The 115,343-nt window shown below is 71.7% G+C and carries 95 protein-coding genes, 1 tRNA gene and 2 pseudogenes (1 of these 98 running past the window's edge); 58 read left to right on the forward strand and 40 right to left on the reverse strand.

Annotated elements, in window-relative coordinates; genetic code table 11:
* Nucleotides 1–1,877 (reverse strand): FG-GAP repeat domain-containing protein (locus IE134_RS21825; RefSeq protein ID WP_189431456.1); only part of this gene is annotated, 1,877 nt, incomplete at its 3' end.
* A gap of 523 nt (nt 1,878–2,400) precedes the next feature.
* Between IE134_RS21825 and gltB the strand changes: the two genes are divergently transcribed.
* A complete protein-coding gene (gene gltB / locus IE134_RS21830) occupies nt 2,401–6,960 on the forward strand; it encodes a glutamate synthase large subunit (protein WP_030722956.1) in 4,560 nt (1,519 codons plus the stop codon).
* Nucleotides 6,953–8,413 carry a glutamate synthase subunit beta gene (locus tag IE134_RS21835; RefSeq protein ID WP_030722959.1) on the forward strand — a complete coding sequence of 487 codons (1,461 nt, stop codon included), beginning with the start codon at nt 6,953–6,955 and terminating at the stop codon, nt 8,411–8,413. Before gltB ends, IE134_RS21835 begins: the two co-directional genes overlap by 8 nt.
* Nucleotides 8,414–8,613: 200 nt before the next feature.
* Here the strand turns inward: IE134_RS21835 and IE134_RS21840 are convergent, their stop codons facing one another.
* Nucleotides 8,614–9,522: a rhomboid family intramembrane serine protease gene (locus IE134_RS21840; RefSeq protein ID WP_189431460.1), complete on the reverse strand. Its 909-nt coding sequence runs from the start codon at nt 9,520–9,522 to the stop codon at nt 8,614–8,616.
* Between the two features lie 155 nt (nt 9,523–9,677).
* On the opposite strand from IE134_RS21840, the gene IE134_RS21845 reads away from it, so the two are divergent.
* Genes IE134_RS21845 through IE134_RS21855 form a run of 3 tightly spaced genes read left to right on the forward strand, consistent with a single transcriptional unit; the run spans nt 9,678 to nt 11,546 of the window.
* The gene (locus tag IE134_RS21845) at nt 9,678–10,430 is read left to right on the forward strand and encodes a vWA domain-containing protein (RefSeq protein WP_030722963.1); all 753 of its coding nucleotides are present in this window, start codon (nt 9,678–9,680) and stop codon (nt 10,428–10,430) included.
* Nucleotides 10,427–10,999, forward strand: a complete 573-nt coding sequence (locus tag IE134_RS21850; protein WP_030722968.1) for a HutD/Ves family protein — start codon at nt 10,427–10,429, stop codon at nt 10,997–10,999. The genes IE134_RS21845 and IE134_RS21850 overlap by 4 nt, the downstream gene beginning before the upstream one ends.
* Before the next feature lie 55 nt (nt 11,000–11,054).
* Entirely contained in the window at nt 11,055–11,546 is a 492-nt protein-coding gene (locus IE134_RS21855; RefSeq protein ID WP_030722971.1) for a pyridoxamine 5'-phosphate oxidase family protein, read from the forward strand.
* Nucleotides 11,547–11,588: 42 nt separating this feature from the next.
* Here IE134_RS21855 and IE134_RS21860 read toward each other — a convergent pair whose 3' ends face one another.
* A complete protein-coding gene (locus IE134_RS21860) occupies nt 11,589–12,614 on the reverse strand; it encodes an acyl-CoA dehydrogenase family protein (RefSeq protein WP_189431462.1) in 1,026 nt (341 codons plus the stop codon).
* Nucleotides 12,614–13,759 (reverse strand): acyl-CoA dehydrogenase family protein, encoded by a 1,146-nt coding sequence (locus IE134_RS21865; protein ID WP_189431464.1) that lies wholly within the window; start codon nt 13,757–13,759, stop codon nt 12,614–12,616. The genes IE134_RS21860 and IE134_RS21865 overlap by 1 nt, the downstream gene beginning before the upstream one ends.
* A 102-nt stretch (nt 13,760–13,861) precedes the next feature.
* Between IE134_RS21865 and IE134_RS21870 the strand changes: the two genes are divergently transcribed.
* The 5 genes from IE134_RS21870 (at nt 13,862) to IE134_RS21890 (ending at nt 18,726) form a co-directional block, all read left to right on the forward strand.
* Nucleotides 13,862–14,644: an SDR family oxidoreductase gene (locus IE134_RS21870; protein ID WP_098019480.1), complete on the forward strand. Its 783-nt coding sequence runs from the start codon at nt 13,862–13,864 to the stop codon at nt 14,642–14,644.
* Between the two features lie 30 nt (nt 14,645–14,674).
* Entirely contained in the window at nt 14,675–15,286 is a 612-nt protein-coding gene (locus IE134_RS21875) for a TetR/AcrR family transcriptional regulator (protein ID WP_030722984.1), read from the forward strand.
* 37 nt (nt 15,287–15,323) lie between these two features.
* Nucleotides 15,324–16,481 (forward strand): acetyl-CoA C-acetyltransferase, encoded by a 1,158-nt coding sequence (locus IE134_RS21880; RefSeq protein ID WP_189431466.1) that lies wholly within the window; start codon nt 15,324–15,326, stop codon nt 16,479–16,481.
* A gap of 229 nt (nt 16,482–16,710) precedes the next feature.
* A complete protein-coding gene (locus tag IE134_RS21885; protein ID WP_006123767.1) occupies nt 16,711–16,914 on the forward strand; it encodes a cold-shock protein in 204 nt (67 codons plus the stop codon).
* Nucleotides 16,915–17,100: 186 nt separating this feature from the next.
* A complete protein-coding gene (locus tag IE134_RS21890) occupies nt 17,101–18,726 on the forward strand; it encodes a DEAD/DEAH box helicase (protein WP_189431468.1) in 1,626 nt (541 codons plus the stop codon).
* 424 nt (nt 18,727–19,150) lie between these two features.
* Here IE134_RS21890 and IE134_RS21895 read toward each other — a convergent pair whose 3' ends face one another.
* The 4 genes from IE134_RS21895 to IE134_RS21910 are packed head-to-tail and all read right to left on the reverse strand — an operon-like array spanning nt 19,151 to nt 22,639.
* On the reverse strand, nt 19,151–20,251 hold the full coding sequence (locus tag IE134_RS21895) for an NAD(P)H-dependent flavin oxidoreductase (RefSeq protein WP_189431470.1): 1,101 nt from the start codon (nt 20,249–20,251) through the stop codon (nt 19,151–19,153).
* Nucleotides 20,251–21,000: a CoA-transferase subunit beta gene (locus tag IE134_RS21900; RefSeq protein ID WP_030722996.1), complete on the reverse strand. Its 750-nt coding sequence runs from the start codon at nt 20,998–21,000 to the stop codon at nt 20,251–20,253. The genes IE134_RS21895 and IE134_RS21900 overlap by 1 nt, the downstream gene beginning before the upstream one ends.
* Nucleotides 20,997–21,887, reverse strand: coding sequence for a CoA transferase subunit A (locus tag IE134_RS21905; RefSeq protein ID WP_189431472.1), 891 nt, complete (start codon nt 21,885–21,887; stop codon nt 20,997–20,999). The genes IE134_RS21900 and IE134_RS21905 overlap by 4 nt, the downstream gene beginning before the upstream one ends.
* Nucleotides 21,888–21,889: 2 nt before the next feature.
* Nucleotides 21,890–22,639: an enoyl-CoA hydratase family protein gene (locus IE134_RS21910; protein ID WP_189431474.1), complete on the reverse strand. Its 750-nt coding sequence runs from the start codon at nt 22,637–22,639 to the stop codon at nt 21,890–21,892.
* 94 nt (nt 22,640–22,733) lie between these two features.
* Here IE134_RS21910 and IE134_RS21915 point away from each other — a divergent pair, with 94 nt between their 5' ends.
* From IE134_RS21915 to IE134_RS34250, 3 genes and pseudogenes are all read left to right on the forward strand, one after another.
* Entirely contained in the window at nt 22,734–23,672 is a 939-nt protein-coding gene (locus IE134_RS21915) for an SDR family oxidoreductase (RefSeq protein ID WP_098019468.1), read from the forward strand.
* A gap of 147 nt (nt 23,673–23,819) precedes the next feature.
* Nucleotides 23,820–24,086 (forward strand): annotated as a pseudogene (locus IE134_RS34245) (VOC family protein); the annotation flags it as partial.
* A 348-nt stretch (nt 24,087–24,434) separates the two neighbouring features.
* Nucleotides 24,435–25,046 (forward strand): GNAT family N-acetyltransferase, encoded by a 612-nt coding sequence (locus IE134_RS34250; protein ID WP_373296778.1) that lies wholly within the window; start codon nt 24,435–24,437, stop codon nt 25,044–25,046.
* Nucleotides 25,047–25,232: 186 nt separating this feature from the next.
* Here IE134_RS34250 and IE134_RS21925 read toward each other — a convergent pair whose 3' ends face one another.
* Together IE134_RS21925 and IE134_RS21930 are read right to left on the reverse strand one after the other, a co-directional pair.
* Entirely contained in the window at nt 25,233–25,988 is a 756-nt protein-coding gene (locus IE134_RS21925; RefSeq protein WP_030723009.1) for an ankyrin repeat domain-containing protein, read from the reverse strand.
* A gap of 38 nt (nt 25,989–26,026) precedes the next feature.
* On the reverse strand, nt 26,027–26,944 hold the full coding sequence (locus tag IE134_RS21930; RefSeq protein WP_030723012.1) for a hypothetical protein: 918 nt from the start codon (nt 26,942–26,944) through the stop codon (nt 26,027–26,029).
* A gap of 318 nt (nt 26,945–27,262) precedes the next feature.
* Between IE134_RS21930 and IE134_RS21935 the strand changes: the two genes are divergently transcribed.
* Nucleotides 27,263–28,021: a S1 family peptidase gene (locus IE134_RS21935; RefSeq protein ID WP_010064480.1), complete on the forward strand. Its 759-nt coding sequence runs from the start codon at nt 27,263–27,265 to the stop codon at nt 28,019–28,021.
* Between the two features lie 22 nt (nt 28,022–28,043).
* Here the strand turns inward: IE134_RS21935 and IE134_RS21940 are convergent, their stop codons facing one another.
* A complete protein-coding gene (locus IE134_RS21940) occupies nt 28,044–29,861 on the reverse strand; it encodes a glycoside hydrolase family 35 protein (RefSeq protein ID WP_098895702.1) in 1,818 nt (605 codons plus the stop codon).
* Between the two features lie 228 nt (nt 29,862–30,089).
* Here IE134_RS21940 and IE134_RS21945 point away from each other — a divergent pair, with 228 nt between their 5' ends.
* Both IE134_RS21945 and IE134_RS21950 read left to right on the forward strand, forming a co-directional pair.
* A complete protein-coding gene (locus IE134_RS21945; protein WP_030723016.1) occupies nt 30,090–30,953 on the forward strand; it encodes an AraC family transcriptional regulator in 864 nt (287 codons plus the stop codon).
* 25 nt (nt 30,954–30,978) lie between these two features.
* Complete coding sequence (locus IE134_RS21950; RefSeq protein ID WP_050513867.1) at nt 30,979–31,341, forward strand: chorismate mutase; 363 nt, start codon at nt 30,979–30,981, stop codon at nt 31,339–31,341.
* 4 nt (nt 31,342–31,345) lie between these two features.
* On the opposite strand, the gene IE134_RS21955 is transcribed toward IE134_RS21950, so the two are convergent.
* A complete protein-coding gene (locus tag IE134_RS21955; protein WP_098019458.1) occupies nt 31,346–32,212 on the reverse strand; it encodes an MIP/aquaporin family protein in 867 nt (288 codons plus the stop codon).
* A gap of 160 nt (nt 32,213–32,372) precedes the next feature.
* On the opposite strand from IE134_RS21955, the gene pepN reads away from it, so the two are divergent.
* Nucleotides 32,373–34,922: an aminopeptidase N gene (gene pepN, locus IE134_RS21960; protein WP_189431478.1), complete on the forward strand. Its 2,550-nt coding sequence runs from the start codon at nt 32,373–32,375 to the stop codon at nt 34,920–34,922.
* Nucleotides 34,923–34,935: 13 nt separating this feature from the next.
* Here pepN and IE134_RS21965 read toward each other — a convergent pair whose 3' ends face one another.
* Together IE134_RS21965 and IE134_RS21970 are read right to left on the reverse strand one after the other, a co-directional pair.
* On the reverse strand, nt 34,936–35,307 hold the full coding sequence (locus tag IE134_RS21965) for an ArsR/SmtB family transcription factor (protein WP_032769738.1): 372 nt from the start codon (nt 35,305–35,307) through the stop codon (nt 34,936–34,938).
* A gap of 109 nt (nt 35,308–35,416) precedes the next feature.
* Nucleotides 35,417–35,857: an ATP-binding protein gene (locus tag IE134_RS21970; protein WP_030723027.1), complete on the reverse strand. Its 441-nt coding sequence runs from the start codon at nt 35,855–35,857 to the stop codon at nt 35,417–35,419.
* A 314-nt stretch (nt 35,858–36,171) separates the two neighbouring features.
* Between IE134_RS21970 and IE134_RS21975 the strand changes: the two are divergent.
* Nucleotides 36,172–37,554: pseudogene (locus tag IE134_RS21975) on the forward strand (pyridoxal phosphate-dependent decarboxylase family protein); the annotation flags it as partial.
* A gap of 287 nt (nt 37,555–37,841) precedes the next feature.
* A complete protein-coding gene (locus tag IE134_RS21980) occupies nt 37,842–39,269 on the forward strand; it encodes a lysine N(6)-hydroxylase/L-ornithine N(5)-oxygenase family protein (RefSeq protein WP_098019449.1) in 1,428 nt (475 codons plus the stop codon).
* 65 nt (nt 39,270–39,334) lie between these two features.
* On the opposite strand, the gene IE134_RS21985 is transcribed toward IE134_RS21980, so the two are convergent.
* Nucleotides 39,335–41,161, reverse strand: a complete 1,827-nt coding sequence (locus tag IE134_RS21985; RefSeq protein WP_189431480.1) for a bifunctional metallophosphatase/5'-nucleotidase — start codon at nt 41,159–41,161, stop codon at nt 39,335–39,337.
* A gap of 140 nt (nt 41,162–41,301) precedes the next feature.
* Between IE134_RS21985 and IE134_RS21990 the strand changes: the two genes are divergently transcribed.
* Complete coding sequence (locus IE134_RS21990; RefSeq protein ID WP_030713166.1) at nt 41,302–42,018, forward strand: SIMPL domain-containing protein; 717 nt, start codon at nt 41,302–41,304, stop codon at nt 42,016–42,018.
* Nucleotides 42,019–42,138: 120 nt separating this feature from the next.
* Nucleotides 42,139–43,578, forward strand: coding sequence for a pyruvate kinase (gene pyk / locus IE134_RS21995; RefSeq protein WP_030713169.1), 1,440 nt, complete (start codon nt 42,139–42,141; stop codon nt 43,576–43,578).
* Between the two features lie 6 nt (nt 43,579–43,584).
* Here pyk and IE134_RS22000 read toward each other — a convergent pair whose 3' ends face one another.
* Nucleotides 43,585–44,364 (reverse strand): helix-turn-helix domain-containing protein, encoded by a 780-nt coding sequence (locus IE134_RS22000; RefSeq protein ID WP_098895734.1) that lies wholly within the window; start codon nt 44,362–44,364, stop codon nt 43,585–43,587.
* Between the two features lie 111 nt (nt 44,365–44,475).
* A tRNA-Leu gene (locus IE134_RS22005) sits at nt 44,476–44,548 on the reverse strand.
* 99 nt (nt 44,549–44,647) lie between these two features.
* Here IE134_RS22005 and IE134_RS22010 point away from each other — a divergent pair.
* Entirely contained in the window at nt 44,648–45,304 is a 657-nt protein-coding gene (locus IE134_RS22010; RefSeq protein WP_003969810.1) for an ANTAR domain-containing response regulator, read from the forward strand.
* A gap of 96 nt (nt 45,305–45,400) precedes the next feature.
* Here the strand turns inward: IE134_RS22010 and IE134_RS22015 are convergent, their stop codons facing one another.
* The 7 genes from IE134_RS22015 to IE134_RS22045 all read right to left on the reverse strand — a co-directional run bounded on the left by IE134_RS22015 (nt 45,401) and on the right by IE134_RS22045 (nt 54,548).
* Nucleotides 45,401–46,117, reverse strand: a complete 717-nt coding sequence (locus IE134_RS22015) for an ABC transporter ATP-binding protein (protein WP_010061197.1) — start codon at nt 46,115–46,117, stop codon at nt 45,401–45,403.
* Complete coding sequence (locus tag IE134_RS22020; RefSeq protein ID WP_030713176.1) at nt 46,114–46,992, reverse strand: ABC transporter ATP-binding protein; 879 nt, start codon at nt 46,990–46,992, stop codon at nt 46,114–46,116. The genes IE134_RS22015 and IE134_RS22020 overlap by 4 nt, the downstream gene beginning before the upstream one ends.
* A 5-nt stretch (nt 46,993–46,997) precedes the next feature.
* Entirely contained in the window at nt 46,998–48,782 is a 1,785-nt protein-coding gene (locus IE134_RS22025; protein WP_098019437.1) for a branched-chain amino acid ABC transporter permease, read from the reverse strand.
* Nucleotides 48,783–48,787: 5 nt separating this feature from the next.
* Nucleotides 48,788–49,720 carry a branched-chain amino acid ABC transporter permease gene (locus tag IE134_RS22030; RefSeq protein WP_030713181.1) on the reverse strand — a complete coding sequence of 311 codons (933 nt, stop codon included), beginning with the start codon at nt 49,718–49,720 and terminating at the stop codon, nt 48,788–48,790.
* Nucleotides 49,721–49,822: 102 nt separating this feature from the next.
* Complete coding sequence (locus IE134_RS22035; protein WP_029182340.1) at nt 49,823–51,058, reverse strand: branched-chain amino acid ABC transporter substrate-binding protein; 1,236 nt, start codon at nt 51,056–51,058, stop codon at nt 49,823–49,825.
* Between the two features lie 635 nt (nt 51,059–51,693).
* Complete coding sequence (locus IE134_RS22040) at nt 51,694–52,164, reverse strand: PaaI family thioesterase (protein WP_010061204.1); 471 nt, start codon at nt 52,162–52,164, stop codon at nt 51,694–51,696.
* Between the two features lie 92 nt (nt 52,165–52,256).
* Nucleotides 52,257–54,548 carry an FdhF/YdeP family oxidoreductase gene (locus tag IE134_RS22045; RefSeq protein ID WP_098020637.1) on the reverse strand — a complete coding sequence of 764 codons (2,292 nt, stop codon included), beginning with the start codon at nt 54,546–54,548 and terminating at the stop codon, nt 52,257–52,259.
* 127 nt (nt 54,549–54,675) lie between these two features.
* Between IE134_RS22045 and polA the strand changes: the two genes are divergently transcribed.
* Nucleotides 54,676–57,387: a DNA polymerase I gene (gene polA / locus IE134_RS22050; protein WP_030713187.1), complete on the forward strand. Its 2,712-nt coding sequence runs from the start codon at nt 54,676–54,678 to the stop codon at nt 57,385–57,387.
* A 62-nt stretch (nt 57,388–57,449) separates the two neighbouring features.
* Here polA and IE134_RS22055 read toward each other — a convergent pair whose 3' ends face one another.
* Complete coding sequence (locus tag IE134_RS22055) at nt 57,450–58,319, reverse strand: DUF4184 family protein (RefSeq protein ID WP_098020293.1); 870 nt, start codon at nt 58,317–58,319, stop codon at nt 57,450–57,452.
* 188 nt (nt 58,320–58,507) lie between these two features.
* Between IE134_RS22055 and IE134_RS22060 the strand changes: the two genes are divergently transcribed.
* The 3 genes from IE134_RS22060 (at nt 58,508) to pgfA (ending at nt 61,551) form a co-directional block, all read left to right on the forward strand.
* Nucleotides 58,508–60,265, forward strand: coding sequence for a lytic transglycosylase domain-containing protein (locus tag IE134_RS22060; protein WP_189431482.1), 1,758 nt, complete (start codon nt 58,508–58,510; stop codon nt 60,263–60,265).
* A 155-nt stretch (nt 60,266–60,420) separates the two neighbouring features.
* Nucleotides 60,421–60,558, forward strand: coding sequence for an SPW_0924 family protein (locus IE134_RS22065; RefSeq protein WP_010061209.1), 138 nt, complete (start codon nt 60,421–60,423; stop codon nt 60,556–60,558).
* 27 nt (nt 60,559–60,585) lie between these two features.
* Nucleotides 60,586–61,551: a cell envelope lipid trafficking protein PgfA gene (gene pgfA / locus IE134_RS22070; protein WP_030713194.1), complete on the forward strand. Its 966-nt coding sequence runs from the start codon at nt 60,586–60,588 to the stop codon at nt 61,549–61,551.
* Here the strand turns inward: pgfA and hrpB are convergent.
* Both hrpB and IE134_RS22080 read right to left on the reverse strand, forming a co-directional pair.
* Nucleotides 61,538–64,087 carry an ATP-dependent helicase HrpB gene (gene hrpB / locus IE134_RS22075; protein WP_189431484.1) on the reverse strand — a complete coding sequence of 850 codons (2,550 nt, stop codon included), beginning with the start codon at nt 64,085–64,087 and terminating at the stop codon, nt 61,538–61,540. The genes pgfA and hrpB overlap by 14 nt on opposite strands.
* A gap of 38 nt (nt 64,088–64,125) precedes the next feature.
* Nucleotides 64,126–64,974, reverse strand: coding sequence for a class I SAM-dependent methyltransferase (locus IE134_RS22080; protein ID WP_189431487.1), 849 nt, complete (start codon nt 64,972–64,974; stop codon nt 64,126–64,128).
* A 408-nt stretch (nt 64,975–65,382) separates the two neighbouring features.
* On the opposite strand from IE134_RS22080, the gene rpsA reads away from it, so the two are divergent.
* The gene (rpsA, locus tag IE134_RS22085) at nt 65,383–66,900 is read left to right on the forward strand and encodes a 30S ribosomal protein S1 (protein WP_003969826.1); all 1,518 of its coding nucleotides are present in this window, start codon (nt 65,383–65,385) and stop codon (nt 66,898–66,900) included.
* Between the two features lie 98 nt (nt 66,901–66,998).
* On the opposite strand, the gene IE134_RS22090 is transcribed toward rpsA, so the two are convergent.
* Nucleotides 66,999–67,958, reverse strand: a complete 960-nt coding sequence (locus tag IE134_RS22090; protein ID WP_189431489.1) for a right-handed parallel beta-helix repeat-containing protein — start codon at nt 67,956–67,958, stop codon at nt 66,999–67,001.
* Nucleotides 67,959–68,234: 276 nt separating this feature from the next.
* Between IE134_RS22090 and IE134_RS22095 the strand changes: the two genes are divergently transcribed.
* The 3 genes from IE134_RS22095 (at nt 68,235) to IE134_RS22105 (ending at nt 70,274) form a co-directional block, all read left to right on the forward strand.
* The gene (locus IE134_RS22095) at nt 68,235–69,173 is read left to right on the forward strand and encodes a PAC2 family protein (protein ID WP_030713205.1); all 939 of its coding nucleotides are present in this window, start codon (nt 68,235–68,237) and stop codon (nt 69,171–69,173) included.
* A gap of 31 nt (nt 69,174–69,204) precedes the next feature.
* Nucleotides 69,205–69,810 (forward strand): dephospho-CoA kinase, encoded by a 606-nt coding sequence (gene coaE, locus IE134_RS22100; protein WP_030713209.1) that lies wholly within the window; start codon nt 69,205–69,207, stop codon nt 69,808–69,810.
* 95 nt (nt 69,811–69,905) lie between these two features.
* Nucleotides 69,906–70,274, forward strand: coding sequence for a tetratricopeptide repeat protein (locus IE134_RS22105; protein WP_030713212.1), 369 nt, complete (start codon nt 69,906–69,908; stop codon nt 70,272–70,274).
* A 9-nt stretch (nt 70,275–70,283) separates the two neighbouring features.
* Here IE134_RS22105 and IE134_RS22110 read toward each other — a convergent pair whose 3' ends face one another.
* A complete protein-coding gene (locus tag IE134_RS22110) occupies nt 70,284–70,649 on the reverse strand; it encodes a DUF6343 family protein (RefSeq protein ID WP_189431491.1) in 366 nt (121 codons plus the stop codon).
* Nucleotides 70,650–70,736: 87 nt separating this feature from the next.
* On the opposite strand from IE134_RS22110, the gene IE134_RS22115 reads away from it, so the two are divergent.
* Nucleotides 70,737–71,435, forward strand: a complete 699-nt coding sequence (locus IE134_RS22115; RefSeq protein ID WP_189431493.1) for a class I SAM-dependent methyltransferase — start codon at nt 70,737–70,739, stop codon at nt 71,433–71,435.
* A gap of 24 nt (nt 71,436–71,459) precedes the next feature.
* On the opposite strand, the gene IE134_RS22120 is transcribed toward IE134_RS22115, so the two are convergent.
* The gene (locus IE134_RS22120; RefSeq protein ID WP_032784464.1) at nt 71,460–71,816 is read right to left on the reverse strand and encodes a hypothetical protein; all 357 of its coding nucleotides are present in this window, start codon (nt 71,814–71,816) and stop codon (nt 71,460–71,462) included.
* 387 nt (nt 71,817–72,203) lie between these two features.
* Here IE134_RS22120 and IE134_RS22125 point away from each other — a divergent pair, with 387 nt between their 5' ends.
* From IE134_RS22125 to IE134_RS22135, 3 genes are read left to right on the forward strand one after another with little or no spacing between them, the layout of a single operon-like run.
* Nucleotides 72,204–75,224, forward strand: coding sequence for an SCO1167/SCO6262 family helicase (locus tag IE134_RS22125; protein ID WP_030713223.1), 3,021 nt, complete (start codon nt 72,204–72,206; stop codon nt 75,222–75,224).
* Nucleotides 75,225–75,232: 8 nt separating this feature from the next.
* Nucleotides 75,233–76,585 carry an SWIM zinc finger family protein gene (locus IE134_RS22130; RefSeq protein ID WP_189431549.1) on the forward strand — a complete coding sequence of 451 codons (1,353 nt, stop codon included), beginning with the start codon at nt 75,233–75,235 and terminating at the stop codon, nt 76,583–76,585.
* 43 nt (nt 76,586–76,628) lie between these two features.
* On the forward strand, nt 76,629–77,360 hold the full coding sequence (locus IE134_RS22135; protein WP_032784461.1) for a DUF7873 family protein: 732 nt from the start codon (nt 76,629–76,631) through the stop codon (nt 77,358–77,360).
* A 376-nt stretch (nt 77,361–77,736) separates the two neighbouring features.
* Here IE134_RS22135 and IE134_RS22140 read toward each other — a convergent pair whose 3' ends face one another.
* Both IE134_RS22140 and IE134_RS22145 read right to left on the reverse strand, forming a co-directional pair.
* Complete coding sequence (locus IE134_RS22140; protein WP_189431495.1) at nt 77,737–78,384, reverse strand: cysteine peptidase family C39 domain-containing protein; 648 nt, start codon at nt 78,382–78,384, stop codon at nt 77,737–77,739.
* The gene (locus IE134_RS22145; protein ID WP_030814032.1) at nt 78,381–79,592 is read right to left on the reverse strand and encodes a pyridoxal phosphate-dependent aminotransferase; all 1,212 of its coding nucleotides are present in this window, start codon (nt 79,590–79,592) and stop codon (nt 78,381–78,383) included. The genes IE134_RS22140 and IE134_RS22145 overlap by 4 nt, the downstream gene beginning before the upstream one ends.
* Before the next feature lie 85 nt (nt 79,593–79,677).
* Here IE134_RS22145 and IE134_RS22150 point away from each other — a divergent pair, with 85 nt between their 5' ends.
* Nucleotides 79,678–80,406: a winged helix-turn-helix transcriptional regulator gene (locus IE134_RS22150; protein ID WP_229823689.1), complete on the forward strand. Its 729-nt coding sequence runs from the start codon at nt 79,678–79,680 to the stop codon at nt 80,404–80,406.
* Nucleotides 80,407–80,451: 45 nt separating this feature from the next.
* Nucleotides 80,452–81,099: a nucleoside/nucleotide kinase family protein gene (locus IE134_RS22155; protein WP_030713234.1), complete on the forward strand. Its 648-nt coding sequence runs from the start codon at nt 80,452–80,454 to the stop codon at nt 81,097–81,099.
* An 88-nt stretch (nt 81,100–81,187) separates the two neighbouring features.
* On the opposite strand, the gene IE134_RS22160 is transcribed toward IE134_RS22155, so the two are convergent.
* Together IE134_RS22160 and IE134_RS22165 are read right to left on the reverse strand one after the other, a co-directional pair.
* Nucleotides 81,188–82,099: a carbohydrate kinase family protein gene (locus IE134_RS22160; protein WP_030713237.1), complete on the reverse strand. Its 912-nt coding sequence runs from the start codon at nt 82,097–82,099 to the stop codon at nt 81,188–81,190.
* Nucleotides 82,096–83,028, reverse strand: a complete 933-nt coding sequence (locus IE134_RS22165; protein WP_030713246.1) for a pseudouridine-5'-phosphate glycosidase — start codon at nt 83,026–83,028, stop codon at nt 82,096–82,098. Before IE134_RS22165 ends, IE134_RS22160 begins: the two co-directional genes overlap by 4 nt.
* Before the next feature lie 104 nt (nt 83,029–83,132).
* Here IE134_RS22165 and IE134_RS22170 point away from each other — a divergent pair, with 104 nt between their 5' ends.
* On the forward strand, nt 83,133–83,495 hold the full coding sequence (locus tag IE134_RS22170; RefSeq protein ID WP_030713249.1) for a cupin domain-containing protein: 363 nt from the start codon (nt 83,133–83,135) through the stop codon (nt 83,493–83,495).
* Nucleotides 83,496–83,565: 70 nt separating this feature from the next.
* Here IE134_RS22170 and IE134_RS22175 read toward each other — a convergent pair whose 3' ends face one another.
* The 3 genes from IE134_RS22175 to IE134_RS22185 form a co-directional block, all read right to left on the reverse strand.
* Nucleotides 83,566–84,768 (reverse strand): MFS transporter, encoded by a 1,203-nt coding sequence (locus IE134_RS22175; protein ID WP_126931415.1) that lies wholly within the window; start codon nt 84,766–84,768, stop codon nt 83,566–83,568.
* Nucleotides 84,769–84,931: 163 nt separating this feature from the next.
* Entirely contained in the window at nt 84,932–85,489 is a 558-nt protein-coding gene (locus tag IE134_RS22180) for a methylated-DNA--[protein]-cysteine S-methyltransferase (protein WP_189431499.1), read from the reverse strand.
* 69 nt (nt 85,490–85,558) lie between these two features.
* Complete coding sequence (locus IE134_RS22185) at nt 85,559–86,446, reverse strand: glycerophosphodiester phosphodiesterase family protein (RefSeq protein ID WP_030713258.1); 888 nt, start codon at nt 86,444–86,446, stop codon at nt 85,559–85,561.
* A gap of 231 nt (nt 86,447–86,677) precedes the next feature.
* Here IE134_RS22185 and IE134_RS22190 point away from each other — a divergent pair, with 231 nt between their 5' ends.
* The 5 genes from IE134_RS22190 to IE134_RS22210 all read left to right on the forward strand — a co-directional run bounded on the left by IE134_RS22190 (nt 86,678) and on the right by IE134_RS22210 (nt 93,999).
* Nucleotides 86,678–87,574: an MHYT domain-containing protein gene (locus tag IE134_RS22190; RefSeq protein ID WP_098895737.1), complete on the forward strand. Its 897-nt coding sequence runs from the start codon at nt 86,678–86,680 to the stop codon at nt 87,572–87,574.
* A 39-nt stretch (nt 87,575–87,613) separates the two neighbouring features.
* Nucleotides 87,614–89,743 (forward strand): excinuclease ABC subunit UvrB, encoded by a 2,130-nt coding sequence (uvrB, locus tag IE134_RS22195; RefSeq protein ID WP_030713264.1) that lies wholly within the window; start codon nt 87,614–87,616, stop codon nt 89,741–89,743.
* A 215-nt stretch (nt 89,744–89,958) separates the two neighbouring features.
* Nucleotides 89,959–90,537, forward strand: coding sequence for a TerD family protein (locus IE134_RS22200; protein ID WP_010061252.1), 579 nt, complete (start codon nt 89,959–89,961; stop codon nt 90,535–90,537).
* Nucleotides 90,538–90,712: 175 nt separating this feature from the next.
* The gene (locus IE134_RS22205) at nt 90,713–92,722 is read left to right on the forward strand and encodes a TerD family protein (protein WP_189431501.1); all 2,010 of its coding nucleotides are present in this window, start codon (nt 90,713–90,715) and stop codon (nt 92,720–92,722) included.
* Between the two features lie 242 nt (nt 92,723–92,964).
* Entirely contained in the window at nt 92,965–93,999 is a 1,035-nt protein-coding gene (locus tag IE134_RS22210) for a TerC family protein (protein ID WP_030713270.1), read from the forward strand.
* Between the two features lie 154 nt (nt 94,000–94,153).
* Here IE134_RS22210 and IE134_RS22215 read toward each other — a convergent pair whose 3' ends face one another.
* Together IE134_RS22215 and IE134_RS22220 are read right to left on the reverse strand one after the other, a co-directional pair.
* A complete protein-coding gene (locus IE134_RS22215; RefSeq protein WP_030713273.1) occupies nt 94,154–94,810 on the reverse strand; it encodes an MBL fold metallo-hydrolase in 657 nt (218 codons plus the stop codon).
* Nucleotides 94,811–94,820: 10 nt separating this feature from the next.
* Nucleotides 94,821–95,510, reverse strand: a complete 690-nt coding sequence (locus IE134_RS22220) for a maleylpyruvate isomerase family mycothiol-dependent enzyme (RefSeq protein ID WP_030713276.1) — start codon at nt 95,508–95,510, stop codon at nt 94,821–94,823.
* Between the two features lie 175 nt (nt 95,511–95,685).
* Here IE134_RS22220 and uvrA point away from each other — a divergent pair, with 175 nt between their 5' ends.
* Nucleotides 95,686–98,736 carry an excinuclease ABC subunit UvrA gene (gene uvrA / locus IE134_RS22225; RefSeq protein ID WP_030713279.1) on the forward strand — a complete coding sequence of 1,017 codons (3,051 nt, stop codon included), beginning with the start codon at nt 95,686–95,688 and terminating at the stop codon, nt 98,734–98,736.
* Nucleotides 98,737–99,031: 295 nt separating this feature from the next.
* Nucleotides 99,032–99,460 carry a Rieske (2Fe-2S) protein gene (locus tag IE134_RS22230; RefSeq protein ID WP_030713282.1) on the forward strand — a complete coding sequence of 143 codons (429 nt, stop codon included), beginning with the start codon at nt 99,032–99,034 and terminating at the stop codon, nt 99,458–99,460.
* Nucleotides 99,461–99,514: 54 nt separating this feature from the next.
* On the opposite strand, the gene IE134_RS22235 is transcribed toward IE134_RS22230, so the two are convergent.
* Nucleotides 99,515–100,447: a hypothetical protein gene (locus IE134_RS22235; RefSeq protein ID WP_030713285.1), complete on the reverse strand. Its 933-nt coding sequence runs from the start codon at nt 100,445–100,447 to the stop codon at nt 99,515–99,517.
* A gap of 228 nt (nt 100,448–100,675) precedes the next feature.
* Between IE134_RS22235 and IE134_RS22240 the strand changes: the two genes are divergently transcribed.
* The 14 genes from IE134_RS22240 to IE134_RS22305 form a co-directional block, all read left to right on the forward strand.
* Nucleotides 100,676–101,311 carry a papain-like cysteine protease family protein gene (locus IE134_RS22240; protein ID WP_030713288.1) on the forward strand — a complete coding sequence of 212 codons (636 nt, stop codon included), beginning with the start codon at nt 100,676–100,678 and terminating at the stop codon, nt 101,309–101,311.
* 4 nt (nt 101,312–101,315) lie between these two features.
* The gene (locus tag IE134_RS22245; protein WP_189431503.1) at nt 101,316–102,266 is read left to right on the forward strand and encodes a hypothetical protein; all 951 of its coding nucleotides are present in this window, start codon (nt 101,316–101,318) and stop codon (nt 102,264–102,266) included.
* Between the two features lie 132 nt (nt 102,267–102,398).
* Entirely contained in the window at nt 102,399–104,456 is a 2,058-nt protein-coding gene (gene uvrC / locus IE134_RS22250; protein WP_098019765.1) for an excinuclease ABC subunit UvrC, read from the forward strand.
* A complete protein-coding gene (rapZ, locus tag IE134_RS22255; protein WP_078614390.1) occupies nt 104,453–105,412 on the forward strand; it encodes an RNase adapter RapZ in 960 nt (319 codons plus the stop codon). Before uvrC ends, rapZ begins: the two co-directional genes overlap by 4 nt.
* A complete protein-coding gene (locus tag IE134_RS22260) occupies nt 105,409–106,443 on the forward strand; it encodes a gluconeogenesis factor YvcK family protein (RefSeq protein WP_006123687.1) in 1,035 nt (344 codons plus the stop codon). Before rapZ ends, IE134_RS22260 begins: the two co-directional genes overlap by 4 nt.
* The gene (gene whiA, locus IE134_RS22265; protein ID WP_006123686.1) at nt 106,434–107,423 is read left to right on the forward strand and encodes a DNA-binding protein WhiA; all 990 of its coding nucleotides are present in this window, start codon (nt 106,434–106,436) and stop codon (nt 107,421–107,423) included. Before IE134_RS22260 ends, whiA begins: the two co-directional genes overlap by 10 nt.
* Nucleotides 107,424–107,684: 261 nt before the next feature.
* On the forward strand, nt 107,685–108,695 hold the full coding sequence (gene gap / locus IE134_RS22270) for a type I glyceraldehyde-3-phosphate dehydrogenase (protein ID WP_010061271.1): 1,011 nt from the start codon (nt 107,685–107,687) through the stop codon (nt 108,693–108,695).
* 113 nt (nt 108,696–108,808) lie between these two features.
* Nucleotides 108,809–110,020: a phosphoglycerate kinase gene (locus IE134_RS22275; protein WP_030713298.1), complete on the forward strand. Its 1,212-nt coding sequence runs from the start codon at nt 108,809–108,811 to the stop codon at nt 110,018–110,020.
* A 6-nt stretch (nt 110,021–110,026) separates the two neighbouring features.
* The gene (gene tpiA / locus IE134_RS22280) at nt 110,027–110,803 is read left to right on the forward strand and encodes a triose-phosphate isomerase (protein WP_030713301.1); all 777 of its coding nucleotides are present in this window, start codon (nt 110,027–110,029) and stop codon (nt 110,801–110,803) included.
* A 115-nt stretch (nt 110,804–110,918) separates the two neighbouring features.
* On the forward strand, nt 110,919–111,152 hold the full coding sequence (gene secG, locus IE134_RS22285; RefSeq protein ID WP_010061274.1) for a preprotein translocase subunit SecG: 234 nt from the start codon (nt 110,919–110,921) through the stop codon (nt 111,150–111,152).
* Nucleotides 111,153–111,263: 111 nt separating this feature from the next.
* A complete protein-coding gene (locus IE134_RS22290) occupies nt 111,264–111,599 on the forward strand; it encodes an RNA polymerase-binding protein RbpA (RefSeq protein WP_006123681.1) in 336 nt (111 codons plus the stop codon).
* Nucleotides 111,600–111,781: 182 nt separating this feature from the next.
* Complete coding sequence (gene pgi, locus IE134_RS22295; protein WP_030713303.1) at nt 111,782–113,440, forward strand: glucose-6-phosphate isomerase; 1,659 nt, start codon at nt 111,782–111,784, stop codon at nt 113,438–113,440.
* Nucleotides 113,441–113,444: 4 nt separating this feature from the next.
* Nucleotides 113,445–113,951 carry a PH domain-containing protein gene (locus tag IE134_RS22300; RefSeq protein ID WP_098019763.1) on the forward strand — a complete coding sequence of 169 codons (507 nt, stop codon included), beginning with the start codon at nt 113,445–113,447 and terminating at the stop codon, nt 113,949–113,951.
* Nucleotides 113,948–115,343, forward strand: partial view of a PH domain-containing protein gene (locus IE134_RS22305; protein ID WP_030713306.1) — the 5' portion only. It continues 122 nt past the right edge of the window; only the first 1,396 of its 1,518 coding nucleotides appear in the window; the start codon lies at nt 113,948–113,950; the stop codon falls past the right edge of the window. The genes IE134_RS22300 and IE134_RS22305 overlap by 4 nt, the downstream gene beginning before the upstream one ends.

Consider the following 115,343-nt stretch of genomic DNA (forward strand, 5'->3'; position numbering starts at 1 on the left):
AGGTCACCGTTGGCGGTGCGTGCGATCAGGTCGGCATGCCGGTCGCCGTTGAGGTCGCCCGCGCCGACGATGGTGAGCCCCTTCCAGCTGGTGCCGATCTTGCCGGTGCGGGTGAAGCCGCCGGTGGTGGTGCCTGCGTAGAGGTAGAGGTCGCCGGTGGCGGTTTCGCGGGCGATGAGGTCGGGGCGGCCGTCGGCGGTGAAGTCGCCGGAGTAGGTCAGGCCGTCGAAGGGCTTCCAGCCACTGCCGATCTTTGCCGAGGCGGCCTGGGGAGTCACGGGAGTGCCCCGCCGCGGGCTGTACCGGTACAGATCGCCCGCCGCGTTCGTGACCAGGGTGTCGTTCGCCCCGTCGCCGTCGAGGTCGCCGAAGGGGATCAGCGTGGAGGTGGTGGGCCAGGTGCCGCCGTCGGCCGTGAGGGACACCTTGCCCGCCGCGTTGCCCTCGTAGACGACCAGCGACCCGTTCGTCCCCCGCGCGTAGAGGTCCGGGAACCCGTCGTCACCGACGTAGTCCCGGCGTGCGGCGGGGCCTGCGGGCTTGGCGGCCCCGGTGGCCGCCGTCCATACCTGGTCGATCCGGTAGTAGTCGCTCGTCATTCCGAGCTCCTTGTTCCACACGGCGACGGCGCGGCCGTCGGCACCGGCGGCGACGAAGCCCTCCGTGTGCGGGTCGACCCGACCCACGTCGACCGGCTTGCGCCAGATGCCGTCCGAGCGCACCAGCGACCGCAGGTCGCCGTCCAGCGTCATCAACATGACGACGAGGGTGCCGTCCCGGCCGATGTCGGGGGTCCAGGCCCTGAAGAGGTCGCCCGGCTCGACCAGGGTGCGGGTCTGCGACCAGGTGCCGTTCACCGCCCGGGTCGCTGTCAGGATGCGCTTGCTCTCGAACTCCCAGAGAGCCGTCACCCGGCCGTCCGCTTCGAGCCGCGGGGCCACGGCGGTCTGGTGGTCCTCGACGCCGGGGATGCGCTCGGTCGGGCTCCAGGCCGTGCTGCCGGCAGGGCGGTGGACGAAGGAGCGGGGGGTGGACAGGCTCCACCAGCTGATCAGAGCCGAGCCGTCGGCCGCGGCCTGCACATCGAGATCGATCGGGCTGGACGACCCGTTCGTGATGACCGCGGGAGCGCTCCACCCGGTCGAGCCCGCGGCACGGGTCGCCGCCCGCAGCGCCTGGTGTCCCGATACGTCCGCCTGCCAGGCGACGGTCACCGCTCCGTCGCCTGCCGCTGCCGCCCGGAGCTCGTAGACGGACCCGTCGCTGATCTGTACCGCCTCCGACCAGGCGCCTCCCCGATTCGCCAGGTCGGACGCGAACACACCCTCGTCGCTCTCGTCCTCCCCGGGGGTCGGGTTGCCGTTCCAGACCGCGGTGAGGTGGCCGTCGGGCCCGCTCACCAGCATGAGGTCGTTGGCGAACGGGGCGGACGTGATCGGCGCGGGCTCCGTCCAGGTGCCGGCGCCCGGCAACAGCGTCGAGGTGCTGTGCGAGTCGAACCGCTCCGTGGTGAAGCGGTCCCAGGAGACGGTGGCGGAACCGTCCCGGCTGGTGACCAGGTGCACCTCGCTCACGCGCTGCTGCCCGGTGGCTATGCGCACCGGGGCGCTCCACGCCGTGGCGTCGGCCGCACGGGTCGCGCCCCACAGCTCCTGCGGGTCATCGCCCGTGCCGCTCGTCCATACCGTGACGGCGGTGCCATCCGTCGTGACCTTCACGCCCGCGCTCGTGTTGGCGCCGCGCTCGTCGGTCAGTGCGGCGGGCTTCCCCCAAGCCCGCTCGGCGGCGACGGCCGCCGAAGCCCCCAGGACGAGGGTCGTGGCGGCGCCCGCACCCACGACGCCGAGCGTCAAGGTGAGCGTGGGTGCGAGAGCCATGCCGATGATCTTGGTTCCACGCATGTGGATCCCCCCAGTTATGCGGATGCAAACGGACTGAATCTACAGGCTGGAACGATCGTTCCCCCACTTGTTTTCCGACGTCGGGCCGCCCGAACGGCGTAACCGCCAAGCAATGCGTGTGACGTACGTCTTGGCGCCGCCCACTGGGCGCGACCGGCCCTGCAGCCGTAAAATGAGACGCTATGCAGCGCTACACATAAGTAGCCGTTACTCGGTGGTTTCGTTCCCCCTGCCGCCGGGCAAGAGCCGTAAGCACCGCAGGCAACGACGCCTGCTCTCTGCGACTCCCCGGGCGCCGATCGTTCCGACAGCGACCCACCCCCTGGTCAGCCGGTCACCTCTGGTCACCCAGTCACTTCCGGTCACCATGGTGTCCGTATGTTGGAACAAGCCTTCCGCTTCTTGAGAAGCGCCCCATCATGTAACCTGCACGAAATTTCGCAGAGGGCCAACGTCGTCCCTCGGCACCGCAAATGCCACGACGACGACGGGAGAGCCGATGCGTATCGACGCCTGGTCGCCCATGGACGGTCGCCCCGCCCAGCAGGGGATGTACGACCCCCGTAACGAGCACGACGCCTGTGGCGTCGGGTTCGTGGCCACTCTGACCGGTGTGGCCAGCCATGAGCTGGTCGAGCAGGCGCTGACCGTACTGCGCAACCTCGAACACCGCGGCGCCACCGGCTCCGAGCCCGACTCCGGCGACGGCGCCGGCATCCTCTGTCAGGTCCCGGACGCCTTCCTGCGCGCCGAGACCCCCTTCGAGCTTCCCGAGGCCGGCTCGTATGCCGTGGGCATCGCCTTCCTCCCCGCCGACGACTCCGCCGAGGCCGTCCGCACGATCGAGAAGATCGCGACCCAGGAGGGCCTGAAGGTCCTCGGCTGGCGCGACGTCCCGGTCACCCCCGAACTTCTCGGCAACGGCGCCCGCGCCACCATGCCCACCTTCCGCCAAGTCTTCGTCGCCGACGGCGAGAGCACCGGCATCGTCCTGGACCGCAAGGCGTTCGTCCTGCGCAAGCGTGCCGAGCGTGAGGCCGGGGTGTACTTCCCCTCGCTCTCCGCCCGCACCCTCGTCTACAAGGGCATGCTCACCACCGGGCAGCTGGAGCCGTTCTTCCCGGACCTCTCCGACCGCCGCTTCGCCTCCACGGTCGCCCTGGTCCACTCCCGGTTCTCCACCAACACCTTCCCGAGCTGGCCGCTGGCCCACCCGTACCGCTTCGTCGCGCACAACGGCGAGATCAACACGGTCAAGGGCAACCGCAACTGGATGAAGGCCCGCGAGTCCCAGCTCGCCTCCAGCCTCTTCGGCCAGGCGCAGCTCGACCGGATCTTCCCCGTCTGCACCCCGGACGCCTCCGACTCCGCGTCCTTCGACGAGGTCCTGGAGCTGCTCCACCTCGGCGGCCGCTCGCTGCCGCACGCCGTGCTGATGATGGTCCCCGAGGCGTGGGAGAACCACGACTCGATGGACCCGGCCCGGCGCGCCTTCTACCAGTACCACTCCGCGATGATGGAGCCCTGGGACGGCCCGGCCTGCGTCACCTTCACCGACGGCGTCCAGGTCGGCGCGGTCCTCGACCGCAACGGTCTGCGCCCCGGCCGCTACTGGGTCACCGACGACGGCCTCGTCGTCCTCTCCTCCGAGGTCGGCGTCCTCGACATCGACCCGGCCAAGGTCGTCCGCAAGGGCCGCCTCCAGCCCGGCCGGATGTTCCTCGTCGACACCGCCGAGCACCGCATCATCGAGGACGACGAGATCAAGGCGTCCCTCGCCGCCGAGCAGCCCTACCAGGAGTGGCTGGAGACCGGCGAGATCGAGCTGAGCGACCTGCCCGAGCGTGAGCACATCGTGCACACCCACGCCTCGGTCACCCGCCGCCAGCAGACCTTCGGCTACACCGAGGAAGAGCTCCGCGTCATCCTCGCGCCGATGGCCCGCACCGCCGGTGAGCCGCTCGGCTCCATGGGCACCGACTCGCCGATCGCCGCGCTCTCCGAGCGCCCGCGGCTGCTCTTCGACTACTTCACCCAGCTCTTCGCCCAGGTCACCAACCCGCCGCTGGACGCCATCCGCGAGGAGCTCGTCACCTCGCTGCGCTCCTCGCTCGGCCCCCAGGGCAACATCCTGGAGCCGACCGCCGCCGCGGCCCGCAGCGTCACGCTGCCCTTCCCGGTGATCGACAACGACGAGCTCGCCAAGCTGATACACATCAACGCCGACGGCGACATGCCGGGCATGCGGGCCGCCACCCTCTCCGGTCTCTACCGGGTCAGCGGCGGCGGCGACGCGCTCGCCGCGCGGCTGGAGCAGATCTGCACCGAGGTCGACGCCGCCATAGAGGACGGCGCCCGCCTCATCGTCCTCTCCGACCGGCACTCCGACGCCGAGCTCGCACCGATCCCCTCGCTGCTGCTCACCTCCGCCGTCCACCACCACCTCATCCGCACCAAGCAGCGCACCCAGGTGGGCCTGCTGGTCGAGGCCGGGGACGTCCGCGAGGTCCACCACGTCGCACTGCTCATCGGCTACGGCGCCGCCGCGGTCAACCCGTACCTCGCCATGGAGTCCGTCGAGGACCTGGTCCGCGCCGGGACGTTCATCGAGAACATCGAGGCCGAGCAGGCCATCCGGAACCTGATCTACGCGCTCGGCAAGGGCGTCCTGAAGGTCATGTCCAAGATGGGCATCTCCACCGTCGCCTCCTACCGCGGCGCCCAGGTCTTCGAGGCCGTCGGCCTCGACGAGGAGTTCGTCGCCACGTACTTCAACGGCACCGCCACCAAGATCGGCGGCGCCGGCCTGAACGTCATCGCCAAGGAGGTCGCCGCCCGGCACACCAAGGCGTACCCCGCCTCCGGCATCGCGGCCTCCCACCGCGCGCTGGAGATCGGCGGCGAGTACCAGTGGCGGCGCGAGGGCGAACCGCACCTGTTCGACCCGGAGACGGTCTTCCGCCTCCAGCACGCCACCCGCAACCGGCGCTACGACATCTTCAAGCAGTACACGGACCGGGTGAACGAGCAGTCCGAGCGCCTCATGACGCTCCGCGGCCTCTTCGGCTTCACCTCCGGCCGGGCCCCGATCTCCATCGACGAGGTCGAGCCCGCCTCCGAGATCGTCAAGCGCTTCTCCACCGGCGCCATGTCGTACGGCTCCATCTCCCGCGAGGCCCACGAGACCCTCGCCATCGCGATGAACCAGCTCGGCGGCAAGTCCAACACCGGCGAGGGCGGCGAGGACCCGGACCGCCTGTACGACCCGGAGCGCCGCTCCTCCATCAAGCAGGTCGCCTCCGGCCGCTTCGGTGTGACCAGCGAATACCTGGTCAACGCGGACGACATCCAGATCAAGATGGCCCAGGGCGCCAAGCCCGGCGAGGGCGGCCAGCTGCCCGGCCACAAGGTCTACCCGTGGGTCGCGAAGACGCGTCACTCGACGCCCGGCGTCGGCCTCATCTCGCCGCCGCCGCACCACGACATCTACTCCATCGAAGACCTCGCGCAGCTGATCCACGACCTCAAGAACGCCAACCCGGTCGCGCGCATCCACGTGAAGCTCGTGTCCGAGGTCGGCGTCGGCACGGTCGCCGCCGGTGTCTCCAAGGCCCACGCGGACGTCGTCCTCATCTCCGGCCACGACGGCGGAACGGGCGCCTCCCCGCTCACCTCGCTCAAGCACGCGGGCGGCCCCTGGGAGCTCGGCCTCGCCGAGACCCAGCAGACCCTGCTGCTCAACGGCCTGCGCGACCGCATCGTCGTGCAGACCGACGGCCAGCTCAAGACCGGCCGCGACGTCGTCATCGCCGCGCTCCTCGGCGCCGAGGAGTTCGGTTTCGCGACCGCACCGCTCGTCGTCTCCGGCTGCGTCATGATGCGCGTCTGCCACCTGGACACCTGCCCGGTCGGCATCGCCACCCAGAACCCGGTGCTCCGCGACCGGTTCTCCGGCAAGGCCGAGTACGTCGTCAACTTCTTCGAGTTCATCGCCGAAGAGGTCCGCGAACTCCTCGCCGAGCTGGGCTTCCGCTCCATCGAGGAGGCCGTCGGCCACGCCGAACTCCTCGACACCGACCGGGCCGTCTCCCACTGGAAGGCGCAGGGCCTCGACCTCGCTCCGCTCTTCTACGTCCCCGAGCTGCCCGAGGGCGCGGTCCGCCACCGCATCGTCGAGCAGGACCACGGTCTGACGAAGGCGCTCGACAACCAGCTCATCAAGCTGGCCGCCGACGCGCTGGGCGCCGAGAGCCCCGAGGCCGCCCGCCCGGTCCGCGCCCAGGTCGCGATCCGCAACATCAACCGGACCGTCGGCACGATGCTCGGCCACGAGGTGACCAAGAAGTTCGGCGGCCCGGGCCTGCCCGAGGACACCATCGACATCACCTTCACCGGCTCGGCCGGCCAGTCCTTCGGCGCGTTCGTGCCGCGCGGCATCACCCTGCGCCTGGAGGGCGACGCCAACGACTACGTCGGCAAGGGCCTCTCCGGCGGCCGCGTCATCGTCCGCCCGGACCGGGGCGCCGACCACCTCGCCGAGTACTCCACCATCGCCGGCAACACCATCGGCTACGGCGCGACCGGCGGCGAGATCTTCCTCCGCGGCCGCACCGGCGAACGCTTCTGCGTCCGCAACTCCGGCGCCCTCGTCGTCTCCGAAGGCGTCGGCGACCACGGCTGCGAGTACATGACCGGCGGCCACGCCGTCGTCCTCGGCGAGACCGGCCGCAACTTCGCCGCCGGTATGTCGGGCGGTGTCGCGTACGTCATCGACCTGAACCGCGACAACGTCAACGTCGGCAACCTCGGCGCGGTCGAGGAGCTGGACGACACCGACAAGCAGTGGCTGCACGACGTCGTGCGCCGCCACCAGGAGGAGACCGGCTCCACCGTCGCCGAGAAGCTCCTCGCCGAGTGGGACACCGCCGTGACTCGCTTCAGCAAGATCATCCCGTCCACGTACAAGGCAGTGCTCGCCGCCAAGGACGCCGCTGAGCTCGCCGGTCTCTCCGAACAGGAGACCACCGAGAAGATGATGGAGGCGGCGACCCATGGCTGACCCCAAGGGCTTCCTGACCACCGGACGCGAGGTCGCCCAGACCCGCCCCGTGGCCGAGCGCGTCAAGGACTGGAACGAGGTCTACGTTCCGGGCTCGCTGCTCCCGATCATCAGCAAGCAGGCCGGCCGCTGCATGGACTGCGGCATCCCGTTCTGCCACAACGGCTGTCCGCTCGGAAACCTCATCCCCGAGTGGAACGACTACGCCTACCGCGAGGACTGGACGGCCGCGTCCGAGCGGCTGCACGCCACGAACAACTTCCCGGAGTTCACCGGGCGGCTGTGCCCGGCCCCCTGCGAGTCGGCGTGCGTGCTCGGCATCAACCAGCCCGCCGTGACCATCAAGAACGTCGAGGTCTCCATCATCGACAAGGCGTGGGACAGCGGCGACGTCACCCCGCAGCCGCCCGAGCGCCTCTCCGGCAAGACCGTCGCGGTCATCGGCTCGGGCCCGGCGGGACTCGCCGCCGCCCAGCAGCTGACCCGGGCCGGCCACACCGTCGTCGTCTACGAGCGCGCGGACCGCATCGGGGGCCTGCTGCGCTACGGCATCCCCGAGTTCAAGATGGAGAAGTCGCACATCAACCGCCGCATCGAGCAGATGCGCCTGGAGGGCACCAAGTTCCGGACGGGGGTGGAGATCGGCCAGGACATCGACGCCGCCAAGCTCCGTCGCCGCTACGACGCGGTCGTCATCGCGGCTGGTGCCACCGTCTCCCGCGACCTGCCGGTCCCCGGCCGTGAGCTGAACGGTGTCCACTTCGCGATGGAGTACCTGCCGCTCGCCAACAAGGTGCAGGAGGGCGACCTCACCGTTCCCCCGATCACCGCCGAGGGCAAGCACGTCGTCGTCATCGGCGGCGGCGACACCGGCGCCGACTGCGTCGGCACCGCCCACCGCCAGGGTGCGGCCTCCGTCACCCAGCTGGAGATCATGCCGAAGCCGGGCGAGGAGCGGAACCCGGGTCAGCCGTGGCCGACCTTCCCGATGCTCTACAAGGTCACCTCCGCGCACGAGGAGGGCGGCGAGCGGGTCTACTCCGTCTCCACCACCCACTTCGAGGGCGACGAGGACGGAAACGTCGCGGCCCTCCACCTGGTCGAGGTCGAGTTCAAGGACGGTAAGCTGGAGCAGAAGCCCGGCACGGAGCGGCGCATCCCCGCGCAGCTCGTCACGCTCGCCATGGGTTTCACCGGAACCGACCAGTCCAACGGTCTGGTCCAGCAGTTCGGCCTGGAGCTCGACCAGCGCGGCAACGTCGCCCGCGACGAGAGCTACGCGACCAACGTCGACGGCGTCTTCGTCGCCGGTGACGCGGGACGCGGCCAGTCGCTGATCGTCTGGGCGATCGCCGAGGGCCGCTCCGCCGCCCGCGGAGTCGACCGCTTCCTGACCGGGACCAGCGCCCTGCACGCGCCGATCCGCCCGACGGACCGGTCCCTGCTGGTCTGAGCACCACCCGGGTTCCCCCTGGGCCACGCGGCCCGGGGGCACCCCCTTGATACGTCCCGTACAACGGCGTACGGAACTGAACGCGGCGCCTGCCTGTCCCCGACCGGACTCAGCGGGCGCCGTGGCGCGTCCGGGGTCAGCTCCTCAGCCGTGGCGCGTCCGGGTCAGCTCCTTCAGCCGTCCCGGACGCCTCAGCCGGTTCAGCCCGTCAGCGCCGAGGTCTGCACCGCCACCGCCACGGCGAACAGCCCCAGCAGCACCGCCCCGCCCGCGAGCTGGAGGGCCCCGGTCCGCAGCTTCGCCGGTGCGTAGGCCAGCCCGTACGTCACCAGCGCCCCGGTCAGCAGCCCGCCCAGGTGCCCCTGCCATGAGGTGAACAGCGCCGAGAGCACCATCCAGATCAGGAACCCGGCCATGAACCGGTTCACGGCCGCCATGTCATGGCCGAGCCGCCGGTGGATGACCCAGTACGCGGCGGCCAGACCGAAGACCGCACCGGAGGCGCCGACGGTGGAGGTGTCCGGGGCCAGCAGATACACCAGCACCGAACCGCCCACCGCCGACAGCAGATACAGCGCCAGATAGCGGGCCCGGCCGAGCTGCCCCTCCACCGCCCGGCCGATGTTCCACAGCGCGAACATGTTGAACAGCAGGTGCATCACGCCGAACGAGGCGTCCGGCGGCAGGTGCAGGAACGCCCCGGTCACCAGCCGGTACCACTCGCCGTCCGCGATGCCCGTCAGCTCGTACCCCGGGAAGGTGTCGCCCCGGTAGTAGTACTGCTCGCCGTCCGGCCCGGTGAGCGCCGCCCCCAGCACCGCGAACCGGTCCACGATCTCCGGCCGGACCACCTCGCCGAGGTAGGCCAGCACGTTGAGCGCGATCAGGACGTACGTCACCACCGGCGCCGTCGCCCGGGACACCGCACCGCCGAAGACCGTACGGGGCCGCCGCACCGAACGCTTCCCCTCCTTCACGCACTCCACGCACTGGTGGCCGACGGAGGCCTCCCGCATGCAGTCCGGGCAGATGTAGCGGTCGCAACGGGTGCAGCGGACATACGCCTCGGTGGACGGATGGCGGTAACACGTGGTGGCGGCGGCCTCCATGGCCGGCTCCTTCACTGGGGGTGGGCAACGGGGCCGGTGGGGGCGGCGGCGATCAAGATAGCGAACCCGGGTGACGGGCCGTGTGCCCGGGGGCCGGGGGTGGCCTAGGCTCGAACTCCGCGGAACGCGGAACGCCGAGTGGGGGGGGAGCCGTCATGCACGGTGTGGACACGGCCGTGGGCAGGAGCGGCCCGGCCATCAGCCTGACCAAGGTCCAGGAGACGGCTCCGGCCCTGGTCAGCCTGTACAAGAGCGCCGGGGTCTCGCTGGAGAAGCACGGACTGGGAGGCCACCGCGCGGCCGTCTACCTCGTCATCGACTACTCCGGCTCGATGAAGCCCTATTACCAGGACGGCAGCGTCCAGGCGCTGGCCGACCGGGTCCTGGGCCTGTCCGCCAACCTCGATGACGACGGCACGGTCCCCGTCGTCTTCTTCTCCACCGACGTCGACGCGGTCACCGACATCGCCCTCGACAACCACCACGGCCGGATCGACAAGATCGCGGCGGGCCTCGGGCACATGGGGAAGACGAGCTACCACCTGGCGATGGACGCCGTCATCGACCACTACCTCGACAGCGGCTCCACCGCGCCCGCCCTGGTCGTCTTCCAGACGGACGGCGGGCCGATCAACAAGCTCGCCGCCGAACGCTACCTCTGCAAGGCCGCGAAGCTGCCCCTGTTCTGGCAGTTCGTCGGCTTCGGCAACACCCGCAGCAGTCAGTTCGACTTCCTGCGCAAGCTCGACGAACTGGCCGTCCCCGCCAAGCGGCCCGTCGACAACGCCGGGTACTTCCACGCGGGGCTCGACCCCCGGAAGGTCCCGGACTCCGAGCTGTACGACCGGCTCGTCGCCGAGTTCCCGCTCTGGCTGGCCGCCGCCCGCGAGCAGGGGATCGTCCGGTGACCGTACGGATCCTGCGCGCCGCCGATCTGACCCCCGCCCCCTGGAAGAACGGCGGCGGCCTCACCCGGGAGATCGCCACCGGCCCCGAGGGCGCGGGGGCCGACGCCTTCGACTGGCGCGTCAGCCTCGCGGACGTCACCGCCGACGGGCCGTTCTCCGCCTTCCCCGGGGTGGACCGCATCCTCACCGTGGTCGAGGGCGCGGGCATGGACCTCGTCGTCGGCGGTGAGCACCACATCGTGGACGAGCCCCTGTGGCCGCACGGCTTCCCCGGCGACCTGCCCACCGAGGGCTTCCTGCTGGGCGGCCCGGTCGTCAATCTCAACGTCATGTACCGCAGGGCCCGTACGCGGGCGGAGACCGCCGTCGTCTGCGGCACGGTCCGCCTGCTGCCGCCGGAGGGCGGCGCGGTGCTCGCCGTCTCCCTGGACGACGGCGCGGAGCTGGAGGGTGGCGGGGCCGGCGGTGTCCGGCTGGACCGCTACGACGCGGTGCTGGCGGCCGGGGAGTCGCCCGGGGTGCTGCGGACGATGGGCCAGGCGGTGCTGATCACCTTCTCGGGCGGGTGAGGATCCGCGAAGAGCCGGGGAAATCGGACAGAAGGTGTCGGGTATCCCGTGTTCCATGGCGCCCATGACGTCTTCTGCACCCCTCTCCTGGGGCGGCTTCGCCACCGCCGAACCCGACTTCGCCGACACCGTCCAGCGCCGCTTCCGCCTCTACAAGCACCATGTCCTCGCCACTCTGCGGAAGGACGGCTCGCCCCGGGTCACCGGCCTGGAGGCCGACTTCCGCTTCGGTGAAATGCTGCTCGGCATGATGCCGGACTCGCTGAAGGCCCTGGACCTGCGCCGCGACCCGCGCTTCGCGCTCCACGCCAACCCGGGCCCGGACGCCGAGATGAACGACGGCGACGTCCGGGTCAGCGGCCGGGCCGTGGAGATCACCGACCCGGAGGTGATCGCCCGCTTCATCGAGGAGGCCACCCCGCCCGAGCCCTTCCACCTCTTCCGGGCGGAACTGACCGAGGTGGTCCGTATCGGGCTCGACAACGACGAACTGGTCATCCAGTCCTGGCGGCCGGGGCAGCCGCTGCGCACCGTGCGCCGGAAGTGACCACGTGCCCTGCGGCCGGGCGGACCCGGCCGCAGGGGCCGCTCACCCCGCCAGCACCCGGGCCCGGCACGCGGACGGCGTCCCCCAGGCGTCCCGCAGCGGCCGGGCCCGGCGCAGCCACCACGCCAGGTCCAGCTCCTCGGTGTAGCCGATCGCGCCGTGCAGTTGCAGGGCGGTGCGGGCCGCCGCGTACCCCGCCTCGCCCGCCGCCACCTTCGCCGCCGCGACCGCCGCCCCGGCCCCGGGCGACCCCTCGGCCGATCCCGTTCCTGCCCCGGTCCGGGAGACCTCCGAGGCGAGCTCCACCGCCGCCCCGTACAGCAGCGGGCGGGCGAACTCCAGGCCGAGCAGGGTGTCCGCCAGGCGGTGCTTGACCGCCTGGAAGGAGCCGACGGGCACGCCGAACTGGGTGCGCTGCTTCACGTACGCCACCGTCGCCCGCAGCAACTCCTCCCCGCAGCCGAGCGCCAGGGCCGCCGTGGCGAAGGCGGCCGTGTCGCCCGCCGCCCGTGCCGCTGCCCGTATCGCCGGGCCCTTGGCGACCGGGGCGCCGCCCGGCTCGGGCCGGAACAGGCGGCGCGCCGGGTCGGCCGACGCCGACGGCTCTCCGGGGCCCGGGGCGAGCCGCAGTTCGTCGCCGGTCACCGTGAACACCGCGTCCGCCGCGTCCGCGTCCGGGGCGTACGGCCCGTACCCCTCCAGGGTCAGCGACACCACCGCCGCCCCCGACGCGATCCCCGGCAGCCACTCCTCGGCCACCGGCCCGCCCGCCCCGGCCAGCAGCACCCCGGCCGCCAGGGTCTCCGCCACCGGTCCTGGCACCGCGTGCCGACCCAGCTCGACGCAGGCGACGGCCGCCTCCACGGGCAGCGGCCCGACACCCCCGTACGCCTCCGGGACCGCGAGCGCGAACACCCCCGCGTCCGCGAGCCGCCCCCACAGGGCCCGCCCCGGACCGTGGTCCCCGGCCGCCCACGCCCGCAGGACCGCCGGGGTGTCCGCCGCCGTCAGCAGCGCGTCCAGGGACCGTCCGAACTCCCGCTGCTCGTCGGTGAGTAGAAAACGCATCAGCGCCGCCCCTTCGGCAGGCCGAGCAGGCGCTCGGCGATGATGTCGCGCTGGATCTCGTTCGTCCCGGCGTAGACCGGCCCGGCGAGCGCGAAGACGTACCCCTCCGCCCAGGGTGTGTCCGCGACTTCCGCGTCCGGGCCCAGCAGGTCGAGCGCCGTCTCGTGCAGCGCGATGTCGTAGCTCGACCAGAAAACCTTGTTCAGGCTGGACTCCGGCCCGAGCGCCGCGCCCGCCGCGAACCGTGACGCCGAGGCGGCCGTGAACAGCTGGTACGCCCGCGCCCCGATCGCCGCGTCCGCCACCCGGTCCCGCAACGCCGTGTCCGCCGGGTCGCCCGCCCGGTGCCACAGCTCGCGCAGCCGGTCGGCGGCGGCCAGGAAACGGCCGGGGGAGCGGAGCGTGAGCCCGCGCTCGTCGCCGGTCGCCGACATCGCGATGCGCCAGCCCTGCCCCGGCTCCCCGATGACGTCCTCGTCCGGTACGAAGACCTCGTCGAGGAAGATCTCGGCGAAGGCCGGTTTCCCGTCCAGCCGCCCGATCGGACGGACCGTCACCCCGGGGTCCCGCAGCCCGAACATCAGATACGTCAGCCCCTGGTGCGGCTTCGCGGCCCCCGGGTCCGTACGGAAGATCCCGAACGCCCGGTCCGCGAACGCCGCCCGGGACGACCACGTCTTCTGCCCCGACAGCAGCCAGCCGCCCTCCGTCCGCACCGCCCTCGACCGCAGCGCCGCCAGATCCGACCCGGCCTCCGGCTCCGACCACGCCTGCGCCCAGATCACCTCGCCGCTCGCCATCGGCCCCAGCACCCGGGCCCGCTGCCCGGCCGTGCCGTGGGCGAGGAGCGTCGGGGCGAGGAGGCTGACCCCGTTCTGCGAGACCCGGCCCGGCGCGCCCGCCGCCCAGTACTCCTCCTCGAACGCCAGCCAGCCGAAGAGATCCGCGCCCCGGCCCCCGTACTCCTCGGGCCAGGAGACCGCCGACCACCGGCCGGAGTGCAGCAGCGCCTCCCACTCCCGGTGCGCGGCGAACCCCTCCCCGGTCTCCAGGGAGGGCAGCGGGCGGGCCGGTACGTGCTCCCGCAGCCAGGCCCGGGCCTCGGTCCGCAGCGCCTCGGTCCGTGCTGTCTGCTCCAGATCCATCGGGTCCGCCTTCCGTGAGGCCGTTCCCTAACAAGTGTTTGGTAGGTTAACGTACGGCTCACGCACCGTCGAGGAGTCATGAGACGTCAGGGGGATGGGCCGATGAGCGCACCGCCGTACCTGCCGGGACACGGACTGCTGACCGGCCGCACCGCCGTCGTCACCGCCGCCGCCGGAGCCGGGATCGGCGGGGCGACCGCCCGTCGCTTCCTGGAGGAGGGCGCCCGCGTCCTCGTCAGCGACGCCCACGCCCGGCGGCTGAAGGAGAGCGCCCACGCCCTCGCCGACGCCTTCGGCGCCGACCGCGTCACCGCCCTGACCTGCGACGTCACCGACGAGAACCAGGTGGCCGCCCTTTTCGCCCACGCCGAGCGCACCCACGGCGGCCTCGACATCGTCGTCAACAACGCCGGACTCGGCGGCACCGCCGAACTCACCGAGATGACCGACGACCAGTGGACGAAGATCCTCGACGTCACCCTGAACGGCACCTTCCGCTGCACCCGCGCCGCCCTCCGCTCCCTCAAGGCCGCCGGGCGGGGCGGCGTCGTCGTCAACAACGCCTCCGTCGTCGGCTGGCGCGCCCAGCGCGGCCAGGCCCACTACGCCGCCGCCAAGGCCGGCGTCATGGCCCTCACCCGCTGCGCCGCCGTCGAGGCCGCCGACTACGGCGTACGCGTCAACGCCGTCGCCCCCAGCCTCGCCATGCACCCCCACCTGGCCAAGGTCACCTCCGCCGAACTCCTCGCCGAACTCACCGGGAAGGAGGCCTTCGGCCGATACGCAGAGCCCTGGGAGGTCGCCAACGTCATCGTCTTCCTCGCCAGCGGCTACTCCTCGTACATGACCGGCGAGGTCGTCCCCGTCAGCAGCCAGCATGCGTGAACACACAGGCCGTGGAAGGACAATGGCCGGGTGTCTACCAAGAAGAAGCCCCAGGTGACCCCCACGCCGGAGCGACGCCGGGAACTGCTCGCCACCGCCGCCGAGGTCTTCGCCGCCCAGGGATACAACGCCACCACCGTGCGCCGCATCGCCGACGAGGCCGGGATGCTCGCGGGCAGCCTCTACTACCACTTCGATTCCAAGGAATCGATGCTCGACGAGATCCTCTCCACCTTCCTCGACGAGCTCTGGCAGGGCTACGACGAGGTCCTGGCGGCCGGCCTCGGCCCCCGCGAGACCATCGAGGCCCTGGTCACCGAGTCCTTCCGGGAGATCGACCGGCACCGCCCCGCCGTCGCGATCTACCAGAAGGAGGCCAAGCACCTCGCCACCCAGCCGCGCTTCGCCTATCTCGCCGACTCGCAGACCAAGTTCGAGAAGGCCTGGCTCGGCACCCTGGAACGCGGCGTCACCGAAGGCGTCTTCCGCGACGACCTCGACGTCCGCCTCACCTACCGCTTCGTCCGCGACACCGTCTGGGTCGCCGCCTCCTGGTACCGGCCCGGCGGACACCACAGCCCCGAGGAGATCGCCCGCCAGTACCTCTCGATGGTCCTGGACGGCATCGCCCTGCGCACCTAGCCGTACGTCCCTCCTGCCTGCGTGAGGAGCAGCAGCCATGACCGAGGCCTACATCGTCGAAGCGGTACGCACCCCTGTCGGACGGCGCGGGGGAGGCCTCGGGGCCGTCCACCCCGCCGACCTCGGCGCCCATGTGCTGCGCGAGCTGATCGCCCGCTCGGGCGTCGACCCGGCGGCCGTCGAGGACGTCGTCTTCGGCTGCCTCGACACCGTCGGACCGCAGGCCGGCGACATCGCCCGTACGTCATGGCTCGCGGCCGGACTGCCCGAGGAGGTCCCCGGCGTCACCATCGACCGGCAGTGCGGCTCCTCGCAGCAGGCACTCCACTTCGCCGCCCAGGGCGTCCTCTCCGGCACCCAGGACCTCGTCGTCGCGGGCGGCACCCAGAACATGACCCAGATCCCCATCGCCTTCGCCTCCCGTCAGGCCGCCGAACCCCTCGGCCTCACCCAGGGGCCGTACGCGGGCAGCGAGGGCTGGCGCGCCCGCTACGGCGACGCGCCCGTCAACCAGTTCCACGGCGCCCAGCTCATCGCCGAGAAATGGGGCATCAGCCGCCGCGACATGGAGGAGTACGCCCTCACCTCCCACCGGCGGGCCGCCCGCGCCCTCGACGAGGGCCGTTTCACCCGCGAGACCGTCGCGTACGGGAACGTCACCGCCGACGAGGGGCCGCGCCGCGACACCACCCTGGAGAAAATGGCCGGACTGCGCCCCGTCGTCGAGGGCGGCACCATCACCGCCGCCTGCTCCTCCCAGGTCTCCGACGGGGCCGCCGCCCTGCTCATCGCCTCGGAACGGGCCGTCGCCGAACACGGCCTCACCCCCCGGGCCCGCGTCCACCACCTGTCCGTACGGGGCGAGGACCCCATCCGGATGCTCTCGGCCCCGATCCCCGCCACCGCGTACGCCCTGAAGAAGACCGGCCTCACCCTCGACGCCATCGACCTCGTCGAGATCAACGAAGCGTTCGCCCCCGTCGTCCTCGCCTGGCTCAAAGAGACCGGTGCCGACCCCGAGCGGGTCAACGTCAACGGCGGGGCCATCGCCCTGGGCCACCCGCTCGGCGCCACCGGCGCCCGGCTCATGACGACCCTGCTCCACGAACTGGAACGCACCGGTGGCCGCTACGGCCTCCAGACCATGTGCGAGGGCGGCGGACAGGCCAACGTCACGGTCATCGAGCGGCTCTGAGCGGCGCCCCGACCCGCGGCGGCGTGTCATGATCCACCGCCGCGGGGGAGGGCGTGCTAAGGTGGTCCGCGTTGCAGTTTTGGTACCCATGAACATTATGTGCGCCTGACGGGAATGCTTCGTCAGGCGCTTTATTGTTTTCCGGCTTTCTCCGGATGGGGCTCAATGCGGCGACTTGGAATTCGTAAAGTGCGGATTTCCGGCACTGCACCTGTTTTAGGAGAATGACATGGCCACCGGTACCGTGAAGTGGTTCAACTCGGAAAAGGGCTTCGGCTTCATCGAGCAGGACGGCGGCGGCGCCGACGTCTTCGCCCACTACTCCAACATCAACGCCTCCGGCTTCCGTGAGCTGCAGGAGGGCCAGAAGGTCTCCTTCGACGTCACGCAGGGCCAGAAGGGCCCGCAGGCCGAGAACATCGTCCCGGCCTAATCGTCGGACGCGTACCTCGCTGACCGGGGCCCGCACCGTGAAGGTGCGGGCCCCGGTTTGTGCTGTCCGAGCAAACCAACCGTTCTGTGCGCACATCCTGGGGGCGCACGGGGAACGGCCGGGCCGGCACATCGCACCAACCCATTCGGCAGTTGCCCAGGAATCCCCCCAGGAGGGCAATTCCGTATGACCAGCTCCGAACGCTCCGAGCGATCCGAACGCCAGGACCGCACCCCCCGCTCGCGACCGGCCCGTGGCCGGGGCCGCGGCCAGGGTGCCGGCTCCCCGGCCCCCGCGAACGGCCGGGGCGGCGCACCCCGCTCCCGGACCCAGGGCGGCTCCAAGCCCGCGGCCCGCCGCAAGCCCGCCGTCGCAGCGCCCGCCGAGTTCGCTCTGCCGGAGACCGTGACCCCCGCGCTGCCGTCCGTCGACGCCTTCGGCGACCTGGACATGCCCGCCGCGCTGCTCAAGACCCTCGCCGCGCAGGGCGTCACCGAGCCGTTCCCGATCCAGGGCGCGACCCTGCCGAACTCGCTGGCCGGCCGCGACATCCTCGGCCGGGGCCGCACCGGCTCCGGCAAAACCCTCGCCTTCGGCCTGGCGATGCTGGCCCGCACCGCCGGCCGCCGCAGCGAGCCGCGCGCCCCGCTCGCCATGGTCCTCGTCCCCACCCGTGAGCTGGCCCAGCAGGTCACCGACGCGCTGACCCCGTACGCGACCGCCGTGAACCTGCGGATGGCCACCGTCGTCGGCGGCATGTCGATCACCAAGCAGTCCACCACCCTGCGGCGCGGCGCCGAAGTGCTCGTCGCCACCCCGGGCCGGCTCAAGGACCTCATCGAGCGCGGCGACTGCCGCCTGGACCAGGTCGCCATCACCGTCCTCGACGAGGCCGACCAGATGGCCGACATGGGCTTCATGCCGCAGGTCGTCGCCCTGCTCAAGCAGGTCGAGGCGGACGGCCAGCGCATGCTGTTCTCCGCGACCCTCGACAAGAACATCGACCGGCTCGTCAAGATGTTCCTCACCGACCCGGTCGTGCACTCCGTCGACCCGTCCGCCGGTGCGGTCACCACGATGGAGCACCACGTGCTCCACGTCCTGGACGAGACCGACAAGAAGGCCGTCGCCACGAAGATCGCCGCCCGGGACGGCCGGGTGATCATGTTCGTCGACACCAAGCGCGCCGCCGACCGCTTCGCCAAGCGGCTGCTCGCCAGCGGTGTCCGGGCGGCCGCGCTGCACGGCGGGCGCTCGCAGCCGCAGCGCAACCGGACGTTGGACCAGTTCAAGAACGGTCAGGTCACCGCGCTCGTCGCGACGAACGTCGCGGCCCGCGGCATCCACGTCGACGACCTCGACCTGGTCGTCAACGTGGACCCGCCGACCGACCACAAGGACTACCTCCACCGCGGTGGGCGCACGGCGCGCGCCGGGGAGTCCGGCAGTGTCGTCACGCTGGTGCTGCCCGACGAGAAGCGCGAGATGACCCGGCTGATGCAGGACGCGGGTATCGCGCCGCGCACCACGCGGGTCACGTCCAGCGACGAGGAGCTGAGCCGGATCACGGGTGCCCGTGAGCCGTCGGGCGTCGCGATCGTGATCGAGGTCCCGCAGCCGACCCCGCCGAAGCAGCGGACCCGGTCGGGCTCCGGTTCCGGCGCCGGCGGTGGAGCGGTGCGCTCCGGGAGCCGGGGGCGGGGGCGGCGCGGGTCGGGTGCCGGTGCCGGTACCGGCGCGCAGGGCGGTGCGGCGCGCTCCGGTGCGCCTGCCCGTTCTGGCGCCCCTGCGCGGCGCCGCCGGGCAGCGTAGGGCCCGCATTCAGCCGCTGACGGCTGCGGACCGGGGGCATTTCAAGCCGTCCGGCGTTGAGGACGGGCAGGCATCCGGCCGCCCGACGGTTGCGGACCGGGACACTTCCGGCCACCTGACGGTTGCGGACCGGGGGCATTTCAAGCCGTCCGGCGATTGAGGACCGGGGTCCGGGGCAGAGCCCCGAAAGCCCCGGGACGGGGCTTTGTCCTCAAGCGCCGGACGGGCTGGAATGTGGCCGCCCGGTCCTCGGCCTCGGGCAAAGACGTCCTCAAGCGCCGGACGGGCTTGATGTGGCCGGAGTCGTCCTCCAGCCCGGGCCCGGGCTGGATGGGGGTGGCCGGGTCCTCAAGTGCCGGAGGGGCTTGATGGGGTCGCCCAGTCCTCCAGCCCGGGCCCGGGCTTGATGGGGGTGGCCGGGTCCTCAAGCGCCGGACGGGCTTGAAGGGGCGGCCCGGGGCTCAAGTGGTGGGCTCGACAGCGTGCCCAGGGCCGCAAGGATCCCCTCCGCGTCCGCCATCACCCGCTCCACCAGCCCCGCCACACTCGGCAGGTCCTCGATCAGGGCCGCCACCTGGCCCGAGGCCATGATCCCGAGGTCCGTCCGGCCCTCCACCATCGCCGCCCTCAGCAGCATCGGCGTGTTCGCCGCCAGCAGCACCTGGCTCCAGCTCAGCTCCTTGCCGTGCCGCATCGCCAGACCGTCCCGGATCATCCCCGGCCAGCTCAGGCCGGACAGCCGGCGGAAGCGGGAAGCCCGGCGCACCGCCCCGTACAGGGCGCGCAGCCGGCCCGCCCCGCCCTCCAGCTCCGCCACCATCTCCGTACGGAGCATCCGGTGCGGGAGCCCGTCCACCGCACGCGTCCGCGTGATGTCCTTCGCGGTCGCCGCCAGGTAGCGGGCCTTCACCGCGTCCGGGACCGTCGAGTCCGACGTGAGGAGGAAACGCGTCCCCATCGCCACCCCCGCCGCCCCGTACGCCAGCGCCGCCACCAGCCCCCGGCCGTCGTGGAAGCCGCCCGCCGCGACCACCGGGATGTCCACCGCGTCCACCACCTGCGGCAGCAGGACCGTGGTGGCGACCTCGCCCGTGTGGCCGCCGCCCTCCCCGCCCTGCACGATCACCGCGTCCGCACCCCAGCCCGCGACCTTCTCCGCGTGCCGCCGGGCCCCCACCGACGGGACGACGAGAACGCCCGCGTCCTTCAGCTCCGCGATCAGCTCCCTCGACGGGGCGAGCGCGAACGACGCCACCCGGACGCCCTCCTCGACGATGATCCGCACCCGCTCCCGGGCGTCCCCCGCGTCCGCCCGCAGGTTCACCCCGAACGGCGCCTCGGTCCGGGACCTCACCTCCCTTACGGCGGACCGCAGTTGCTCCGGCGTCATGGTCGCGGAGGCCAGGATGCCGAGCGCCCCGGCCCGTGCGGTCGCGGTGACCAGGCGGGGGCCCGCCACCCAGCCCATCCCGGTCTGCACGATCGGGTGCCGGACGCCGACGAGGTCGGTCAGGGCGGTGCGCATCAGGCCCGGACCTCCCGGTCCCGGGTGCGCGCCGGGTCGATGACCTCGCGGATCAGGGCGAGTTCGGCGGGGGAGGGGGCGCGGGTGTTCGGGACGTCGGCGGGGACCGTGAGTGCGAAGCCCGTCGCCTCGCGGACCTGGTCGACCGTGACGCCGGGATGGAGGGAGGCCAGCCGCATCGAACGGTCCGGCGTCGCGAAGTCGAAGACCCCGAGATCGCTCACGACCCGGGGGATGCGGTGAAAGCGGGTGGCCGACGGACCCGCCGCCCGCGCGCTGTCGTGTCCGACCCCGCAGATCATGTCGACGCGTTCGACGAAGACCCGGGGGGAGTGCCGGGGGATCCAGTAACTCACGGGGTTGTTCAGCGTGTTGACGGGTGCGCCGCGCACCCCGAGGAGCTGGCGGGACGGCTGCTCCCACTCCCCGATGCAGGAGATGTTCTGGTTGCCGAAGCGGTCGATCTGGCTCGCGCCCATCATCACGTGCCGCCGTCCCCCCGTCACCAGGGCCAGATGCCTGCGGTAGGGCAGCCAGCCCTCCGGCTCACCGTCCGGGCCGACGAGCGTCGCCTCGCCGTCGGTGAGCAGCAGTTCGGGGGCGAAGGTCCGCCGGGCCAGCCGGGCCCCGACCGAAGGCACCGCGCCCATCGGACTGGCCAGGATCTCCCCGTCGCCCCGCCAGGCCTCCGCGCAGGCGATCACGCAGTACTCGGCACGGGTGACGCTCTCCACGGCGGACGCGTTCATTTCTGCTCCTCGTGCCAGACGCGGACGGCTTCCCGGTAGCTCTTCTCGTCGCCGTCCGGCGGCAGGAAGCGCGCTGCGAAATCGGCCCAGGCCACGGGGTCCGCCGCCGCTGCCGCGTACGCCTTCTGGAACGGCTCGTCGCGCGGGTGGTCGGGTACGCAGGAGGTGAAGTGCGCCCCGCCGGGCGTCTCCACGACCCCGGTGACGGAGTGCCGTTGGACGAGGAGGGTCGGCAGCGCCCCCGCGCCTTCGGTCAACTCCCGCGTTTCCAGCAGGCGTTCGCAGGAGACGTACGCCGCGTCCGCCGCCTCGCAGAACAGGTCGTCGAAGTACGGGTCGGGGCCCAGGTACTGCCCGTTGCCGAGCCGGTCCGCCCGGTTGAGGTGGACCAGCGCCGCGTCCATCCGCAGGGCGGGCATCGCGACGAACTCCTCCCCGTCCTCGTACGGTGAAGTCACCTTCCGCAGCTCCGGGTTGACCCGCATCACGTCCGAGCCCAGCCCCGCCCGCACCGGCAGGAACGGCAGTCGGTTCGCCGCCGCGTGCAGCCCCCACATGAACATCGCCTCGTCGATCTCCGTCAGTGCGAACGCCCCGCGCTGCCGGGCCGCCCGGTAGTGCGGCTCCAGCGGGATGGAGTCGAGCGTCACGAACGCCGTGACCAGACGACGGATCCGCCCCGCCGCGGCGAGCAGACCGACGTCCGGGCCGCCGTAGGAGATCACGGTGAGATCGGTGACCGATGACCGGAGCAGCGCCCTGACCAGGGCCATCGGCTTGCGGCGCGACCCCCAGCCGCCGATCCCGATCGTCATCCCGCTGCTCAGCCGGTCGACGACCTCCTCGGGCGTCATCGTCTTGTCGCGCGCGTACGGGGCGGTGGTCACGGTCAGGCCTCCTTGCCGAAGGTGTCGCGGACCCGGGCTGCGGTCCCGGCGAGGTTCGCCTCGAAGGTGAACCCCTGCTCGAAGCGGTAGCTGCGCTGTACGTCGACGGGGTCGATGCCGTTGAGCGCGGCCTTGGCCAGCCGCAGCAGATGGCCGTCCTTGGCGGCGATCTCTGCCGCCAACGCCAGTGCCGCGTCCTGGAGTCCGGCGGACGGCACCACCTGCCAGACCGAGCCGTGCGCGTGCAGTTCGGCGGCCGTGACGGTCCGCGAGGTGTAGTACAGCGTGCGCATCAGATGCTGCGGGACCAGCCGGGCGAGGTGGGTCGCGGCGCCGAGCGCTCCCCGGTCCAGCTCCGGCAGGCCGAAGACCGCGTCCTCGCTCGCCACGATCGCGTCGGCGTTCCCGACGAGCCCGATGCCGCCGCCCAGGCAGAACCCCCGCACCGCCGCCACGACCGGCACCTCGCACGCGTACACCGCCGCGAACGCCTCCGCGCACCCCCGGTTGGCGCCGATCAGGGACGCGTGCCCCGGGTCGCGCTGCAACTCCTTGATGTCCACGCCCGCGTTGAAGCCGCGCCCCTCGGCGGCCAGGACGACGCAGCGCACCTCCGGGTCGCGGCCGGCGGCCCGCACAGCATCGGCCAGGTCGTACCAGCCCCGCACGGGCAGCGCGTTGACGGGCGGATGGTCGACGGTGACGACACGGACGCCGTCGGTCCCGGAGGGGGAGGAGGTGGAGACAGTCATCGGAGGATCAGCTACCTTTCCACCAAACATTTGTTAGGTGGACGGTAGCAGGCGCCCCCGCCCGCCAACCAGGCCCACTTCCACGGGAGATGAGATGACCGCACCCACCGCACACCGCGCCGGACTCTGCGCGGACCGGGTCGTCGCCGTCACCGGCGCCGGGCGCGGGCTCGGCCGGGCCCATGCACTGGCCTTCGCCGCCGAAGGGGCCCGGGTCGTCGTCAACGACCTCGGCGTCGGACCGGACGGGAGTGGGGGTGAGCGCTCCGGCGGACCTGCCCGCGCGGTCGTCGAGGAGATCGTGGCGGCGGGCGGCGAAGCCGTCGTCCACGGCGGCGACGTCGCCACCGCCGAGGGCGCGGCCTCCCTGGTCGCCACCGCCCTGGACGCCTTCGGCCGCCTCGACACGCTCGTCAACAACGCGGGCTTCCTGCGCGACCGGATGCTGGTCAACCTCGACGAGGACGACTGGGACGCGGTGGTACGGGTCCACCTCAGGGGCCACTTCCTGCCCCTCAAGCACGCCGCCGCCCACTGGCGCGCCGAGACGAAGGCGGGCCGCGCCCCGGTCGCCCGGGTGATCAACACCAGCTCCGGCGCCGGACTCCTCGGCAGCGTCGGCCAGGTCAACTACGCGGCAGCCAAGGCCGGAATCGTCGCCCTGACCCTGGTCGCGGCGGCGGAGCTGGGCCGCTACGGGGTCCACGTCAACGCCCTCGCGCCCGCCGCCCGGACCCGGATGACCGAGCGGACCTTCGCCAAGGCGATGGCGGCCCCGGGGGAGGGGGAGTTCGACGCCATGGCACCCGCCAACGTCTCGCCCCTCGTCGTCTGGCTCGGCTCCGCCGCGAGCGACGGGGTGACGGGCCGCGTCTTCGAGGCCGAGGCGGGCCGCATCACCGTCATGGAGGGCTGGCGCCCCGGCCCCACCGACGACCGGGGCGCGCGCAGATCCCCGGCCGAGGCGGGGGAGACGGTACGCCGCCTGCTGGCGGACGCGGAGAAACCGGGGCAGGTGTACGGGGCGTCGTAGGCGGTTCCCCAGCCGCAGCCGCAGCCGCAGTCTCAGGGACTTCGGGGGAAACTCGTTTGCGCGGACGTCCGGGCGCCCGGTATCCAGCACAGGACACCCGAGGAGCGCACGATGACGCGGCACGGCCCCCTGAACGAGTTCTGCTGGATGGACCTCAAGACCCGCGACCCCTCCGGCACCGCCGCCTTCTTCTCCGCGGTGCTGGGCTGGGACTTCGCCGTGGACGAGACGGACTGGCGCCGGGCCGTCGTGTTCTGGGCAGGTGACCACCGGATCGGCGGCGTGAGCGACCTCGCGCAGCCCGTCTACCCGCCCGGCCTGCCCGCCCATGTCGCCTACTACCTGGCGGTCGACGACGTGGACCACCGCACGGCCGTGGCGGCGGAGAACGGCGCCCGGATCCTCGTACCGCCCTTCGACGCGGGGGACCAGGGCCGGATCGCCACCCTGATCGACCCCGTGGGCGCGGCCGTCTCCCTCTGGCGGCCGCGGGGGTTCGCGGGGTGGCCGGTATCGCCTCCGGACGAGGGCGGGGCGATCCCTCACCACATGGTCCTGGTCTGCGCGGACCCCGAGCGGGCCCGGCACTTCTACACCGGGACGACCGGCGCCCCGCTCGCCCGGACCACGTTCCTGGAAGCCGCCCCCGGGACCGCGCCGCACTGGGAGGTGTCCGTGGCCGTGGGCGATCCGGACCGCGTTGCCGCCCGGGCCCGCGAGCTCGGCGGCGAGCTCGTCACCCTCACCGGAGGCGCCGCACGACTGTCGAGCCCGGAGGGGCTGACCGTCCGCCTCACCACCGCACCGCAGGCCTTCCCTTCCTTCCTGGAGACCGACCGGCTCGTCCTGCGCCCCGCCACGGCCGCCGACGCCCCCGACCTGCTCGCCCTCGACAACGACCCGGCCGTCATGCGGTACATCAACGGCGGCCGGCCCACGAGCGCCGAGGACATCCGGGACCGGACCCTGCCGAGGCTCCTCCACGACCACGCGTGCACCGGAACCCGCGGCTACTGGATCGCACAGGCGAAGGACACGGGAACGTTCCTCGGCTGGTTCGAACTCCGGCCGCTGACCGACCACGACCCCGCCGTGGTCGAGCTCGGCTACCGGCTGAACCGGGCCGCGTGGGGCCGCGGATACGCCACCGAAGGCGCCCGGGCCCTGGTCGACAAGGGGTTCACGGACCTCGGGGTCCAGCGGGTCACCGCCAACACCATGGCGGTCAACACGGGGTCCCGGCGCGTGATGGAGAAGGCGGGGCTGACCTTTCTGCGGGCCTACACCGAGGACTGGCCGGAGGCCATCGAGGGCTCCGAACACGGCGAGGTGGAATACGAACTGACGCGGGAGGCGTGGGCGCGCGGACGGTGAGGGAGGGGCGAGCCTGGCTCAGGCCCACCGGGGCCCGCCCCGGTCAGGGCCACCGGGGTCCCGCCCGGCCCGCGCCCGGCTCACGCCCCGCTCAGGCCCGCCCGGATCGCGTCCGGCCCGCGCCCCGCTCAGGCCCACCGGGCCCCGCACGGCCCACCCCCGGCAGGCCGGGCTCACCCCCCCCGCTCAGCCCCACCCCTCCAGCAGCGCCACGATCTCCGCGTGCCCCGTGTGCTGGTCCACCCCCGCCGACGGCACCCCGTCCCGGAGCAGCTCCACCGCCACGGTCTCCTCGCCGTCCCGCCGCTCGCGGAGCACCACCGTGTCCAGCCCGGAGCCGTACATCTCCTCCAGCCGCCGCAGCAGCTCCCGCTCCGGATCGAGTCCGGCGATGCGCCGTGCCTCGGCCAGGGCGACCGCGACCGCGGATCCCTGTCCCTCCGCCGCCGCACCGTGCGCGAGCAGCGCCCGTACCGTACGCACCGAGCCGCGCTGCGCCGCCAGCACCAGCATCGCCTCGCCCTGCGGGCCCGGCAGCAGCGGGTCCGCGCCCCCGGCGAGCAGTGCCTCCACCGTCGCGGCGTGGCCCAGGCCGACCGCCCAGCGCAGCGCGGTGAAGCCGAACTCCTCGCGCAGATCCGGCCGGGCCCCGGCGGACAGCAGCGCCTCCACCACCTCGGTGTGCCCGCCGCACGCCGCGCCGCACAGCGGCAGATCACCGGCCTCGGGCCCGCTCGCCCGGTCGGGGTCGGCCCCGGCGGCGAGCAGCAGCCGCACCATCTCGGGGCGGTCCTGGACCGCCGCCGTGTAGAGCGCGGTCGTGCCCTCCTCGTCGCTCGCCTCGGCCCGCGCTCCCGCGCGCAGCGCCCGTACGACCGTGTTCTCGTCCTCGTACAGCGCGTCGAACAGGCTTGGTTCGTCCCTGATCGGCTCGTTCGTCATCCTTCGACCCTACGGCCGGACACGGACAACGCCCGAGGTCAGGTGTCGCACTCCAGGCGCGTACGGCACAGCCCGCAGCGTGCGCTGACCCGGCCCCGGACGGGGAGCCGGATGCGCTGGTGGCAGGTGGGGCAGGGGAAGGAGACGCGCAGCCCTTCGGCGCCGGTCTCGAAGGCGTACGGAACGCTCGGGTCCGGGGCGGTGCCGGGATGGTCCTGGGCGTACCGCCGGTCCTTGGCGTAGCGGCGGCGGCCCGCCCAGCCGGCGGCGGTCAGCGGCGGTCGGCGCAGATCGTCCAGCGCCCGCTGACGCCCCTTGGTGTACGCGGTGTACGCCTGGGGGCTGGTGAACCACGGGGAGGGGTCCTCGTCGAAGGCGAACGCCCGCTTGGCCAGGACGTATCCGAACTCCTCCGGGGTCAGATAGCCGAGCTTCTGGCGCGACGTGGCGTCCTCCCGGAACGCGTCCAGCAGCAGCCAGCCCGTGCCGAGGTAGGCCGTCGTCGTGTCGGTCAGGATCTCGTTGGCGCGGGTGCCGGGGAACTCCAGGCCGAGCCGGTGCAGCAGCACATGGGTGATCTCGTGCGCGAGCGCCGCGCCGATATCCCTGCGGTGGGTGCGGAAGCGGTCGTTCAGCTCGATGAAGTACTCGGGGCCCGCCGTCAGTTCCACGCTCGCCGCGTGCTCCATCGCGCGGAACCCGACGATCATCCGGGCGTCGGGGAGGCGCAGATGCTGGACCAGGGAACGCGCCACCCGCTGGGCTCCCAGATGCAGATCGTCCTCGTCCGCGAACGCGGCGTCGACGGGCGCGAGGCTGGTGGCATAGGTGCGGACGCCGTCCGCCGAGAGCCGCCGGTAGAGCGCCGTGATCGCGGAGCGGACCGTGTCCAGATGCGGGAAGCCATGGGCGACGGGTGCGCCCGGAGGACTGTTCGTCACGCCGGAATCCCCCATCCGCGACGGTCGACGGATCTCCACTGTATGCCGGGTGGGGGAGGGGGGCTGGAAAGACTGTAAGTCGGGCGGGGGAGAGGGGCCGGAAAGCCGCCGGGTGATCTTGGCCGAAAACTGCACCTTGTGTCAGCGGTCACTCGGTACCGATAATCGGAGTGTTGTTCTTGTCGCGTACATGACGAGTTCAGTTTCCGTGCCGGTACGTCCCGTACGTCAGCACCGCCTATAGGGACTCCTGCACGGCAACGCGGTACGGCAACCTCCCACAGCAACCCCCCACACGAAATCCCCCCACGAAAGCAGGCATCTGTGAAGCTTATGAGCGCGCTGAAAAGGTGTTCCGTCGCCATAGCCGCCGTCGCCCTCGCGACCGTCAGCCTCCAGCCGGCCTCCGCCGCCCCCCAGCCGATCGTCGGCGGGGAACGCGCCGAGCAGGGCGAATTCCCGTTCATGGTCCGGCTCTCCATGGGCTGCGGCGGTTCGCTCTACACCCAGGACATCGTCCTCACCGCCGCCCACTGCGTGGACGGTTCGGGCGACAACACCTCGATCTCCGTGACCGGCGGCGTCGCCGACCTCGAGTCGCCCGACGCGATCACGGTCAACTCCACCAAGGTCCTCCAGGCCCCGGGCTACAACGGCACCGGCAAGGACTGGGCGCTGATCAAGCTCGACAAGCCGATCGACCAGCCCACCCTGAAGATCGCCACCGACGCCACCTACGACGAGGGCACCTTCACCGTCGCCGGCTGGGGCGCCGACAAGGAAGGCGGCAGCCAGCAGCGCCACCTCCTCAAGGCCGACGTCCCGTTCGTCTCCGACTCCGACTGCCAGGGCGCCTACAGCAACCTCGTCGCCGACGAGGAGCTGTGCGCCGGCCTCCTCGACACCGGCGGTGTCGACAGCTGCCAGGGCGACTCCGGTGGCCCGATGTTCCGCAAGGACGACTCCGACGAGTGGGTCCAGGTCGGCATCGTGAGCTGGGGCCAGGGCTGCGCCCGGCCGAACTACCCGGGCGTCTACACCCAGGTCTCGCACTTCGCGGCCGACATCGCCTCCGCGGCCGACTCGCTCTGACCCGGTCGGAGCCTGCCGCTGATCACCGCTGATCCACCCCGGGGGTGCCCGTTCGAACGGGCACCCCCGGACCCAGTTCCACCCACGGCCCGCCCGCGTCCTCCAGCTCCAGCACCCACACCTCGTTGGCGCCCTCGCGGAGCACCGGACCCGGCACGTACAGGGTCCGCTGCGGGCCCGCCGACCAGTACCGGCCCAGGCAGAAGCCGTTCACCCAGACGAACCCGCGCGTCCAGCCGGGAAGTTCGAGTCCCGCGTGGCCGAGACCCGCCGCGCCCTCGACCGTGAACTCCCCCCGGAACAGCCCCGTCCGCCCCGCCTCGCCCGCCCCCGCGGCCTCCACCGGTCCGAACGGGAGCGCCGCCACCGCGCCTGGCATCTCGAAGGCGTCCAGCCGCAGCCCCCGGGCCCGTACCCCGTGCAGATACTGTCGCTCGTGCAGCACCCCGCCCGTGATCCCCTTCGGCTCGCCGAGACGCGGCCCGTAGTTGACCCGGCCCAGCGACTCCACCCACAGCTCGACCTCCGCGGGCCCCGCCACCGGCTCGGGCAGCGTGCCGGACTCCTCGGTCAGCACCCCGGCCCGCACCCCGTCCACGTACACCACTGCCCGGTCCCGCAGCCCCGAGGCGCCCAGCGGATACGCCTGGCGCGGCCCCGGCACGGCCACCCGGTAGCGCACCAGACCCCGGTCCACGCCCAGCTCCTCGAAGGCCGGCGGCACCCCCGACTCCGTCTCCGGACCGCCCAGCGCCTCCAGTACGTCCCCGAGCCCCGTCCGCTCCGTCAACTCCGCCCGCACCGGCACCGCGAGACCCTTCGGCTCCGGCGGCAGCGCGGGCAACGGCCCCTCCGCGTAACCCTCCAGCACCTTCCGGAACAGGTGGAACTTCTCCGTGGCCCGCCCGTACTCGTCGACCGGCGCGTCGTAGTCGTACGACGTCACCGTCGGCTGGAACTCCCCGTCCTGCAGAGGGCCACCGCGATTCGCCCCGGCCCAGCCCGCGAAGTTCGTCCCGCCGTGCGCCATGTAGATGTTCACCGACGCCCCGCACTCCAGGATCTCCCGCAGCGCCCCCGCCGCCTCCTCCGCGTCCCGCAGCACCGGTTCGGCCCCCCAGTGGTCGAACCAGCCGCACCAGAACTCCATACACATCAACGGGCCCTGCGGCTGATGCCGGCGCAACACCTCGAAGCCCTCCCGCGCCCCCGAACCGAAGTTCGCCGTCGCGAGCAGCCCCGGCACCGAACCCCCGGTCAGCATGTGGTCCTCCGGGCCGTCCGACGTGAACAGCGGGACCGTCACCCCGCACCCCCGCAACAGCCCCGCCAGCCACTCCAGATACACCGCGTCGCTGCCGAAACTCCCGTACTCGTTCTCCGCCTGGACGAGGATCACCGGACCGCCCCGCGTCACCTGCCGTTGCACCACCTGCGGCAGCAACTCCCGGAACCACCGCTCCACCACCGCCCGGTACTCCGCGTCCCGGGTCCGCACCCGCCGCCCGAACCGGCCCGTCACCCACACTGGCAGGCCGCCGTTCTCCCACTCGGCGCAGATGTACGGACCCGGCCGCACGATCGCCCACAGCCCCGCCCGCTCCACCGCGTCCAGGAACCGGCCGAGCGCCCCCACGTCCCGGACCTCGCCCTCCCGGGGCTCGTGCAGATTCCACGGTACGTACGTCTCGACGCAGTTCAGGCCCATCGCGGCGAGCATCGCGAGCCGGTGCTCCCACTGCTCCTCGTGCACCCGGAAGTAGTGCAGGGCGCCCGACAGCAGCCGTACGGGCTTCCCGTCGGACCGGAAGCCGTCGTCCCCCACGGTGAAGTCGGTCATGGTGCAGTTACGCTCCTGTGCTCGGCCGCACCCGGCGGCCCCCGGGTCGATTGGTCCGACCACTGTCACCTCTGGCGCGCACCGGGTCCATGGACAAAGATCGCTGTTGATTGGACGCAGATCGCTGTCGATGGGACACAGATCGATGTCGACGGGGCGCGGCGGACCGGCCGGGTCCGGCGGCGCAGCACCACCTGGGAGGGGAAGACCGTGACATACCACACCTGGATGCGCTTCTTCACCCCGAGCCCGCTCCACCACCGCCTGGGCCTCGTCTGCCTCGGCGTCGGCCTCCAGCACGGGGCGCTGCCCACCGTCGGACCCCGCACCCTCGACCACCACGTGGCCGTGATCGTCAACTCCGGCACCGGCTGGTTCAAGGGCCCCGACGGCCGCCGCACCCCCGTCACCGGCCCCAGCCTCATCTGGCTGACCCCCGGCACCCCCCACCACTACGGTGCCGACCCCGGCACCGGCTGGGACGAGAGCTTCGTCGACTTCACCGGCCCCGCCACCGCCACGTACACCGAACTCGGCTACATCGAGCCCGAACGCCCCCTCGTCCCGCTCGCCGACACCGCCGCCCCGCGCGCCGCCGTCGGACGTATCGTGCGCGCCGCCCGCCGCGGCAACCCCCTTTTGGAGGTCGAGACCGGGGCCGCCGTCCACGAACTCCTCGTCTCCCTGCGCCGCGCCCGCGCCGACATCGGCCCCGACGGCGACCCGGTGCTCCAGGCGCTCGCCCGCGACGCCTACCAGCCGCTCACCGTCGCCCAGCACGCCTCCCGGCACGGCATGACCCCCGCCGAACTGCGCACCGCCGTACGGCGCGGCGCCGGCTGCAGCCCCAAGGACTATCTGCTCGGCATCCGCCTCGGCCGGGCCAAGGAACTCCTCGCCGCCACCGACCTCCCGGTCGCCGCCGTGGCCCGCCGCGTCGGCTATGACGACCCCGCCTACTTCTCCCGGCTCTTCGCCCGCCGGGTCGGCACCGCCCCCGTCCGCTTCCGCGAACAGCAGGGCCGCAGCGTGCCCGGCGGCTGGAGCGACCAGGTGCCCGACCCCGACGACCCGCCGACGATCGGGCCGTGAGGGCGGCCGTCTAAGCTCGCTGACCATGAGTACGAGCGAGATCGACGCGACCGTCCGGGCCGAGCTGAACCGGCTGCGCGAGAGCATCGACAACATCGACGCCGCCGTCGTCCACATGCTGGCCGAACGTTTCAAGGCCACCCAGCAGGTCGGCCGCCTCAAGGCCGACCACAAGCTGCCGCCCGCCGATCCCGCCCGCGAGACCCGCCAGATCGCCCGGCTCAGGGAACTGGCACAGAGCGCCAACCTGGACCCGGCCTTCGCCGAGAAGCTGCTGAACTTCATCATCGCCGAGGTGATCCGCCACCACGAGCGCATCGCCGAGGAGGCGGAGAACGGCCAGGCGGAGAACGGCCAGGTGGAGAACGGCCAGGCGCGGAACGCCTGAGCGGCTACCCGGCCGTTCTCCGGAGTCCCGTCCGCCCCGCGAGCCACGCGCCGAGCACCGCCCCCACGGCCGGCCCGAGCACGTACACCCACAGCCGCCCGGTGTCCCCGGCCAGCAGCGCCGGGCCGAACTGCCGCGCGGGGTTCGCCGATCCGCCGCTCAGCGGGCCGAGCACCCCGATGACCAGGGCCGTCGTCAGCCCCACCGCGTACGGCAGGACCCGGCGCCCGGCCGGGGATGCCAGCAGTACGGCGAGCATCAGCGTCGACCCCGCCAGGACCCCCGCCTCGGCCGCCAGGACCGCCGCGTCGCCCCACGCCGGATCGGCCCGCACCGAGGCGTGGCGCACCGGTGGGCGCGCGGTGACCGGACCCCACACCAGCCCCGCGCACCACACCCCGAACACCGACCCGGCCAACTGGGCCACGGCGTACGGCACGACCTCACGGCCCGGGAAGACCCCGAGCCGCCACAGCGCGAGGGAGACGGCCGGGTTCAGATGGCCGCCCGAGCAGCGGCCGGGCGGGGACACCATGAACAGGGCGAGCAGGGTCCCGACGACCGCGCCCAGCACCGCCGGACGGGCGGCCGCCGCCCCCGGGTCCGGCCCGACGAGCCACCGCACGGCCGTCACGATCAGGAACAGCAGCAGCGCGGTCAGCGCCGCCTCGCAGACGGCCCGCGGCAGCAGGGGACCGGGACCGGTATCGGGACCGTGGCCGGTATCGCGACCGGGACCGGCATCAGGGCCGGGACCTGTATCGGCATCGGGACCGTGCGGGGACTCCGGGGCTCGGTGACCGGTCGCGGTGGGCCGGATCTCCGGCCCGGGTCTCGGAACGACGGGTTCGGGCGCAGGCGTGAGCGTCATGAGGGACGTCCTCGGTACTCGGTGTGCCGCGCCGAGGAGATGGTAAGCGGCAACAGCCCCGGGGGGGGGTATCCACCGGCACCATCACGCCACCTGCCCGCCCGTCCGCCCAGGGAGAACCCCGCTGCGCCCGCCGTCCCCCGTACGGCAGCATGGGGCCATGTCCGTACTGACGCGCGACGAAGCGCAGACCCGAGCCCAGATCCTCGACGTGGAGCGGTACACGATCGCCCTCGACCTCACCACCGGCGAGGAGACCTTCGACTCCGCCACCGCCATCCGGTTCACCGCCCGCGCGGCCGGAGACACCTTCGTCGAGGTCAAGCCCGCCACCCTGCGCTCGATCAGTCTCGACGGACAGCCCCTGGACCCCGCCCTCCTCGACGGCAACCGCTACCCCCTCACCGGGCTCACCGCAGGCCCCCACGAGCTGCGCATCGACGCCGCGATGCACTACTCCCGCACCGGCGAGGGCATGCACCGCTTCACCGACCCCACCGACGGCGAGACCTACCTCTACACCCAGCTGTTCATGGAGGACGTCCAGCGCGTCTTCGCCGCCTTCGACCAGCCCGACCTCAAGTCCGTCTTCGCCATCGACGTCACCGCCCCCGCGGGCTGGACCGTCCTCGGCAACGGCGTAGCCGAACGCACGGGGGAGGGGCGCTGGACCATCGCCCCCACCCCGCTCATCTCCACCTACCTCGTCGCGATCGCCGCGGGACCCTGGCACTCGGTCACCACCGAGCACGCCGGACTCCCCTTCGGCATCCACTGCCGCCGCTCGCTGGCGCCCTACCTGGACGCCGACGCCGACGAGATCCTCGACATCACCCGCGCCTGCTACGACCGCTACCACGAGAAGTTCGACGAGCCCTACCCGTTCGACTCCTACGATCAGGCCTTCGTCCCCGAGTTCAACGCCGGCGCCATGGAGAATCCCGGACTCGTCACCTTCCGCGACGAGTTCGTCTACCGCTCCGCCGTCACCGACACCGAGCGCCAGACCCGCGCCATGGTCATCGCCCACGAGATGGCCCACATGTGGTTCGGCGACCTCGTCACCCTGACCTGGTGGGACGACATCTGGCTGAACGAGTCCTTCGCCGAGTACATGGGCTACCAGACCCTCACCGAAGCCACCCGGTTCACCGACACCTGGGTCGACTTCGGCGTCGCCCGCAAGGGCTGGGGCTACGACGCCGACCAGCGCCCCTCCACCCACCCCGTCGCCCCCGACCCCGACGCCGTCCCCGACACCGCCTCCGCCCTCCTCAACTTCGACGGCATCAGCTACGCCAAGGGCGCCTCCGCCCTGCGCCAACTCGTCGCCTGGCTCGGCGAGAAGGACTTCCTGGCCGGCATCAACGCCCACTTCGCCCGCCACAAGTTCGCCAACGCCACCCTCGCCGACTTCATCGACAACCTGGCCTCCGCCACCGACCGCGACGTCCACGCCTGGGCCGGACAGTGGCTGCGCACCACCGGCATCGACACCCTCACCGCCGAGGTCGGCACCCCCGCGCCCACCGAACCGGCCGGAACCCCGGCGAACGGCAACGGCCAGTCCTGGGCCCTCACCGTCACCCGCGACGGCTCCCGCCCCCACCGCATCACCGTCGGCGCCTACGACCACGCCCTCAACACCCAGGCAGGACCCGGCCACCTCGCCCTGCGCGACCGCTTCGAGACCGACGTACCCGGCGACGGGACGCCCGTCGTCCGCCCCGGCCGCCGCCCCGCCCTCGTCGTCCTCAACGACGGCGACCTCACCTACGCCAAGATCCGCCTGGACACCGCCTCCTGGGACACCGTCCTGGCCGGCCTCTCCGGCATCCCCGACGCCCTCACCCGGGCCGTCCTGTGGAACACCGCCCGCGACATGGTCCGCGACGCCGAACTCCCGCCGGCCACCTACCTCAAGGCCGCCCGCACCCACCTCCCGTACGAGACGGACCTCGCGCTCGTCCAGGGCGTCCTGTCCTTCGCCGCCGGCCAGGTCGTCGACCGCTACACCGTCCCCGAGGACCTGCCCGCCGCCCGCGCGACCCTCACCGACCTCTGCCGCGACCTCATCCGCCGCACCGAGGACGGCTCACAGCCGGGCCTGCGGCTCATCGCCGTACGCCACTTCATCGACGCCGCCACCCAGCCCGACACGCTCCGGACCTGGCTCGACGAAGGCACCGTCCACGGCGGACCCGAGCTCGACCCCGAGCTGCGCTGGCGCATCCTCACCCGGCTCGCCGTCCTCGGCGCCACCGACGAGACCGCCATCGCCACCGAACTGGCGGCGGACCCGAGCGCCACCGGCCGCGAAGGCGCCGCCCGCTGCCGCGCCGCGCTGCCCACCCCCGAGGCCAAGGCCGCCGCCTGGGGCGCCCTGTTCACCGACGACACCCTGTCCAACTACCTCTTCACGGCCACCGCCCAGGGCTTCTGGCAGCCCGGACAGGAAGAGCTGACCGACGACTACGTGTCCCGCTTCTACCCGGACGCCGTCGCGCTCGCCGCCCGCCGCGGCCCCGCCATCGCCGAGGCCGCCGGGCGGTACGCCTTTCCCGCGTACGCCATCGACGCCGGCAGCCTCGCCACCGGCACCCGGGCCCTGGAGGACCCCGAGCTCATCCCCGCCCTGCGCCGCAAGCTCGTCGACCAGCTCGACGACCTCCGCCGCGCCCTCGTCGTACGCACGTCGGCCGGCGGCTGACCTCTACTGACCTCTACGGGGTGTCCTGACGGCCCGGGCGAGCATCGTCCGGGCCGTCGCCGTCCGACCGCAGATCGGCCAGCAGCTCCGCCTGGCCCGCCAGCACCCCGGTCAGAATCGTCCGCGCCACCCGCAGCAGCTCCGCCACCCCCGGATCGGCCAGCGTGTAATGGACGGCCGACCCCTCCCGCCGGGCCGTCACCAGACCGGCCCGGCGCAACACCGCCAACTGCTGCGAGAGATGGGCGGCCTCGACCCCCACCTCGTTCAGCATCTCCGAGACCGCGTGATCGCGTTCACTGAGCAGTTCGAGCACCCGGATCCGGACCGGATGCCCCAGCGTCTTGAAGAACTCCGCCTTCAACCGGTACAGCGGCGTGCTCACCTGCGGCACCCCGTTCCGTACGACGGGAGCCCGCCGCACCACTGCTGACCTGAACTCTTCTCCATGGGGTCATCCTCGCGCCTTCGCACCCCGGGCGTGCACCCGAGGGTCACCGGAGGCCGCGCCGCAGCGGCAGGGTGACCCAGATGCTCTTGCCGCCCTCGTCGGCATCGCCCCGCACCACCGCGCTGCCGCCCAGACCATGGGTCAGCTCCATCACGGTCGCCAGCCCCCGTCCCGGCGCTGTCCCGGCGGACGCGAACAGCGCCGGGCGGTACGGATGACGGTCGTGCACACCGAACGCGAACGTGTCCGGCCCGCCCGCGAACACCACCGTCACCTGAGGCGAGAGCGCCGCCGCATGCCGCACGCTGTTGGCCACCAGCTCACTGAGGATCAGCAGCGCCGGATCCCGGCACGGCTCCCACGCCGCCACCCCCCACTGCTCCAGCACCTGCTCGGTGGTCTCCCGGGCGACACGCACGGCCTGCCCCGTCGTGGGCAGGGTCAGCACATGCCGGTACGGCAATGGATCGGGCGGCGTGAGCATCGTGCTGGCTCCCTGTCAGGGCGGAACGACCCGTACAGCATGTAGTGAATTGCATAAATCTGCAATTCACTCATTGGGTAGACGAGGGCAGGCGAGGGCAGGCGGGGGCAACCCCCGCACGCCGGGCCGGGGGCCGCCCCCGTACGCCGGTCCAGAAATCGCACACCCATACCACCCCCGCCCGCCCCCATCAGGCCGCTCCGGCCGCCAGTACCCCTTTCGAGTTCGAATCGTTGGGCTCTTCGGCCGCGCCACCCGAAACCACGGACAAGCTGGCATGTCCACCCCCGCGCACCCGAAGGACCACCCCACCCATGCCCACCCCGCCCCTCGCCGGAGGCACCGCAGGCCCCGCCGCACTGCGCCCCCTCCTCGACACCGTCCTCGCCGCACTCCACGACGGCGCGGCCCTCCGCGGCGGCCCCCTCCCCGCCGGCGGCCCCGACACCGTCACCCCCCGCACCCGCACCGCCACCCACCCCCTCATCCCCGACCACGGCACCGGCCCCCACCACGCCCTGCGCGCCCTCGTCACCGCCCTCGCAGCGGGCGCCGCCGACCCCGCCCACCCCCACTGCGCCGCCCACCTGCACACCCCGCCCCTCGCCCTGGCAGCCGCCGCCGACCTCGCCGCCAGCGCCCTCAACCCCTCCATGGACTCCTGGGACCAGGCCCCCGCCGCCTCCGCCCTCGAAGCCGACCTCACCAGCGCACTCGCCACCGAGATCTACCCCCGCGCCCCCTCACCCGACGCCGTCATCACCACCGGCGGCACCGAGGCCAACCAACTCGCCCTGCTCCTCGCCCGCGAACGCCACGGCCCCGTCCAGACCGTCTGCGGCGCCAACGCCCACCACAGCATCGCCCGCGCCGCCTGGCTCCTCGGACTCCCCGAACCCGTCGTCGTACCCGCCCCCACCGGCACCCTCGACCTCGCCGCCCTCGACGACGCCCTCACCGAACTCCACCGCCCCCTCCTCGTCGTCGCCACCGCCGGCACCACCGACACCGGAGAGATCGACCCCCTCGACGCCATCGCCGACCTCTGCACCACCCACGACGCCGAACTCCACATCGACGCCGCCTACGGAGGACCACTCCTCCTCAGCCCCACCCACCGCCCCCTCCTCCACGGCCTCGACCGCGCCCACAGCGTCACCCTCGACCTCCACAAACTCGGCTGGCAGCCCGCATCCGCCGGCCTCCTCGCCGTACCCGAGCACCACCACCTCACGCCGCTCCACCACCACGCCCCCTACCTCAACGCCGACGACGACACCGAAGCCGGCCTCCCCGACCTCCTCGGCCGCTCCCTGCGCACCACCCGCCGCCCCGACGCCCTCAAGATCGCCGTCACCCTCCAGGCCCTCGGCCGCAGCGGACTCGCCGACCTCGTCGACCGCACCGTCGCCACCGCCCACCACCTCGCCGACCTCATCACCAGGACCCCGGCCCTCGACCTCTACGACCGCCCCACCATCAGCACCGTCCTCTTCCGCCCCACCGGCGCCGACGACCACACCGTCGCCACCGTCCGCCGCACCCTCCTCCAACGCGGCCACGCCGTCCTCGGCCGCGCCCACGCCGGAGGCCGCCTCTGGCTCAAGGCGACCCTCCTCAACCCCCACACCACACCCCAGGACCTCCAGACCCTCCTGGACCTGGTCACCGGCACCACCACAGACCTCCTCACCGGCCCCCCGGCCGACCCCCTCACCGGCTCACAGGCCGACCTCCTCACCGACCCACCCGCACCGGAGGCCCGGGAGCCGGCCCCGCAGGCACCGGCAACACCGCACGCATCGTCCGCACCAGCGGCACGGGAAGCACCGGAGGCCGCCATGCCCGCGCCGGAGGCCACACCGCCCGCACCGGAGGCCGCCCCGCAGACCCCACCTGCACCCAAGGCCCCGGAGGCCGCACCGACTCCCGCCCCCGCCACAACCCACCCCACCCCTCACCCCACGGAAGGCGACACCCCGCGATGACCGACCGGCCCGCCCACGAACCCGACCAGCCACACGACCTCGTCGGCATCGGCATCGGCCCCTTCAACCTCTCCCTCGCCGCCCTCGCCCACGACATCCCCGCCGCCCCCGACGACCCCCGCCCCCTCGCCGCGACCTTCTACGAACAACGCCCCGCCTTCCACTGGCACCCCGGCCTCCTCCTCGACGGCGCCAGCCTCCAAGTCCCCTTCCTCGCCGACCTCGTCACCCTCGCCGACCCCACCAGCCCCTGGACCTTCCTCAACTACCTCCGCACCCGCGACCGCCTCTTCCCCTTCTACTTCGCCGAGCGCTTCCACATCCAACGAGCCGAATACGACGCCTACTGCCGCTGGGTCACCGAACAACTCCCCGGCCTACACTTCGGCCACCAGGTCGACGCCGTCCGCTGGAACACCGACCGCGCCCTCTTCGAAGTCGACTTCACCCAACTCGACCGCGACGGCGAAGCCGAAGCACTCGGCCGCGCCTACACCCGCCACATCGCCCTCGGCATCGGCACCGAACCCTTCGTCCCCGACCCCCTCAAACCCCTCGCCGAAGCCGAAGCCGTCCCCGTGCTCCACTCCGCCGACTACCTCCGCCACCGCGAACGGCTCCTCACCGCCGACCACATCACCGTCATCGGCTCCGGCCAGTCCGGCGCCGAGATCTTCCTCGACCTCCTGCGCGCCCGCCCCGAAGGCGCCGAGAAGATCCACTGGCTCGCCCGCACCCAGGCCTTCGCCCCCATGGAGTATTCGAAGCTCGGCCTGGAGCACTTCACCCCCGACTACAGCCGCTACTTCCACGCGCTCCCCGAATCAGCCCGCGACGAACTCGTCCCCCGCCAGTGGCAGCTCCACAAAGGCATCGACGCCGACACCATCGCCGCCATCCACGACGAGCTCTACCGCCGCACCCTCCACGGCGGCTGGCCCGACGCCACCCTCACCCCCGGCGTCCACGTCCGCACCGCCGGACGCCTCGCCAACACCCGCGTCGAACTCCACCTCGAACACACCCAGCAAGGCACCCGCAGCCGTCTCACCACCGACGCCGTCATCCTCGCCACCGGCTACCGCGAACGCCCCCTCGACGCCCTCCTCGGCGGCCTCGGCCCCTACCTCCGCCGCGACGCCTCGCACCGCCCCCGCATCGACGACCAGTACCGACTCGTCCTCGACCCCGCCGTCACCGGACACGTCTACGTACAGAACGCCGAACGCCACACCCACGGAGTCGGCGCCCCCGACCTCGGCCTCGCCGCCTGGCGCAGCGCCACCATCCTCAACAACCTCACCGGCGCCAACCCCTACCCCCTCCCCGAACGCACCGCCTTCACCACCTTCGGCCTCACCCCCCACCCCCCGGGCATCCCCGCCCAGAGCCCCGCACTCGTCCCCCTGAGCCAAACCTTCTAGCCCCAGGAACAGCGAACGGCCCGGGCCCCACACAGGGAGACCCGGGCCGAACGAACCAACCAGGACTACGGGAAGACCGGCGTCCCCTCACGCGTCAGCCGCCACCCCACCGAAGCGAACGCCCCCGGGTCCACCGAACCCTTCTCCCGCACCCACCCGATGATCGTGTTCCGGATCTCGTCCGAATTCGCCCACAGCTGCTGCGCGCCCGGCACATGCGGGAAGTTCCCCCCGCCGCTCGCCCGGTAGTTGTTCACCGCGAACACGAACCGCGCCGCCGGATCGATCGCCTTCCCCTCGAACGACAGACCCACGATCCGCGAACCCGCCGGCTGCGCGATGTCGACGTCGTACGTCACGCCCGACACCGCGTCGTAGTTGTAGTCCGGAATCCCGTCCGCGTTCGTCAGCTTCGCCGTGTCCACCGGACCGCCCGCAGCCGTCCGCACGTAATACCGCGCCGAATACTCCAGGTAATCCTTCAGCTGGGCGCCCGTGATCAGGCGCGCTTCCAGCGTGTTCTCGAACGGATACAGCCCCGCCGCGTCCTTGATCGTCACCTCACCGGCCGGAATCCCCGCCGTACGCGAGAAGCACGACGCCTGCGACAGCACCGGCAGCGCCGCGTACTCCCCGCCCGCCAGCGCCGCCTTCACCGTCTCCGTCTGCACCTGGTTGATCAGATCGATGATCGGCTCGTCCTTCCACGGCGCGTCCGCCGTCGACATCGCCACCACCGACGTACCGATCACCTGGTTGACGTACTCCACCACCTTGCGGTGCTCACGGCGCAGCAGCGACGTCACCTCCGGGTCCTCCGGCACCGTGTTGGAGTTCAGCACCCGGGAACCCGCCTTCTCCACCGCCCAGCGGCCCTTCTCCCACACCAGGTCGAAGTCGAACAGCGTCAGCCGCTGCCCCCACTTCGCCGGCTCCGACAGCACGACCCGCTTGCCGGTCTCCTTGTTCGTCACGAAGTGCTCGGCGATCTCCACATGCGCGTGACCCACCAGAATCGCGTCGATGCCGGGCACCTGCTCCGCCACCAGAGCCGCCGCGTTCTCCACGTACGGCAACTGGTCACCCCACGACGACGTCCCCGAAGAACCCGAATGCGCCGAGACGATCACCACGTCCGCACCCATCGACCGCAGCTTCGGCACCCACTTCGCCGCCTGCTCCTCCAGACCCGGGAACACCATCTTCCCGCCCACATTCGCCTTGTCCCAGATCGCGATACCAGGATTCGTCAGCCCCAGCACGGCCACCCGCACATCACGCCCGCACGGCGTGTGCATCCGCTTGATGACATACGGGGCGAACGCCGGCCGCAACGTCTTCGCATCCAGCGCATTCGCCCCCAGCAGCGGGAAATCGCACTGCTCCTCGAATTTCCGCAGCACCGGAATGCCGTAATTGAACTCGTGGTTCCCGAGCGCCGCCGCGTCGTAACCGATCGCGTTCATCGCCCGCGCCATCGGATGCACCGGACCGCGCCGCGCCGTGATCGGGTCGACCTTCGCGTAGTAGTACGACAACTGGGTGCCCTGGATCGTGTCACCCGCGTCGATCAGCAGCGTGTTCCGGCGCCCCTTCTCCCGGCGCACCTGATCCACCAGCGTCGAGATCTTCGCCAGACCGACGTCGTTGTGCGTGGAGTCGTCGTACTCCTTGTCCGTGAAGTAGTCCCAGTTGAAGACGTTCCCGTGCAGGTCCGTCGTGCCCATCACCGTGAACGAGTACCGCTTCGCAGGCCGTCCATGGCCATGCCCGTGGCCCTGCCCCGCAGCCTGCGCCGCACCGGCCGAGCCGACGACCGCACCGCCCGCCATCGCCACACCCGCACCCGCGGCGGCCGAACGGCCCAGAAACGTCCTACGGTTCAACGGCATCTCTTCACTCCTCGTTCAGTAGGGCAACGCGCGTAGATTCTGGCCCAGCACCCCACACCCGCAACACCCCGCGCAGGTTTCGATCTGATGACCACCCGACACACATCCCCTGGCGCCACCCGCCGTGCCACAGTGAACACATGACCGAAACCGCCACCCCCGCACCCCACCCCTCCCACGGCACCCCCACCGCCCCCCGCGTCACCGTCCGCGGCGAAGCCCACCTCGAAGTCGACCCCGAGATCGCCCGCATCGCCGTCACCCTCACCGCCCGCAACACCGACCGCCGTACCACCCTCGACGACCTCACCCGCCGCAACGCCACCACCCTCGACCTCATCAAGGGCTACGGCGACGCCGTCGAGAAACTCGAAACCGGCACCCTCACCATCCGCCCCGAACTCGCCCGCCACGGCCGCGGCGAACGCATCCGCGCCTACCACGGCAGCATCCAACTCACCGCCACCCTCAGCGACTTCACCGTCCTCGGCGAACTCGTCGCCCGCCTCGCCGACCAAGAGCTCATCCGCGTCGACGGCCCCTGGTGGGCCCTGCGCCCCACCTCCCCCCACCACGCCGCCGCCCGCCGCCAGGCCGTCCAGGAAGCGCTCCAGCGCGCCCGCGAGTACGCCGAAGCCCTGGATACCCGCATCGGCGCCCTCCTCGAACTCAGCGACACCGGAAGTGTCGGCGGAGCCACCTTCGCCACCGCGACCTACGGCGGCGCCGGGGCCTTCCGCTCCGCCCGCGCGGAAAGCGCAGCCGACGCGGCCCCCATCGACCTCGAACCCGTACGCCAGAACGTCGACGCCCAGGTCGAAGCGGCCTTCACCCTCATCCCGCCGAACCTCGGATAAACGCTCATCAGAGCGGGCCGCCGCACAATTCAACACTTGTCAATAACCCTTCACTCAAAGGTTGTTGAGGTGTCATACGGAGCCAAATACCTACCCGTAGGTAAGGTTTAGGCTCGACCTATGCGCCGAGCGAAAATCGTTTGTACCCTGGGACCCGCCACCGACTCATACGACCAGATCAAGGCCCTGGTCGAAGCGGGAATGGACATCGCCCGCTTCAACCTCAGCCACGGCAGCTACGCCGAACACGAAGAGCGCTACCACCACGTGCGCAAGGCGTCCGAGGAAGTCGGCCGCAGCGTCGGCATCCTCGCCGACCTTCAAGGCCCGAAGATCCGCCTCGGACGCTTCCGCGAAGGCCCCGTACTCCTTGAACGCGGCGACACCTTCACCATCACCGTCGAACCCCTCGAAGGCCAAGGCACCGGCGACATCTGCGGCACCACCTACGACGGACTCGCCGCCGACGTCACCACCGGCGAACGCATCCTCGTCGACGACGGCCGCGTCACCCTCGAAGTCACCGGCGTCGACGGACCCCGCGTCCACACCACCGTCATCGAAGGCGGCATGGTCTCCGACAACAAGGGACTCAACCTCCCCGGCGTCGCCGTCTCCGTCCCCGCCCTCTCCGAGAAGGACATCGACGACCTCCGCTGGGCCCTGCACACCGGCGCCGACATCATCGCCCTCTCCTTCGTCCGCACCGGACGCGACATCGACGACGTCCACCGCATCATGGACGAGGAAGGCCGCCGCCTCCCCGTCATCGCCAAGGTCGAAAAACCCCAGGCCGTCGACAACATCGACGACATCGTCGCCGCCTTCGACGGCATCATGGTCGCCCGCGGCGACCTCGGCGTCGAAATGCCCCTGGAACAGGTCCCCATCGTCCAGAAGCGCGCCATCAAGCTCGCCAAGCGCAACGCCAAACCGGTCATCGTCGCCACCCAGATGCTCGACTCGATGATCGACAACTCCCGCCCCACCCGCGCCGAAGCCTCCGACGTCGCCAACGCGATCATCGACGGCACGGACGCGGTGATGCTCTCCGGCGAGACCAGCGTCGGCAAGTACCCGATCGAGACGGTGCGGACCATGTCCCGCATCGTCGAGGCCGCCGAGGAAGACCTCCTCGCCAAGGGCCTCCCGCCCCTCACCGAGCGCAACAAGCCCCGCACCCAGGGCGGCGCGGTGGCCCGGGCCGCCGCCGAGATGGGCGACTTCCTCGGCGCGAAGTTCCTCGTCGCCTTCACCCAGAGCGGCGACACCGTCAAGCGCCTCTCCCGCTACCGCTCACCCATCCCGCTCCTCGCCTTCACCCCCGACGAAGCGACCCGCGCCCAGCTCAACCTCACCTGGGGCGTCGAGACCTTCCTCGGCCCGAAGGTCGACTCCACCGACGCGATGGTCGCCCAGGTCGACGAACAGCTCCTGCGCATCGGCCGCTGCGCGAAGGGCGACGTGGTCGTCATCACGGCCGGCTCCCCGCCCGGCGTCGCGGGCTCGACGAACCTGGTCCGCGTGCACCACATCGGCGAGGACGACAGCCCTAAGTAGGGCGGCTCAGTATTTCGGCCCGACGTGCGCATCCATGAGGGTTACGGATGCCCGTCGGGCTACGGAGATGTTGTAGGGCTTGCCCGCGCGCGTGCAGTGCGTCCAGGTGATGCCGAGCGCGTCGAGGGTGTCGGTGTAGAGGCGGCGGATGTCGTCGGAGACGTTGGTGAAGTAGTACCGGGGGTATTCGTAGCGCTTCTGTTCGCCTTTGACGATCCGGGTCGTCCAGTTCATGTTCCGGCATCCGTCGGAGTGGACGAGGCCCCGGACGAGGTGCCAGGGGTGGGAGTCGACGATCTCCTGTTGCCATGCTGCGAGTGCGATCGGCCGCTCGTGCTTCTTGCCCGGCCCATGCTGAGGGAAAGCGCAGGTCCAGTGTCTGCTGTACGACTTCACTTCGACGCAGTTGCTCCTCTGCCGCCGCCCGGTGCGCGGCATGGGCATGACTCTGCGCATAGCTGCCTCCGCCTCGTCGATGACTCCCGGCCACGCGGCGTCGCAGAAGATCGACAGGTGGTGTTGCTTGCGCTTCGACGTGATGTGGCCGTCGCCGAGGTACAGGCCCAGCAAGTAGGCGTACGCCGCACGGTCGAGCTCCCGGCCCGTGCAGACGGGGCAGTCGGTGGGCTGCTCGTACTGCACTCCGCGTTGCTTGCGGTCCTCGTGCAGCCACCAGCCCACGGTGCCGCGCGGCACGTTGAGGCGTTCCGCCACTGCTCGGTTGGTGGTGCCGCTCCGCAGGAGGGCGAGTGCTTCGTCGCGTTTCGACGGGTTGTGCTGCTCCATGCGGCGGAGTCTTGCGCGGTCTTCGAAAGTGCGCGCTCGATTCGAAGGTGCGTTCACCGGCAAGGGTGAAGATCGTCAAATTGTCGCTAGACCTTGGAATCCAAGGAGAAGTGCCCCGAGTCGGATTCGAACCGACGCTGTATGGGTTTTGAATCCATCGCCTCTGCCGCTGGGCTACCGGGGCCCCTTCGAAACGAAGGATACCGGTGACCCTCCGTGCCTCAAACATACCGTAACTAGGTAGGCTCTTGGGAGCTCACCCCTGTCCTTACCGAGGAGCCCCGTGACCACCCCCGAGTCGCCCCAGCCCGTAGACGCCGTCGACGACGACAAGTCGCACGTCCCGCCGCTGACGACCCGCGTCGTCATCGCCGAGGACGAGGCCCTCATCCGCCTCGACCTCAAGGAGATGCTGGAGGAGGAGGGCTACTCCGTCGTCGGTGAGGCGGGCGACGGGCAGCAGGCCGTCGAGCTGGCCCGGGAGCACAAGCCGGACCTGGTCATCCTGGACGTGAAGATGCCGGTCCTCGACGGGATCTCCGCCGCCGAGAAGATCGCCGAGGAGTCCATCGCCCCGGTCCTCATGCTCACCGCCTTCTCGCAGCGCGACCTCGTCGAGCGGGCCCGGGACGCCGGGGCCATGGCGTACCTGGTGAAGCCGTTCAGCAAGAGCGACGTCGTGCCGGCCATCGAGATGGCCGTCTCCCGGTTCGCCGAGCTGAAGGCGCTGGAGAGCGAGATCGCGGACCTGTCCCAGCGGCTGGAGACCCGCAAGCTGGTGGACCGGGCCAAGAGCATCCTGCAGACGGATTACGGGCTCTCCGAGCCGGCCGCGTTCCGGTGGATCCAGAAGACGTCGATGGACCGCCGGATGTCGATGCAGCAGCTCGCGGAGGCGCTGATCGAGGACGCCGAGGAGAAGAAGAAGTCGGCGGAGTAGCCGCGTACACGACGTGCACGTACTCGTACGGACGCCACGAGAGAGGCCCGCACCCGGAACGAACCGGGTGCGGGCCTCTTCCGTACGGCAGGGACGTCAGTCCTCGCCGAGGTACGCCTTGCGGACCGACTCGTCGTGGAGCAGGTCCGAGCCGGGGCCGGAGAGGACGATCTTGCCGACCTCCATGACGTGACCCTGGTCCGCGAGGGACAGGGCGGCCTGGGCGTTCTGCTCGACGAGCAGGATCGTGGTGCCCGCCGCCTTGAGCTCGACGATGGTCTCCATGATCTTCTGCATCATGATCGGGGAGAGCCCCATGGAGGGCTCGTCGAGCATGAGCAGCTTGGGCTGGGACATCAGGGCGCGTCCCATGGCGAGCATCTGCTGCTCACCGCCCGAGAGGGTGCCGGCGGCCTGCTTCCGGCGTTCCCCGAGGATGGGGAAGAGGTCGTAGGCGCGCTGGACGTCCTTCTCGATGCCCGCCTTGTCCGTCCGGAGGAACGCTCCGAGCTGGAGGTTCTCCGTGATGGTGAGGCGGGGGAAGATGTGCCGGCCTTCGGGGGAGTGGGCGAGTCCGAGCGCGACGATCTTGTGCGCGGGGACGCTGCCGAGGGGCTTCCCGTCGAAGGTGATGCGGCCGCCGGAGGGCTTGAGGAGCCCGGAGAGGGTCCGCAGGGTGGTGGTCTTGCCCGCGCCGTTGGTGCCGATGAGGGTGACGACCTGGCCGGCTTCGACGGAGAAGGAGATGCCCTTGACGGCTTCGATCTTGCCGTAGGCGACGCGGAGGTCTTCGACCTCTAGCAGGGCGGTCACTGGGTTTCCCCTTCCGTGCGGGTGGTGCGGGTGGCGCTCTGGGCCTCTGCGGCCTCGACCTCGGCGACTTCGTCGGCGCCGGGGTCGCCTTCGAAGGGGGTACCGAGGTAGGCGGCGACGACGCGTTCGTCGGCCTGGACCTCGCCGGGCGTGCCCTCGACGAGCTTTTCGCCCTGGACGAGGCAGGCGACGCGGTCGCAGAGGTTGAAGATGAAGCGCATGTCGTGCTCGATGACGAGGACGGCGATGCCCATGTCCCGGATCGCGAAGATGAGTTCTTCGGTGACGCGGGTTTCCTGCGGGTTCATGCCGGCGGTGGGCTCGTCCAGGAGGAGGAGGCCGGGGTCGCTGGCGAGGGCGCGGGCGATTTCCAGCTTGCGCTGGTCTCCGTAGGGGAGGTTGCGCGCGAGGTGGTCGGCCTTGTCCTGGAGGCCGATGAACTCCAGGAGTTCCATGGCGCGTTCGTGCGATGCGGCTTCGGCCTTCTTGAAGCCGGGGCCGCGCAGGAGGGCGGACCAGAGGCCTTCCTTGGTGCGGGTGTGGCGTCCGACGAGGACGTTCTCCAGCACGGTCATGTTGGCGAAGAGCCGGATGTTCTGGAAGGTGCGGGCGATGCCTGCCTGGGTGACGAGGTGGGGCTTGGGCGGCAGGACGGTGCCCTTGTAGCGGACCTTGCCCTCGGTGGGGACGTAGAGGCCGGTGAGGCAGTTGAAGAAGGTGGTCTTGCCGGCGCCGTTGGGGCCGATGAGACCGACGATCTCGCCCGCCTTGACGGTGAGGTCGACGTTGCGCACGGCGGTGAGTCCGCCGAAGCGCATGGTGACGCCGCTCGCGTCGAGCACCGTGGTGGCGGTCTCGGGTGTGGTGGTGGTCATGGTGTTCACGCCCCCGCCTTCGTGGTGCCGGAGGTGGTGCCTGCCAGGGTTTCGTCGGGTACGTCGAGCTGGCCGGTCTCGTGGTACTCCAGCTTGGCCCGCCGGTTGGCGATGAGGCCCTCCGGGCGGAAGCGCATGAGGAGGATGAGGGCGAGTCCGAAGCCGAGGAGCTGGTAGTCCGAGAGGAACTGGAGCTTGGCCGGGATCATGTAGAGGAGCGCCGCGCCGATGAGGGGTCCGCTGATGGTTCCCATGCCGCCGAGGATGACGGCGGCGAGGAGGAAGGCGGAGTTCGGCGGCACGGGTCCGGCGAAGACGTACATCTCGGGGACGACGGTGCTCTGGACGTGGGCCTGTACGGTGCCGGCGATGCCGGCGAGGGTGGCGCCGAGGGCGAAGGCGATGAGCTTGACGCGGAAGCCGTTGATGCCCATGGCGGTGGCGGCGGTCTCGTCCTCGCGGATGGCGACCCAGGCGCGCCCGATGCGGGAGCTGCCGGCTCGGCTGAAGACGAGGACCACGAGGATCATCGCGAGCAGCATGAGCATGTAGTAGTTGGCGTAGGCGCCGAGTTCGAAGCCCAGGATGGTGTGGGATTCGCCGAAGTCGTACCCGAAGAAGTTGAGGTCGGGGATGTTCGGTACGCCGTTGGGGCCGTTGGTGACGCGGGGTCCGGAGACGCCGTCGAGGTTGCCGACGGCGATGCGGAAGATTTCGCCGAAGCCGAGGGTGACGATGGCGAGGTAGTCGCCGCGGAGGCGGAGGGTGGGTGCTCCGATGACGACGCCGAAGATCAGGGAGACGGCGGCGCCGAGGAGGACGGAGGCCCAGAAGGGGAACTGGACGCCGAACGCGGATGCGCTGGTTCCGGAGACGAGGGCGGCCGTGTAGGCGCCGACGCCGAGGAAGGCGACGTATCCGAGGTCGAGGAGTCCGGCGAGGCCGACGACGATGTTCAGGCCCAGGGCGACGGTCGCGAAGATGAGGATGTTGACCGCGATGAGGGTGTACTGGTCGGTGCTCTGGGTGAACGGGAAGACGGCTGCGGCGACGAAGGCCGCGGCGACGGCGATGGAGCGGTACTTCGTGGTGATCGCGGAGAGGCGGGCCATGAGGCCGGCCTTGAAGAGTGCGGTCACGGCGAAGCCGGTGATGAGCAGGTAGCCGACGAAGAGTTCGGGGTAGGCGGTGTCGATGCCGTAGGTGACGACGAAGAGACCGATGCCGAACGCGGCGACGATGATCAGGATCTCGGCCCAGGAGGGGAGTTCCTTGGGGCGTCCGGGCGCGGGGGCGCGGAGGCTGTTGAGGAACTTTTCGAGGGGGGAGGGGGTGGCGGTGTCGGTGATGTCCTGGTCGTGCGGGAGGCCGAGGGAGGCGACGAAGGCGATGATGGCGCCGACGAGGCCGATCCAGGCTCCGGGTTCCAGGTTGACGACGCCGCCGAGTTCGACGGAGATGGCGCCGACGGTGAAGCCCATGGTGCCGAGCAGGCCGAGTGCGGCGAGCCGGACGGGGCTGTTGGTGCCGCCGGGGGTGAGCCAGCGGAGGCCCTTGATGCCGTACCCGGAGAGGGTGAACAGCAGGGTGAGGGCGGCGCCGACGAGGGTGAGGACCTGGAGGCCGCCGGGGTAGCCGGTGACGGTGAGGTCGCCGGGGAACTTCGCGGTCCAGGTCCAGGCGAGGAAGGTGGAGCCGAGGGTGAGTGCGGCTCCGGCCGCGGTGGCCGCGCGGGCCACGGTTGCGGGGATGGCGAGGACGGGCGTCGTCTGGTGGGTCTTGGTGGTCATGGGTATCACGCCCGATCCGTGACGCGCTCGCCGAGCAGGCCTTGTGGCCTGACGAGGAGGACGACGATGAGGAGGACGAAGGCCCAGACGTTGGCCCAGGCGCCGCCGCCGAGCTGCTCCATGCCGGGGATCTCTTCGATGTATGCGATCGAGAGGGCTTCGGCGAGGCCGAGGACGACGCCGCCGACCATGGCTCCGTAGATGTTGCCGATGCCGCCGAGGACGGCGGCGGTGAAGGCCTTGAGGCCGAGGATGAAGCCCATCTCGAAGTTGATCTGGCCCTTGTCGAGGCCGTAGGCGACCGAGGCGACCGCGGCGAAGGCGGCGCCGATGGCGAAGGCCATCACGATGATGCGGTCGGTGTTGATGCCCATCAGCTTGGCCGTGTCCGGGTCCTGGGCGGTGGCCTGCATGGCGCGGCCGCTGCGGCTCTTGGCGACGAAGAGGCCGAGGGCGAGCATGCAGAGCGGGGCCAGGACGAGGACGAAGGCGTCGGCGCGCTGGAGGTAGAGGTTGTCGAGCAGCTTGAAGGACTCGCCCTGGAACTCGGGGAAGCTGCGGGGCTTCTTCGCGTCGGGGTAGAAGCCCCAGACGAGCTGCTGGAGCACGATCGAGAGGCCGATCGCGGTGATGAGCGGAGCGAGGCGGGGGGCGCCGCGCAGGGGCCGGTAGGCGAACCGTTCCGCGGCGGTGGCCACGGCGACGGAGGCGATGGCACCACCGATGATCATGAGCGGGATGGCGACCAGGAGGGTGGTCCCGCTGGGGAGCATGATGTAGGTGGTGAGGGCGCCGAAGCCCCCGATCATGAAGATCTCGCCGTGGGCGAAGTTGATGAGCTGGACGATGCCGTACACCATGGTGTACCCGATGGCTATGAGGCCATAAAGGGCGCCGAGGGCAAGGCCGTTGGCCAGCTGTTGCGGCAGTTCGTGCACCGCAGGGCCTCCGATGAGCTTGTCGGATATGACTCCGCGCGAGGGCGCTGTTTGCGCCCTCGCGCGGTCTGGGTCAGGTGGGGCGGGGCTGTGCTGGGGGGATCAGTCCTCGAACGTGGCGCTCTTGACGTCCTTCCAGGCGCCCTTCTGGACCTCGTAGACGGTGAGCTGCTTGTTGGTGGTGTCGCCGTTCTCGTCGAAGGAGACCTTGCCGGTCACACCGTCGAAGGAGACCTTGGCCATGGCCTCGGTGACCTTGGCGCGGGCGTCCTCGGGGAGCTTGCCGTCGTTGTCGGCGACGACGGCCTTGACGGCCTGGATGATGGCCCATCCGGCGTCGTAGGAGTAGCCGCCGTAGGCCGCGTACGGGTCCTTGTAGCCGGCGGCCTTGTAGTCCTCGATGAACTTCTTGGCGGTCGGGAGGGCCTCGACGGGGTAGCCGATGGAGGTGGCGTAGTCGCCGTCGTTGGCCTCGCCGGAGGCGCTGATGAAGGCCGGGTCGTAGATGCCGTCGCCGCCCATGGTGGGGATCTTGGCGCCGGTCTTCTTGATCTGGTCGGAGAGCAGGCCGCCCTCGGGGTACTGGCCGCCGTAGTAGACGGAGTCGGCGCCCGAGCTCTTGACCTTGTCGGCGGTGCTGGAGAAGTCGGTCTCCTTGACCGTGACGTGGTCGGTGCCGACGACCTTGCCGCCGAGGCGCTTGAACTCGGCGGAGAAGATCGCGGCGAGGCCGGCGCCGTAGGTCTGCTTGTCGTCGACGACGTAGACCTTCTTCTTCTTGGCGTCGTTGTAGAGGTACTGGGCGGCGAACTTGCCCTGGACGACGTCGGTGGCGCAGGTGCGGAAGTAGGTCTTGAAGGGGCGCTGGATGTCGCCCTTGGCCCAGTTGTCGCCCTGGCTGAGCGCCGGGTTGGTGTTGGCCGGGGAGACCTGGGCGAGGTCGGCCTTCTCGAAGACGCCCTGCATGGACTGGGCGACGCCGGAGTTCAGGGGGCCGACGGCGCCGAGGACGTCGTCGTTGCCGACGAGCTTGGTGGCGTTGGCCTGTCCGGAGGCGGGGACGGCCTGGTCGTCGAGGGCTTCGATCTTGAACTCGATGCCGGGGACCTCGTTGTTCTTGTTCGCGGTCTTGGCCGCGAGGTCCACGGAGTTCTTGATGCCCTGGCCGAGCGCCGAGAGGGAGCCGGTCAGGGGCGCGTCGACGCCGATGACGACGGTGGTCTTGCCACCGCTGTCGCCGCTGTCCTTGCTGCCTTCGTCGCGCGACCCGCAGGCGGTGAGCGTCAGTGCTCCGGTGGTGAGCACTGCGGTGAGTATGAGCAAAGAACGGTGTCGCACGAGAGGGTCCTTTCCCTGGCGCGGCGCTCCTCGGGCATGAGGTGCCGTGATCATCGCCGGGCCGTACTGGGGTGGTACAGGGCCGTGCAGCAGACGCGCCCGGCGGCGCGGTGACTGGCCGTGACTCTAAGCGCAGCCGGGGGCCATCGGGATGGGTCGGCTGCGGATGTGACTCTCTTGTTATGCCCTTGAGCAAGGCTTGAGGTTCCTGTGAGGGGATGTGCGGGTTTCGCCTGGACTGCGCATTGCCCACATGGTGAGAACGCGCAGCTCTGCTAAGGGGCTTGGGGTGATCTTGGTGCTGTCGCGCGGGCCGGGCGCGAGGGTGGCGGGGGGAGGCCGGCCGGGGGCGCGGGGGTGGGGGTGCCGGGTTTTTCGTGTATTGCGCAAACGTTACACAGTGTTACATGTGTGGGATATGTGTGCTGCGCCGACGGGTCGGTGTCGCTGTTGAAGCAGGTCATGGAACGGGTGCGGCCGTCAAGGGTGTTGACCGTGCGTTTCCATCAACTTCCGGTAGCCGCGCCGGATATGGGGATGCGCGGTCCGGAATGCGGTGCGGCCGCGGACGGCGAACGGCCCGCCGGTCGTGGCCGGCGGGCCGTTCGCTTGCTGTGACGGGGGTCGGTGACGGGTCAGCCCGCTTCGGGCTGGGGGATGTCGCGGAGCAGGCAGGTGAGACGTGCGGTGCAGACCCGCTTGTCCTGTTCGTCGGTGATGACGATCTCGTACGTGGCGGTGGAGCGGCCCCGGTGTACGGGGGTGGCGACGCCGGTGACGAGGCCGTTGCGGACGCCCCGGTGGTGGGTGCAGTTGAGGTCGACGCCGACGGCGATCTTGTTGGCGCCGCCGTGGAGCATGGAGCCGATGGAGCCGAGGGTCTCGGCGAGGACGGCGGATGCGCCGCCGTGCAGGAGGCCGTAGGGCTGGGTGTTGCCCTCGACGGGCATGGTGCCGACGACGCGGTCGGCGGCGGCCTCGACGATGGTCACGCCCATGCGCTCGCCGAGGTGGCCGGCGGAGAAGAGGGCGGGCAGGTCGATGCCGAGTGCCGCGTACTCGTCGATGACTTCCTGCGGGAAGAGGGGTGCGGTGTGCTCGCCCATGGATCCTGCTCCGTTCGTCTGCTGCGCCGGTTCGTTGCTGTCTGCACTGTTCTTATCAGACGGCTGAGCGCACGCTTAGCCAGTGGCGGTTTTCAGTCGCTGCCGGGGGTGCGCCGGGGCTCCTCGAAGCGGACGACGACCGACTTGCTGGCCGGGGTGTTGCTGGTGTCGGCCGTGGAGTCGAGGGGGACCAGGACGTTGGTCTCCGGGTAGTAGGCGGCGGCGCAGCCCCGGGCGGTGGGGTAGTGGACGATGCGGAAGCCCTCCGCGCGGCGTTCCACGCCGTCCTTCCACTCGCTGACGAGGTCGGTGTACACGCCGTCGGCGAGGCCGAGGGCGGCGGCGTCCTCGGGGTTGACCATGACGATGCGGCGGCCGCCCTTGATGCCCCGGTAGCGGTCGTTCAGGCCGTAGATGGTGGTGTTGTACTGGTCGTGGGAGCGCAGGGTCTGCAACAGGAGCCTGCCGTCGGGGAGTTCGGGGTACTCGACGGGGGCGGCGGTGAAGTTGGCGCGGCCCGTGGCGGTGGGGAAGCGGCGCTCGTCGCGGGGGGCGTGCGGGAGGGCGAAGCCGCCGGGGCGGGCGATGCGGGTGTTGAAGTCCTCGAAGCCGGCGACGACGCGGGAGATGCGGTCGCGGATGGTGCCGTAGTCCCGCTCGAATTCCTCCCACGGCGTACGGGAGCCGGCGCCGAGGACCGCGCGGGCGAGGCGGGCGACGATGGCCGGCTCGGAGAGCAGGTGGGGGCTCGCGGGGGTGAGGTTGCCGCGGGAGGCGTGGACCATGCCCATGGAGTCCTCGACGGTGACGAACTGCTTGCCGCCCGCCTGGACGTCCTTGTCGGTGCGGCCCAGCGTCGGGAGGATCAGGGCGCGGGTCCCGGTGACGGCGTGGCTGCGGTTGAGCTTGGTCGAGACGTGGACGGTGAGGCGGGCGCGGCGCATCGCGGCCTCGGTGACGGCGGTGTCGGGCGTGGCCGCGACGAAGTTGCCGCCCATGGCGAAGAAGACCTTCGCCTCGCCGTCGCGGAGCGCCTGGATGGAGCGCACCACGTCCATGCCGTGGTGGCGGGGCGAGGCGATGCCGAATTCCTTGTCGAGGGCGTCGAGGAAGGCCGGTGCGGGCCGTTCGAAGATGCCCATGGTGCGGTCGCCCTGGACGTTGGAGTGGCCGCGCACCGGGCAGACCCCGGCGCCGGGGCGGCCGATGTTGCCGCGCAGCAGAAGGAAGTTGACCACTTCGCGGATGGTGGGCACGGAGTGCTTGTGCTGGGTGAGGCCCATGGCCCAGCAGACGATGGTGCGCTCCGACGCGAGGACCAGGGCGAGCGCCTGCTCGATCTCGGCGCGGGTGAGGCCGGTGGCCTTCAGCGTCTCGTCCCAGTCGGCCGCTTCGGCGGCCTTCGCGAACTGCTCGTAACCGTGGGTGTGTTCGGCGACGAACGCGGTGTCGACGGCGCCCTCGGTGGCCAGGACCAGCTTGTTGAGGAGCCGGAAGAGGGCCTGGTCGCCACCGATGCGGATTTGCAGGAAGAGGTCGTTGAGCGGGGTGCCCTTGAGCATGCCGTGCGGGGTCTGGGGGTTCTTGAACCGCTCCATCCCGGCCTCGGGCAGCGGGTTCACCGAGATGATCTTCGCTCCGGACTGCTTGGCCTTCTCCAGGGCGGACAGCATCCGGGGGTGGTTCGTGCCGGGGTTCTGCCCGGCGACGATGATCAGGTCGGCCTGGTGGATGTCCTCCAGGGAGACGCTGCCCTTGCCGATGCCGATGGTCTCGTTGAGCGCCGAGCCGGACGACTCGTGGCACATGTTGGAGCAGTCCGGCAGATTGTTGGTGCCGAACTCACGGGCGAAGAGCTGGAGGAGGAACGCGGCCTCGTTACTGGTGCGGCCGGAGGTGTAGAAGAGGGCCTCGTCGGGGGAGCCGAGCGCGGTCAGCTCCTCGGCGATGATCGCGAACGCCCGGTCCCAGGTGATCGCCTCGTACCGGTCGGCGCCCTCAGGGAGGTACACCGGCTGGGTGATCCTGCCCTGCTGGCCGAGCCAGTAGCCGCTGCGCTCCGCGAGGTCGGCGACCGGGTGCGCGGCGAAGAAGTCGGGCGTGACGCGACGCAGGGTCGCCTCCTCGGCCACGGCCTTCGCGCCGTTCTCGCAGAATTCCGCGATGTGCCGCTTGTCGCCCTCGGGCCAGGCGCAGCCGGGGCAGTCGAAGCCGTCCTTCTGGTTGACCTTGAGGAGGGTCTGCGCGGTGCGGCGCACCCCCATCTGCTGCTGGGAGATGCGCAGGGAGTGGGCGACGGCGGGCAGCCCGGCGGCGGCGTGCGGGGCCGCTTCGACCTGCGGGGCGTCCTGGACCGGGTCACCGGTCGGCGGCTTGGTGGCCATGATGCTGCTCCCCTTCGAGCGCTCTTCCGCGTGGCGAGGTGGTGCATGTCCTCACCATCGATCCTGTCACGGCCGCGCAAGGCCGTGCCGGTCCGGATTGTCAGTGGGGCGTGGCAGGATCGGGGGCGTGGCTGAGACGGCATCGAACAAGACGGCAGACAACCGACCGCGCCTGCTCCTCATGGACGGGCACTCCCTGGCGTACCGGGCGTTCTTCGCCCTGCCCGCGGAGAATTTCACGACGGCGGTGGGGCAGCCGACGAACGCCGTGTACGGCTTCATGTCGATGCTGGCCAACACCCTGCGTGACGAGGCCCCTACGCACTTCGCGGTCGCGTTCGACGTGTCCCGCAAGACCTGGCGGGCGCAGGAGTTCCCGGAGTACAAGGCGAACCGCTCCAAGACCCCCGACGAGTTCAAGGGGCAGGTCGAGCTGATCGGCGAGCTGCTGGACGCGATGCACGCGGACCGGTTCGCGGTGGACGGGTTCGAAGCGGACGACGTCATCGCGACGCTGGCGACCCAGGCCGAGGCGGCCGGGTTCGAGGTGCTGATCGTCACCGGCGACCGGGACTCCTTCCAGCTGATCACGGACAACGTGACCGTGCTGTACCCCACCAAGGGGGTCTCCGAGCTGACCCGGTTCACCCCGGAGAAGGTCGTCGAGAAGTACGGGCTCACCCCCCAGCAGTACCCGGACTTCGCCGCCCTGCGCGGCGACCCGTCGGACAACCTCCCGGGTATCCCCGGCGTCGGTGAGAAGACGGCCGCGAAGTGGATCAACCAGTTCGGTTCGTTCGCCGAGCTGGTCGAGCGGGCCGAGGAGGTCAAGGGCAAGGCCGGGCAGAATTTCCGCGACCACCTGGACGCGGTGAAGATGAACCGCGTGCTGACCGAGATGGTCCGGGACGTGGAGCTGCCGAAGACCCCGGCCGACCTGGAGCGCGCTCCGTACGACCGCACGGCGGTCACCGGTGTCCTGGACATACTGGAGATCCGCAACCCGAGCCTGCGCGAGCGCCTCCTCGCCGTCGACCCGGGGGCGGCCGAGGCCGAGCCGCCCGCGCCCGCCGCCGGGATCGAGCTGGACGGGGCCGTGCTCGGCTCCGGCGAGGTCGCCCCCTGGCTGGAGGCGCACGGCGCACAGCCGCTCGGCGTCATGACCGTCGACACCTGGTCGCTCGGGGCCGGCACGGTCACCGAGGTCGCGCTCGCCGCCGCCGACGGGGCCGCCGCCTGGCTGGACCCGACGCAGCTGGACGAGGCCGACGGTCGGGCGTTCGCCGCCTGGGTCGCGGACCCGGCGCGCCCCAAGGTCCTGCACAACGCGAAGAACGTCATGCGGGTCTTCCCTGAGATGGGCTGGCAGCTCGAAGGCGTCGCCATGGACACCGCGCTCGCCGCGTATCTGGTGAAGCCGGGCCGCCGGTCCTTCGCCCTGGACGCGCTGGCCGTGGAGTATCTGGGCCGCGAGCTGGCCCCGGCCGCCTCCTCCGACGGGCAGCTGGCCTTCGGCGCGGACGACCGGGCCGAGCAGGACGCCCTGATGGCCCAGGCCCGCGCCGTCCTCGACCTGGGCGACGCGTTCACCGCCCGGCTGAAGGAGGTGGGCGCGGCGGAGCTGCTGCACGACATGGAGCTGCCGACCTCCATCCTTCTGGCCCGCCTGGAGCGCCACGGGATCGCCGCGGACCGGACCCATCTCGAAGGCATGGAGCAGCAGTTCGCCGGGACCGTGCAGCAGGCGGTGAAGGAGGCGCACGCGGCGGTCGGCCGCGAGTTCAACCTCGGATCGCCCAAGCAGCTCCAGGAGATCCTCTTCAACGAGCTGGGCCTGCCGAAGACGAAGAAGACCAAGACGGGATACACGACGGACGCGGACGCGCTGGCCTGGCTGGCCGCGCAGACCGAGCACGAGCTGCCGGTCCTGATGCTGCGCCACCGCGAGCAGGCCAAGCTGCGGGTCACCGTCGAGGGCCTGATCAAGACGATCGCCGCCGACGGACGCATCCACACCACGTTCAACCAGACGGTCGCGGCGACCGGCCGGCTCTCCTCCACCGACCCGAACCTGCAGAACATTCCCGTCCGCACCGACGAGGGCCGGGCGATCCGCCGGGGCTTCGTCGTCGGCGAGGGCTTCGAGACGCTGATGACGGCCGACTACAGCCAGATCGAGCTGCGGGTCATGGCGCACCTCTCCGAGGACGCCGGTCTCATCGAGGCGTTCACCTCCGGCGAGGACCTGCACACCACGGTCGCCTCGCAGGTCTTCGGCGTCGAGAAGGACGCGGTCGACGCGGAGATGCGCCGCAAGATCAAGGCCATGTCCTACGGCCTGGCCTACGGTCTCTCCGCCTTCGGCCTCTCCCAGCAGCTGGGCATCGACCCCGCCGAGGCCCGGGTGCTGATGGACACCTACTTCGAGCGGTTCGGCGGGGTACGGGACTATCTCCACCGGGTCGTCGAGGAGGCCAGGGCCACCGGCTACACGGAGACGATCCTCGGCCGCCGCCGCTATCTCCCCGACCTCAACAGCGACAACCGCCAGCGCCGCGAGGCCGCCGAGCGGATGGCGCTCAACGCCCCGATCCAGGGCACCGCGGCGGACATCGTGAAGGTCGCGATGCTGCGGGTGGACAAGGCGCTGACCGAGGCCGGGCTGACCTCGCGGATGCTGCTCCAGGTCCACGACGAAATCGTCCTGGAGATCGCGAAGGGCGAGCGGAAGCAGGTGGAGGAGATCCTGCGCCACGAGATGGCGAACGCCGTCGAACTGCGCGCCCCGCTCGACGTCTCGGTCGGCGTCGGCAAGGACTGGGAGTCCGCCGCGCACTGAGCCACGGACGCAAGGGGCGGGCCCGGAACCATGGTTCCGGGCCCGCCCCTTCCTCTCTGCCGCTAACCCCGGCCGGCCGGTGCCTCCGTCCGGGGTTCCTCCGGTACGGACACGGGCCCGCCGGGTCCCCGCGTCCTCCGCCGCAGCAGCATCCACGCCCCGTACAGCAGCAGTCCGGCCGCCAGCCCCGCGCCCGCGCCGAAGCAGGCCGTCGGAATGATGTCGAGCGGGCTCTCCACCCGGCCGAAGTGGGCGTACCAGCGGGCGCACCGGTGGACGACACCGGCCAGCACGCACAGCGCCAGCAGACCGAGCGCACCCCACCGCTCCCGGCGGCCGAGCACCGGCACCTCCACGGGCGCGGCGACGGCCGGGGTCCGGCGCAGCCCGGTGGCGACGAACCAGCCGATGACCACGAGGGCCAGCGCCGAACTCCCGTACTGCACGAACTGGAACACCGGGAAGCCGCCGACGCTCCGGTTCAGGAACGGCAGCAGCTCCGTGCCCCACCGGCTGTGGTGCGTGAACGCGTCCCACACCACATGCGTGGCCGCGCCCAGCGCACCCGAGAGGGCGAACCACAGCCAGGCGGACGGACCGAAGGAGGCCCGCGTCCACCGCTGCCCCCGGACGAACGCGTGGACCCGGCCCCGGACCCGTACCGGCAACAGCGCCACCAGCGGCTCCCGCAGCAGCGCCCACACCGCGACCAGCGCGGCGGCGATGGCCACGTTCACCGTGACGATCCCGGCGAGGGTGTGCGTGAACGACCCGAACTCCATCGCCCCGGGGACCACCGTGTCCGCGAAGTAGGTGATGTCGGGCGCGAACGAACCGGCGACGAGGGCCGAGGGGAACAGCGGCCACCGGGCGGTCCCGTTCCGGCGGATCGCCGGGAGCACGGCGGCGGCATGACTGAGCGTGAACGGCATGGCGGCAAGTATGCGGGACCGTCGGGGCAGCCTTTCGTGGCCCACCGGACAACGTGCGCCCGCGAACGTGAAAAAACAGTAAGAAGCGGTCAGCCCTCGGTGCCTGGGCGACACAAGGTGCCGTAGGGTCGCTGGAGTCGTTGCGCTGGGGAGCGCGAGCAGCCTTCGAGGGGGAGGGACCGGAACGTATGGCAGCGCACATTCGCCGACGTCTGCGCAAGGGGGCCACGACCACCGCCGTGGCAGCGGCCGCGGTGGCGGCGCTCGCGGCCTCGCAGGCGCCCGCGGCGACCCTGGCCGACGGATCCGCGGGCAGCGGCGACCCGAAGGCGGCGGGAGAGGACACCGCGAGCGGCGAGACCGACGGCGCCGCCACCGGCAACTCGCCCTATTACACGGACCTTCCGCCCCTGGTCACGCCCGACAAGCCCGGTTCGTCCAGCAATCTTCCGGCGGCGGGCAGCGCCGAAGCGGGCATTCCGGCGTCCGTCCTGGCCGCGTACAAGCAGGCCGAGCGGACCGTCGCGACCACCGACCCCTCCTGCCGACTGCCCTGGCAACTCCTCGCGGCCATCGGCAAGGTCGAGTCCGGCCAGGCCCGCGGCGGCCGCGTCGACGCGAACGGCACCGCCAGCCCCCGCATTCTCGGCCCGGCCCTCAACGGCCAGGGCTTCGCGCTGATCAAGGACACCGACGGCGGGGCGTACGACGGCGACGCCGTCCACGACCGTGCGGTCGGCCCGATGCAGTTCATCCCCTCGACCTGGGCCTCCTGGGGCCAGGACGCCAACGGCGACGGCCGCAAGGACCCCAACAACATCTACGACGCGGCGCTCGCCGCCGGCCGCTACCTCTGCGCCAACGCCCGCGATCTGGCCCTCGCAGCCGACCTCGACCAGGCCGTGCTGAGCTACAACCGGTCGACGGAGTACCTGCGCACGGTCCGCTCCTGGTACTCCTACTACCAGCGCGGCACGCACGAGATCCCCGACGGCACCGGCACGCTCCCCAGCACCCCGAGCACCCCCTCCCCGAGCCCGCGTCCGGGCACCGGTTCGGGCCCGAGCGCCACCCCGAGCCCGAAGCCGTCCCCGGACAAGCCCGGTGGCAAGCCGAGCCCGGGCCCCTCGAAGCCCGGTGGCGGGGGCTCCACCAGCCCGACGCCGAAGCCGCCCACCCCCAAGCCGACACCGCCGTCCGCCACCTTCGGCTCCCTGGAGAACGCGGGCACCGGACCGCTGCGCGCCACCGCGGGCCAGGAGTTCGACGAGCGGGTCTCCGTGCTGGCGCGCAACGCGGTCGGCGCCCCGCTCGCCAAGGTGCCCGTCACCTTCACCGTCACCGGCGGCACCGGGACGCTCTTCGCGGGCGGCAAGAAGACCGTGACGGTGCGGACCGGGGCCGACGGCACCGCCACCGCGCCGAAGCTCCAGGCCGGCGAGAAGGCCGGGGAGTTCACCGTGACCGCCGTCGCGGGCACCGGCCGCCCGCGCACCCTGACGTACGCGGCGACCGTCACCGCCCGCCAGGCCGACGCGATCGCCCGGACCGACGAGAAGGCGCTCGTCGCCGCCCCCGGCGAGAAGTTCGCGGACGCCGTCACGGTCAAGGCCACCTACAAGGACGCGGCCGCGGCCGGAGTGGCCGTCACCGCCACCATGGTCAAGGACCGCCTGGGCGTCATCGACAACGACAAGGGCCCGTACTTCAAGGACGCGGACGGCAAGCCGGTCCGCACCCTCACCACGCTGACGACGGACGCCGACGGGCAGCTGCGGCTCCCGGAGATCTTCGCCGACGACAACGAGGGCACGTATCTGCTGCGCCTCACCACCGAGGGCGGCGCCTCGGTCGTCATCGAACTCACCGTCAAGGCACCGGAGGAGACGACCCCGGAGGAGCCGGCGCCGGACGCGACGGGGACCCCCGCGGCCACCAAGCCCTGACCCGGCTCTCCCCGCAGCGAGTCCCACAGCCCCTCGGCCCCCCGGCCGAGGGGCTGTCCGCTCTGTTCTCATCTCGCGCCCCGGTTGCTACGGTGCCCCAGCCCTGACGGCCCATCAGGCCGCCGTCGCCGGACCACCGCCCCGGGAGGCCGAGCATGCGTGCCCTCGTCGCCGCCGCCATCGGACTGGCCGCCGCCCTCGCGCTCGTGTTCACCGTCTCCGCCATCGGCTCCCCGGCCGGGGAGACCTCGCCGAAACCCCTGCTGACCACCGTCCCGGGACCGAAGAGATAGCCGCCGCAGAGGGAAGAGGTCACCACCATGCGCCGCCGAGCCGGTCTCGTACTCCTGGCCTTCGCCGTGTTCTTCGCCGCCCTGTCACCGCTGCTGCGCTGGTACGCCTTCCCGCGGCTGGCCAAGATCCCGGCCGGCCAGTACCAGGAAGTCGTCCTGGAGGCGAAGCCCGCCGTCCTCCTCGACTACTCCACCCTCAAGGCGAAGAAGGTCGACAAGGTCACCATCGTCCAGACCCTCAAGGGCAATGTGGAGGAGTCCGAGAAGATCGAACGCAGCGCCGGACGCGACGTCGTCGTCTGGGACGCCCTCTCCTACGTCCAGGGCCCCGACGGCAAGATGGTCTCCGCCATCCCCGAGCGCTACATCTTCGACGCCCACACCCAGGCCCCCGTCAACGCCACCGGCGAGATGGTCGACGGCGACCCGGTCCGCCGCGAGGGCATCGAGTTCAAGTGGCCCTTCCTCACCGAGAAACGGGACTACGAGTACTTCGACGCCCAGACCCGCACCACCGCCCCCATCCACTACCGGGGCACCCGCACCTTCCGCGGCCTGGAGGTCTACTACTTCGAGCAGACCATCCCGTGGACCAAGGTCCCCATGCCGAAGAAGATGCCCATCGAGGGCATCACCGCCGAGCAGATCGCGCAGACCGGCATGACCCGCTGGTACACCACCAAGCGCATGTTCTGGGTCGACCCGGTCACCGGCGCCCCCGTCAACGGCGAGGAGATCCACCGCGAAGAGCTGCGCGACGCCAAGAAGATGGGCATGTCCGAGGACACCGTCACCGCGTTCTCCGGCCATGTGAAGATGCGCGAGGACTACATCGTCGACACCGTCGGCCTGGTGAAGTCCCAGCGCGTCCTGGTCCTCCTCCTCACCTCGTACCTGCCCTGGGGCTTCCTGGGCCTCGGCATCGGACTGGCCGCGCTGGCCCTGTGGCTGGAGGCCCGCTCGCGGCGGCCCGAGACCCCTACGAACGCTTGAGCCTCGCCGACGTGTACCGCGTCGCCGGTACGGTCGCGGGGTCCTCCGGCCACGGATGCTTCGGGTAGCGGCCGCGCAGCTCCGCCCGCACCGCCTTGTAGCCCTCCCGCCAGAACGACGCCAGGTCCGCGGTGACGGCCGCGGGGCGTCCGGCGGGGGAGAGGAGGTGCACCAGGACCGGCACCCCGGCCACCCGGGGCGTCTCGGCCAGCCCGAACAACTCCTGGAGCTTCACCGCCAGTACGGGCTGGTCCCCGCCGTACTCCACCCGGATCCGGGACCCGCTCGGCACCTCGATCCGCTCCGGCGCCAGCTCGTCCAGCCGGGCCGCCTCGCCGGTCGCCCAGGGCAGCAGCCGCCGCAGCGCCTGGCCCGCGTCAATCCGGCTCAGATCGGAGCGCCGCCGGGCCCGCGACAGCTCAGGCTCCAGCCACGCGTCCGGATCCGCCAGCAACGCCCCGTCCGACACGTCCGGCCACGGCGCCCCCAGCACCCGGTGCAGGAACGCCAGGCGCGACCGCAGCTGCTCGGTGTCCCGGTTCCAGCGCAGCAGCCCGAGCCCTTCGCGCCGCAGCCCGTCCACCAGGGCCCCGCGCACCAGCTCCGGATCGGGCTGCTTCAGCGGCCGTACCGCCAACTCGACCGCCCCCAGCCGGTCCACGGACCGGGCGGCCACCTCGCCGTCCATCCAGCGGACCTCCTCGCCCCGCACCCGCAGATGCCCGGCGGCCGCCAGCGCGGTGTCCTCGTCGAGCACCGCCGCCAGCCGCACCCGCGCGGACGCCGCGTGGGAGGGCCGGTCCGCGACCGCCACCGCCAGCCAGGGCGAGCGGCGCAGCGGCGACCCGTCCCGCAGTTCCGCGCCCGTGCCCGACGCCATCAGGAACGCCCCGTCGCCCCGGGCCCGCGCCACCCGCTCGGGGAACGCCAGCGCGGCGACGAGCCCGACGACGGCGTCATCGGAACGACCCTCGCCGGAGCCGGAGCCGGAGCCGGAGCCGGAGCCGGAGCCGGAGCCGGAGCCGGAGCCAGCCCCGTCCACCTGGCCCGACAGCCGCCGCACCTCCTGCTTCCAGCGCGCCGCGTACCCGTCCTGGCCCCGGCGGGCGGTCCGCAGCGCCGCCGCGAGATCGTCCCCGTACTCCCTCGGCGGCTCCTCGCTCAGCAGCGCCACCACCTCCGCAGCCCGCCGCGCCCCGACCTCCGCCGCCCCGTCCAGCAGGGCCCGCGCCAGCCGGGGGTGCAGCCCGAGCCGGGACATCCGTACACCGCGCCCGGTGACCCGGCCGCCGCCGTCCACCGCGCCGATCGCGTCCAGCACCTCCCGGGCCGCGCCCATCGCCCCGGCCGGCGGCGGGTCCAGCAGGGCGAGTGAGGAGGCGTCCGGATCGCCCCAGCACGCCGCCTGGAGCGCGAACGCCGCGAGGTCGGCCACCTTGATCTCCGGGGCAGGGAAGCGCGCGAGCCGCCCGTCCTCGGCCTGGTCCCAGCACCGGTACACCGCCCCCGGAGCCTCCCGCCCCGCCCGCCCGGCGCGCTGCCGCCCGGCCGCCTGCGAGGCCCGTACAGTCGTCAGGGCGCTCAGCCCCCGGGCGTGGTCGGTACGCGGCTCCCGCGCGAGCCCCGAGTCGACGACGATCCGCACGCCCGGGACCGTCAGCGACGACTCCGCCACCGAGGTCGCCAGCACCACCCGGCGTACGCCGGACGACCCGGCCAGCACCGCGTCCTGCACGGCGGCCGGAGCCCGCCCGTGCACCTGGAGCACCTCCGCGTCCACCCCGGCGAGCTGCCCGGCCACCCGGCCGATCTCCCCGACGCCGGGCAGGAAGCAGAGGACGTCCCCCTCCCGCTCCGCCAGCGCCCGCCGCACGGTCGCCGCCACATGCGTCAGCAGCGCCGGATCGACCCTCATCCCGTGCGGCGGCTTCACCGGCCGCGCGGGCGGGGCCCAGAGGACCTCCACCGGGTACGAGACGCCCTCGGCCTCGATCACCGGGGCATCGCCCAGCAACCGCGCCCAGCCCTCCGCGTCCGTGGTCGCGGACGCCGCCACCAGCCGCAGATCGGGCCGGATCGCCTCCCGTACGTCCAGGAGGAAAGCCGCGACCGTGTCCGCGTCCAGGTGCCGCTCATGGCACTCGTCGATGATCACCACGTCGACCCCGGCCAGCTCCTGGTCGCGCTGGAGCCGCTGGAGCAGCACCCCGGTGGTCACGACCTCCACCACCGTCTCCCGCCCCACCACGCGCTCGCCGCGCACCGTGAAGCCGACCCGTTCGCCCGGCCGCTCGCCCAGCAGCCAGGCCATCCGCCGCGCCGCCGCCCGCGCGGCGATCCGGCGCGGCTCGGCGACCAGGACCCGGCGCACCGGCCCGTTGCCGGTCAGCCCGGCCAGCACCAGCGGGACGAGCGTCGTCTTGCCGGTGCCCGGCGGGGCGCACAGGACGGCGACGCCCCGGTCGTCGAGCGCGCGCTCCAGGGCGGGCACGGCGGTGCGGACGGGCAGGCGGTCCAGGGCTTCGGTACGGATCACGCCCCCAGTGTCGTACGGGGCGGACGCGGTCCGGACGGTCAGTCCCGCTCGCACACGAAGATCGCCGTGCCCGGGATCAGGTTGCCGCGCAGCGGGGACCAGCCGCCCCACTCCTGGTCGTTCCAGGCGGGCCATTCCGGTTCGACCAGGTCGACCAGCCGGAAACCGCCCGCGACCACGTCCCGGACCCGGTCGCCGAGCGTGCGGTGGTGTTCCACATAGACGGCGTCGCCGGCCTCGTCCTGTTCGACGTAGGGGACGCGGTCGAAGTAGGAGGCGGCGACGGAGAGCCCCTCGGGCCCGGGCTCGTCCGGGAACGCCCAGCGGATCGGATGCGTCACGGAGAACACCCACCGCCCGCCGGGCCGCAGCACCCGGTGGACCTCGCGGAAGACCCGCACGGGATCGGCGACGAACGGCACCGCCCCGTACGCGGAACAGGCCAGGTCGAAGGAGCCGTCCCGGAAGGGCAGCCGGCCCGCGTCCGCCTCCACCAGGGGGAGTCCCTCGCCGATGCGCAGGGCGTGCTGGAGCTGGCGGTGGGAGAGGTCCAGCGCCACCGGGCGGGCGCCCCGCGCGGCCAGCCAGCGCGAGCACTGGGCGGCCCCGGCCCCGATCTCCAGGACGTCCAGCCCCTTGAGGGCGGTCGCGGGCCCCAGCAGGGCGGCGTCCGCCTCGTCCAGCCCCTCGGGACCCCAGACGAACCGGTCGTCCCCCAGGAAACCGCCGTGGTCGCTCTGGTACTCGTCGGCGTTGCGGTCCCACCAGCCGCGGCTGGCCCGGCTGCTCTCGGCCTCGTCCGCCGCCCGGCGCGTGGCTTCCGGCTCCGCGGACTCTGCGGGTTCTCCGGGTTCCGAGGAGTAGGTCCCGTGGATCTCTTGGCTCATCGTGCCCGTCGTTGTAGTTTGCCTTCACCCGCCGCGTGCGGTCCGTACCAGGGGCGTACCCCGGGGGTACGGAGGCGTGCTCGCGGCGCCGTGCCGTAGTGTTCTCGGGCCGATGTGGCCTCGGAGAACACGAGTTGTGCCGGGTTTGGGGCGATGCGCCCCGGGTGTGCGCCTTCGCGCATTGACCCTGTCCGGCTGCCCCCGTATGCTACAAGTTGCGCTGCGAGCCTGCGCGCCTCAGACCTAGCAGGCCGCGCTCGCGTCTGTTGCATGTCCCCTCGGTTGTCGAGGCGTCTCTCCGGAAACGGATTGCGCGCTTTCCAGGCTGTCCGGCTTCTGCAGAGGCGATACGGGCTTTCGGCGTAGCAGTACCTACGACTCTCTGTCCGTACCGGAGCCCTTTCCCACATGACGAGCAGCACCGAGACCACCGCCACCACTCCGCAGGTTGCGGTCAACGACATCGGCGACGCGGACGCGTTCCTCGCGGCGATCGACGAGACGATCAAGTACTTCAACGACGGCGACATCGTTGACGGTGTCATCGTCAAGGTTGACCGGGACGAGGTTCTCCTCGACATCGGTTACAAGACCGAAGGTGTCATCCCGAGCCGCGAGCTCTCGATCAAGCACGACGTCGACCCGAACGAGGTCGTCAAGGTCGGCGACGAGATCGAGGCCCTGGTTCTCCAGAAGGAGGACAAGGAAGGCCGCCTGATCCTCTCGAAGAAGCGCGCTCAGTACGAGCGTGCCTGGGGCACCATCGAGAAGATCAAGGAAGAGGACGGCATCGTCACCGGTACCGTCATCGAGGTCGTCAAGGGTGGTCTCATCCTCGACATCGGCCTCCGTGGCTTCCTCCCGGCGTCGCTCGTCGAGATGCGTCGTGTCCGCGACCTCCAGCCCTACGTGGGCAAGGAGCTCGAGGCGAAGATCATCGAGCTGGACAAGAACCGCAACAACGTGGTCCTGTCCCGCCGTGCCTGGCTCGAGCAGACCCAGTCCGAGGTTCGCCAGACGTTCCTCACCACCCTGCAGAAGGGTCAGGTCCGCTCCGGCGTCGTCTCCTCGATCGTCAACTTCGGTGCCTTCGTGGACCTGGGTGGCGTCGACGGTCTCGTGCACGTCTCCGAGCTGTCCTGGAAGCACATCGACCACCCCTCCGAGGTTGTCGAGGTCGGCCAGGAAGTCACCGTCGAGGTCCTCGACGTCGACATGGACCGCGAGCGTGTCTCCCTGTCGCTCAAGGCGACGCAGGAAGACCCGTGGCAGCAGTTCGCCCGGACGCACCAGATCGGTCAGGTCGTCCCGGGTAAGGTCACCAAGCTCGTTCCGTTCGGTGCGTTCGTCCGCGTCGACGAGGGCATCGAGGGTCTGGTCCACATCTCCGAGCTGGCCGAGCGCCACGTGGAGATCCCGGAGCAGGTCGTCCAGGTCAACGACGAGATCTTCGTCAAGGTCATCGACATCGACCTCGAGCGCCGTCGCATCAGCCTCTCGCTGAAGCAGGCCAACGAGTCCTTCGGTGGCGACCCGGCCTCGGTCGAGTTCGACCCGACGCTGTACGGCATGGCCGCGTCGTACGACGACCAGGGCAACTACATCTACCCCGAGGGCTTCGACCCCGAGACCAACGACTGGCTCGAGGGCTTCGAGGCGCAGCGCGAGGTCTGGGAGACCCAGTACGCCGAGGCGCAGCAGCGCTTCGAGCAGCACCAGGCCCAGGTCATCAAGTCCCGCGAGGCCGACGAGGCCGCTGCGGCCGAGGGCGCTGCTGCCCCGGCCGGCGCTGCTCCGGCCGCCTCCGGCGGCAGCGGTGGCGGCGGCGGTTCGTACTCCTCGGAGTCGGCGGACAACTCCGGCGCCCTGGCGTCGGACGAGGCCCTTGCCGCGCTGCGCGAGAAGCTCGCGGGCGGCCAGAGCTGACGCTCTGACCCCGGCGGCTCATCGGCTGCAGTAGCTGTAGAGCGGTAAGTGAGGCCCGTTCCCTTCGGGGGGCGGGCCTCACTCGCGTATCCGGACGCTCAGGGGGTGACGGCGATGTTGGTCAGCCCCTTGCCGCCGGTGACGGTGTTGCTGGCGTAGACGGTGGTGCGGCAACTGGAGCTGTTGTTGGTGACGTTGATGGCGAGCTGCCTGTCGCCGGTGGCCCCGGTCAGGTTCGAGGAGTTGTTCCGGAAGACGGTGCCGCAGCCCCAGCCGCTCTGCTGGGTGTGCGTCTCGTAGCCGTTGTTGGTGGTCCGCGACCCCTTGTTGCCTTCGACCAGGACGTTGTTGCCCTTCACGTCGACCCAGGAGTCGTCGTAGTTGGCGCCGGTCAGGCCGTGGCCGTCGAAGGTGTTGCCGATGATCCGCGCGCCGGTCGTGCCTTCCTTGATGTCGACGGACTCGCCGCCGACGTCCGGCCCGATGGTGTTGTTCAGGATCTGCGCGTTGTCGCTCCGGTCGGACAGATCGCCGGCTGAACCGACGTACACGCCCTCGCCCATGCCGCGCCCGTTCTGCCCGGTGTCGTAGATCCGGGAGTTCTTCAGGACGCCGTCTCTGCTGGACTTGCGGAAGTGGACGCCCTCCATGTCGAGGTCGTGCACGGTCACCGCGTCGATCACGACACCGTTCGCCGCGTCGGCCATGATGCCCTTCTGCCCGCCCTTGATGGTGACCCCGTGGACCGTCCAGTACGAGGCGCCGTTGAGGTGCAGCCCGTAGCCGCCGCCCGCCGTCAGCACAGCCTTGCTGGAGCCGGTGAGGGTGATCCGGGCTCCGGAGGCGCCGGGCCGGGTGGCCTTGAAGTTGCCGGTGTACGTGCCGTCGGCGAGCCGGATGGTGTCGCCGGGGGAGACGGTGGTGAGCGCCGACTTGAGCTGGGCCGCGGTGCTCACGTCGATGACCGCGGCGTTCGCGGGCCCGGCGCCGGCCAGGGTGAGACCGCCGGCGGCCAGGGCGGCGGCGAGCAGGACGGTGAGGGGGGAGCGGGTGCGCATGGGGGTGCCTTCCCGTCGGAGGAGTCCAGATGTTCTCGTACATGAATGTGAGACGCGTCTCTGAACGCGTTGCCCAGTGACGGTAGGGACCCGGGCGGGGCGCGTCAAGGTCTGGACCAGGATCGGCGGGGATGGTGCCGGACGCGGTGAAGCGCCTTCGCCCCCACCGCAACTGACGCGCCGTGACCCGCCCTCGGAGGGGAAAGATCAGGGCGCGGGGAATGCGCGTGCGGCCGGTCGTGTTCTTGTCTAGGAACACGAGGAGGAGCGGTAACCGTGCCTGATCCGCAGAGTTTGTACGAATGGGAGCCGAAGGGCCTGGCCGTCGTCGACATGGCGCTGGCCCAGGAGTCGGCCGGCCTGGTCATGCTCTACCACTTCGACGGCTACATCGACGCGGGTGAGACCGGCGAGCAGATCGTCGAGGGTTTGCTGGAGACGCTGCCCCACCAGGTCGTCGCACGCTTCGACCACGACCGGCTCGTCGACTACCGCGCACGGCGCCCCCTGCTCACCTTCCGGCGCGACCGCTGGGCGTCCTTCGAAGAGCCCGCCCTGGAGGTCCGGGTCGTCCAGGACGCCACCGGAGCGCCCTTCCTGCTGCTGTCGGGCCCGGAGCCGGACGTGGAGTGGGAGCGGTTCGCCGCCGCCGTCGAGCAGATCGTCGAGCGCCTCGGCGTCCGGCTCGCGGTGAACTTCCACGGCATCCCCATGGGCGTCCCGCACACCCGCCCCGTCGGCATCACCCCGCACGGCAACCGCACCGACCTGATGCCCGGCCACCGCAGCCCCTTCGACGAGGCCCAGGTGCCCGGATCCGCCGAGGCCCTCGTGGAGTACCGGCTGATGGAGGCCGGCCACGACGTCCTCGGGGTCGCCACCCACGTACCGCACTACGTGGCCCGCTCCGCCTACCCGGACGCGGCGCTCACCGCGCTGGAGGCGATCACCGCCGCGACCGGTCTGGTGCTGCCCGCCCTCGCGCACTCCCTGCGCACCGAGGCTCACCGCACGCAGACCGAGATCGACCGGCAGATCGGCCAGGGCGACGAGGAGCTCGTCTCCCTCGTCGAGGGCCTTGAGCACCAGTACGACGCCGTCGCCGGCTCCGAGACGCGCGGCAACCTCGTCGCCGAGCCGGTCGACCTGCCGTCCGCCGACGAGATCGGCCGCGAGTTCGAGCGGTTCCTCGCCGAGCGGGAGGGCGAGGGCTGAGCGCCCGGGACCGGCCCGTAGGCTGCCGCCCATGCTGAAAGTGGGCCTGACCGGCGGCATCGGCGCCGGCAAGAGCGAAGTGTCGCGGCTGCTCGTCTCGTACGGGGCCGTCCTCATCGACTCCGACCTGATCGCCCGTGAGGTCGTCGAGCCCGGAACGCCCGGACTCGCGGCCGTCGTCGAGGAGTTCGGGCCGGACGTCCTGACCGCCGAAGGCACCCTGGACCGCCCGGCGCTCGGTGCGCTCGTCTTCGCCGACGACGGGCGGCGGGCCGCCCTCAACGCGATCGTCCACCCCCTGGTGGGCGCCCGCGCGGCCGAACGGGAACGGGCGGCCCCCGAGGACGCCGTCGTCGTCCACGACGTCCCCCTCCTCACCGAGAACGGGCTCGCCCCCTTCTACGACCTGGTCGTGGTCGTCGACGCCTCCGCCGAGACCCAGCTCGACCGGCTCGTGACGCTGCGCGGAATGACGGAGTCCGACGCCCGTGCCAGGATGGCCGCCCAGGCCACCCGGGAGGAGCGCCGGGCCGTCGCCGACCTGATCGTGGACAACGACGGGCCGCGGGAGGCGCTGGAGGCCCGGGTCCGCGAGGTCTGGGACGAACTGGTCCGCAGGGCTGCCGCTGCCGGCTGAGCGTGGCTGAACGGAACGCTCCGGCCGGAACAGCGCAGCAGGGCCGGATGTTGGACACGCGCGGGGAGACCGCGAGGAGAGGAAGGGACGCTACCGTGCCCGAGAGGAACCCGGAGACCGACGTCATCGACTTCCGTGCGGCCGAGCAACTGCTCGACGCCCGGGACCCCCGGGGCGCCGTCAAGCTCCTCGACTCGGTGATCGCCGCCCACCCGGAGAACACCGCCGCCCGGCTGCTCCGCGCCCGGGCCTTCTTCGCCGCCGCCCAACTGCGTCCCGCCGAGCTGGAATTCGAGCTGGTGCTGGAGCGCGAACCGGACAACGCGTTCGCCCACTTCGCCCTGGCCCGCACCTTCGAACGGTCCGGCAACCCGGAGCGGGCGACCCGGCACTTCCGCCTGGCGGCGGCGCTGGATCCGAAGCCGGAGTACCTGCGGGCGGCGAAGTTCGACGAGCGGGGCTGACGGGGCGCGTCAGGGGCGCCCGGAGGGCGGATCGGTTCGTCCTCCACCCGCCCGCCCGCTGTCGGCGCCGGGACTCTGCCCGCGCGGACGGCCGTCGCCGTGGTCCGGCTCGTACGGCGGGATGTCACGGCCCGGCTGGTAGTGCGGGCCCTGGCGCATGCGGTACGTGATCACGCAGAGGTCCACCACCGCGAGCAGCAGCACCACCGCGCAGGCCGCCGCCCAGCCCGGCCGCCCGTTCATCGCGAAGGCCACCAGGCCGAAGAGGGCCCAGGCCGTTCCCCACAGGCTCAGCCAGAGCCGCATCCGCAGCGGACTGCGGGCGGTCGCGGGTTCACTGCCCGTACGCATGGCGATCACCTCACTGTCCAGCATGGACCCACCCGGCGGCGGAACGGAAAGCGGTGGCCGGAACAGCGGCGGGGCGGGGAACCGCGCCCGGAGACGGCTCGTTCCCCCTCCATGGGCGAATCACTGGTACGTGAGGGGTACGCGGGGACGGGTCCCGGAGCCATCACGCCGGACGGCTGCGCGGTGGAGCTGTACCGCCGGCTGGCCGTCGGCGACGAGCCGGACGTGATCGCGGGCGTGGCCCCCGAAGGGGCGAGCATCCTCGAACTGGGCTGCGGGGCGGGCCGGGTGACCCACCCGCTGGTGCGGCGCGGGTTCCGGGTGACGGCGGTGGACGAGTCGCCGGAGATGCTGGAGGAGATCGTCGGGGCGCGCACGGTGCGCAGCTCCATCGAGTCGCTGGACCTCGGCGACGAGCGGTTCGACGTGGTGCTGCTCGGCTCGTTCCTGGTCCACGCGGGCGAGCACCGGGTGCGCGACGGGATGCTGCGTGTCTGCCGGGCCCATGTGCGGGACGACGGGATCGTCCTCGTCCAGCGCGAGGGCGTGGCGCACCGCTCGGAGCTTCCGTGGGAGCGGAGCGACCCGTCCGGGTGCCTGGTCCGGATCGTCTCGGCGGATCCGGTGGGCGACGGTGTGCGCTCGGTGCGCGCGGAGTATCACTTCGACGACGCGCGGTGGACGCAGACCTTCCTCTCCCGGGAGCTGTCCGACGAGGACCTGGCCGGACATCTCGCGGCGGCGGGGCTCACAGTGGAGCGCACCCTCACCGACGACGGCACCTGGCTGCTGGCCCGCCCGACGCTTTGACCGGGCAGGTCCTTGGTTCGCGGGTCAGTGCACGAAGCTGTAGCTGCGCCACGGGCCGCTGCCCGGCGCCGTCACATCGCTGAAGCGGGTCGGTACGTAGGTCGTCCCCCGGCCCGTGCAGTCACGGGTGCGGTAGAGGATCACGTCGACCAGCGTCCCGTTCTCCACCTCGTGGGCCCCCGCCGGGGCGATCCGGTGGCAGCCGCGTACCGACGGGCTGTTCACCTGGATCACCGCTTCGCGTTCCGTCGTGTAGGTCACTGGGCCCACCGCGGTGCGGCCGAGCCCGGAGCAGCCCGTGGCGGCGAGGGCGAGGAGCGAGACTCCGGCGGTGACGGCGAGACGGCGTCGGCGGCGGGGAACGGTGGCGGTCACGGACATGGGCGGGTCCTCGTCTGCTCGTCCGGTGCTCGTCCGGTGAAGTCGGTACGTCGGAAAAGACGTGCTGGCGCTGGCCACCCTGCCCGGCCCGGTCACCCCCGGCATCCCGGGCGCGGCCGACCGGGCGAGCAGCGGAGCGACGGGGGTTCACCGGCCGCAGCCGTTCGGCCCTCACCGAGCGTGGCGGCCCGCTCGCGGAGCCGGGGGCGCCCGAGGCGTACTCCTGACCGGTGGGGACGCTCCTGAGCTGGTGCGATGCGGTGGGCGTCCGCAGTGTCAGACCTCCCGCCTAGACTCGCTGAGTCAGCACATTCCGTGCCGACGGAGACCGGAGCCCCGGATATCGGCGCCCCGGAGACCGGGGATCGAGCGGGAGGGGGAGTGCACATGACGGAACAGACCCGTGAGGGCGAGGCGCGGACCGCCGACGTCGCCCGCCTGCTGCGCCATCCCGCGGTCTTCCTGCCCGGACCGGTGCCCAGGGAAGGCCGCATCGCCTTCTGGGACCCCCGCGCCGACGTCGGCCCCCATGCCGACGGCGGCCCGTGGCGTCCCGACCCCGCTCCGGAGCGGACCGGGACGCCCTTCGCGTACGCGGACGCCACCGCGCGTCCCGACACCGTCCCGTACACCGCCGCCCGGCTCACGGTCGTCCGGCCGGACGACGCCGCGGGCCCCGGGGGCGTCCGCACCGCCGAGGTACCCGCGGCCCTGCTGTCCGTGGCCGACGCGCTGCCCCTGCTCGTCCGGGCCCGGCAGCAGGCGTCCGCCCACCCCGCCACGCGCTGCTGGGGCGCGGCAGCCCTGCACGCCCTCCACCTCGTCGCCCGGGGCCGGATCCTCCCCGGTCTCACGGCGGACGGCCACGACGCCTGGCGGGCCGGTCCCTCGGACGCCGAGGACGTGGCGCATCTGCGGGCGGTCGCCGCCGCCCTGCCGCCCGAGGGGCACGCGGTGCCGGTCCCCGGCTCCGAGCCGCCCCGGCTGCCCGACCCCGAGAAGCTGACCGGTGCGTTCCTGGACGCCGTCGCCGACACGCTGCCGCGCACGCCCGCCGCCGCGTTCGCGATGGGCGCGCCGTTCGCCGCCCGCGAGCCCCAGCATCTGCCCCAGGCCGCCGCCTGGGCCGTCGAGGTGGCCTCGGGCCTGGACGCGGGCGTGCGGGTCTCGCTGCGCCTGGACCTCTCCGCGTACGAGCTGTTCGACACCGCCGACACCTATGCGCTCACCGTCGCCCGCGAGGAGGCGGAGACCGCCGGCGAAGCCGCCCGGCCGGAGCATGCGGACGACCCGGCGGTCCGCCCCGCCGCCGCGGCGATCGTGCAGGTGCACAGCCTCGCCGACCCGACGTACGTGGTGGACGCGGCGGCCCTGTGGAACGGCGGGGCGGGCGAGCCGTTCGGGCCCCGCTCCCAGGTCGACGCGGTGCTGGCCCTGCGCCGCGCCGCCCGCGTCTGGACCCCGCTGGAACGACTCCTGGGGCAGCCCGTCCCCGATGTGCTCGCGATCACCGAGGACGAGCTGTACGAGCTGCTGAGCGACGCCGGGGCCCGGCTGGCCGCCGCCGGGGTCGAGGTGCGCTGGCCGCGCGAGCTGGCCCGTTCGCTCACCGCGGCCGCCGTCGTGCGGCCCGCGCCCGGATCGGCCACCGACGGCACGTCCTTCTTCGACGCCGAGCACCTCTTCGCCTTCGACTGGCAGCTGTCCCTGGGCGACGAGCGGCTGACCGAGGCCGAGATGGACCTCCTGGCCGAGGCGCACCGCCCGGTGGTGCGGCTGCGCGACCAGTGGGTGGTCGTCGACCCCGCGCTCGTACGCAAGGCGCGCAAGCGGGAGCTGGGGCTCCTGGATCCGGTGGACGCGCTGGCGGTCGCGCTCACCGGCAGCGCGGAGGTGGACGGCGAGCGGGTGGACGCCGTCCCGGCCGGGGCCCTCGCCGCGCTCCGGACCCGCCTCCTCGCCGACGACACGACGATCGCACCGCCGCCCGGCCTCGACGCGACCCTGCGCGACTACCAACTGCGCGGTCTGGCCTGGCTGGACCGGATGACGTCGCTCGGTCTCGGCGGCTGCCTCGCCGACGACATGGGCCTCGGCAAGACGATCACCCTCATCGCCCTCCACCTGCACCGGGCGCACCCCTCGCCCACCCTCGTCGTCTGCCCCGCCTCCCTCCTCGGCAACTGGCACCGCGAGATCAACCGCTTCGCCCCCGGCGTGCCCGTGCGCCGCTTCCACGGCACGGACCGGAGCCTGAGCGATCCGGACGGCGGATTCGTCCTCACCACCTACGGCACCATGCGCTCCAGCGCGGCCCGGCTCGCCGAGCAGAGCTGGGGCCTGGTCGTCGCCGACGAGGCGCAGCACGTCAAGAATCCGCACTCCTCCACCGCCAAGGCGTTGCGCACCATCCCCGCCCCGGCCCGGGTCGCCCTCACCGGCACCCCCGTCGAGAACAACCTCTCCGAGCTCTGGGCGCTCCTCGACTGGACCACCCCCGGACTGCTCGGCCCGCTCAAGGCGTTCCGGGCCCGGCACGCCCGGATCGTGGAGAACACGGACACGGCCGCCGGTCTCGGCAACGACGAGGCGGTCGAGCGGCTGTCCCGGCTGGTGCGCCCCTTCCTCCTGCGGCGGAAGAAGTCCGACCCCGGCATCGCCCCCGAGCTGCCGCCCAAGACCGAGACCGACCACCCCGTCTCCCTCACCCGGGAACAGGCCACGCTCTACGAGGCGGCGGTCCGCGAGACGATGGCGCAGATCGAGGGGGCGGAGGGCATCGCCCGCCGGGGCCTGATCATGAAGCTGCTGACCTCGCTCAAGCAGATCTGCAACCACCCCGCGCAGTATCTGAAGGAGGAGCCCACCCGGCTCACGGGCCGCTCCGGCAAGCTCGCCCTCCTCGACGAACTGCTCGACACGATCCTGTCCGAGGACGGCTCGGTCCTGATCTTCACCCAGTACGTGTCGATGGCGCGGCTCCTCTCCGCGCACCTCGCCTCCCGTGCGATCCCCTCCCAACTCCTGCACGGCGGTACACCGGTGCCCGAACGGGAGCGGATGGTGGACCGCTTCCAGTCCGCCGAGGTCCCCGTCTTCCTGCTCTCCCTCAAGGCGGCGGGCACCGGACTGAACCTCACCCGGGCCGCCCATGTCGTCCACTTCGACCGCTGGTGGAACCCGGCCGTGGAGGAGCAGGCCACCGACCGGGCGTACCGCATCGGCCAGACCCAGCCCGTCCAGGTCCACCGGATCATCGCCGAGGGCACGGTGGAGGACCGGATCGCCGAGCTGCTGGAGTCCAAGCGGGCCCTGGCGGACGCGGTGCTCGGCAGCGGGGAGAGCGCCCTGACCGAGCTGAGCGACCGGGACCTCGCCGACCTCGTCTCCCTGCGGAGGCCCGCATGAGCCCGCGCATGAGCCCCCGTCCGACGACGGGCCCGGCCGCCCGCAGATCCGCCCCGCGCGCCCGGATCGGCCCGGACGACCTGCGGCGCACCTTCGAGGCGGTGCCCGCCCGCACCTCCGCCGGGGGTGAGCCCTTCGCCGACAGCTGGTGGGGCCGGGCCTGGGTGGACGCGCTGGAGTCCCTGTCGATGGACGAGGCCCGCCTCGCCCGCGGCCGGGCGTACGCCGACGACGGCCAGGTCGCCGCGATCACCGTCACCCCGGGCCGCGTCGTCGCCTATGTGCACGGCAGCCGCGCCCGCCCCTACCGCGCCGAGCTGCGCCTGCGCACCTTCGCCGACCTGGGCTGGGAGGCCCTGCTCGACGCGGTCGCCGAGCGGCCCGGCCATCTGTCCGCGCTGCTGGCCAAGGAGATGCCGCACTCCCTGGCCCGGACGGCCGAGGAGGCCGGGGTCCGGCTGCTGCCCGCCGCCGACGACCTCGACCCCAGCTGCACCTGCCCCGACCACGGGCGGCCCTGCAAGCATGTCGCCGCCCTCTGCTTCCAGACGGCGCTGCTGCTCGACAGCGATCCGTTCGTCCTGCTGCTGATGCGCGGCCGGGGCGAGCGTGAGCTGCTGGACGCGCTCGCCCGGCGGAACGCCGAACACTCCGCCCGCGAGCGCCCCGCGGCCCCGGCCATGCCCTCGGTCGCGGCGGGCGAGGCCTTCGCCACCCGCTTCCTGCCGCCCCTCCCGCCACCCCGCCCCGTCCCGCCGCACCCCGGCCAGCCGCCGTCGTACCCGGACCTGCCCGGTGCCCGCGACCCACTGGGCCTGGACCACCTCGCCACCGACGCCGTCGCCCGCGCCCACGCCCTGCTGACCACCGGCCGCGATCCGCTGGCCGGGTTCACCGCGTGGCAGGACGCCGTCCGCCTCGCCGCCGCGCGCCCGACCGCCGGGCTCACCGCCACCACCCGCGCGCTCTACCGCGAGCTGGCGTACGCCACCGGCCGTACGACCACCGACCTGGCCCGCGCCGTCGCCGCCTGGCGCCAGGGCGAGGCAGAGGGCCTGGCCGCCCTGGAAACGCCCTGGGACCCGCCGGCCGGCCCCTTCGACCGGGCCAGGCCCGCGCTCGCCGCCGCCGGCTTCCCGCGCTTCACGCCCTGGCGCAACCACCTCACCCACCCGGCCGGTTCGCTCCAGCTCCGCTTCGGCCAGGACATGCGCTGGTACGGCTACGAGTCCGACCCCGGGGCCGACGACTGGTGGCCGCGCGCCGCCCCGGACCCCGACCCGGTCTCCGCCCTCGAAGCCCTGCTCGCCGGCGACTCCGTCCCGGACACGGCCGGGGACGACCCCCATTACGTACGGTAAAACCCTTGGCCGTCAGGGCGTTGACCTTGCTAGCGTCCTCGACGTGGCGAAACTCAATCAGATCATCGCAGTGGAGAAGGGCGTCAAGTCCAAGGCGCACCAGGACCTGACGGCGGCCCATCACGGCCTCCAGAAGGCCGCGTTGCTGGCCGGGATCTCCCGTACCTACCAGCCCAAGGACGAGGAGGGCGAACAGCTTCCGCCCGAGTCGACGCTGGTCCAGGTCAAGGCCGAGGACGTGCTGCGGGACACCGCGACCACGCTGACCCGCCTCTTCGATGTGACCGCCACGAAGGACTGGGCGAACTGCTCGGCCCGCGCCGATGTGAAGGTCGACGGCCGGGTGCTGGTGAGCGAGGTGCCGGTGGCGTATCTGCTCTTCCTGGAGAAGCAGCTGACCGACCTCAACACCTTCGTCCGCAAGCTGCCCGTCCTGGACGCGGCCGAGGCCTGGGTGCAGGACCCGTCGACCGACTCCTGGAAGACCGAGCCGGTCCGTACGCTCCGCACCAAGAAGGTCCCCCGCAACCATGTGAAGGCGGAGGCCACCGAGAAGCACCCGGCGCAGGTCGAGGTGTACTACGAGGACATCCCGGTCGGGTACTGGACGACCGTGAAGTTCTCCGGGGCGCTGCCCGCGCGGCGCGTCAACGAACTGCTGGACCGGATCGAGAAGCTCCAGCAGGCCGTGAAGTTCGCCCGCGAGGAGGCCAACGGCGCGGAGGTCACCGACCAGCGGGTGGGTGATGCGGTATTCGGTTACCTCTTCGGGTGACCGACCATGGATTCCCCGGCCGCCGTTGACGGTGACCGGGGTGCGCGAGGAGCGCAAGCTGAAACTGAAGCTTGTCGTGAAGGCGCGGTCCCAGTGGAGGTTCGACTCCTCCCTCCGGCACGGGCCGGAGTAGCCCAAGCAGGCAGAGGCAGACCGCCGTCAATCTCAGACTCTTGCTCCAGACTCAGCATTCGCCGCCGATCGCCGGATCGAACGGGCCCGGGCCCGCGCGCGTCGAGATGCCGGTTCAAGTCCGGCCCGCAGAGCTCCGATCTGCGGTGGTCCAAAGGCAGGACGCGACGACATCATGACTGACCCGGACCCTTAAACGTGCCGGCGTGCCAGATGGGTGGCATTCACAGGGCCCGGAGGCCGGCTACGCCTCCGGGCCCGCTCCCGTTTCCGATGCCTCCGCCGCTCCCAGCGACACGCCCCGGCCCGCGAAGAACCGCCCGAACTCCGTCAGCGGCAGCACGGCCGCCCGTGTCCCGGCATCCGTTCCCGACGGATTGTGGAAGTGGACGCCGGACCCGTCGGCCGTGCGCGCGGTCACCAGCACCAGATGCCCGCCCCGCCCCGGAGCCGGCCGCTCCGGATGCCGGATCCCGTAGTGGACGGAGGCCAGCACGGTCCGGCCCGCGTCCAGCAGACCGGGGATCTCCGCCACGTCCAGGTGCCGGTGGACCGTGGCCTCGCGCCCGTACACCTCGCTGACGTACTCCGCGAACGGCGCGTAGACCAGGCCCCGGATCGTGCCGTCCACGTCCTCCGTGTACGCCCCGTACTTCAGCGCCCCGTCCCGCAGCGCGAACAGCGAGGGGGCGTCGGCGCCGAGCGCCATGCGCAGACAGGTCATACCGCACAGATGACCGGCCCAGCGCCCGTACTCGGCGGGCGAACCGGCCCCCGAATCGGCCCAGCCGGGGTCCTCGGCCGGATCGAGCCCGCCCTCCACGATCGCCCCCACCAGCTCCGGAGTGGCGAACTGGGTGTGCACGGGGACGGAGCAGAGGACGCAGGTCACTGGCGATATCCGTTCAGGAAGCGGCCGATGCGGCTGATCGCCGCGTCGAGATCATCAGCGTACGGAAGGGTCAGGATGCGGAAGTGGTCCGGACGCGGCCAGCTGAAACCGGTGCCCTGCACCACCTGGATCTTCTCCCGCAGCAGCAGGTCCAGCACGAACTTCTCGTCGTCCACGATCGGATGGACCTTCGGATCGATGCGCGGGAAGGCGTACAGCGCGCCCTTCGGCTTCACGCACGAGACTCCGGGGATCTCGTTCAGCCGCTCCCAGGCCCGGTCGCGCTGCTCGTGCAGCCTGCCGCCCGGGGCGACCAGCTCCTTGATGGACTGCCGGCCTCCGAGCGCGGCCTGAATGGCGTACTGCGCGGGCGCGTTGGGGCACAGCCGCATGGAGGCCAGCATCGTCAGGCCCTCCAGGTAGTTGCGGGCGTGCTGGTGCGGGCCGGACACCACCATCCAGCCGGAGCGGAACCCGGCCACCCGGTACGTCTTCGACAGGCCGCTGAAGGTCAGGCAGACCAGGTCCGGGGCGAGGACGGCAGCACTGTGGTGCTCGGCCCCGTCGTACAGGATCTGGTCGTAGATCTCGTCGGCGAACACCATCAGCCCGTGCCGCCGGGCCAGATCGAGGATGCCTTCCAGGATCTCGCGCGGATAGACCGCGCCGGTGGGATTGTTCGGGTTGATGATCACGACGGCCTTGGTCCGGTCGGTGATCTTCGACGCCATGTCGGCGAGATCCGGGTTCCAGTCGGACTCCTCGTCGCAGACGTAGTGCACGGCCTTGCCGCCCGCGAGCGTGGTCACCGCCGTCCAGAGCGGGAAGTCCGGGGCCGGGATCAGAACCTCGTCGCCGTCCTCCAGCAGCGCCTGCACGGCCATCGAGATCAGCTCGGAGACCCCGTTGCCGAGGAACACGTCGTCCACGCCGACCTCGGTCAGCCCCATCGACTGGTAGCGCTGGGCCACCGCCCGCCGGGCCGAGAGGATGCCGCGCGAATCGGTGTAGCCATGGGCCTGCGGCAGCATCCGGATCATGTCCTGGACGATCTCCTCGGGCGCCTCGAAGCCGAAGAGCGCGGGGTTGCCCGTGTTGAGCCGGAGCACGCTGTGGCCCGCCTCCTCCAGGGCGTTGGCGTGCTCGATGACCGGGCCCCGGATCTCATAGCAGACCTCGTTGAGCTTGCTGGACTGCCGGAACTCCATGCGCTGCCTCCCGAGCCGAATTGCGATACTTGGTTTTACCAAGCTTGAGCTTGGAAAGTCCAACAACATGTCTAGACTGCGTCGCATGCCACGTCAGCAGCAGCCAGCAGCACGTCCAGCAGCACGCCCCGTCCGTCGCCGGAGCTACGACCAGTTCGACGCCACCGCCCGCGCCCTCGACTCCGTCGGCGACCGGTGGACCCTGCTGATCGTCCGTGAACTGCTGGGCGGGCCGCGCCGGTACACGGACCTGCACGCCGACCTGCCGGGTGTCAGCACGGACGTGCTGGCCTCCCGCCTGAAGGACATGGAGCAGTCCGGACTGGCCCTGCGCCGCAAGCTGCCGCCCCCGTCGGCCGCGTCGGTCTACGAGCTCACTGAGCGTGGCCACGGCCTTCTGCCGGTTCTTGCCGCCCTCGCCGAGTGGGGCGCACCCGCCCTCGCCGAACGCCGCCCGACCGACGCGGTGCGGGCCCACTGGTTCGCTCTGCCGCTGCTCGGCGCCCTCACCGGGCTCACCCGGGAGGGCGTCCTCGAAGTCCGCCTCGACGAGGGCGAGTTCCACCTCCATGTCGGTCTCCATGTCGGTCTCCGTGCCGGCGGGGGAGCGGGGTTCGTGCTGCCGGGCGCCGAGGCGTACGGGGCGGTGTACGGGTACGGTCCCGCCGACCGCCCCGACGCCCGGATCGTCCTCGGCGCGGAGGTCTGCCTGGATCTGGCGCAGGGCGGGGCGACCCTCACGGAGGCGGTGAAGGACGGCCGCGTCGAGGTGCTGGGTGACGGCCCGCTGGCGGCGGAGCTGCGCGGGGAGTGAGCATCCGCACGGAGAAACCCCTCACCCCTCGGCCATGATGGAGCCGTGCGACTCGAAGCGATCACCTGGGAACGGCTGGCCGGCGAACTGGCCCGGTACGGCGACGGGCTGTCCGTCGCCGACGGCGGTCCCTGGCTCGCCCTCGGGATCGACGGCGCGCCCGCCGCCCGCACCGGCGAGAGGGCCGAACGCCTCGCCGAGGAGCTGCGGCTGCGCGGCCGCTCGGTCCTGGTGGTCCCCACCGAGGGGTTCCTGCGTCCGGCGAGTCTGCGCTTCGAGTACGGGAAGCAGGACGCGGACGCGTATCTCGACGGCTGGTTCGACACCGGGGCGCTGTGGCGCGAGGTGTTCGGGCCGCTGGAGGCGGGCGGCTCCGGCCGGGTTCTGCCCGACCTCTGGGACCCCGTCACGGACCGGGCCACCCGCACCCCGTACCACCCGCTGCCCGAGGGCGGGGTGGTCGTCGTGCACGGCCCGTTCCTGCTGGGGCACTGGTTCCCGTTCGCGCTCACCGTCCATCTGCGGCTGTCCCCGGGCGCGTTGCGGCGGCGCACGCCGGAGCCGGAACGCTGGACCCTGCCCGCCTTCGCCCGGTACGAGGACGAGGTCGCGCCCATGGAGCGGGCGGACGTGGTGGTCCGGGCGGACGATCCCGCGCACCCGGCGTGGTCGGGGCTCCCCGGGAGCGGATGAGCCGCCGCGCCCCGCTGGTCGGAACCGACCGCGGGCGGACGGGCCGAACGGGGTGCGGCTCACCGCAGGCGCGGGCGGCCGCCTGTTCTCAGCGCACCGGCGGCCGACCGCCCACCGTCGCCACGGCCGCCGCTCCCGCCCGGCAGCCCTCGGCCGCCGCGCCCCTCTCGTCCGCCCCGGCCAGCAGGGCCGCCAGGAACCCGCCGGTGAACGCGTCGCCCGCCCCCGTCGAGTCGACCGGCTCGCGCACCGCCGCACCGGGGACGCGGCCGATGACCTCGCCCCCGGCGGCCACCACGGCCCCCCGCGCGCCCAGGGTGACGGCGACGCGCGGAAACCACCGGCTCAACGCGGCTGCCGCGGCATCGGGTTCGGGCAGTCCGGTGAGCAGCCGGGCCTCGTCCGCGTTCGGCAACAGCAGCTCCGCGCCCTCCGCGAGCTCCAGGAACCGCTTCGGCCCCAGCTCGCCGAGGAACCCGGCCGACGCCGGATCGACGCTCACCGGAACGCCCCGCTCCACGGCGGTCCGCAGGGCGAGCAGCGCCGCCGCCCGGCTCGACGGCGCGAAGAGGAGGTAGCCGGAGAGATGCAGCCGCCCGGCCCCCTCCAGCATCGACGGCGCGAAGTCGTCGGAGGCGAGCCGCAGCACCGCACCGGCGTCGGTCAGGAACGTCCGCTCGGCCGCCGCGTCGACCAGGGCGATGACCGTCGCCGTCGGAACCTCCTCGTCCACCGCGAGGAACGCCCGCACCCCCGCCCGCTCCAACGCCTCCCGGTGCCAGACGGCGGACCCCGCCCCGGCCCTGGCGAGCAGCCGCACGTCGGCACACCCCGAACGCACCGCCCAACAGGCGACGTTGGCCCCCGCGCCGCCCGGCAGGGTCCGGATCCGGGCTGACGTGTCCGTACCGTGCGCGAGCGCCGACCCGTACCGCGCCACCACGTCCGTGACCACTTCCCCCACCACCAGGAGTCCGCCGCCCGCCGCCGGACGGTTCACCGGGCGGCCGCCGTGACGGCGATCCGCGCCGCGAGCGTCACGTTCCCGCGTACGGCCGCGAGGTTCGCCTCCAGCGACGCGCCCCCGGTCCGCCGCATCAGCTGGTCCAGCAGGAACGGCGTGACGCCCTGCCCCGAGATGCCCCGCTCCCGGCACGCGTCCAGCGCCTCCGCCAGCACCCGGTCGTGCAGGGCCGGATCCAACTGATCCGCTTCCGCCACGGGGTTGGCGACGATCAGCGCGGACGCCGGCTCGCCCAGCGCCTCCCTCGCCCGGATCACCTCCACCACCTCCTCGGGGCTGTGCACCGTCCAGTCGACGGGTTCGCCCGAACTGCTCAGATAGAAGCCGGGAAAGTGCCCGGTGCCGTAGCCGACGACACAGACGCCGAGGGTCTCCAGCCGCTGGAGGGTCGCCGGGACGTCGAGGATCGACTTCACCCCCGCGCAGACCACGGTGATCCCAGTGCCGGCGAGCAGCCGCAGATCGGCCGACTCGTCCTGGTCGGCGGCCCACTCCCGGTGTACGCCGCCGAGCCCGCCCGTCGCGAAGACGCCGACGCCCGCCCGTGCCGCCAGGAACGCCGTCGCGGACACCGTCGTCGCCCCGCTCGCCCCGGCCGCGAGCGCGGGGGCGAGATCGCGGTGCCCCAGCTTGCGTACCGCCGGGTCCCCGGCGACCCGCTCCAACTGGTCATCTCCCAGGCCCACATGGGCCCGGCCGTCCAGAACGGCGACGGTGGCCGGGACGGCGCCCGCGGACCGGACTAGCCCCTCCAACTCCCGCGCCACGGAGAGGTTGCGAGGGCGCGGCAGACCGTGCGCGATGATCGTCGACTCCAGCGCCACGACGGGCAGACCGGTGCTCAGAGCCGCGTGCACCTCTGCCGAGAGCACCGGCTCGTAGGGTTCTGGTGAGTTCTGAGGCATGCCCCATCCCTGTCGCGGCCGGGAGGGGCGCAAACCACGGCCGGACGTTCTCCGGCGGGTCCTGGTCACCCGGTGGCTCGAAGCGGTCGCTAAGGTGACCGGCCATGACGACAAACGACCAGGTCCCCGCCTCCTTCGCCGTGCACATCCCGGATGCCGAGCTCGTACCGGAACCCCTCGATCCGGCGCAGATCGTCTCGGGCGACCCCGTGGTGACGGGCAAGGTGCTGTGGGAGTCGCCCGACGGCAAGCAGATCCGGGGCATCTGGCAGATCACGCCCGGCGTGGTCACCGACACCGAGGCGAACGAGCTGTTCGTGGTCGTCAGCGGCCGGGCGACGGTCGCGGTCGAGGGCGGGGCGACGCTGGAGATCGGCCCGGGGGACGCCTGCGTGTTGCGCGAGGGCGACCGGACGACCTGGACCGTTCACGAGACGCTCCGCAAGGCGTACCACATCAGCCTCTGAGGGCCTGCGGGGCCATCGGGGCCTGCTGGGCCTTTGCCGCCGCGTTGTTCGGCCGGTCCGGCGGTGCGGGTCAGCCGCCGACCGCCCCCGGCCGCCGCAGGCTCCGGCGCAGGGCGAGCGCGGCGACCGGCAGCAGCAGCGCGGCGCCGATCGCGTTGAGGGGCCCGTACCCCCACTGGGCGACGATCACCCCGGCCGTCGCCCCGCCGACGCCCGCCGCCGCGCTCATGGTCAGGTCCGAAAGACCCTGCACCGCCGCCTGGGCGGGCCGGGGCACCGCGTCGGTGAGCAGCGCAGAACCGGCGATCATCCCCGCCGACCAGCCGAGACCCAGCACGAAGAGGCCCGCCGCGGTCTGCCCGTGCCGGGGCCCGGCCGTGCCCGCTAGCAGCGCGGCGCAGCTCAGCAGTCCGACGGCCAGCCCGATCACGGTCAGCCGGCCGAACCGGTCGGCCAGCCACCCCATCACCGGCGAGAACGCGTACATGCCCGCGATGTGCCCGCTGATGACGAGCCCGATCAACTGGAGGTCGGCGCCGTGCCGGCTCAGATCGACCGGGGTCATGACCATGATCGACACCATGGCGGTGTGCGACACGGTGACCGTCACCAGGGCGAGCCGCGCCATCGGCGACGCGCGTACGGCCTCGATCCCGGCGCGCAGGGAGCGCTTCGGCGGCCCCGACGGGCCCTCCGGGGCCAAGGCGCGGGCGGTGAGGAGCGGGTCCGGGCGCAGTGCGAGCGCCACGACGAGCCCGGCGAGCAGGAAGACGACGGCCGAGCAGAGGAACGGCCCGGCCGCCTCGGGCACCGGCGTACCGCGGAACAGCCGGCTCGCCGGGGCCGAGATGTTGGGGCCCAGGACCGAGCCGATCGTGGTCGCCCAGACGACGGTGGAGATGGCCCGCCCCCGGCGTTCCGGCCCCACCAGGTCGGCCGCGGCGAACCGTGCCTGGAGACCGGCCAGCGACCCCGCGCCGAACCCGGCCATGCCGAGCAGCAGCAGGGGGAAGCTCGGCAGCATCGTGGCCAGGACCACCAGGCCGCCGCCCAGCGCACCGATCAGATACGCGACCATCAGCCCGGACCGGCGGCCCCGGGAGGCCATCAGGGCGGCCAGCGGCAGTGACAGCAGCGCCGTGCCGAGGACGGACGCGGTCGGCGCGAGTCCGGACAGCGCCTCCGATCCGCTCACCTCGGCGGCGAGCATCGGGGCCAGGGCGATGCCGATGGCCACGCCGAGGCCGCCGAGTATCTGGCTGACGACGAGCACGGCCGACGTCCGCCGCTGCAGAGCGGGCAGACCGACGGCCGGGACCGGGGGAAGGGAGAGGGGTCGGGTCACCGGCGCAGTGTGCCACCGCTCGGCCGTCGCCGTGCACCCGAGCGGGTGAAACCGGCCCTCGCGAGGACCGCGCCCGGGCGCTGTCGGATCCCTAGAACAGCGGCTGCGGCAGCACCCCCTCCAGCGCCAGCAGCTGCCGCTTGGTCTCCAGACCGCCGCCGAACCCGCCCAGGCCCCCGTCGCTCTCCACCACCCGGTGGCACGGCACCACCACCGGCAGCGGGTTGGCCCCCATGGCCGCGCCGACCGCCTGCGCCCCCTCCGGCCGGCCCACCCGCGCGGCCAGCTCGCCGTACCCGACGACCGTCCCGTAGGGCACGCCGGACGCCAGCTCGCGGAGCACCTCACGGTGGAAGCAGGAGGTCAGCGACCAGTCCAGAGCGAGATCGAAGTCCCGCGGCTCGCCCGCGAAGTACGCCGCGAGCTCGCGTATCGGCTCGGCGAGCCGGGCCGATCCGGGCGCCGCCACCGGCTCCGTGCCGAACCGGGTCCGCAGCCGGTCGAGGGCCGCGTCCCGGACGGCGGGGCGGGCGTGGAAGGCCACGTTCACCAGGCCGGTCGCGGTCGCGGCGAGCAGCAGCGGGCCGATGCCGCTGTCCACGACGTCCCACTCGACGGCCGGCTCTCCACCGACCCCGTAGCTGTCCATGCCGACCACCGTACGACCCGCCACTGACAGCGACGGGCCCATCGGTGAGAAGCCGGGAAGGCCCCCGCCTCAGCTCGTCGCGTCGCGCACCACGTCGGGGAAGTTGGTGATGATGCCGTCGACCCCGTAGTCACGGGCCTTCACCGCGTCCGCCGCCTTGTTGACCGTCCACGTGTTCACCCGCAGACGCTTGCCGTGCGGGCCCTTGAGCCGCTGGACGGCCGCCACGTAGTCGGCGCCGATCGTCGCGTACGACGGATTGATCTGATCGGTGAACGCCGCGTACGAGGGCAGGTCCGCCACCGCCGGGGTGCCCAGGAAGCCGGTCGTGATGTCGGGGCGCAGGGCGTGCACCGTCTTCACGCTGTCGGCGCCGAAGCTCTGGATGACCAGCCGGTCCCGTACGTGGGAACGGTCCAGCCACCCCGACCGGCCCAGCGTCCGGATGATGTCCCGCTCGATGCCCGGGTAGGTCGCCGGGCTCTTGATCTCCAGGAGCAGCTTCTGCCGGTTGCGCTCCAGGCGGTTCAGGAACTGGGTCAGCGTCGGGATCCGGGCCCCGGTGAACTGCTCCCCGAACCAGCTGCCCGCGTCGAGTTTCGCCAGCTCCGCGGCGGTGAAGTCCTTGACCGCCCACGGCGCCCGGTCGGGGAAGACCTCCTCGACGTCCGTCGTGCGCTTCAGGTCGGTGTCGTGCAGCACGACGAGCACGCCGTCACGGCTGCGGTGGACGTCGTTCTCGACCCAGTCGATGCCGAGCGCGTCCGCGGCGTCGACGGCGGCGAGGGTGTTCTCCGGCGCATAGCCCGACGCCCCCCGGTGGGCCACGACGACCGGGTTCGCCCGCTGCGCGGAGACCTGGTCCGGGGCATCGGGCCGGTCGGCGGGCAGCAGCAGGGCGCCGGCGCCGAGCAGGGCGGCGGCCGTGGTGGAGGCGGTTGCGGTACGGACGAACACGGGGACTCCTCACGTCGGGAGTGTGCGGACACGCAGAGAGTGACAGCGGCCCGCCAACGCCCGGCGGGGTGGCGATGGCCGCGAAATGAACGGAACCTTCGGTCCCGGGGACCACCGCCGGAGCACGGCGTGCGGCCGTGCCGATAAAATGCGCCTTCTTTTGTCTGTCTGCCGGGACTCGCCCCTTGGGGACCCTCCTCGACCCCGGGCATTCTCGAAGGGCGTACGCGCATGCAAGGAACAGTCGACGGATTCACCTACGGCCTGGTGACTCCGGTCGCGGCGTTCCTCATGGCCGCCCTGGGAGCCGCCCTCGGGCTCCGCTGCACCACCCGGTCGCTTCACGCCACACGCTCCTGTCGGGTCGGCTGGCTGGCGCTGGGCTCGCTGTCCATCGGCTCCGGGGTGTGGACCATGCACTTCGTCGCGATGACGGGCTTCACCGTCCAGGAGACGCCGATCTCCTACGACAAGCCCCTCACCTTCGCCGGCCTGGCCGTGGCCGTGGTGATGATCGGCATCGGCATCTTCATTGTCGGGTACCGGGGCGCGACCCGCATGGCGTTGATCACGGGCGGCACCATCACCGGTCTCGGCATCGCCTCGATGCACTATCTCGGCATGGCGGGCATGCGCATGGCCGCGCGGTTCGCGTACGACACCCCCCTCGTCGTCCTCTCGGTGCTGATCGCCGGGTGCGCCGCCACGGGCGCGCTGTGGGCGGCCGTCACCCTGCGGGGCGCCCTCTCCGGCCTCGGCGCGAGTGTCCTGATGGCCGTCGCGGTGACCGGGATGCACTACACCGGCATGGCGGCGCTCGACGTGCACCTGCACCTGCCGCCCACCCTGCCGTCCGACCTGTCCGCCGTCCTGCCCGGTGACCGGCCCGCCGAGATGATCGGCCCGATGCTGGTGGGCCCCGGCTGCTTCCTGCTCCTCGCCGCCGTGGTGCTCCTGTTCGACCCCGGGGCCGTGACGGGCGAGCCCGGCAAGGCCCCCCGCCCTCGGGACCACCGGGACCACCCGGTCCCACAGGCGCGACGGCGCCCGCGGAACGATCCCCACGCGCGCGACCGGCGCCCGCGGAGCACCGCCCGGGAGGGCGCGAGAAGGGCCCGGTACCGCTGATCCGAGGCCGTTGTCAGTGGTGGGTCGTACGGTGGTTGCATGCGGCCCGTTTCCCAGATCGAACGTTCCACGCGGCCTTTCGAGGTCGTCAGTCCCTACCAGCCCAGCGGTGACCAGCCGACGGCCATCGCCGAGCTGGAGCGGCGTATCCGCGCCGACGAGAAGGACGTCGTCCTGCTCGGCGCGACCGGCACCGGCAAGTCGGCGACCACCGCCTGGATGATCGAGAAGCTGCAGCGCCCCACCCTGGTGATGGCGCCGAACAAGACGCTCGCCGCCCAGCTGGCCAACGAGTTCCGCGAGCTCCTCCCGAACAACGCGGTGGAGTATTTCGTCTCGTACTACGACTACTACCAGCCCGAGGCGTACGTCCCGCAGTCGGACACCTACATCGAGAAGGACTCCTCCATCAACGAGGAGGTCGAGCGGCTGCGCCACTCCGCGACGAATTCGCTGCTCACCCGGCGCGACGTCGTCGTGGTCGCCTCCGTCTCCTGCATCTACGGCCTCGGTACGCCCCAGGAGTACGTGGACCGCATGGTCCAGCTCAAGGTGGGCGAGGAGATCGACCGCGACCAGCTGCTGCGCCGCTTCGTCGAGATGCAGTACACCCGCAACGACCTGGCGTTCACCCGCGGCACCTTCCGGGTCCGGGGCGACACCATCGAGATCTTCCCGGTCTACGAGGAGCTCGCCGTCCGCATCGAGATGTTCGGTGACGAGATCGAGAACCTGTCCACGCTCCACCCGCTCACCGGCGAGATCATCAGCGAGGACCCCACGGTCCACGTCTTCCCCGCCAGCCACTACGTCGCCGGGCCCGAGCGCATGGAGCGGGCCGTCAGCGGCATCGAGCAGGAGCTGGAGCAGCGCCTGGCCGAGCTGGAGAAGCAGGGCAAGATGCTGGAGGCCCAGCGCCTGCGCATGCGCACCACGTACGACATCGAGATGCTCCGCCAGATCGGCACCTGCTCCGGCGTCGAGAACTACTCGATGCACTTCGACGACCGCGCGCCCGGCACCGCCCCCAACACCCTCCTCGACTACTTCCCGGACGACTTCCTGCTCGTCCTCGACGAGTCCCACGTCACCGTCCCGCAGATCGGCGCGATGTACGAGGGGGACGCCTCCCGCAAGCGGACCCTCGTCGACCACGGCTTCCGGCTGCCCTCGGCCATGGACAACCGGCCGCTGAAGTGGGAGGAGTTCCTGAAGCGGATCGACCAGACGGTGTACCTCTCCGCCACCCCGGGGAAGTACGAGCTCTCGCGCGGCGACGGGTTCGTCGAGCAGATCATCCGCCCCACCGGTCTCGTCGACCCCCAGGTCGTGGTCAAGCCCACCGAAGGCCAGATCGACGACCTGGTCCACGAGATCCGCGAGCGCACCGAGCGCGACGAGCGGGTCCTGGTCACCACGCTCACCAAGAAGATGGCCGAGGACCTCACCGACTACTTCCTGGAGCTCGGCATCCAGGTCCGCTATCTGCACAGCGACGTCGACACCCTGCGCCGTATCGAGCTGCTGCGCGAGCTGCGCTCCGGTGAGTACGACGTGCTCGTCGGCATCAACCTCCTGCGCGAGGGCCTCGACCTTCCCGAGGTGTCCCTCGTGGCCATTCTCGACGCCGACAAGCAGGGCTTCCTGCGCTCGGGCACCTCGCTCATCCAGACCATCGGCCGCGCCGCCCGTAACGTCTCCGGCCAGGTCCACATGTACGCCGACAAGGTCACCCCGGCCATGGAACAGGCGATCGACGAGACGAACCGGCGCCGCGAGAAGCAGATCGCCTACAACACCGAGCGGGGCATCGACCCGCAGCCGCTGCGCAAGAAGATCAACGACATCGTCGCGACCATCGCCCGCGAGGAGATCGACACCGAGCAGCTCCTCGGCACCGGCTACCGGCAGGGCAAGGAGACCAAGGCCCCGGTCCCCGCGCTCGGCGGCAAGGCGGCCAAGGGCGGGGCGAAGGGCAAGGCCGCCAAGTCCGGCGCGGTGGTCAGCGACCGGCCCGCGACCGAACTGGCCGGGATCATCGAGGAGATGACCGACCGGATGCGGGCCGCCGCCGCGGATCTGCAGTTCGAGGTGGCCGCCCGGCTGCGCGACGAGGTCGGCGAACTGAAGAAGGAACTGCGGCAGATGAAGGAAGCGGGCATGGCCTGATTCCGCCGTCGATCATCGGTGCCGGTCGCCTGTGCCGGACCGCTTCCGGCACCGGCGACCGACACCGTTTCCACCGCACCGGGCGGGCCGCGCCGGGTGTGTTGCAAGACCGACACAAAAACGGACCGAACCTGCTGCCACCCGGGGTGGAATGCGTAGGGTGCGGGGAAACCGCACACGGATGGCTGCGGGGCAATGCCGAGAGGGGACAGCGCGTGACGGTCAATATGACCAAGGGTCAGGCCATCAACCTGCAGAAGAGCGACGGGGGGACCCTGACCGCGGTACGGATGGGGCTCGGCTGGCAGGCGGCTCCGCGCCGTGGCCTGTTCGGTTCGCGCACCCGCGAGGTGGACCTGGACGCCTCGGCGGTGCTCTTCGCGGACAAGCAGCCCGTCGACGTCGTGTTCTTCCGCCACCTCGTCAGCGACGACGGCTCGGTCAAGCACACCGGTGACAACCTGGTCGGCGGCGCCGGCTCCGGCGGCGACGACGAGGCGATCCTCGTCGACCTCCAGCGCGTCCCGGTCCACATCGACCAGATCGTCTTCACGGTGAACTCCTTCACCGGGCAGACGTTCCAGGAGGTCCAGAACGCCTTCTGCCGCATCGTCGACGAGACCAACGGCCAGGAGCTCGCGCGGTACACGCTCGACGGCGGCGGCCAGTACACCGCCCAGATCATGGCGAAGGTGCACCGCGCGGGCACCGGCTGGAAGATGACGGCCCTCGGCAACCCGGCCAACGGCCGCACCTTCCAGGACCTGATGCCGTCGATCCTCCCGCACCTGTAGGACCCGGACAGGCCCGGGTCCCGACCCGGCGTCGAAACGGGCGGGGGCGGCTCCCGGCGGCACAGGCCGCCGGGAGCCGCCCCACGCACAGCACGGCAGTACGCAGCAGGAACACGGCATCGCACGGCCCGGCGCCCACAGCGGGCCGCGGGCCATCGTCGAGGGGGACAGGGCAATGACGGCCGAACTGGTCCGGGGGCAGAACCACACCTTGCCCCAGACCCGTCTGGAGATCCGGGTGTCGGCGGGCACGCCCGTCGTGGCCGGCGCCACCCTCGGCGACGAGCGGGGCACGGTGCGCGGCGTCGAGTGGATCGCCCACCCCGGCTCGCCCCAGCTCCCCGGGCTCGAAGTCTCCCAGCAGGCGGCGGCCGACCACCGGCTCGCCGTCGACCTGGAGGCCCTGCCCGCCGGCGCCCACCGGGTCACCGTGCTGCTCGCGCTGCCCGTCGGAGCCGGCGGCCCGGTGCGGTTCGGCGCAGTCCCCGCCCCCTTCGTCGCCGTCACCGGACTCGACGGCACCGAGATCGCCACCTTCACGCTCACCGACCTGGACGCCGAGTCCGCGGTCAGCGCCCTGGAGCTCTACCGCCGCCAGGACGCCTGGAAGGTCCGGGCCGTCGGACAGGGGTATGCGGGCGGGCTCGCCGAGATGCTCGCCGACCAAGGCGTGACCGACCCCGCCGCACTGGCCGGATCGATCCAGGAAGCCGTCACCCGGGGCCTGGCCCGCTCGGTGGCCCCGCCGCCCCGCACCCCGGAAGCCGACCGCGTACGGCACGCGACGGGCTCCGCCGACCACCGCCCGGCCGCGCCGCCCCCGGCCCCGGAGCCCCCCGAGCCGCTGGCCGACCCGGCCACCACCGGCCCGGCGCACACCACCCAGCCGCACACAGCCCAGCCGCACACCGCCCCAGGACCGGCCGCCGCGGGAGCTTCGGCCGCGGGACCCTCCACCGGTGGGCCCATCAACTACGCGCACCCGCGGCGGCAGCATGCCGCGCCCCCCTCGCCGCCGCCCGCCGCGCCCCCAGCCCAGCCCGGACAGCCCGCGCAGCCGGTCGCGGGCGACGCCACCGGCTGGTCGATGGACGAGCGCCTCTACAACCAGATCTGGGGCATGTTCGAGGACCTGGCCCGCGCCGTCGCCGCCTACCGCAGCGCCGTCGACTTCGCCGAGTCCCGGATGGACCAGGAGCTCGACCGGGCCCTGTCCGACCCGCGCAACCGGATCGGCGGTGCGGGCGACCGCTCCCGTGAGGCGGCCCGCGCCAAGCGCGACGAGCTGGCCTCCCGGGCCCGGGAGGCCCTCGACCGCGATCTGGCCCAGCTGGCCGCCGAGGCGGCCGTCGTCGAGCCCGCGCTCCCGGCGGCGTACGCGGGCTGGGGCAACCCCGTCTGGCACGCCCACCGGATCCCCATGGAGATACCGATGGCCCTGCGCATCGGCGATCTCCATCTGCCCGAACGCACCGACCTGCGCATCCCGCTGCTCGTCCGGCTGCCGCTGGAGCGCGGGATGTGGGTGGACAGCGGACGGGCGGCGTCCGAGGCGGCCGCCCTGATGGACACGGACCGGCTGCGACGGCTGGCCATGGAGACCGCGGTCGCGCACGCGGCGCGGCTGCTCGCGGTGTATCCGCCCGGGGAGTTCGCGGTGCACGTCATCGACCCGGCGGGCTCGGCGGCCGGCCCGCTCGCGCCGCTGGTCGAGGCGGGTGTCCTCGCCGGACCGCCCGCCGCCGGACCCGGGGGAGTGGCCTCGGTCCTCGCTCACCTCACCCGGCGGGTGGACCTGGTGCAGATGGCGGTGCGGGCCCGGGCGGCCGACTCGCTCCCGCCCGACCTGGACACCGGCGAACAGCTCCTGGTGGTCAACGACTTCCCGCACGGCTTCGACGACCGGGCCGTCACTCAGCTCCGCTACCTCGCCGACGAGGGCCCCGCGGTCGGGGTGCACCTCCTGATGGTCGCGGACCGGGAGGAGGCCAGCGCGTACGGGCCGGTCCTCGATCCGCTGTGGCGTTCGCTGCTGCGGATCACCCCGGTCGCCGACAGCCACCTCGCCGACCCCTGGGTCGGGCACGCCTGGACGTACGAGCCGTTGACGATCCCGCCGGGCAGCCGTGTCCTGGAGCAGGTGCTCGCGGCGGTGGCAGCGGCCCGCAGAGCCGCCGGCCGCTGACGGAGCAGGCGGCTCCGACCTGCGGTTTTGACGACTTCTTTACCCTTTTCTTTACCTACCCTTGGTGATGCCTGTACTGTTCGGGGAACGGAGGGGAGTACTCCTTACGCGACGTGCCCGTCAATACGGACCGCAATCGGTCCCGGGGCGTCGGTCCAGGCGCGCACCACGTGCAGGGATGGAAGAGACCTCCGGCAGCGACGACGCTGATTCAGTAGCCGTAGCGAACTGCCGGAGGCGCAGTGGACGTTTCATGGACCGTATGGGCCCTGACCATCTTTGGTCTGTCGGCCCTCATCGCCGTCGACTTCTTCATCGGGCGCAAGCCCCATGACGTGTCGACCAAGGAAGCCGGGATCTGGACGATCGTCTGGATCGCGCTGGCCATCCTCTTCGGACTCGGCCTCATGGTCGCCGGCGAGAACCAGGCCTCCGGCGAGTTCTTCGCCGGATTCATCACCGAGAAGTCGCTGAGCGTCGACAACCTCTTCGTCTTCGTCCTGATCATGGCGAAGTTCTCGGTGCCCTCGCACCTCCAGCAGCGCGTGCTGCTCATCGGTGTACTCATCGCCCTGGTGCTCCGCGCGATCTTCATCGCCGCCGGCGCAGCCGTGATCGCGAACTTCTCGTGGGTGTTCTACATCTTCGGCGCGTTCCTGATCTACACCGCCTGGAAGCTCATCCAGGAGGCCCGGGCCGGCGAGGAGGAAGAGGAGTTCGAGGAGAACCGCCTCCTCAAGAAGATCGAGCAGCGCTTCGGCGTCGACGACAAGTACCACGGCACGAAGCTCTTCATCCAGAAGAACGGCAAGCGCATCATGACCCCGCTGATGGTGGTCATGCTCGCCATCGGTATGACCGACGTGCTGTTCGCGCTGGACTCGATCCCGGCGATCTTCGGCCTGACCCAGGACCCGTACATCGTCTTCACGGCCAACGCGTTCGCGCTGATGGGTCTGCGGCAGCTGTACTTCCTCATCGGCGGTCTGCTGAAGAAGCTGGTCCACCTCAGCTACGGCCTGTCGGTGATCCTCGGCTTCATCGGCGTCAAGCTGGTGCTGCACGCCCTGCACGAGAACGGTGTGCACACGCCCGAGATCACCATCCCGTTCTCGCTCTCCGTCATCTGCGGAGTCCTGGTGATCACCACGATCACCAGCCTCATCGCCAGCAAGAAGCAGGCGGCGGCCGAGGCGGAGGAGGCTGCGAAGGCGGAGGTGGCCGAGAAGGCCGAGACCGCCGGCCCGGCCGACGAGGAGAGCAAGACCCTCAGCTGACCCGGGGCCGCCCCGAGCGGCACAGGGACACACCGGCAGCGGCCGGGGTGGACACGGCGAAAGCCGTCCACCCCGGCCGCTTTCGCGTGCGCGCCCGGAAGGCGCTCACGCGGAGGGTACGGGTGCGCCGCAGGTGCGGGTCGGCGCGTGCGGGCTACCAGCCGCGGGCGCGCCACTCGGGCAGCTGGGGGCGCTCGGCGCCCAGCGTCGTGTCGTGACCGTGGCCCGGGTAGACCCACGTCTCGTCGGGCAGCCGGTCGAACAGCTTCGTCTCGACGTCGTTCAGCAGGCTCGCGAACGCCTCGGGGTCCTGGTGCGTGTTCCCGACCCCGCCGGGGAAGAGGCAGTCCCCGGTGAACAGGTGCGGGGCGCCGTGCGGGTCGTCGTAGACCAGGGCGATGGAGCCCGGGGTGTGGCCGACCAGATGGCGGGCGGTCAGCTCGACCCGGCCGACGGTGATCGTGTCGCCGTCCTCGACCAGGACGTCGGTCGGCACGGGGATGCCCTCGGCGTCGTAGCGGCCCGCGAACGTCCGGGCGCCCGTCGCCCCGGTCACCTGGGCCAGTGCCTGCCAATGATCCCCGTGCTGGTGGGTGGTGACGACGGAGGCGATCCCGTCGTCACCGATCAGCGCGAGCAGGGTCTCCGGCTCGGCGGCCGCGTCGATCAGCAACTGCTCGCCGGTGGCCCGGCAGCGCAGCAGGTACGCGTTGTTGTTCATCGCGCCGACGGCGACCTTGGAGATCATCAGATCCGTCAGTTCGTGCACGCTCGCCGGTCCGCCGACCTTCACCGCTCCGCTGTACGTCATGCGGCTCAGCCTATAGCGGGGGCAGCGTGGGCAACGGGCCTCCGGCCACCGTCAGGGCGGAGCCGTCACGGCGTCCGCAGAGCCAGCCCAGCAGCTCCGCGGCGGGCCCCTGCACCGTCACCAGGGCGCTCGGCGGGCCGCCGCCCGTGCTCCAGGTGCGGCCGTCGAGGTCGGTCAGCCCGGTGGCGGGCACGCTCTCGTTGCCCAGGAAGCGATCGGCGAGGAAGGCGATCTCCCGCTCCACGAACTCGGCGGGCAGGTCCTCCAGCTCGTAGCCGATGTCGAGGTCGACGTGGTGCAGCTCCACCTCGACCCAGCGCCGGAAGGGAACCCGGGCCGCCGAGTCCGTCACACCGTTGCGCAGGGTGACCGTACGCGACCAGTCGGCCGGTTCGGCGCTGACCGCCCGGAGGGCGTCCGCGGTCTCCCGCAGGTCGGCCAGTTGCTCGGCCACCGGGCGGGGGGCGCCGTCGGCGATGTCGGCGTCGCGGGTTTCGCTGCTCGCGTACATCGGGAGTCCCCGGAGAACATTTCCGATCGCGTCGGCGTTACGTGACAGGTGGGTCAGGACATGGCCCCGACTCCAGCCGGGCAACCGTGACGGCTCGGCGACAGCGGCGTTGTCCAGTTTGCCGACTGCGTCGAGCAGCCGTTCGGTCGCTTCGCGTACAGCTCCCAGGTCGTGCGCATGATCAATCATGCGGCTGAGCCTAGCCCCGCCACTCATTCGGGTGAAGGAGGGGAAGGGCGGCCGTAAATCGAATGTGCGTGCTATACGCTCGGAGTCGAAAGCCTCTGACACCGCTGTGGCGCCCCCCATACCCTGGGAGAGGGGCTCAGTTCCCCCGCTTCTCTCTAGAAAGGTGCGGACCGGCGTGGCCGACCGTCTCATCGTCCGTGGCGCGCGCGAGCACAACCTGAAGAACGTCTCGCTCGACCTGCCCCGCGACTCCCTCATCGTCTTCACCGGGCTCTCCGGGTCGGGCAAGTCGTCCCTCGCGTTCGACACGATCTTCGCCGAGGGGCAGCGCCGTTACGTGGAGTCCCTCTCCTCGTACGCCCGGCAGTTCCTCGGCCAGATGGACAAGCCGGACGTCGACTTCATCGAAGGTCTGTCCCCGGCCGTCTCCATCGACCAGAAGTCGACCTCGCGCAACCCGCGCTCGACGGTCGGCACCATCACGGAGGTCTACGACTACCTCCGGCTGCTCTTCGCCAGGATCGGCAAGCCGCACTGCCCCGAGTGCCACCGGCCCATCTCCCGCCAGTCGCCGCAGGCCATCGTCGACAAGGTCCTCGGTCTGCCCGAGGGCAGCCGCTTCCAGGTCCTCTCGCCGCTGGTGCGCGAGCGCAAGGGCGAGTTCGTCGACCTCTTCGCCGACCTCCAGACCAAGGGCTACAGCCGCGCCCGGGTCGACGGCGAGACCATCCAGCTCGCCGAGCCGCCCACGCTCAAGAAGCAGGAGAAGCACACCATCGAGGTGGTCGTCGACCGCCTCACCGTCAAGGACAGCGCCAAGCGCCGGCTGACCGACTCGGTCGAGACCGCGCTCGGCCTCTCCGGCGGCATGGTCGTGCTCGACTTCGTCGACCTCCCCGAGGACGACCCCGAGCGCGAGCGGATGTATTCCGAGCACCTCTACTGCCCGTACGACGACCTCTCCTTCGAGGAGCTGGAGCCGCGCTCCTTCTCCTTCAACTCGCCCTTCGGCGCCTGCCCGGACTGCACCGGCATCGGAACGCGCATGGAGGTCGACCCGGAGCTGATCGTCCCGGACGAGGAGAAGTCCCTCGACGAGGGAGCCATCCACCCCTGGTCCCACGGGCACACCAAGGAGTACTTCGGCCGTCTGATCGGCGCGCTCTCCGAAGCCCTCGGCTTCCGTACGGACATCCCCTGGGCCGGGCTGCCGCAGCGGGCCAAGAAGGCCCTGCTCTTCGGCCACAAGATCCAGACCGAGGTCCGCTACCGCAACCGTTACGGGCGCGAGCGCGCCTACACCACCCCCGCCTTCGAGGGCGCGGTGCAGTTCGTCAAGCGGCGGCACACCGAGGCCGAGAGCGACTCCAGCCGGGAGCGCTTCGAGGGCTACATGCGCGAGGTGCCCTGCCCGACCTGTGAGGGCACCCGGCTCAAGCCGATCGTCCTCGCGGTGACGGTGATGGAGAAGTCCATCGCCGAGGTCGCCGCGATGTCGATCAGCGAGTGCGCCGAGTTCCTCGGCCGCCTCAAGCTGAACGCCCGCGACAAGAAGATCGCCGAGCGGGTGCTCAAGGAGGTCAACGAGCGGCTGAAGTTCCTCGTCGACGTAGGCCTCGACTATCTGTCGCTGAACCGCGCGGCCGGCACCCTGTCCGGCGGCGAGGCCCAGCGCATCCGGCTGGCCACCCAGATCGGCTCCGGCCTGGTCGGCGTGCTGTACGTCCTCGACGAGCCGTCCATCGGCTTGCACCAGCGCGACAACCACCGGCTCATCGAGACCCTGGTCCGGCTGCGCGACATGGGCAACACGCTCATCGTCGTCGAGCACGACGAGGACACCATCAAGGTCGCCGACTGGGTCGTGGACATCGGTCCCGGCGCCGGTGAGCACGGCGGCAAGGTCGTCCACTCCGGCTCGCTGAAGGAGCTGCTGGGGAACAAGGCCTCGATCACCGGCCAGTATCTGTCCGGCAAGCGGTCCATCCCGACCCCGGACATCCGCCGCCCGGTCGACCCTGCCCGCAGCCTCACCGTGCACGGCGCCCGGGAGAACAACCTCCAGGACATCGACGTCTCCTTCCCGCTCGGCGTCCTCACCGCCGTCACCGGCGTCTCCGGGTCCGGGAAGTCGACCCTGGTCAACGACATCCTCTACACCCACCTGGCCCGCGAGCTGAACGGCGCCAAGTCGGTGCCCGGCCGCCACACCCGGGTCGACGGCGACGACCTCGTCGACAAGGTGGTGCACGTCGACCAGTCGCCGATCGGCCGGACCCCCCGGTCCAACCCGGCGACGTACACCGGAGTCTTCGACCACGTCCGCAAGCTGTTCGCCGAGACGATGGAGGCGAAGGTGCGCGGCTATCTGCCGGGCCGCTTCTCCTTCAACGTCAAGGGCGGCCGCTGCGAGAACTGCTCCGGCGACGGCACGATCAAGATCGAGATGAACTTCCTGCCCGACGTGTACGTCCCGTGCGAGGTCTGCCACGGTGCGCGCTACAACCGGGAGACCCTGGAGGTCCACTACAAGGGCAAGTCCATCGCCGAGGTGCTGGACATGCCGATCGAGGAGGGCCTGGAGTTCTTCGAAGCCGTCCCGGCGATCGCCCGCCATCTGCGCACCCTCAACGACGTGGGCCTCGGCTATGTCCGGCTCGGCCAGTCCGCGCCGACCCTCTCCGGCGGTGAGGCGCAGCGCGTCAAGCTGGCGAGCGAGCTCCAGAAGCGCTCGACCGGCCGCACGGTCTACGTCCTGGACGAGCCGACCACCGGTCTGCACTTCGAGGACATCAGCAAGCTGATCACGGTGCTCTCGGGCCTGGTGGACAAGGGCAACTCGGTGATCGTCATCGAGCACAACCTCGATGTCATCAAGACCGCCGACTGGGTGGTCGACATGGGCCCCGAGGGCGGCAACGGCGGCGGACTGGTCGTCGCCGAGGGAACACCGGAGCAGGTCGCCTCGGTGCCCGCCAGCCACACCGGGAAGTTCCTCCAGGGCATCCTGGACGCGGACCGGATCGCCGAGGCCGCGGTGCCCTCGGGCAGGGCACCCCGCAAGACGGCCGCCCGCAAGACCGCCCCGGCGAAGAAGACGGCAGCCGCCAAGAAGGCCACGGCCACCACGGCGAAGGCCAAGGTCACGGCGACCAAGGCGAAGGCCACGGCCACCGGCACGAAGGCCGCTGCCGCCAAGAAGACGACCCGGGCCCGCAAGGCCTGAACGCCGGGCTCACCGATGGCGGCGGCCCCCGCAGGACGAGGGGGCCGCCGCCATCGGCGTAGGCGGCCGTCCTCGGCGGGGACGGGACCGGTCCCGCCGGGACCGCCCAGGCGGCCGGCCCCGCCCGCGGCCGTCCCCTCTCGACCGGCCCGCCCGCAAGGCTCCCGATCCCCGCCGGTATCGTCGGTTCTGTCACCGGCACACGCGGCCGCCGTCGTCGCTCCGCGCCCGTCCGGCGATCCCGACCGCGGTGATCCACCGCGATCCGCCTCGAACGACACCCCGTGGAGTCCGCATGCCCGGCCTGCCCGCCGCCCGCCGTACCGTGCTGAAGGGCGCCGCGCTCGCCGGTGCCGCCGGGCTGGGAGCGGCCGCCTGCTCGACCGAGTCCAAGCTCGGGCATGCCAAGAACCCCACGCCGACCGCCCCCGTTCCCCTCGGCGCGGCCTCCGAGGTGCCGGTCGGCGGCGCCAAGCTCTACCGGGAAGCGCGCCTCGTCGTGAGCTGCCCGGCCAAGGGCGAGTACAAGGCGTTCAGCGCCCAGTGCACCCACGGCGGCTGCGTCCTGACCAAGATCGAGGGCACCGAGGGCCACTGCCCCTGCCACGGCAGCCGCTTCGACACGACCACCGGCGAGGTCATCGAGGGCCCGGCCACCGTGCCGCTGCCCGCCGTCCCCCTCACCGCCGAGGGCGGAAACCTCGTCGCGGGCCCCGACGCCTGAACCACGGACGCTCCTGAACCACGAGCGCTGCCTCGTCGGCTCACCGGCCGTGCCTCACTCCCAGTCCCAGTCGATCCCGATCAGCCCCGGCCGTACGCCCTCCTCCACCAGGTGCACGGTCCGGTGCCGGCCGGTCAGCGTGAGGTCCCCGCGGGCCCCGCGCGCCGCTCCCGCCGACGCCTGGGCGAACCGGCGGCACCGCACCGGGAGCGCGGCCTCGTCGAAGCCGACCTGGAGCACGTACTGGCCGCCCCCGAAGGTGAAGCCGCGCACGTACTCACCGCTCGCCCCACCCGTACCGTCGTCGAAGCCGTAACCGAAGAGGTACGTCTCGCCGGACCGCAGCCGGGTGTCGAACAGCAGCTCCGCCACCAGCACCCCCGCGACACCGTCCCAGCGGACCCGGCCCGTCCGGCAGTTCTCCAGGGCCCGCACCGCGATCCGCGACGGGTCGCAGCCGGGGTCGCCCCGGTGCACCGCGAGGTAGCGGTCCACGCCGTCCCGGTGCGCGCGCACCACATGGCGGGAGGTGCGGCCCGCCAGCTCCCGGCGCGCCCCGATCCGTACCCGCTCCTGGTGGCCCACCGTGTGCAGCCCGCCGTCCACGGGTGACTCCATCGCCGCGAGGAGCCGCTCCACCGAGCCCGACGCCTCCATCAGCGACCGGTACGAGCGTCCCGCCGGGCGGTCCCCCTCGCCCGGGGTGTCGCCGTCGCGCAGCAGCCGCAGCAGCGAGTCGTCCGGCAGCGCGAGCACCTCCTCCAGCGCCTGCACGGCCCGCAGCGACTCGGCCCGCCGGGGGCGGCGCACTCCCTGCTGCCAGTAACTGAGGCTGGTCACCCCGAGCTTGACGCCCCGGTGCGCCAGATGGTGCTGCACCCGCTGGAGCGGCAGCCCGCGCACCGACAGGGCCGTGCGCAACGCCAGATGGAACGGTCCGGTCCGCAGAACCTGCGCCAGTTCGGTCTCGGTCTCGGTCTGCCGCATGGGCGGGCCTCCGGTGAACGTTCACGTGGGGAGTGGCGACACCGACCCCCGGGGGATGCGGGGGAGCAGGTGACCGGGGCGGTGCCGTTCACACGGACGCCGTGCCGTTCACACCGTGATGTCACCTCGCATTGAAGCGTGTTGACCTGCTCCGGACAACGCCGGATGCTCTTCGTCAGCGTCCGGACGCGCTCCTCCGATCCCCACCCCCGTTTCGGGAGGAACGCCATGCGCAACCGAAAAGTCAGCCCCAGACGGTCCCTGAGGTCCGGAAGGCGCGGAAAACTCTCGTTCACAGCCCTTCTGGCCGCCGCCCTCCTCGCCGTCCCCGCGGCCACCGCCACCGCCGTCCAGTCCCCCGCCACGACCGGCTCCACCGTCGCCGCCGCCCAGCGGCTCAACATCACCATGCAGGCGCAGCAGCAGAGCAACTGGTGCTGGGCGGCCGGCGGCAACACCATCGCCGCCTGGTTCGGCCGGAACTACTCCCAGAACCAGTTCTGCAACGCCGCCTTCAACCGCAACCAGAACACCCAGTGCCCCAACTCGCAGGCCACCCTGGGCAATGTCCAGACCGGCCTGTCCTGGGCCGGGGTCAGGCCCGGCAGTTACGTCACCGGCTGGCTGCGCTACCCGACCGTGCAGGCCGAGATATCCGCCCAGCGCCCCATCGAGACCCGGATCCAGTGGTCGTCCGGCGGCGGCCACATGCATGTCATCTACGGGTACGACGACGCCAACAGCTGGGTCTACTGGGGCGATCCCTGGCCCTCCAGCGACCGCTACAACTGGGCCTCACACGCCTGGTACGTGAACAACAACGAGTTCTCCTGGACCCACTCGCTCTACCGGATCGGGGCGTGAGGACATGAACTCCACCACCCGGCGCACAGCCACCACGCGGAACGCGGCCGCCACCCGGCGTATCGCCGTAGCCACCGCCCTCACCGGTGCCGCCCTGTTCACCGCCGCCGCTCCCGCCCTCGCCGACAGCGGCCCCGCCGCCCCGCCGAAGCTGACCGCGTCGACCCTCGAAGCCGCCCACGAGGCCGCGGCCGAGCCGGAGACTCTGGACACCCTGTCCCGGTTCTTCGCCCGGGAGGGCGCGGTGAGCAGGAAGGCGAGCGCACCGAGGATCGAGGGCGAGGCCGTGCCCGTACGTACGCTCTCGGCCGCCTTCGTCGCCGGAGAGCCCGGGGCCGCCCCGAGCACCCTGGACTACCTCGCCAGCACCGCCGTCTCCTCCGACGGCCAGAGGGCCTCCCTGTGGACCCTCCCCGGGGCGGGCGGCAGCGGTGACTGGCAGGTGGTGAACATCGCCACGGGCGACGACGAGGCCCGTTACGTCGCCCAGGGGGCCCGAGCGCTCCCCGGCGGCACCGTCTTCCGCGAACCGCAGATCGACGCCTGGTACGTCCACGACGGCTCCCGGGTGCTCCCGCTCGACCAGGACGCGAAGGCCGCCGTCGGAGCGAAGGGCGCCACGCTCGACGCCTACCGGGCCCGGGTGAAGGAGGCGTACGGCGACAAGCTGCCCGGCTCGGGATACGCCCGCTCCGGCAAGGCGGGCGGCTACGGCCCCGACGCGGCCGGCGGACCGGCCACCGGACCCGCTCCCGCCCCCGGCCCTGTCTCGGGCCCGGCGGCGGACCGCGGCGGAAGCCCCGCACTGGCCGGCGCGGCCCAGGGCCCCGACACGGCCCTGACCGCGGTCTCCACCACCGCCGGGGTCGGGGCGCTGCTCGCCCTGGTCCTGTGCGGGGCCGCCGCGCTGCGCCGCCGGAGCCGTACCGGGCGATCCCCGGCCACGGACGCCTGAGCGGCGACTTCAGCGGCCTACAGGCCCGCGCTCCGGGGTGCGGAACACCCCACGGCACTCCGGAGCGCGGCACCGCCCCCGGCCATACTTGAGGACGACGCACTGTCACTGCCCGCAAGTAGGGTGTGAGACATGGCAGACCCCTCCAGCTACCGCCCCAAGCCGGGACAGATCCCCGACTCCCCGGGGGTCTACAAGTTCCGCGACGAGCACCGCCGGGTGATCTACGTCGGGAAGGCCAAGAACCTGCGCCAGCGCGTGGCCAACTACTTCCAGGACCTGGCGGGCCTCCACCCGCGTACGCGCACGATGGTCACCACCGCCGCGTCCGTCGAGTGGACGGTCGTCTCCACCGAGGTCGAGGCGCTCCAGCTGGAGTACTCCTGGATCAAGGAGTTCGACCCCCGGTTCAACGTCAAGTACCGGGACGACAAGAGCTATCCCTACCTCGCGGTCACGCTCAACGAGGAGTTCCCCCGCGTCCAGGTCATGCGCGGCGCCAAGAAGAAGGGCGTGCGCTACTTCGGTCCGTACGGCCACGCCTGGGCGATCCGCGAGACGGTCGACCTGATGCTCCGCGTCTTCCCCGTCCGCACCTGCTCCGCCGGGGTCTTCAAGAACGCCGCCCGCACCGGCCGCCCCTGCCTGCTGGGCTACATCGGCAAGTGCTCCGCCCCCTGCGTCGGACGGGTCACCCCCGAGGAACACCGCGAGCTGGCCCAGGACTTCTGCGACTTCATGGCGGGGCGCACCGGCACCTACATCCGCCGCCTGGAGAAGGACATGATGCAGGCGGCCGAGGAGATGGAGTACGAGCGGGCCGCCCGCCTCCGCGACGACGCCGAGGCCCTCAAGCGGGCCATGGAGAAGAGCGCGGTCGTCCTGGCCGACGCCACCGACGCCGACCTGATCGCCGTCGCCGAGGACGAGCTGGAGGCCGCCCTCCAGATCTTCCACGTACGCGGCGGCCGGGTGCGCGGCCAGCGCGGCTGGGTCACCGACAAGGTCGAGGCGGTCGACACCTCCGGCCTCGTCGAGCATGCCCTCCAGCAGCTGTACGGGGAGGAGCGCGGCGACGCCGTCCCCAAGGAGGTCCTGGTCCCCGCCCTGCCCGAGGACACCGAAGCGGTCTCCCAGTGGCTCGCCGAGCGCCGGGGCTCCCAGGTCAGCCTGCGCATCCCGCAGCGCGGCGACAAGAAGGACCTCATGGCCACGGTCCAGCGCAACGCCCAGCAGGCCCTCGGGCTGCACAAGACCAAGCGCGCCTCCGACCTGACCACCCGCTCCCGCGCCCTGGAGGAGATCGCCGAGGCGCTGGGTCTCGACACCGCCCCGCTGCGCATCGAGTGCTACGACATCTCCCACCTGCAGGGCGACGACGTGGTGGCCTCCATGGTGGTCTTCGAGGACGGCCTCGCCCGCAAGAGCGAGTACCGCCGCTTCCAGATCAAGGGCTTCGAGGGCCAGGACGACGTCCGCTCGATGCACGAGGTGATCGGCCGCCGCTTCAAGCGCTACCTCCAGGAGAAGGAGCGCACGGGGGAGTGGGAGGAGCAGACCGGGGACACCCCGGCCGACGGGCCCGCAGCTACCGGCCCCGCCCCCACCGGCCCCGTCCCCGCCGTAGGCCCGACCGCCGAGGACGCCGAGCCGCGGGAGGACGACGGCCGCCCCAAGCGGTTCGCCTACCCGCCGCAGCTCGTCGTCGTCGACGGCGGGCAGCCCCAGGTCGCCGCCGCCCGGCGCGCCCTGGACGAGCTGGGCATCGACGACATCGCCGTCTGCGGCCTCGCCAAGCGCCTCGAAGAGGTCTGGCTCCCCGACGACGACGATCCCGTGGTCCTGCCCCGCTCCAGCGAGGGCCTCTACCTCCTCCAGCGCGTCCGGGACGAGGCGCACCGCTTCGCCATCACCTATCAGCGGGCCAAACGCGCCAAGCGCATCCGCACCAGCCCCCTCGACGACGTGTCCGGCCTCGGCGAGACCCGGAAGCAGGCACTGATCAAGCATTTCGGCTCGGTGAAGAAGCTCCGGCAGGCGACAATCGACGAGATCTGCGAGGTCCCCGGGATAGGGCGAAGGACGGCGGAATCGGTGGCCGCCGCCCTCGCCTCGACCGCTCCCGCGGCACCTGCCGTGAACACGGCCACAGGAGAGATCATTGAAGAGGACGACGGGGGCAGCTCATGACCGAGAACAGCCACGAGACCGCACAGCACACCGCAGACCGAGCAGACGGAGCAGCAGACGTGAGTACGAACACCCCGAACGAGACGGGTGACGCGGCCATCCCCGAGCTGGTGATCATCTCCGGGATGTCCGGCGCCGGCCGCAGCACCGCCGCCAAGTGTCTGGAGGACCTCGGCTGGTTCGTCGTCGACAACCTGCCGCCCGCGCTGATCCCCACCATGGTCGAGCTCGGCGCCCGCTCCCAGGGCAACGTCGCCCGGATCGCCGTCGTCGTCGACGTACGCGGCCGGCGCTTCTTCGACAACCTCCGCGAGTCCCTCGCGGACCTGGAGGCCAAGCACGTCACCCGGCGGATCGTCTTCCTGGAGTCCTCCGACGACGCCCTCGTGCGCCGCTTCGAGTCCGTCCGCCGCCCGCACCCCCTCCAGGGCGACGGGCGCATCGTCGACGGCATCGCGGCCGAGCGCGACCTGCTGCGCGAGCTGCGCGGCGACGCCGACCTGGTCATCGACACCTCCAGCCTCAACGTGCACGAGCTGCGGGCCAAGATGGACGCCCAGTTCGCGGGCGAGTCGGAGCCGGAGCTGCGGGCCACGGTGATGTCCTTCGGCTACAAGTACGGCCTGCCCGTCGACGCCGACCTCGTCGTCGACTGCCGCTTCCTGCCCAACCCGCACTGGGTTCCCGAGCTGCGCCCCTTCACCGGCGTCAACGAGGAGGTGTCCGACTACGTCTTCGACCAGCCGGGCGCCAAGGAGTTCCTCAACCAGTACACCGAGCTGCTCCAGCTGATCGCCGCGGGCTACCGCCGCGAGGGCAAGCGGTACGTGACCATCGCCGTGGGCTGCACCGGGGGCAAGCACCGCTCCGTCGCCATGTCCGAGAAGCTCTCCGCCCGCCTCGCCGCCGAAGGCATCGAGACCGTCCTCGTGCACCGCGACATGGGGCGAGAGTGACCGGACGCAATCTGCGGATGCGGCGCCTGAGCCGCGCCACATCGGCGCTCTCGGGCCGCAAGCGCGGTGCTCAGCCCAAGGTCGTCGCGCTCGGCGGCGGCATGGGCCTCTCGGCGTCCCTGACGGCGCTGCGCCGGATCACCGGCGATCTCACGGCCGTGGTCACCGTCGCCGACGACGGCGGCTCCAGCGGCCGGCTGCGCGAGGAGCTGGGCGTGCTGCCGCCCGGCGACCTCCGCAAGGCGCTCGCCGCGCTGTGCGGCGACGACGACTGGGGCCGCACCTGGTCCCAGGTGGTCCAGCACCGGTTCGAGTCCAAGGGCGACCTGCACGGGCACGCGGTCGGCAATCTGCTGATCGTCGCCCTCTGGGAGCAGCTCGGCGACCACGTCCAGGCGCTCGACCTGGTCGGCAAGCTGCTCGGCGCGCACGGCCGGGTGCTGCCGATGTCGGCAGTCCCGCTGGAGCTCCAGGCGCTGGTCAAGGGCCACGACCCCGACCTGCCCGACGCGATCGTCACCGTGCGCGGCCAGGCCACGGTGGCGCTCACGCCCGGCGAGGTGCAGTCCGTGCACGTGGTCCCGCCCGACCCGCCGGCCGTCCCGGAGGCCGTCGCGGCGGTCCTGGACGCCGACTGGGTGGTTCTCGGCCCCGGCTCCTGGTTCTCCTCGGTGATCCCGCACCTCCTCGTGCCGGAGCTGCTCGACGCCCTGGTCACCACGAAGGCCCGCAAGGTCCTCTCGCTGAACCTCGCACCCCAGCCCGGCGAAACAGAAGGCTTCTCACCGCAGCGTCATTTGGAGGTTTTGGGGCGACACGCCCCTAAACTCGCCTTGGACGTGGTGCTGGCCGACGAGGCCGCCGTGCCCGACCGTGAGTCCCTCGCCGACGCCGCCCAGCGGCTCGGAGCCGCGGTCGAGCTGGCGCCGGTGGCATCGCCCGACGGCGTTCCGGTCCATGATCAGGAGCTGTTGGCCGCCGCGTACGACCGTATTTTTCGGATGCATGGAAGGATCGGCCCATGGCGATGACGCCAGCGGTGAAGAACGAAATCTCTCATCTTCCCGTCACCCGGACCTGCTGCAGGAAAGCAGAGGTCTCGGCGATTCTTCGGTTCGCGGGCGGGCTGCACCTGGTGAGCGGCCGGATTGTGATCGAGGCGGAGCTGGACACCGGCAACGCCGCCCGCCGCCTCAAGCGCGACATCCTGGAGATCTTCGGGCACAGCTCGGAGCTGATCGTGATGGCCCCCGGCGGACTGCGGCGCGGCTCGCGCTACGTCGTACGCGTGGTGGCGGGCGGCGACCAGCTGGCCCGCCAGACCGGTCTGGTCGACGGCCGCGGCCGGCCGATCCGCGGGCTGCCCCCGCAGGTGGTCTCGGGGGCCACCTGCGACGCCGAGGCGGCCTGGCGCGGCGCCTTCCTCGCCCACGGCTCGCTCACCGAGCCCGGCCGCTCCTCCTCCCTGGAGGTCACCTGCCCGGGCCCCGAGGCGGCCCTCGCCCTGGTCGGCGCGGCCCGCCGGCTCTCCATCGCCGCCAAGGCCCGCGAGGTGCGCGGCGTGGACCGCGTCGTCGTCCGCGACGGCGACGCGATCGGCGCCCTGCTCACCCGGCTCGGCGCGCACGACGCGGTGCTCGCCTGGGAGGAGCGGCGGATGCGGCGCGAGGTCCGCGCCACGGCCAACCGGCTCGCCAACTTCGACGACGCGAACCTGCGCCGCTCGGCCCGCGCCGCGGTCGCCGCCGGGGCCCGGGTGGGGCGCGCGCTGGAGATCCTCGGCGAGGAGGTCCCCGAGCACCTCGCCGCCGCGGGACGGCTGCGCATGGAGCACAAGCAGGCCTCCCTGGAGGAGCTGGGCGCGCTCGCCGACCCGCCGCTGACCAAGGACGCGGTGGCCGGCCGGATCCGCCGGCTGCTCGCGATGGCCGACAAGCGGGCCCAGGACCTGGGCATCCCGGGGACCGAGGCGACCCTCAGCGAGGAGCTCGCCGACGGCCTGGTCGGCTGACTCGGCCGCGAGCGGGGGACGTTGGTCCCGAACCCACCGGGACCTCGGTCCCGGGCCGGCGGGACCCACGTCCCGGCAGGCGAAACGGAGGTCCGTACTCCTACTGGCGAGTACGGGCCTCCGGCCGTTTCCGGTGGCGCACAGTGCCCCTCTCGATGTCACTCCCCGGCCCTCGGAGAGGTAGGGTCGGAAGCGGTCGGGGACATCCCTATACAACTCGCCGGCGTCGAAAACCGGCGTACCTAACGAGGAGATCGGTTCGTGACGATCCGCGTAGGCATCAACGGCTTCGGCCGCATCGGTCGCAACTACTTCCGCGCGCTGCTCGAGCAGGGCGCGGACATCGAGATCGTGGCTGTCAACGACCTGGGTGACACTGCGACCACTGCACACCTGCTGAAGTACGACACCATCCTGGGCCGCCTCAAGGCAGAGGTCAGCCACACCGCCGACACCATCACCGTCGATGGTCACACCATCAAGGTGCTCTCCGAGCGCAACCCGGCCGACATCCCCTGGGGTGAGCTGGGCGTCGACATCGTCATCGAGTCGACCGGCATCTTCACCAAGAAGGCCGACGCCGAGAAGCACATCGCGGGCGGCGCCAAGAAGGTCCTCATCTCGGCTCCGGCCAAGGACGAGGACATCACCATCGTGATGGGCGTCAACCAGGACCAGTACGACGCGGCCCAGCACAACGTCATCTCCAACGCCTCCTGCACCACCAACTGTGTGGCGCCGATGGCCAAGGTCCTCGACGAGAACTTCGGCATCGTCAAGGGTCTGATGACGACGGTCCACGCGTACACCAACGACCAGCGCATCCTGGACTTCCCGCACTCGGACCTGCGCCGCGCCCGCGCCGCCGCCGAGAACATCATCCCGACCACGACCGGTGCCGCGAAGGCCACCGCTCTGGTCCTCCCGCAGCTCAAGGGCAAGCTCGACGGCATCGCGATGCGCGTCCCGGTCCCGACCGGCTCCGCCACCGACCTGGTCGTCACCCTCCAGCGCGAGGTCACCAAGGACGAGGTCAACGCCGCGTTCAAGAAGGCCTCCGACGACGGCGCCCTCAAGGGCTTCCTGACGTACACCGAGGACCCGATCGTCTCCTCAGACATCGTCGGCGACCCGTCGTCCTGCACCTTCGACTCCTCCCTGACCATGGTCCAGGAGGGGAACTCGGTGAAGATCCTCGGCTGGTACGACAACGAGTGGGGCTACTCCAACCGCCTCGTCGACCTCACGGTCTTCGTCGGCGAGCAGCTCTGATCCTCGGGTCGGCAGGCACATCGATGTGAGTGAAGGGGCTCGACCGGCGCAACGGAGCGCGGGTCGAGCCCCTTAGCATGCTCATCGGTCCTTCCAAGGAGTAAACGGAACAGATGAAGACGATCGACGAACTTCTCGCCGAAGGGGTCGCGGGCAAGCGGGTATTCGTCCGCGCCGACCTCAACGTGCCGCTCGACGGCACCACGATCACCGACGACGGCCGGATCCGCGCCGTCCTCCCGACGGTCGCCAAGCTCGCCGAGGCCGGCGCGCGTGTCGTCGTCGCCTCGCACCTCGGCCGCCCCAAGGGCGCCCCGGACCCGGCCTTCTCGCTGGCGCCCGCCGCCGCCCGCCTGGGTGAACTCCTCGGCGCCGACGTCGCCTTCGCCACCGACACGGTCGGCGAGTCCGCCCGCGCCACGGTCGCCGGCCTCGCCGACGGCCAGGTCGCCGTCATCGAGAACCTGCGCTTCAACCCCGGCGAGACCTCCAAGGACGACGCCGAGCGCGGTGCCTTCGCCGATCAGCTGGCCGAGCTCGCCGACGTCTACGTGGGCGACGGCTTCGGTGCCGTCCACCGCAAGCACGCCTCGGTCTTCGACCTCCCGGCCCGGCTGCCGCACTACGCCGGCTACCTCATCGCCACCGAGGTCGGCGTCCTGAAGAAGCTCACCACCGACGTCCAGCGCCCGTACGCGGTCGTCCTCGGCGGTGCCAAGGTCTCCGACAAGCTCGGCGTGATCGACCACCTGCTGGAGCGGGCCGACCGCATCCTCATCGGCGGCGGCATGGCGTACACCTTCCTCAAGGCCCAGGGCCACGAGGTCGGCAGCTCGCTGCTCCAGGAGGACCAGATCCCCGCCGTGCAGGAGTACCTGCGCCGGGCCGAGGAGAAGGGCGTGGAGTTCGTCCTCCCCGTCGACGTCGTCGTCGCCCCCGCCTTCCCCGACCTGAAGACCAAGGCCCCGGCCCACCCCACCACCGTCGCCGCCGACGCCATGCCGGCCGGCCAGATGGGGCTGGACAACGGACCCGAGACCAACAAGCTCTACGCATCGAAGCTCGCCGACGCGGCCACCGTCTTCTGGAACGGCCCGATGGGCGTCTTCGAGCACCCCGACTTCGCCGACGGCACCCGCGCGGTCGCCCAGGCGCTCGTCGACTCCCCGGCCTTCAGCGTCGTCGGCGGTGGCGACTCCGCCGCGGCCGTCCGCATCCTGGGCTTCGACGAGAATGCTTTCGGACATATTTCGACCGGTGGCGGCGCGAGCCTCGAATACCTCGAGGGCAAGACGCTTCCCGGGCTCGCCGCACTGGAGGACTGACCTTTCATGACCACCCGCACCCCGCTGATGGCGGGCAACTGGAAGATGAACCTCAACCACCTCGAGGCCATCGCCCACGTCCAGAAGCTCTCCTTCGCGCTGACCGACAAGGACTACGAGGACGTCGAGGTCGCCGTCCTGGCGCCCTTCACCGACCTGCGCTCCGTGCAGACCCTCGTCGACGGCGACAAGCTGAAGATCAAGTACGGCGCCCAGGACATCTCGGCGCACGACTCCGGCGCGTACACCGGTGAGATCTCCGGCCCCATGCTCGCCAAGCTGCGCTGCACCTACGTGGCCGTCGGCCACAGCGAGCGCCGCCAGTACCACGGCGAGAGTGACGAGATCTGCAACGCCAAGGTGAAGGCGGCCTTCAAGAACGGCCTGACCCCGATCCTCTGCGTCGGCGAGGGCCTGGACATCCGCAAGGCCGGTGACCAGGTCTCCTACACCCTCGCGCAGCTCGACGGCGCCCTGAAGGACATCCCGGCCGAGCAGGCCGAGACCATCGTCATCGCCTACGAGCCGGTCTGGGCCATCGGGACCGGCGAGGTCGCCACCCCCGAGGACGCCCAGGAGGTCTGCGGCGCGATCCGTGGCCGTCTCGCCGAGCTGTACTCGCAGGAGCTGGCCGACGCCGTCCGCATCCAGTACGGCGGCTCCGTCAAGTCCGGCAACGTCGCCGCGATCATGGCGCAGCCCGACGTGGACGGCGCCCTCATCGGCGGCGCCGCACTGGACGCCGACGAGTTCGTCAAGATCGTCCGCTTCCGCGACCAGTGAGTATGCGGTAGCGCCGATCCGTCGTACCCTTGCGGGGGCCGAGGGGGTGGTCACCCTCCGGCCCCCGCTGTACGTACAGGCAGTATTCGAGAAATCCGGAAAGTAGGGACCAGCCGTGATTCTGGCGTTCCAGATCGCCCTGATCGTCTTCAGCCTGCTGCTGATGCTGCTGGTGCTCATGCACAAGGGCAAGGGCGGCGGCCTCTCCGACATGTTCGGTGGCGGAATGCAGTCCTCCGTCGGTGGCTCCTCGGTCGCCGAGCGTAACCTCGACCGGATCACCGTGGTGGTCGGTCTGGTCTGGTTCGCGTGCATCGTCGTCCTCGGTCTGCTCATCAAGCTCGACTGAACGACCCGTTCCGCGATTCCGGTAACGGTGTAACTCCTTCCACTGGACGCACGTTGGGCCTTACGTAGACTGAGGCATCCTTCGAGCACCATCACGCAGGGAGTTACGACCGTGGCAAGTGGCAACGCGATCCGGGGAAGCCGGGTCGGAGCGGGGCCGATGGGGGAGGCCGAGCGCGGTGAATCCGCGCCGCGCGCCCGCATCTCCTTCTGGTGCTCGAACGGGCACGAGACGCAGCCGAGCTTCGCCCATGACGCGCAGGTGCCGGACACCTGGGACTGCCCGCGCTGCGGCTTCCCGGCCGGCCAGGACAAGGACAGCCCGCCCGACCCGCCCCGCACCGAGCCGTACAAGACGCATCTGGCGTACGTACGCGAGCGGCGCAGCGACGAGGACGGCGAGGCGATCCTCGCCGAGGCCCTGGCCAAACTCCGCGGCGAGATCTGACATCTCTCCCCGCCCAGCTCCACGGAAACCCCAGTCGTTCACCGGCCGGACACCCACAGGTGTCCGGCCGTATCGCGTTCCCGCGCCACCGCCCTCCTCCACGCCGTCGGCCTCCTCGATCAATTAGGTTGGAGGGGCAGCGGGGATGCTGATGACGAGTGAGAAGTGGGCTGATATCCCGGATGAACGCAGCAAGCCGAACCAAGCTCAACCAGACGCCCGAGTGGACGGCCCTCGCCAAGCACCGTGAGGAGCTCGGCGCACCCCGGCTGCGCGAGCTGTTCGCGCGGCAGCCGGAGCGGGGCACCGCCTACACCCTGCGGGTCGGCGACCTCCACCTCGACTACTCCAAGCACCTGGTCACCGACGAGACGCTGCGCCTGCTGCGCGAGCTGGCCGCCGCCACCGGGGTCGCGGAGCTGCGGGACGCGATGTTCCGCGGCGAGAAGATCAACACCACCGAGGACCGGGCGGTCCTGCACACCGCGCTCCGCGCCCCGCGCGACGCGGTCGTCGAGGTCGACGGGGAGAACGTCGTCCCGGCGGTGCACGCCGTCCTGGACAAGATGGCCTCCTTCGCCGACCAGGTCCGCTCCGGGCAGTGGACCGGCCACACCGGCAAGCCGGTCAAGAACATCGTCAACATCGGCATCGGCGGCTCCGACCTCGGCCCCGCCATGGCGTACGAGGTGCTGCGCTCCTTCACGGACCGCGACCTCACCCTCCGCTTCGTCTCCAACGTCGACGGCGCCGACCTCCACGAGGCCGTCCGAGATCTCGACCCGGCCGAGACGCTGTTCGTCATCGCCTCCAAGACGTTCACGACGATCGAGACCATCACCAACGCCACCTCCGCCCGGGACTGGCTGCTGACCGAGCTGAGGGCCGGTCAGGACGCCGTCGCGAAGCACTTCGTGGCGCTGTCGACCAACGCGGAGAAGGTCGAAGAGTTCGGCATCGACACGGCCAACATGTTCGAGTTCTGGGACTGGGTCGGCGGCCGCTACAGCTACGACTCGGCGATCGGCCTCTCGCTGATGGTCGCCATCGGCCCGGACCGCTTCCGCGAGATGCTGGAGGGCTTCCACCTCGTCGACGAGCACTTCCGGACCGCCCCCGCCGAGGAGAACGCCCCGCTCCTGCTGGGCCTCCTCGGCGTCTGGTACGGCAACTTCTTCGACGCCCAGTCGCACGCGGTGCTGCCCTACAGCCACTACCTGTCCAAGTTCACCGCGTATCTCCAGCAGCTCGACATGGAGTCCAACGGCAAGTCCGTCGACCGCGAGGGCGACCGCGTCGACTGGCAGACCGGCCCGGTCGTCTGGGGCACGCCCGGCACCAACGGGCAGCACGCCTACTACCAGTTGATCCACCAGGGCACCAAGCTCATCCCGGCGGACTTCATCGGCTTCGCCGCCCCGGTCCACGACCTGCTGCCCGGCCTCATCGCCCAGCACGACCTGCTGATGGCCAACTTCTTCGCCCAGACACAGGCCCTCGCCTTCGGCAAGACGCCCGAGGAGGTCCGGGCGGAGGGCGTGCCCGAGGAGCTGGTCCCGCACAAGACGTTCCGGGGCAACCACCCCACGACGACGATCCTCGCCGACAAACTGACCCCCTCGGTCCTCGGCCAGCTCATCGCGCTGTACGAGCACAAGGTCTTCGTCCAGGGCGCCATCTGGAACATCGACTCCTTCGACCAGTGGGGCGTCGAGCTCGGCAAGGTCCTCGCCAAGAAGATCGAACCGCTGCTGACCGGTGACGGGGGAGCGGACGCCGGGCAGCTCGACAGCTCCACCGCCGCCCTGGTCGACGCCTACCGCACCCTGCGCGGGCGCTGAGCCGATGCCACAGGGGGAGGGGGAGACGGTCCGGCTGCGGCCGCCGCGCAACACGCTGAACGAGCGCGCCGTCGGCTGGTGGCGGGCCCAGTGGCTGCTGATGACCGCCGTGCCCGTCGTGCCGCTCGCGGTGCTGGGCGCGCTGATCGAGCCGGCCCGTTTCTGGCTGCTGCTGCCCGCCGCGGTCCTGGCCGCGGCGGGCACGGCGACCGCCGTCCTCTTCCCCCTGTGGTGGTTCCGCACGCACCGCTGGGAGGTCACCGAGGACGCGGTGTACGTCCTCACCGGCTTCTTCTGGCAGGAGTGGCGGATCGCCCCGATGTCCCGGATCCAGACCGTGGACACCGTACGGGGCCCGCTGGAGCAGCTCTTCCGGCTCGCCACCGTCACGGTCACCACCGCCTCAGCCAAGGGCGCGGTACGGATCGAGGGCCTGGACCACGAGGTCGCCGCCGACCTGGCCGAGCGGCTCACGCGCATCACCCGCGACACCCCCGGCGACGCCACATGAGCACCGTCGCCCCGCCCGCCGACTGGCGCCGCCTCGACCCCCGTACGGTCCTGGTCACCGCACTCGTCGTGGCGGGGGTCGTCGCGGGCGCCGCCGTCCCCCTCACGCTCGGGCTGACCCGCTGGTTCAGCCTCCCCGTCGCCGTGCTCCAGGTGCTCGCCGGAGCCGTCCTGGTCATCGGGGTCGCGGCGGGCGCCGACCGGGTCCGCTGGCACCGCACCCGCTACCGCATCGGCCAGGAGCACGTCGACCTCCACACCGGCCTCCTCCTCGTCAAACGCCGCTCCCTGGCCCGCGACCGCGTCCGTACGGTCGACCTCACCGCCAACCCGATGCTCCGCCTCCTCGGCCTGGTCACCGTCCGGATCGGCACCGGCGAACAGGGCTCCGAGTCCACCCTCGAACTGGACCCGGTCACCCGCGCCGAGGGCGAACGGCTGCGCCGCCTCCTCCTGGACCGCGCCGCCACCACACCGGCCGGCGGCGTCCACCACGAGGGCGAACTGGCCGTCCTGGACCCCCGCTGGATCCGCTACGCCCCGGTCTCCTTCGTCGCCCCCATGCTCGGCGGGGCCGCCGCCGGGGCCGTGATGCAGGTCAGCGAATGGGTCGGGGCCCAGGGCCAGGTCATCGAGTGGGTCGGCGATCGCTTCCGGGAGACCCCGCTGCTCTGGACGATCATCGCCCTGGTCCTGGCCGCCCTCGTCGCGGGTGTCGTCGGGGCGCTCGGCCTCTGGATCGAGATGTGGTGGAACTACCGCCTGGAGCGCGAACCGGGCGGCACGCTGCGGGTCCGGCGCGGGCTGTTCACCTCCCGGTCCATCTCCGTCGAGGAGGCCCGGCTGCGCGGCGTCGACCTGGTCGAGCCGCTGGGCGTCCGGCTGCTCGGCGCGGCCCGCCTCGACGCCATCACCACCGGCCTGGCCAAGGACCACGAGGCCAGGAACGCCGACCACAACACCCTGCTCCCGGCCGCGCCCCGGACCCGCGCCGACACCGTCGCCGCCGACGTCCTGCGCGAGGCGGACACCCCGACCGGCGCGACGCTCACCCCGCACCCACGCGCCGCCCGGGGCCGCCGGCTGCGCTGGTCGCTCGCCGCGGTCCTCGGCCCGGTCCTGATCCTGACCCTGCTCGGGGCGCTGCTCACGCCCGTGCTGCTGTGGATCGCGCTCGGCTGCGCGGTGGCGGCCGTCCCCGTGGCGGTGATGCTCGCCCTGGACGCGTACCGGGCCCTCGGCCACGCGCTCTCCGGCCGCTATCTGGTCACCCGCTCCGGCACGCTCCGCCGCTCCACGGCCGCCCTGGAACGGGCCGGCGTGATCGGCTGGACGGTCAAGCAGTCGGTGTTCCAGCGCCGGGCAGGCCTGCTGAGCGTCACAGCCACCACGG

This window comes from Streptomyces rubiginosohelvolus, assembly GCF_014649875.1.
Taxonomy (GTDB): domain Bacteria; phylum Actinomycetota; class Actinomycetes; order Streptomycetales; family Streptomycetaceae; genus Streptomyces; species Streptomyces rubiginosohelvolus.

Bases quoted from the DNA above. Each gene is read 5' to 3' on its own strand.
- gltB (WP_030722956.1), top strand. From the start codon at position 2,401: ATGCGTATCGACGCCTGGTCGCCCATGGACGGTCGCCCCGCCCAGCAG.
- IE134_RS21835 (WP_030722959.1), top strand. From the start codon at position 6,953: ATGGCTGACCCCAAGGGCTTCCTGACCACCGGACGCGAGGTCGCCCAG.
- IE134_RS21840 (WP_189431460.1), bottom strand. From the start codon at position 9,522: ATGGAGGCCGCCGCCACCACGTGTTACCGCCATCCGTCCACCGAGGCG.
- IE134_RS21845 (WP_030722963.1), top strand. From the start codon at position 9,678: ATGCACGGTGTGGACACGGCCGTGGGCAGGAGCGGCCCGGCCATCAGC.
- IE134_RS21855 (WP_030722971.1), top strand. From the start codon at position 11,055: ATGGCGCCCATGACGTCTTCTGCACCCCTCTCCTGGGGCGGCTTCGCC.
- IE134_RS21860 (WP_189431462.1), bottom strand. From the start codon at position 12,614: ATGCGTTTTCTACTCACCGACGAGCAGCGGGAGTTCGGACGGTCCCTG.
- IE134_RS21865 (WP_189431464.1), bottom strand. From the start codon at position 13,759: ATGGATCTGGAGCAGACAGCACGGACCGAGGCGCTGCGGACCGAGGCC.
- IE134_RS21870 (WP_098019480.1), top strand. From the start codon at position 13,862: ATGAGCGCACCGCCGTACCTGCCGGGACACGGACTGCTGACCGGCCGC.
- IE134_RS21880 (WP_189431466.1), top strand. From the start codon at position 15,324: ATGACCGAGGCCTACATCGTCGAAGCGGTACGCACCCCTGTCGGACGG.
- IE134_RS21885 (WP_006123767.1), top strand. From the start codon at position 16,711: ATGGCCACCGGTACCGTGAAGTGGTTCAACTCGGAAAAGGGCTTCGGC.
- IE134_RS21890 (WP_189431468.1), top strand. From the start codon at position 17,101: ATGACCAGCTCCGAACGCTCCGAGCGATCCGAACGCCAGGACCGCACC.
- IE134_RS21895 (WP_189431470.1), bottom strand. From the start codon at position 20,251: ATGCGCACCGCCCTGACCGACCTCGTCGGCGTCCGGCACCCGATCGTG.
- IE134_RS21900 (WP_030722996.1), bottom strand. From the start codon at position 21,000: ATGAACGCGTCCGCCGTGGAGAGCGTCACCCGTGCCGAGTACTGCGTG.
- IE134_RS21910 (WP_189431474.1), bottom strand. From the start codon at position 22,639: ATGACTGTCTCCACCTCCTCCCCCTCCGGGACCGACGGCGTCCGTGTC.
- IE134_RS21915 (WP_098019468.1), top strand. From the start codon at position 22,734: ATGACCGCACCCACCGCACACCGCGCCGGACTCTGCGCGGACCGGGTC.
- IE134_RS21925 (WP_030723009.1), bottom strand. From the start codon at position 25,988: ATGACGAACGAGCCGATCAGGGACGAACCAAGCCTGTTCGACGCGCTG.
- IE134_RS21930 (WP_030723012.1), bottom strand. From the start codon at position 26,944: ATGGGGGATTCCGGCGTGACGAACAGTCCTCCGGGCGCACCCGTCGCC.
- IE134_RS21935 (WP_010064480.1), top strand. From the start codon at position 27,263: ATGAGCGCGCTGAAAAGGTGTTCCGTCGCCATAGCCGCCGTCGCCCTC.
- IE134_RS21940 (WP_098895702.1), bottom strand. From the start codon at position 29,861: ATGACCGACTTCACCGTGGGGGACGACGGCTTCCGGTCCGACGGGAAG.
- IE134_RS21945 (WP_030723016.1), top strand. From the start codon at position 30,090: ATGCGCTTCTTCACCCCGAGCCCGCTCCACCACCGCCTGGGCCTCGTC.
- IE134_RS21950 (WP_050513867.1), top strand. From the start codon at position 30,979: ATGAGTACGAGCGAGATCGACGCGACCGTCCGGGCCGAGCTGAACCGG.
- IE134_RS21955 (WP_098019458.1), bottom strand. From the start codon at position 32,212: ATGACGCTCACGCCTGCGCCCGAACCCGTCGTTCCGAGACCCGGGCCG.
- pepN (WP_189431478.1), top strand. From the start codon at position 32,373: ATGTCCGTACTGACGCGCGACGAAGCGCAGACCCGAGCCCAGATCCTC.
- IE134_RS21970 (WP_030723027.1), bottom strand. From the start codon at position 35,857: ATGCTCACGCCGCCCGATCCATTGCCGTACCGGCATGTGCTGACCCTG.
- IE134_RS21980 (WP_098019449.1), top strand. From the start codon at position 37,842: ATGACCGACCGGCCCGCCCACGAACCCGACCAGCCACACGACCTCGTC.
- IE134_RS21985 (WP_189431480.1), bottom strand. From the start codon at position 41,161: ATGCCGTTGAACCGTAGGACGTTTCTGGGCCGTTCGGCCGCCGCGGGT.
- IE134_RS21990 (WP_030713166.1), top strand. From the start codon at position 41,302: ATGACCGAAACCGCCACCCCCGCACCCCACCCCTCCCACGGCACCCCC.
- pyk (WP_030713169.1), top strand. From the start codon at position 42,139: ATGCGCCGAGCGAAAATCGTTTGTACCCTGGGACCCGCCACCGACTCA.
- IE134_RS22000 (WP_098895734.1), bottom strand. From the start codon at position 44,364: ATGGAGCAGCACAACCCGTCGAAACGCGACGAAGCACTCGCCCTCCTG.
- IE134_RS22020 (WP_030713176.1), bottom strand. From the start codon at position 46,992: ATGACCACCACCACACCCGAGACCGCCACCACGGTGCTCGACGCGAGC.
- IE134_RS22025 (WP_098019437.1), bottom strand. From the start codon at position 48,782: ATGACCACCAAGACCCACCAGACGACGCCCGTCCTCGCCATCCCCGCA.
- IE134_RS22040 (WP_010061204.1), bottom strand. From the start codon at position 52,164: ATGGGCGAGCACACCGCACCCCTCTTCCCGCAGGAAGTCATCGACGAG.
- IE134_RS22045 (WP_098020637.1), bottom strand. From the start codon at position 54,548: ATGGCCACCAAGCCGCCGACCGGTGACCCGGTCCAGGACGCCCCGCAG.
- IE134_RS22055 (WP_098020293.1), bottom strand. From the start codon at position 58,319: ATGCCGTTCACGCTCAGTCATGCCGCCGCCGTGCTCCCGGCGATCCGC.
- IE134_RS22060 (WP_189431482.1), top strand. From the start codon at position 58,508: ATGGCAGCGCACATTCGCCGACGTCTGCGCAAGGGGGCCACGACCACC.
- IE134_RS22065 (WP_010061209.1), top strand. From the start codon at position 60,421: ATGCGTGCCCTCGTCGCCGCCGCCATCGGACTGGCCGCCGCCCTCGCG.
- pgfA (WP_030713194.1), top strand. From the start codon at position 60,586: ATGCGCCGCCGAGCCGGTCTCGTACTCCTGGCCTTCGCCGTGTTCTTC.
- IE134_RS22080 (WP_189431487.1), bottom strand. From the start codon at position 64,974: ATGAGCCAAGAGATCCACGGGACCTACTCCTCGGAACCCGGAGAACCC.
- rpsA (WP_003969826.1), top strand. From the start codon at position 65,383: ATGACGAGCAGCACCGAGACCACCGCCACCACTCCGCAGGTTGCGGTC.
- IE134_RS22090 (WP_189431489.1), bottom strand. From the start codon at position 67,958: ATGCGCACCCGCTCCCCCCTCACCGTCCTGCTCGCCGCCGCCCTGGCC.
- coaE (WP_030713209.1), top strand. From the start codon at position 69,205: ATGCTGAAAGTGGGCCTGACCGGCGGCATCGGCGCCGGCAAGAGCGAA.
- IE134_RS22110 (WP_189431491.1), bottom strand. From the start codon at position 70,649: ATGCTGGACAGTGAGGTGATCGCCATGCGTACGGGCAGTGAACCCGCG.
- IE134_RS22115 (WP_189431493.1), top strand. From the start codon at position 70,737: ATGGGCGAATCACTGGTACGTGAGGGGTACGCGGGGACGGGTCCCGGA.
- IE134_RS22120 (WP_032784464.1), bottom strand. From the start codon at position 71,816: ATGTCCGTGACCGCCACCGTTCCCCGCCGCCGACGCCGTCTCGCCGTC.
- IE134_RS22125 (WP_030713223.1), top strand. From the start codon at position 72,204: ATGACGGAACAGACCCGTGAGGGCGAGGCGCGGACCGCCGACGTCGCC.
- IE134_RS22130 (WP_189431549.1), top strand. From the start codon at position 75,233: ATGAGCCCCCGTCCGACGACGGGCCCGGCCGCCCGCAGATCCGCCCCG.
- IE134_RS22145 (WP_030814032.1), bottom strand. From the start codon at position 79,592: ATGGAGTTCCGGCAGTCCAGCAAGCTCAACGAGGTCTGCTATGAGATC.
- IE134_RS22150 (WP_229823689.1), top strand. From the start codon at position 79,678: ATGCCACGTCAGCAGCAGCCAGCAGCACGTCCAGCAGCACGCCCCGTC.
- IE134_RS22165 (WP_030713246.1), bottom strand. From the start codon at position 83,028: ATGCCTCAGAACTCACCAGAACCCTACGAGCCGGTGCTCTCGGCAGAG.
- IE134_RS22170 (WP_030713249.1), top strand. From the start codon at position 83,133: ATGACGACAAACGACCAGGTCCCCGCCTCCTTCGCCGTGCACATCCCG.
- IE134_RS22180 (WP_189431499.1), bottom strand. From the start codon at position 85,489: ATGGACAGCTACGGGGTCGGTGGAGAGCCGGCCGTCGAGTGGGACGTC.
- IE134_RS22190 (WP_098895737.1), top strand. From the start codon at position 86,678: ATGCAAGGAACAGTCGACGGATTCACCTACGGCCTGGTGACTCCGGTC.
- uvrB (WP_030713264.1), top strand. From the start codon at position 87,614: ATGCGGCCCGTTTCCCAGATCGAACGTTCCACGCGGCCTTTCGAGGTC.
- IE134_RS22205 (WP_189431501.1), top strand. From the start codon at position 90,713: ATGACGGCCGAACTGGTCCGGGGGCAGAACCACACCTTGCCCCAGACC.
- IE134_RS22215 (WP_030713273.1), bottom strand. From the start codon at position 94,810: ATGACGTACAGCGGAGCGGTGAAGGTCGGCGGACCGGCGAGCGTGCAC.
- IE134_RS22220 (WP_030713276.1), bottom strand. From the start codon at position 95,510: ATGATTGATCATGCGCACGACCTGGGAGCTGTACGCGAAGCGACCGAA.
- IE134_RS22230 (WP_030713282.1), top strand. From the start codon at position 99,032: ATGCCCGGCCTGCCCGCCGCCCGCCGTACCGTGCTGAAGGGCGCCGCG.
- IE134_RS22235 (WP_030713285.1), bottom strand. From the start codon at position 100,447: ATGCGGCAGACCGAGACCGAGACCGAACTGGCGCAGGTTCTGCGGACC.
- IE134_RS22240 (WP_030713288.1), top strand. From the start codon at position 100,676: ATGCGCAACCGAAAAGTCAGCCCCAGACGGTCCCTGAGGTCCGGAAGG.
- IE134_RS22245 (WP_189431503.1), top strand. From the start codon at position 101,316: ATGAACTCCACCACCCGGCGCACAGCCACCACGCGGAACGCGGCCGCC.
- uvrC (WP_098019765.1), top strand. From the start codon at position 102,399: ATGGCAGACCCCTCCAGCTACCGCCCCAAGCCGGGACAGATCCCCGAC.
- rapZ (WP_078614390.1), top strand. From the start codon at position 104,453: ATGACCGAGAACAGCCACGAGACCGCACAGCACACCGCAGACCGAGCA.
- whiA (WP_006123686.1), top strand. From the start codon at position 106,434: ATGGCGATGACGCCAGCGGTGAAGAACGAAATCTCTCATCTTCCCGTC.
- IE134_RS22275 (WP_030713298.1), top strand. From the start codon at position 108,809: ATGAAGACGATCGACGAACTTCTCGCCGAAGGGGTCGCGGGCAAGCGG.
- tpiA (WP_030713301.1), top strand. From the start codon at position 110,027: ATGACCACCCGCACCCCGCTGATGGCGGGCAACTGGAAGATGAACCTC.
- pgi (WP_030713303.1), top strand. From the start codon at position 111,782: ATGAACGCAGCAAGCCGAACCAAGCTCAACCAGACGCCCGAGTGGACG.
- IE134_RS22300 (WP_098019763.1), top strand. From the start codon at position 113,445: ATGCCACAGGGGGAGGGGGAGACGGTCCGGCTGCGGCCGCCGCGCAAC.